Origin of the sequence: Microvirga terrae, assembly GCF_013307435.2 — a bacterium.
GTDB classification, from domain to species: domain Bacteria; phylum Pseudomonadota; class Alphaproteobacteria; order Rhizobiales; family Beijerinckiaceae; genus Microvirga; species Microvirga terrae.
This window is the reverse complement of sequence record NZ_CP102845.1, coordinates 4,622,844-4,734,306: the sequence shown is the minus strand read 5'-3', so window position 1 is coordinate 4,734,306 and position 111,463 is coordinate 4,622,844. Positions and strand designations below refer to the sequence as shown.

The 111,463-nt window shown below is 66.3% G+C and carries 106 protein-coding genes, 1 tRNA gene and 1 other RNA gene (1 of these 108 running past the window's edge); 63 read left to right on the top strand and 45 right to left on the bottom strand.

From position 1 onward, the window contains the following. Window positions 1–129 precede the first annotated feature (129 nt). Both HPT29_RS22235 and HPT29_RS22230 read left to right on the top strand, forming a co-directional pair. Window positions 130–1,557, top strand: a complete 1,428-nt coding sequence (locus HPT29_RS22235; protein ID WP_173946047.1) for a homospermidine synthase — start codon at window positions 130–132, stop codon at window positions 1,555–1,557. Window positions 1,558–1,763: 206 nt separating this feature from the next. Continuing rightward, the gene (locus tag HPT29_RS22230; RefSeq protein ID WP_173946048.1) at window positions 1,764–2,102 is read left to right on the top strand and encodes a hypothetical protein; all 339 of its coding nucleotides are present in this window, start codon (window positions 1,764–1,766) and stop codon (window positions 2,100–2,102) included. Here HPT29_RS22230 and HPT29_RS22225 read toward each other — a convergent pair. The 3 genes from HPT29_RS22225 to HPT29_RS22215 all read right to left on the bottom strand — a co-directional run bounded on the left by HPT29_RS22225 (window position 2,099) and on the right by HPT29_RS22215 (window position 4,057). Further along, the gene (locus HPT29_RS22225; protein WP_259060273.1) at window positions 2,099–2,623 is read right to left on the bottom strand and encodes a DUF2937 family protein; all 525 of its coding nucleotides are present in this window, start codon (window positions 2,621–2,623) and stop codon (window positions 2,099–2,101) included. The two genes, HPT29_RS22230 and HPT29_RS22225, sit on opposite strands and share 4 nt — an antisense overlap. 139 nt (window positions 2,624–2,762) lie before the next feature. Continuing rightward, on the bottom strand, window positions 2,763–3,041 hold the full coding sequence (locus HPT29_RS22220) for a hypothetical protein (protein WP_173946050.1): 279 nt from the start codon (window positions 3,039–3,041) through the stop codon (window positions 2,763–2,765). Window positions 3,042–3,049: 8 nt separating this feature from the next. After that, on the bottom strand, window positions 3,050–4,057 hold the full coding sequence (locus HPT29_RS22215) for a WD40 repeat domain-containing protein (RefSeq protein WP_173946051.1): 1,008 nt from the start codon (window positions 4,055–4,057) through the stop codon (window positions 3,050–3,052). A gap of 176 nt (window positions 4,058–4,233) precedes the next feature. On the opposite strand from HPT29_RS22215, the gene HPT29_RS22210 reads away from it, so the two are divergent. Continuing rightward, a complete protein-coding gene (locus HPT29_RS22210) occupies window positions 4,234–4,479 on the top strand; it encodes a hypothetical protein (protein ID WP_173946052.1) in 246 nt (81 codons plus the stop codon). Between the two features lie 25 nt (window positions 4,480–4,504). Here the strand turns inward: HPT29_RS22210 and HPT29_RS22205 are convergent, their stop codons facing one another. The 6 genes from HPT29_RS22205 to HPT29_RS22180 all read right to left on the bottom strand — a co-directional run bounded on the left by HPT29_RS22205 (window position 4,505) and on the right by HPT29_RS22180 (window position 10,193). Further along, a complete protein-coding gene (locus tag HPT29_RS22205; RefSeq protein WP_173946053.1) occupies window positions 4,505–5,467 on the bottom strand; it encodes a CobW family GTP-binding protein in 963 nt (320 codons plus the stop codon). A gap of 140 nt (window positions 5,468–5,607) precedes the next feature. Then, entirely contained in the window at window positions 5,608–6,534 is a 927-nt protein-coding gene (locus HPT29_RS22200; protein WP_173946054.1) for a metal ABC transporter substrate-binding protein, read from the bottom strand. Between the two features lie 25 nt (window positions 6,535–6,559). Then, window positions 6,560–7,426, bottom strand: coding sequence for a zinc ABC transporter permease AztB (gene aztB / locus HPT29_RS22195; protein WP_173946055.1), 867 nt, complete (start codon window positions 7,424–7,426; stop codon window positions 6,560–6,562). A gap of 12 nt (window positions 7,427–7,438) precedes the next feature. Further along, entirely contained in the window at window positions 7,439–8,188 is a 750-nt protein-coding gene (gene aztA, locus HPT29_RS22190; RefSeq protein ID WP_173946056.1) for a zinc ABC transporter ATP-binding protein AztA, read from the bottom strand. 3 nt (window positions 8,189–8,191) lie between these two features. Continuing rightward, entirely contained in the window at window positions 8,192–8,353 is a 162-nt protein-coding gene (locus HPT29_RS22185) for a hypothetical protein (protein WP_173946057.1), read from the bottom strand. Window positions 8,354–8,615: 262 nt separating this feature from the next. Next, window positions 8,616–10,193, bottom strand: a complete 1,578-nt coding sequence (locus HPT29_RS22180; protein ID WP_173946071.1) for an OpgD/OpgG family glucan biosynthesis protein — start codon at window positions 10,191–10,193, stop codon at window positions 8,616–8,618. 170 nt (window positions 10,194–10,363) lie between these two features. Here HPT29_RS22180 and HPT29_RS22175 point away from each other — a divergent pair, with 170 nt between their 5' ends. The 3 genes from HPT29_RS22175 (at window position 10,364) to HPT29_RS22165 (ending at window position 14,064) form a co-directional block, all read left to right on the top strand. Then, entirely contained in the window at window positions 10,364–11,317 is a 954-nt protein-coding gene (locus HPT29_RS22175; RefSeq protein ID WP_173946072.1) for a TAXI family TRAP transporter solute-binding subunit, read from the top strand. An 87-nt stretch (window positions 11,318–11,404) separates the two neighbouring features. After that, window positions 11,405–13,696: a TRAP transporter permease gene (locus HPT29_RS22170; RefSeq protein WP_173946058.1), complete on the top strand. Its 2,292-nt coding sequence runs from the start codon at window positions 11,405–11,407 to the stop codon at window positions 13,694–13,696. Beyond that, a complete protein-coding gene (locus HPT29_RS22165; protein ID WP_173946059.1) occupies window positions 13,696–14,064 on the top strand; it encodes a DUF1850 domain-containing protein in 369 nt (122 codons plus the stop codon). The genes HPT29_RS22170 and HPT29_RS22165 overlap by 1 nt, the downstream gene beginning before the upstream one ends. Here the strand turns inward: HPT29_RS22165 and HPT29_RS22160 are convergent. Then, entirely contained in the window at window positions 14,061–14,258 is a 198-nt protein-coding gene (locus HPT29_RS22160; protein WP_173946073.1) for a hypothetical protein, read from the bottom strand. The genes HPT29_RS22165 and HPT29_RS22160 overlap by 4 nt on opposite strands. 148 nt (window positions 14,259–14,406) lie before the next feature. On the opposite strand from HPT29_RS22160, the gene HPT29_RS22155 reads away from it, so the two are divergent. After that, on the top strand, window positions 14,407–16,005 hold the full coding sequence (locus tag HPT29_RS22155) for a gamma-glutamyltransferase family protein (RefSeq protein ID WP_173946060.1): 1,599 nt from the start codon (window positions 14,407–14,409) through the stop codon (window positions 16,003–16,005). On the opposite strand, the gene HPT29_RS22150 is transcribed toward HPT29_RS22155, so the two are convergent. Together HPT29_RS22150 and HPT29_RS22145 are read right to left on the bottom strand one after the other, a co-directional pair. Beyond that, the gene (locus HPT29_RS22150) at window positions 16,002–17,018 is read right to left on the bottom strand and encodes a nickel/cobalt transporter (protein WP_173946061.1); all 1,017 of its coding nucleotides are present in this window, start codon (window positions 17,016–17,018) and stop codon (window positions 16,002–16,004) included. The two genes, HPT29_RS22155 and HPT29_RS22150, sit on opposite strands and share 4 nt — an antisense overlap. Continuing rightward, window positions 17,009–17,650 (bottom strand): DUF1007 family protein, encoded by a 642-nt coding sequence (locus tag HPT29_RS22145; RefSeq protein ID WP_173946062.1) that lies wholly within the window; start codon window positions 17,648–17,650, stop codon window positions 17,009–17,011. Before HPT29_RS22145 ends, HPT29_RS22150 begins: the two co-directional genes overlap by 10 nt. A 209-nt stretch (window positions 17,651–17,859) precedes the next feature. Here HPT29_RS22145 and HPT29_RS22140 point away from each other — a divergent pair, with 209 nt between their 5' ends. Together HPT29_RS22140 and HPT29_RS22135 are read left to right on the top strand one after the other, a co-directional pair. Continuing rightward, window positions 17,860–21,360 (top strand): indolepyruvate ferredoxin oxidoreductase family protein, encoded by a 3,501-nt coding sequence (locus tag HPT29_RS22140; protein ID WP_173946063.1) that lies wholly within the window; start codon window positions 17,860–17,862, stop codon window positions 21,358–21,360. A gap of 134 nt (window positions 21,361–21,494) precedes the next feature. Further along, window positions 21,495–22,256: a DUF2243 domain-containing protein gene (locus HPT29_RS22135; RefSeq protein WP_173946064.1), complete on the top strand. Its 762-nt coding sequence runs from the start codon at window positions 21,495–21,497 to the stop codon at window positions 22,254–22,256. Window positions 22,257–22,328: 72 nt separating this feature from the next. On the opposite strand, the gene HPT29_RS22130 is transcribed toward HPT29_RS22135, so the two are convergent. Next, window positions 22,329–23,537 (bottom strand): amino acid aminotransferase, encoded by a 1,209-nt coding sequence (locus HPT29_RS22130; RefSeq protein WP_259060269.1) that lies wholly within the window; start codon window positions 23,535–23,537, stop codon window positions 22,329–22,331. Between the two features lie 106 nt (window positions 23,538–23,643). Continuing rightward, complete coding sequence (ung, locus tag HPT29_RS22125; protein ID WP_173946065.1) at window positions 23,644–24,351, bottom strand: uracil-DNA glycosylase; 708 nt, start codon at window positions 24,349–24,351, stop codon at window positions 23,644–23,646. Between the two features lie 197 nt (window positions 24,352–24,548). Between ung and HPT29_RS22120 the strand changes: the two genes are divergently transcribed. The 5 genes from HPT29_RS22120 (at window position 24,549) to HPT29_RS22100 (ending at window position 31,192) form a co-directional block, all read left to right on the top strand. Then, window positions 24,549–26,060: a bifunctional metallophosphatase/5'-nucleotidase gene (locus HPT29_RS22120; protein ID WP_259060268.1), complete on the top strand. Its 1,512-nt coding sequence runs from the start codon at window positions 24,549–24,551 to the stop codon at window positions 26,058–26,060. A 234-nt stretch (window positions 26,061–26,294) separates the two neighbouring features. After that, a complete protein-coding gene (locus tag HPT29_RS22115) occupies window positions 26,295–28,502 on the top strand; it encodes a sensor histidine kinase (protein WP_210271972.1) in 2,208 nt (735 codons plus the stop codon). 142 nt (window positions 28,503–28,644) lie between these two features. Further along, complete coding sequence (hemH, locus tag HPT29_RS22110) at window positions 28,645–29,706, top strand: ferrochelatase (protein ID WP_173946067.1); 1,062 nt, start codon at window positions 28,645–28,647, stop codon at window positions 29,704–29,706. Window positions 29,707–29,765: 59 nt separating this feature from the next. After that, complete coding sequence (locus tag HPT29_RS22105; protein WP_173946068.1) at window positions 29,766–30,746, top strand: SPFH domain-containing protein; 981 nt, start codon at window positions 29,766–29,768, stop codon at window positions 30,744–30,746. Continuing rightward, window positions 30,743–31,192, top strand: coding sequence for an NfeD family protein (locus HPT29_RS22100; RefSeq protein ID WP_173946069.1), 450 nt, complete (start codon window positions 30,743–30,745; stop codon window positions 31,190–31,192). The genes HPT29_RS22105 and HPT29_RS22100 overlap by 4 nt, the downstream gene beginning before the upstream one ends. Here HPT29_RS22100 and HPT29_RS22095 read toward each other — a convergent pair whose 3' ends face one another. Beyond that, window positions 31,193–32,188: a KpsF/GutQ family sugar-phosphate isomerase gene (locus tag HPT29_RS22095; RefSeq protein ID WP_173946070.1), complete on the bottom strand. Its 996-nt coding sequence runs from the start codon at window positions 32,186–32,188 to the stop codon at window positions 31,193–31,195. A 54-nt stretch (window positions 32,189–32,242) separates the two neighbouring features. Then, window positions 32,243–33,109: a UTP--glucose-1-phosphate uridylyltransferase gene (locus HPT29_RS22090; protein WP_259060768.1), complete on the bottom strand. Its 867-nt coding sequence runs from the start codon at window positions 33,107–33,109 to the stop codon at window positions 32,243–32,245. A 347-nt stretch (window positions 33,110–33,456) separates the two neighbouring features. Here HPT29_RS22090 and HPT29_RS22085 point away from each other — a divergent pair, with 347 nt between their 5' ends. Together HPT29_RS22085 and HPT29_RS22080 are read left to right on the top strand one after the other, a co-directional pair. Next, the gene (locus HPT29_RS22085; protein ID WP_173948079.1) at window positions 33,457–34,683 is read left to right on the top strand and encodes a lytic murein transglycosylase; all 1,227 of its coding nucleotides are present in this window, start codon (window positions 33,457–33,459) and stop codon (window positions 34,681–34,683) included. Between the two features lie 57 nt (window positions 34,684–34,740). Next, entirely contained in the window at window positions 34,741–35,985 is a 1,245-nt protein-coding gene (locus HPT29_RS22080) for an SGNH/GDSL hydrolase family protein (RefSeq protein ID WP_173948078.1), read from the top strand. Window positions 35,986–36,056: 71 nt separating this feature from the next. Here HPT29_RS22080 and HPT29_RS22075 read toward each other — a convergent pair whose 3' ends face one another. Further along, window positions 36,057–37,478 carry a glutamate synthase subunit beta gene (locus tag HPT29_RS22075; RefSeq protein WP_173948077.1) on the bottom strand — a complete coding sequence of 474 codons (1,422 nt, stop codon included), beginning with the start codon at window positions 37,476–37,478 and terminating at the stop codon, window positions 36,057–36,059. Window positions 37,479–37,496: 18 nt separating this feature from the next. Beyond that, window positions 37,497–42,158, bottom strand: a complete 4,662-nt coding sequence (gltB, locus tag HPT29_RS22070) for a glutamate synthase large subunit (RefSeq protein ID WP_173948085.1) — start codon at window positions 42,156–42,158, stop codon at window positions 37,497–37,499. Window positions 42,159–42,888: 730 nt separating this feature from the next. On the opposite strand from gltB, the gene HPT29_RS22065 reads away from it, so the two are divergent. Further along, entirely contained in the window at window positions 42,889–43,965 is a 1,077-nt protein-coding gene (locus tag HPT29_RS22065; RefSeq protein ID WP_173948076.1) for a threonine aldolase family protein, read from the top strand. A gap of 163 nt (window positions 43,966–44,128) precedes the next feature. Here HPT29_RS22065 and HPT29_RS22060 read toward each other — a convergent pair whose 3' ends face one another. Then, on the bottom strand, window positions 44,129–44,587 hold the full coding sequence (locus HPT29_RS22060; RefSeq protein ID WP_173948075.1) for an Hsp20 family protein: 459 nt from the start codon (window positions 44,585–44,587) through the stop codon (window positions 44,129–44,131). 188 nt (window positions 44,588–44,775) lie between these two features. Here HPT29_RS22060 and HPT29_RS22055 point away from each other — a divergent pair, with 188 nt between their 5' ends. Continuing rightward, window positions 44,776–45,837 (top strand): alpha/beta fold hydrolase, encoded by a 1,062-nt coding sequence (locus HPT29_RS22055; protein WP_173948074.1) that lies wholly within the window; start codon window positions 44,776–44,778, stop codon window positions 45,835–45,837. On the opposite strand, the gene hisN is transcribed toward HPT29_RS22055, so the two are convergent. Continuing rightward, complete coding sequence (gene hisN, locus HPT29_RS22050; RefSeq protein WP_173948073.1) at window positions 45,757–46,539, bottom strand: histidinol-phosphatase; 783 nt, start codon at window positions 46,537–46,539, stop codon at window positions 45,757–45,759. The two genes, HPT29_RS22055 and hisN, sit on opposite strands and share 81 nt — an antisense overlap. A 117-nt stretch (window positions 46,540–46,656) precedes the next feature. Between hisN and HPT29_RS22045 the strand changes: the two genes are divergently transcribed. Further along, a complete protein-coding gene (locus tag HPT29_RS22045) occupies window positions 46,657–47,916 on the top strand; it encodes an MFS transporter (protein ID WP_173948072.1) in 1,260 nt (419 codons plus the stop codon). A 218-nt stretch (window positions 47,917–48,134) separates the two neighbouring features. On the opposite strand, the gene HPT29_RS22040 is transcribed toward HPT29_RS22045, so the two are convergent. Further along, window positions 48,135–49,025, bottom strand: coding sequence for an N-formylglutamate amidohydrolase (locus tag HPT29_RS22040; protein ID WP_173948071.1), 891 nt, complete (start codon window positions 49,023–49,025; stop codon window positions 48,135–48,137). A 174-nt stretch (window positions 49,026–49,199) separates the two neighbouring features. On the opposite strand from HPT29_RS22040, the gene cpdR reads away from it, so the two are divergent. The 5 genes from cpdR (at window position 49,200) to HPT29_RS22015 (ending at window position 51,561) form a co-directional block, all read left to right on the top strand. Continuing rightward, a complete protein-coding gene (cpdR, locus tag HPT29_RS22035; RefSeq protein WP_036361886.1) occupies window positions 49,200–49,556 on the top strand; it encodes a cell cycle two-component system response regulator CpdR in 357 nt (118 codons plus the stop codon). A gap of 89 nt (window positions 49,557–49,645) precedes the next feature. Continuing rightward, window positions 49,646–49,720 (top strand) — tRNA-Val (locus tag HPT29_RS22030). Window positions 49,721–49,764: 44 nt separating this feature from the next. Continuing rightward, on the top strand, window positions 49,765–49,890 hold the full coding sequence (ykgO, locus tag HPT29_RS22025; protein ID WP_009763379.1) for a type B 50S ribosomal protein L36: 126 nt from the start codon (window positions 49,765–49,767) through the stop codon (window positions 49,888–49,890). Window positions 49,891–49,959: 69 nt separating this feature from the next. Next, on the top strand, window positions 49,960–50,565 hold the full coding sequence (locus HPT29_RS22020) for a tetratricopeptide repeat protein (RefSeq protein ID WP_173948070.1): 606 nt from the start codon (window positions 49,960–49,962) through the stop codon (window positions 50,563–50,565). 15 nt (window positions 50,566–50,580) lie between these two features. Then, window positions 50,581–51,561, top strand: coding sequence for an alpha/beta fold hydrolase (locus HPT29_RS22015; protein ID WP_173948069.1), 981 nt, complete (start codon window positions 50,581–50,583; stop codon window positions 51,559–51,561). On the opposite strand, the gene pyk is transcribed toward HPT29_RS22015, so the two are convergent. From pyk to HPT29_RS22000, 3 genes are all read right to left on the bottom strand, one after another. After that, window positions 51,552–52,988: a pyruvate kinase gene (gene pyk, locus HPT29_RS22010; protein ID WP_173948084.1), complete on the bottom strand. Its 1,437-nt coding sequence runs from the start codon at window positions 52,986–52,988 to the stop codon at window positions 51,552–51,554. The two genes, HPT29_RS22015 and pyk, sit on opposite strands and share 10 nt — an antisense overlap. A 2-nt stretch (window positions 52,989–52,990) precedes the next feature. Next, window positions 52,991–53,452 carry a DUF1036 domain-containing protein gene (locus tag HPT29_RS22005; RefSeq protein WP_173948068.1) on the bottom strand — a complete coding sequence of 154 codons (462 nt, stop codon included), beginning with the start codon at window positions 53,450–53,452 and terminating at the stop codon, window positions 52,991–52,993. A 201-nt stretch (window positions 53,453–53,653) separates the two neighbouring features. After that, window positions 53,654–54,592: a DMT family transporter gene (locus tag HPT29_RS22000; protein ID WP_173948067.1), complete on the bottom strand. Its 939-nt coding sequence runs from the start codon at window positions 54,590–54,592 to the stop codon at window positions 53,654–53,656. Window positions 54,593–54,703: 111 nt separating this feature from the next. Here HPT29_RS22000 and HPT29_RS21995 point away from each other — a divergent pair, with 111 nt between their 5' ends. The 5 genes from HPT29_RS21995 (at window position 54,704) to HPT29_RS21975 (ending at window position 59,267) form a co-directional block, all read left to right on the top strand. Further along, entirely contained in the window at window positions 54,704–55,543 is an 840-nt protein-coding gene (locus HPT29_RS21995; RefSeq protein ID WP_173948066.1) for an N-formylglutamate amidohydrolase, read from the top strand. Window positions 55,544–55,547: 4 nt separating this feature from the next. Further along, on the top strand, window positions 55,548–55,853 hold the full coding sequence (locus HPT29_RS21990) for a DUF1244 domain-containing protein (RefSeq protein WP_173948065.1): 306 nt from the start codon (window positions 55,548–55,550) through the stop codon (window positions 55,851–55,853). Between the two features lie 61 nt (window positions 55,854–55,914). Beyond that, window positions 55,915–56,172, top strand: a complete 258-nt coding sequence (locus HPT29_RS21985; RefSeq protein WP_173948064.1) for a DUF2312 domain-containing protein — start codon at window positions 55,915–55,917, stop codon at window positions 56,170–56,172. A gap of 986 nt (window positions 56,173–57,158) precedes the next feature. Next, window positions 57,159–58,307: a plasmid replication protein RepC gene (repC, locus tag HPT29_RS21980; protein ID WP_173948063.1), complete on the top strand. Its 1,149-nt coding sequence runs from the start codon at window positions 57,159–57,161 to the stop codon at window positions 58,305–58,307. A gap of 99 nt (window positions 58,308–58,406) precedes the next feature. Beyond that, on the top strand, window positions 58,407–59,267 hold the full coding sequence (locus HPT29_RS21975; protein ID WP_173948062.1) for an urea carboxylase-associated family protein: 861 nt from the start codon (window positions 58,407–58,409) through the stop codon (window positions 59,265–59,267). A 63-nt stretch (window positions 59,268–59,330) separates the two neighbouring features. Here the strand turns inward: HPT29_RS21975 and HPT29_RS21970 are convergent, their stop codons facing one another. Beyond that, window positions 59,331–60,974, bottom strand: a complete 1,644-nt coding sequence (locus HPT29_RS21970) for a peptidoglycan L,D-endopeptidase MepK (protein ID WP_259060261.1) — start codon at window positions 60,972–60,974, stop codon at window positions 59,331–59,333. Between the two features lie 143 nt (window positions 60,975–61,117). Then, window positions 61,118–62,881 (bottom strand): L,D-transpeptidase family protein, encoded by a 1,764-nt coding sequence (locus HPT29_RS21965; RefSeq protein ID WP_173948061.1) that lies wholly within the window; start codon window positions 62,879–62,881, stop codon window positions 61,118–61,120. Window positions 62,882–63,309: 428 nt separating this feature from the next. On the opposite strand from HPT29_RS21965, the gene HPT29_RS21960 reads away from it, so the two are divergent. The 9 genes from HPT29_RS21960 (at window position 63,310) to HPT29_RS21920 (ending at window position 74,079) form a co-directional block, all read left to right on the top strand. Further along, on the top strand, window positions 63,310–65,136 hold the full coding sequence (locus HPT29_RS21960) for a M3 family oligoendopeptidase (RefSeq protein WP_173948082.1): 1,827 nt from the start codon (window positions 63,310–63,312) through the stop codon (window positions 65,134–65,136). Window positions 65,137–65,228: 92 nt separating this feature from the next. Beyond that, window positions 65,229–67,175, top strand: coding sequence for a PQQ-dependent sugar dehydrogenase (locus tag HPT29_RS21955; protein ID WP_173948060.1), 1,947 nt, complete (start codon window positions 65,229–65,231; stop codon window positions 67,173–67,175). Window positions 67,176–67,282: 107 nt separating this feature from the next. Beyond that, window positions 67,283–68,650 (top strand): ABC1 kinase family protein, encoded by a 1,368-nt coding sequence (locus HPT29_RS21950; protein WP_173948059.1) that lies wholly within the window; start codon window positions 67,283–67,285, stop codon window positions 68,648–68,650. Between the two features lie 58 nt (window positions 68,651–68,708). Continuing rightward, window positions 68,709–69,926, top strand: a complete 1,218-nt coding sequence (locus HPT29_RS21945; protein ID WP_173948058.1) for a glycosyltransferase — start codon at window positions 68,709–68,711, stop codon at window positions 69,924–69,926. 113 nt (window positions 69,927–70,039) lie between these two features. After that, window positions 70,040–70,333, top strand: a complete 294-nt coding sequence (locus tag HPT29_RS21940) for an aa3-type cytochrome c oxidase subunit IV (RefSeq protein ID WP_173948057.1) — start codon at window positions 70,040–70,042, stop codon at window positions 70,331–70,333. A gap of 76 nt (window positions 70,334–70,409) precedes the next feature. After that, a complete protein-coding gene (locus tag HPT29_RS21935) occupies window positions 70,410–71,546 on the top strand; it encodes a Re/Si-specific NAD(P)(+) transhydrogenase subunit alpha (RefSeq protein ID WP_173948056.1) in 1,137 nt (378 codons plus the stop codon). Between the two features lie 20 nt (window positions 71,547–71,566). Next, window positions 71,567–72,016, top strand: a complete 450-nt coding sequence (locus HPT29_RS21930; RefSeq protein ID WP_173948055.1) for a proton-translocating transhydrogenase family protein — start codon at window positions 71,567–71,569, stop codon at window positions 72,014–72,016. 4 nt (window positions 72,017–72,020) lie between these two features. Continuing rightward, window positions 72,021–73,418, top strand: coding sequence for an NAD(P)(+) transhydrogenase (Re/Si-specific) subunit beta (locus HPT29_RS21925; RefSeq protein ID WP_173948054.1), 1,398 nt, complete (start codon window positions 72,021–72,023; stop codon window positions 73,416–73,418). Window positions 73,419–73,599: 181 nt separating this feature from the next. Continuing rightward, window positions 73,600–74,079 (top strand): GNAT family N-acetyltransferase, encoded by a 480-nt coding sequence (locus tag HPT29_RS21920; RefSeq protein ID WP_173948053.1) that lies wholly within the window; start codon window positions 73,600–73,602, stop codon window positions 74,077–74,079. Here HPT29_RS21920 and HPT29_RS21915 read toward each other — a convergent pair. The 6 genes from HPT29_RS21915 to HPT29_RS21890 form a co-directional block, all read right to left on the bottom strand. After that, window positions 74,049–74,672, bottom strand: coding sequence for a nucleotidyltransferase family protein (locus HPT29_RS21915; RefSeq protein WP_173948052.1), 624 nt, complete (start codon window positions 74,670–74,672; stop codon window positions 74,049–74,051). The two genes, HPT29_RS21920 and HPT29_RS21915, sit on opposite strands and share 31 nt — an antisense overlap. Window positions 74,673–74,692: 20 nt before the next feature. Beyond that, on the bottom strand, window positions 74,693–75,556 hold the full coding sequence (locus HPT29_RS21910; RefSeq protein ID WP_173948051.1) for a tetratricopeptide repeat protein: 864 nt from the start codon (window positions 75,554–75,556) through the stop codon (window positions 74,693–74,695). A 228-nt stretch (window positions 75,557–75,784) separates the two neighbouring features. Beyond that, window positions 75,785–76,015 carry a 30S ribosomal protein S21 gene (rpsU, locus tag HPT29_RS21905; RefSeq protein WP_009763401.1) on the bottom strand — a complete coding sequence of 77 codons (231 nt, stop codon included), beginning with the start codon at window positions 76,013–76,015 and terminating at the stop codon, window positions 75,785–75,787. A 166-nt stretch (window positions 76,016–76,181) separates the two neighbouring features. Beyond that, entirely contained in the window at window positions 76,182–77,264 is a 1,083-nt protein-coding gene (locus HPT29_RS21900) for a 5-(carboxyamino)imidazole ribonucleotide synthase (RefSeq protein ID WP_173948050.1), read from the bottom strand. A gap of 7 nt (window positions 77,265–77,271) precedes the next feature. After that, complete coding sequence (purE, locus tag HPT29_RS21895; protein ID WP_173948049.1) at window positions 77,272–77,763, bottom strand: 5-(carboxyamino)imidazole ribonucleotide mutase; 492 nt, start codon at window positions 77,761–77,763, stop codon at window positions 77,272–77,274. Window positions 77,764–77,857: 94 nt separating this feature from the next. Then, a complete protein-coding gene (locus HPT29_RS21890; protein ID WP_036355000.1) occupies window positions 77,858–78,058 on the bottom strand; it encodes a YdcH family protein in 201 nt (66 codons plus the stop codon). A gap of 300 nt (window positions 78,059–78,358) precedes the next feature. Here HPT29_RS21890 and HPT29_RS21885 point away from each other — a divergent pair, with 300 nt between their 5' ends. Beyond that, on the top strand, window positions 78,359–78,541 hold the full coding sequence (locus HPT29_RS21885; protein WP_173948048.1) for a YdcH family protein: 183 nt from the start codon (window positions 78,359–78,361) through the stop codon (window positions 78,539–78,541). 77 nt (window positions 78,542–78,618) lie between these two features. Here HPT29_RS21885 and HPT29_RS21880 read toward each other — a convergent pair whose 3' ends face one another. Further along, window positions 78,619–79,377 (bottom strand): sulfite exporter TauE/SafE family protein, encoded by a 759-nt coding sequence (locus HPT29_RS21880; RefSeq protein WP_173948047.1) that lies wholly within the window; start codon window positions 79,375–79,377, stop codon window positions 78,619–78,621. A 113-nt stretch (window positions 79,378–79,490) separates the two neighbouring features. On the opposite strand from HPT29_RS21880, the gene HPT29_RS21875 reads away from it, so the two are divergent. Together HPT29_RS21875 and HPT29_RS21870 are read left to right on the top strand one after the other, a co-directional pair. Further along, window positions 79,491–81,404, top strand: a complete 1,914-nt coding sequence (locus HPT29_RS21875) for a propionyl-CoA synthetase (RefSeq protein ID WP_173948046.1) — start codon at window positions 79,491–79,493, stop codon at window positions 81,402–81,404. Between the two features lie 13 nt (window positions 81,405–81,417). Beyond that, window positions 81,418–81,627, top strand: coding sequence for a hypothetical protein (locus tag HPT29_RS21870; protein WP_173948045.1), 210 nt, complete (start codon window positions 81,418–81,420; stop codon window positions 81,625–81,627). A 57-nt stretch (window positions 81,628–81,684) separates the two neighbouring features. Here HPT29_RS21870 and HPT29_RS21865 read toward each other — a convergent pair whose 3' ends face one another. Together HPT29_RS21865 and HPT29_RS21860 are read right to left on the bottom strand one after the other, a co-directional pair. Continuing rightward, window positions 81,685–82,401 (bottom strand): DUF1013 domain-containing protein, encoded by a 717-nt coding sequence (locus tag HPT29_RS21865; RefSeq protein ID WP_173948044.1) that lies wholly within the window; start codon window positions 82,399–82,401, stop codon window positions 81,685–81,687. Window positions 82,402–82,552: 151 nt separating this feature from the next. Beyond that, on the bottom strand, window positions 82,553–83,551 hold the full coding sequence (locus HPT29_RS21860) for an NAD(P)H-quinone oxidoreductase (RefSeq protein ID WP_173948043.1): 999 nt from the start codon (window positions 83,549–83,551) through the stop codon (window positions 82,553–82,555). Between the two features lie 97 nt (window positions 83,552–83,648). On the opposite strand from HPT29_RS21860, the gene HPT29_RS21855 reads away from it, so the two are divergent. Both HPT29_RS21855 and rcdA read left to right on the top strand, forming a co-directional pair. Next, window positions 83,649–83,855, top strand: a complete 207-nt coding sequence (locus HPT29_RS21855; RefSeq protein WP_173948042.1) for a DUF1192 domain-containing protein — start codon at window positions 83,649–83,651, stop codon at window positions 83,853–83,855. Between the two features lie 299 nt (window positions 83,856–84,154). Further along, window positions 84,155–84,685, top strand: coding sequence for a protease adaptor protein RcdA (rcdA, locus tag HPT29_RS21850; RefSeq protein ID WP_173948041.1), 531 nt, complete (start codon window positions 84,155–84,157; stop codon window positions 84,683–84,685). Between the two features lie 162 nt (window positions 84,686–84,847). Here the strand turns inward: rcdA and rpmE are convergent, their stop codons facing one another. Next, window positions 84,848–85,087, bottom strand: coding sequence for a 50S ribosomal protein L31 (gene rpmE, locus HPT29_RS21845; RefSeq protein ID WP_173948040.1), 240 nt, complete (start codon window positions 85,085–85,087; stop codon window positions 84,848–84,850). Between the two features lie 164 nt (window positions 85,088–85,251). On the opposite strand from rpmE, the gene HPT29_RS21840 reads away from it, so the two are divergent. From HPT29_RS21840 to pip, 3 genes are all read left to right on the top strand, one after another. Then, window positions 85,252–87,051 (top strand): ABC transporter transmembrane domain-containing protein, encoded by a 1,800-nt coding sequence (locus HPT29_RS21840; protein ID WP_173948039.1) that lies wholly within the window; start codon window positions 85,252–85,254, stop codon window positions 87,049–87,051. An 81-nt stretch (window positions 87,052–87,132) separates the two neighbouring features. Then, complete coding sequence (locus HPT29_RS21835) at window positions 87,133–87,306, top strand: DUF3606 domain-containing protein (RefSeq protein WP_173948038.1); 174 nt, start codon at window positions 87,133–87,135, stop codon at window positions 87,304–87,306. 54 nt (window positions 87,307–87,360) lie between these two features. Further along, on the top strand, window positions 87,361–88,329 hold the full coding sequence (gene pip / locus HPT29_RS21830) for a prolyl aminopeptidase (RefSeq protein WP_173948037.1): 969 nt from the start codon (window positions 87,361–87,363) through the stop codon (window positions 88,327–88,329). On the opposite strand, the gene HPT29_RS21825 is transcribed toward pip, so the two are convergent. From HPT29_RS21825 to tkt, 9 genes are all read right to left on the bottom strand, one after another. Further along, complete coding sequence (locus HPT29_RS21825) at window positions 88,316–89,344, bottom strand: peptidoglycan -binding protein (RefSeq protein WP_173948036.1); 1,029 nt, start codon at window positions 89,342–89,344, stop codon at window positions 88,316–88,318. The genes pip and HPT29_RS21825 overlap by 14 nt on opposite strands. Further along, window positions 89,344–90,309, bottom strand: a complete 966-nt coding sequence (locus HPT29_RS21820) for a flagellar motor protein MotA (RefSeq protein WP_173948035.1) — start codon at window positions 90,307–90,309, stop codon at window positions 89,344–89,346. The genes HPT29_RS21825 and HPT29_RS21820 overlap by 1 nt, the downstream gene beginning before the upstream one ends. A gap of 234 nt (window positions 90,310–90,543) precedes the next feature. After that, window positions 90,544–91,338, bottom strand: coding sequence for an inositol monophosphatase family protein (locus HPT29_RS21815; protein WP_173948034.1), 795 nt, complete (start codon window positions 91,336–91,338; stop codon window positions 90,544–90,546). Between the two features lie 129 nt (window positions 91,339–91,467). Beyond that, window positions 91,468–92,367: a tetratricopeptide repeat protein gene (locus HPT29_RS21810; RefSeq protein ID WP_173948033.1), complete on the bottom strand. Its 900-nt coding sequence runs from the start codon at window positions 92,365–92,367 to the stop codon at window positions 91,468–91,470. Then, entirely contained in the window at window positions 92,367–93,017 is a 651-nt protein-coding gene (locus HPT29_RS21805) for a thiamine phosphate synthase (protein WP_173948032.1), read from the bottom strand. The genes HPT29_RS21810 and HPT29_RS21805 overlap by 1 nt, the downstream gene beginning before the upstream one ends. Before the next feature lie 107 nt (window positions 93,018–93,124). Beyond that, a complete protein-coding gene (gene fba, locus HPT29_RS21800) occupies window positions 93,125–94,213 on the bottom strand; it encodes a class II fructose-bisphosphate aldolase (RefSeq protein ID WP_173948031.1) in 1,089 nt (362 codons plus the stop codon). Between the two features lie 222 nt (window positions 94,214–94,435). After that, complete coding sequence (locus tag HPT29_RS21795) at window positions 94,436–95,626, bottom strand: phosphoglycerate kinase (protein ID WP_173948030.1); 1,191 nt, start codon at window positions 95,624–95,626, stop codon at window positions 94,436–94,438. A gap of 13 nt (window positions 95,627–95,639) precedes the next feature. Continuing rightward, on the bottom strand, window positions 95,640–96,647 hold the full coding sequence (gap, locus tag HPT29_RS21790; RefSeq protein WP_173948029.1) for a type I glyceraldehyde-3-phosphate dehydrogenase: 1,008 nt from the start codon (window positions 96,645–96,647) through the stop codon (window positions 95,640–95,642). Window positions 96,648–96,692: 45 nt separating this feature from the next. Then, entirely contained in the window at window positions 96,693–98,627 is a 1,935-nt protein-coding gene (gene tkt / locus HPT29_RS21785; RefSeq protein ID WP_259060765.1) for a transketolase, read from the bottom strand. Window positions 98,628–99,048: 421 nt separating this feature from the next. On the opposite strand from tkt, the gene HPT29_RS21780 reads away from it, so the two are divergent. From HPT29_RS21780 to tolB, 17 genes are all read left to right on the top strand, one after another. Beyond that, window positions 99,049–99,342 (top strand): DUF4164 domain-containing protein, encoded by a 294-nt coding sequence (locus tag HPT29_RS21780; RefSeq protein WP_173948027.1) that lies wholly within the window; start codon window positions 99,049–99,051, stop codon window positions 99,340–99,342. A gap of 3 nt (window positions 99,343–99,345) precedes the next feature. Next, window positions 99,346–99,714 (top strand): cell division protein ZapA, encoded by a 369-nt coding sequence (locus HPT29_RS21775; RefSeq protein WP_173948026.1) that lies wholly within the window; start codon window positions 99,346–99,348, stop codon window positions 99,712–99,714. Between the two features lie 14 nt (window positions 99,715–99,728). Then, a complete protein-coding gene (locus tag HPT29_RS21770; protein WP_173948025.1) occupies window positions 99,729–100,502 on the top strand; it encodes a GNAT family N-acetyltransferase in 774 nt (257 codons plus the stop codon). Between the two features lie 94 nt (window positions 100,503–100,596). Further along, window positions 100,597–100,754: non-coding RNA, 6S RNA (gene ssrS / locus HPT29_RS21765), on the top strand. 4 nt (window positions 100,755–100,758) lie between these two features. Continuing rightward, window positions 100,759–101,340: a 5-formyltetrahydrofolate cyclo-ligase gene (locus tag HPT29_RS21760; RefSeq protein ID WP_173948024.1), complete on the top strand. Its 582-nt coding sequence runs from the start codon at window positions 100,759–100,761 to the stop codon at window positions 101,338–101,340. 13 nt (window positions 101,341–101,353) lie between these two features. Then, window positions 101,354–102,175: a TIGR00282 family metallophosphoesterase gene (locus HPT29_RS21755; RefSeq protein WP_173948023.1), complete on the top strand. Its 822-nt coding sequence runs from the start codon at window positions 101,354–101,356 to the stop codon at window positions 102,173–102,175. Window positions 102,176–102,370: 195 nt separating this feature from the next. Then, the gene (locus HPT29_RS21750; protein WP_173948022.1) at window positions 102,371–103,063 is read left to right on the top strand and encodes an exopolysaccharide biosynthesis protein; all 693 of its coding nucleotides are present in this window, start codon (window positions 102,371–102,373) and stop codon (window positions 103,061–103,063) included. Between the two features lie 181 nt (window positions 103,064–103,244). Further along, window positions 103,245–104,534, top strand: a complete 1,290-nt coding sequence (locus HPT29_RS21745) for an HD-GYP domain-containing protein (RefSeq protein ID WP_173948081.1) — start codon at window positions 103,245–103,247, stop codon at window positions 104,532–104,534. Between the two features lie 147 nt (window positions 104,535–104,681). Further along, a complete protein-coding gene (locus HPT29_RS21740) occupies window positions 104,682–105,428 on the top strand; it encodes a YebC/PmpR family DNA-binding transcriptional regulator (protein WP_173948021.1) in 747 nt (248 codons plus the stop codon). A 108-nt stretch (window positions 105,429–105,536) separates the two neighbouring features. Beyond that, on the top strand, window positions 105,537–106,040 hold the full coding sequence (gene ruvC, locus HPT29_RS21735; RefSeq protein ID WP_173948020.1) for a crossover junction endodeoxyribonuclease RuvC: 504 nt from the start codon (window positions 105,537–105,539) through the stop codon (window positions 106,038–106,040). Between the two features lie 171 nt (window positions 106,041–106,211). Continuing rightward, the gene (gene ruvA / locus HPT29_RS21730; protein WP_173948019.1) at window positions 106,212–106,829 is read left to right on the top strand and encodes a Holliday junction branch migration protein RuvA; all 618 of its coding nucleotides are present in this window, start codon (window positions 106,212–106,214) and stop codon (window positions 106,827–106,829) included. 97 nt (window positions 106,830–106,926) lie between these two features. Continuing rightward, window positions 106,927–107,973, top strand: coding sequence for a Holliday junction branch migration DNA helicase RuvB (ruvB, locus tag HPT29_RS21725; RefSeq protein WP_173948018.1), 1,047 nt, complete (start codon window positions 106,927–106,929; stop codon window positions 107,971–107,973). Continuing rightward, window positions 107,966–108,412 carry a tol-pal system-associated acyl-CoA thioesterase gene (ybgC, locus tag HPT29_RS21720; protein WP_173948017.1) on the top strand — a complete coding sequence of 149 codons (447 nt, stop codon included), beginning with the start codon at window positions 107,966–107,968 and terminating at the stop codon, window positions 108,410–108,412. The genes ruvB and ybgC overlap by 8 nt, the downstream gene beginning before the upstream one ends. A gap of 299 nt (window positions 108,413–108,711) precedes the next feature. Continuing rightward, window positions 108,712–109,452 (top strand): protein TolQ, encoded by a 741-nt coding sequence (gene tolQ, locus HPT29_RS21715; protein WP_173948016.1) that lies wholly within the window; start codon window positions 108,712–108,714, stop codon window positions 109,450–109,452. A gap of 12 nt (window positions 109,453–109,464) precedes the next feature. Beyond that, window positions 109,465–109,911 carry an ExbD/TolR family protein gene (locus HPT29_RS21710; RefSeq protein WP_173948015.1) on the top strand — a complete coding sequence of 149 codons (447 nt, stop codon included), beginning with the start codon at window positions 109,465–109,467 and terminating at the stop codon, window positions 109,909–109,911. A 28-nt stretch (window positions 109,912–109,939) separates the two neighbouring features. Then, window positions 109,940–111,067, top strand: a complete 1,128-nt coding sequence (gene tolA / locus HPT29_RS21705; protein WP_432807269.1) for a cell envelope integrity protein TolA — start codon at window positions 109,940–109,942, stop codon at window positions 111,065–111,067. Window positions 111,068–111,094: 27 nt separating this feature from the next. After that, window positions 111,095–111,463, top strand: the 5' end (the start) of a protein-coding gene (tolB, locus tag HPT29_RS21700) for a Tol-Pal system beta propeller repeat protein TolB (RefSeq protein WP_173948014.1). The gene runs 966 nt beyond the window's last position; 369 of the gene's 1,335 nt are visible here — the first part of the coding sequence; the start codon lies at window positions 111,095–111,097; its stop codon lies beyond the right edge, outside the window.

The following is a 111,463-nucleotide window of genomic DNA, read 5'->3' as shown; positions in this document are numbered from 1 at the left end:
ATTGCCCCGCCGGGCCGGGGGAGGGCCCCGGGCATTGACCCCGGGGGCTTAGCACTCCTACATGCGCCCAAACCCGCCGTTCGGCGTTTACCGTTTTCCATCTCTGCTATCGCGAAGGAGACAGCTCTGATGACCACTTGGCCCGTTCACGGTCGCATCACCGGCCCCATCGTCATGATCGGCTTCGGCTCGATCGGCCAGGGCACTCTGCCGCTCATCGAACGCCATTTCGAGTACGACAAGAGCCGCTTCGTGGTCATCGATCCGCAGGAGAAGCACAAGGAGCTTCTCGACGAGCGCGGCATCCGCTTCATCCAGCAGGCCGTGACCAAGGACAATTTCCGCGAGTTGCTCACGCCGCTGCTCACCGCCGGCGGCGGACAGGGCTTCTGCGTCAACCTCTCGGTGGACACCGGCTCCGTCGACATCATGGAGCTGTGCCGCTCGCTCAACTGCTTCTATATCGACACCGTCAACGAGCCCTGGCCCGGCTTCTATTTCGACAAGAGCAAGGGGCCCGAGTCGCGCACGAACTTCGCCCTGCGTGAGATCACCATGGAGGCGCGCAGGCGCAATCCGGGCGGCACCACGGCGGTGTCCTGCTGCGGGGCCAATCCCGGCATGGTGTCCTGGTTCGTCAAGCAGGCACTGGTCAACGTGGCGGGCGATCTCGGGATCGCCCATGACGAGCCGAAGAGCCGCGAGGACTGGGCCCGCTTGGCCCGCCAGGTCGGCGTGAAGGGCATCCACATCGCCGAGCGCGACACCCAGCGCGCCAGGTCCGAGAAGCCCATGGGCACCTTCGTGAACACCTGGTCGGTGGACGGCTTCGTGTCGGAGGGTCTGCAGCCGGCCGAGCTCGGCTGGGGCACGCACGAGACATGGATGCCGGAGAACGCCGGCACGCTCGGCCCCGACGCGCAGGCGATCTACCTGCTTCAGCCCGGCGCCAACACCCGCGTGCGCACCTGGTGCCCGACCCCGGGCCCGCAATACGGTTTCCTGGTCACCCACAACGAGTCGATCTCGATTGCGGATTATTACACCGTGCGCGAGGAGGGGAAGGCCGTGTACCGCCCGACCTGCCACTACGCCTACCATCCGTGCAACGAGGCGGTGCTCTCGCTGCACGAGATGTTCGGCAGCGCCGGCAAGTTCCAGGAGGAGCAGCACATCCTCGACGAGAACGAGATCGTGGACGGCATCGACGAGCTCGGCGTGCTGCTCTACGGCCACGGCAAGAACGCCTATTGGTACGGCTCTCAGCTCTCCATCGAGGAGACGCGCCGCGTGGCGCCCTACCAGAACGCCACCGGCCTGCAGGTGACCTCCGCGGTGCTCGCCGGCATGGTCTGGGCGCTGGAGAACCCGAACGCCGGCATCGTCGAGGCCGACGAGATGGATTTCCGCCGCTGCCTCGAAGTGCAGCTGCCCTATCTCGGCCCGGTGAACGGCCACTATACCGACTGGACCCCGCTCACCGACCGCCCCGGTTTCTTCCCGGAGGACATCGATTCGTCCGATCCGTGGCAGTTCCGGAACGTGCTGGTGCGGTAACCCGCTCATCGTCCTTCCCGACCGTCCTATGGCGGCCGTGAAGGGACACTCTCCACGTCGTCGCCGGCCTTGAGCCGGTGATCGCGATGCGAAGAGCGCAGCGTTACGAACAATCAGGATGGCCGGGACAGGCCCGTCCCGGCCATGACGTGGCGGATGTCATGTCTGGCGGCGAGGGCCGGGCACGACCCATGGAGTGAGCTGAGATGCCCCATTTCGAGGAATTCTACGCCAACAAGCTCCGCGGCGGCCTGGGCGTCACCGATGCCGAGAGCGTGCTCGATCTGCGGGCCGCGTCACGGGAAAAGGCCGCGGCCTCGATCCAGGACATGCTGGAGCGCAGCCGCTTCTCCCCGTCGAAAGCGGTGGCCATCCGCCTCGATCCGCCGCCGGAAGGCGGCGGCGAGACCCTGTTCCAGCCGGTCGGCAAGGCCCTGTTGGAGGCCAAGAAGCGCGGCTGGATCGACCGGCTGCAGACCCTGCCTGTCCAGGACGGCTTAGGCTTTTACGTGGTGCTGGCCGGAAAGCCGGAACGCGAAGCTTAAGCTCGCACCGCACCCCGGTGCGAGCGCGGCCGGCGCCACAGGCTGCGCACGAAGCCCGTCAGCAGGAGCAGACCGCCCCACATGGCAATGAAGCCCACAGCCGTCGAGAGCATGCCCTCCTCGGTCACCGGCAGGGCCGGCTCGAAGTCGCGGTAGACCGCCTCCATGACGTCGCGGTCGCCGTCGCGCACCATGAGCGCAACCCGCGCGAAGGGGCCGGCCTGCATCATGGAGGTCCGGTGGGCCTCGAGATTCCCCAGACGCTCCACATTGGCCTGCATGGCGGCGCCCTGGCGGCCGACGAAATCGTCCGCATTGGAGCGCAGGCGCGCGATGGCGCTCGCCTGGGTCTCGCCACTGGCCTGGGCATCCGAGTCGAAGCGCGCGATCACCTGCCGCAATTCATCGATCGCGCCGCCCAGCCGCTGGCGGTACTGCTGGGCGAATTCGGGACCCTGCGAGGCGACGATGCCGCCGCACAGGCCCAGTCCGAAGGCGATGATGCGCGTGATCCTGGGCAAGCTTGACCTCCGCGCATCGTGCGGGCCTGAGGGCCGCGTCAGCGAACAGTGGATCCGGTCTCCGCCCCACACGATGCGCTCTCGAGAAAATAGCATCGAATGGATCCAGAAAGTGGTGCCCACTTTCCGGTTCGATGCCTCACGGGTCAAGAGCCTGAAGGATATCTTGTTCCATCACCTCGTCGAGGGGCTTCTGCACCTTCAGGGCCCGGGTTTTCCGACCCGGCTCCATCACCAGGATCACGGTCTCGATGCCCGGGCAGCCGGGATCGTTGCAGGCGATCTCGTTGACCGCGAAGGCGGTGTCGGGCAAGACCTGCAGGGCCGTGCGGGCCAGGTCCTTGACCCGGTCGACAGCCTGCTTGTCGGGCTTCGGCAGGCCGAAGGACCCTCTCAGAAACGCGCCGAACAGGGCCACGGGCGATCTCACGCGGGCAGGGTCAGGATGCCGGCCTGACCGTCCTCGCAGCCGAAGGCAAGGCGTTTGCCCCCCTTATCCCAGGCCATGGCCGTGATGCCGCTGTCCTTGACGGCCGGGCGCACCAGAAGCTCGGAGGCGTCGTTGAGGCGGATGAGCAGGATGCAGCCGTCCTCGTAGCCGACAGCCAGCACCAGAGTATTGGGGTGGAAGGCAACCCGGCTGACCTTGGCCGGGCGCACGCCGCATTCCCGCGGCGCCTTGCCCATGGGGCCTTCCTTCGATTCGAACGGCCAGATGATGGCCGCCTCGGCGCCCGAGGTGGCGAGCCACTTGCCGTCGCCCGACCAGGACAGGGAGCGCGTCTTCGACGGGTAGCCGCTCATGCGCATGTGGCCCTTGTCGGGGATGAGCCGCCAGCCGTGGAGGGCGTTCTCCTGCATGGAGGTCACCACGAAGCGGGCGTCGGGCGACCAGGTGACGTCGAGATGCGAGCCCTTCCATTCCAGGGGTTCGGGCTTGGCTTCCACATTCGGGAACCAGAGAGTCGCCCCGTTGTAGTGGGAGATCGCCAGCCGGTAGCCCTTGGGCGCGAAGGCAAGGCCGCGGGCCGCCGAGGGAACCTCGAGGGTCTTCTCCCGGCCCTTGTCGTCGCGGGCGACGACCCTCTTGCCCGCCCCGTAGGCGACGGCCCCGCCGGCGCTGACGGCGAGCGAATCGATCCAGGCGCCCTTTGTTTCGGCCAGCGTCTTCGTGGAGCCGTCGAGGTCGGTGACGGCGACGCGGCCGTCGTCGCCGCCCGTCACGAAGCGCTCTCCGTCGCTCGCCGCCACCAGCACGCCTGCGTCGGGGTGAGCCTCGACCCGGTGGGTCTCGCCGTCCCGGGCCAGCAGAACGCCGCCGTCGCCGAGGCCGAAGGCGGCCGTACCTTTCAGCCAGCCGATGGCCGTGACATGAGCGCCCGCCGCCACGGGCGTCACGTTCTGGGTCAAGGACGGTGCGGTTCCAGTGCTCATCGATGGGATCCCTTCATGCGGGCTGCCCATAGCACGGATCATCCGATCGGGGGCAGGGGCATATCCAATTTCTCAACGGCGGGTGATCCACCAATGGCCCTGGGATTAGGCCTTTTGGTCTTTGGCCAGATCCGGGCGCTTCCTTCACACTGCGCGACTCAAGAAGGAGTGAGTGAATGCGAGTCCTGCCACTGTCCGCCCTGGTCCTTGCCGTCATGATTTCTGCGCCGGTTGTCGCGCAGGAACAGGGCGCGGCGCCATCGGCCAGGGAGGCGCGGAGGGCGGCCTGTCAGCAGGAGGCCAACCTGATCTACCGCACCAGCAGCCGGGGCATCGGCATGGCCGAGGATACGCGCAACCAGATCATCGCCGCGCGCAGGGCTCATGTGCGCGAGTGCATGGCCAAGGCGGCCCCGGGCTGAAAGCCCGAGGCCGGTTCGGCGGGATTTAGGCCGCGCAGGCCAGAAAGCCTTCCTTGATCGCCTTCTCGTTCAGGTCGCGGCCGATGAAGACCACCTTCGAGGTGTGCTTCTCGCCGGGCTTCCACTCGCCCTGGACGTCGCCGTCCAGGATCATGTGGACGCCCTGGAAGACGAAGCGCTTCGGCTCGTTCGGGAACGCCACGATGCCCTTGCAGCGCAGGATGTTCGGCCCCTCGACCTGGGTCAGGTTCGAGATCCACGGCATGAACTTCTCCGGATCCACCTCGCCGTCGAGATGCACGGCGACGGATTGCATCTCCTCGTCGTGATGATGGTGGTGGCCTTCCTCCAGGAAGTCGGGCTCCAGCTCGATGATCCGGTCGAGATCGAAGGCCTTGCGGTCGAGCACCTCGGCGATCGGGATCGAGCAGTTCTGCGTCCGATGGAGCTTCGCATAGGGGTTGATGGCGCGGATGCGCGCCTCGACCTCTTCCAGCTCCGCGGCAGACACGAGATCGATCTTGTTGAGGATGATCACGTCCGCGAAGGCGATCTGGTTCTTCGCCTCGGGCGCGTCCTTCAGGCGGGCGGAGAGCCATTTGGCGTCGGCGACCGTCACCACCGCGTCGAGGCGGGCGGCGTCGGACACGTCCTGATCCATGAAGAAGGTCTGAGCCACGGGGGCGGGATCGGCGAGGCCGGTGGTCTCGACGATGATGGCGTCGAACTTGCCCTTGCGCTTCATCAGCCCGTCGAGGATGCGGATCAGATCGCCGCGCACGGTGCAGCAGATGCACCCGTTGTTCATCTCGAACACTTCCTCGTCGGCGCCGACGACGAGTTCGTTATCGATACCGATCTCGCCGAACTCGTTGACGATCACGGCATATTTCTTGCCGTGCTGCTCGGTCAGGATGCGGTTGAGGAGGGTGGTCTTGCCAGCGCCGAGATAGCCTGTGAGGACGGTGACGGGAATCTTGTCGGTCATCGGAGCTTCCAGAATGGGTGGTGTCATCCCCGGCGGCCCGGGAGGGCCGGGAAGGGGATCCAGGCTTCGGGAGCCGACCTGGTTTCCCTTCCCTCGCTGCGCGCCGGGAATGACACCGGACGCCGCAGCGATCAGGGCTTTCAGCTCGACAAGGCCGCGCTGAAAGCCCTTATATTGTGTCTCATCATGTCAATGTAAGTCCCGGCGGGCCCGCCGGGCTCGGAGAGCGCGTCCGAATAGACTCGCGAACCGATCCTGGCGCCGGTTTCCTTGGCGATGCGCTCCATCAGTCGGGCGTCGGAGACGTTCTCCACGAAGACGGCGGCGATCCTCTCGCGCCTGATCTGCTGGATGATGCGGGCCACGTCCTTGGCCGAGGCCTCCGCCTCGGTCGAGACGCCCTGGGGCGCCACGAAATCGATGCCGTAGGCCTCCTCGAAGTAGCGGAAGGCGTCATGGGAGGTGATGATCCTGCGACGCTCGGGCGGGATTCCGGCGACGAGCCCCTTCACCTCCGCGTCCAGGTCGTCGAGCTGCTTGAGGTAGGCGGCGGCATTGGCCTCGTACGTGGCCCTGCCGGCTCCGTCCGCGGCGATCAGGGCGTCGCGGATATTGGCCACGTAGATCTTCGCGTTGCCGATGCTCTGCCAGGCATGAGGGTCGGCGCCGCCATGGCCGTGATCGTGGCCATGCCCGTGTCCCTCGTCCTCGCCCCTGAGAGCCTTCACGCCCCTGCCGGCCTCGATCGTCGCGGCCCTGGTGCCGGAGGACTTCACGAGACGGTCGATCCATCCCTCGAACTTCAGGCCGTTGGTGAAGACGATCCCGGCCTCGGCCAGACGCCGTCCGTCGGCCGGGGTCGGAGAATAGACATGGGCATCGCCGTTCGGGCCGACGAGGGTCGCGACCTCGACGCGTTCGCCGCCGACGTTGCGCACCATGTCGCCGAGAATCGAGAACGTCGCGACGACCTTCAGCCTGTCGGCGCCCTGCGCCATCGACGGTGTCGATGCGGCAAGGGCGAGGCATCCTGCCAGAAGGGATACGGCAGCTCTTCGCGTCAGCATGGGTGTTGGTCCTTCATGAAGGAGGTCAGGCTTCCAGATGCCTGCCGGGCCAGGCGAGCCACAGCAGGCCGCCCTCGCGCCCGAGCACGAGGGACACGACATAGACCGCGCCGGCCGAGAGAATGATCGCCGGTCCCGCGGGCAGCTCCGCATGGAACGAGAGCAGAAGGCCGCTTACGCCCGACGCGATGCCGATGACGATGGAGACCAGCATCATCATGGTGATGTCGCTGGTCCAGAACCGGGAGGCGGCCGCGGGCAGCATCATCATGCCCACCGCCAGCAGGGTCCCGAGCGCATGGAAGCCGCCGACGAGGTTCATGACCACGAGCCCGAGGAAGATCAGATGCGTGGGCGTGCCGGCGCGGCTCACCGAGCGCAGGAAGACCGGATCCACGCATTCGAGCACCAGCGGCCGGTAGAGCACGGCGAGCGCCAGCACCGTCAGAGTGGAGATGGAGGCGAGCAGCAGCAGGGTATCGTCGTCGAGTGCCAGCACCGTGCCGAACAGGACGTGCAGCAGGTCCACGTTGGAGCCGCGCAGCGACACGATGGTGACGCCGAGCGCCAAGGACAGCAGGTAGAAGGCGGCGAGGGAGGCGTCCTCCTTCAGGGAGGTGAAGCGGGACACGAGGCCGGCCGCCACCGCCACGACGATTCCGGCAAACAGACCTCCGATCGTCATGGCCGGGAGGGAGAGGCCGGCCAGAAGATACCCGACCGCCGCTCCGGGCAGGATCGCGTGCGCCATGGCGTCGCCGGTCAGGCTCATCCGGCGCAGCATGAGGAACACCCCGACAGGGCCGCCGCCAAGCGCGATGGCGATCACCCCCACCAGGGCGCGCTGCATGAACTCGAATTCGGCGAAAGGCGCATAGACCAAGTCGAGCATGAGAGGACGTCCTTACGCGACGTTGCGGTGGCAGACATCCGCATGCGGATCGTAGGCTTCGACCATGCGCCGCGCCTTGAGGAGGTTCTCAGGCTGCAACACGTCGGGCGTCTCGCCCCAGGCCACCGGTTCGCGGGCGATCAGCAGGCTCTGCGGGAAGGTCCGTCTGACCATGTCGAGATCGTGGAGCACGGCGACCACCGTGCGGGATTCCGCGTGCCAGCGGTGCACCAGATCGAGCAGATCCGCGGTGGTCTTGGCGTCGATGGCGGTGAACGGCTCGTCGAGCAGGATCACGGGAGCATCCTGCAGCAGGAGGCGCGCGAACAGCGCGCGCTGCATCTGCCCGCCGGACAGGGTCGAGATCGGGCGCCGTTCGAATCCGATGAGCCCCACGGCCGCCAGCGCCTCCTCGATCTTCGTCCGGTCGCGCCGCGCGATGCCGCCGAACAGGCCGGAGCGGGACCAGAGGCCCATGGCCACGAGATCGTAGACCGAGAGCGGGAAGGACCGGTCGATCTCCGCCGCCTGCGGCAGGTAGGCGATGCCAGGAGAGGAGCCCTTCAGGCGGATGTGGCCCTCGAGGGGCTTGAGCGTGCCGACAATGCCCTTGAGCAGGGTGGACTTGCCGGCCCCGTTGGGCCCGACCACGGCGATCAGGCTGCCGGCCGGGATCTCGCCGTCGAGGTGATGGACAGCGGGCCTGCGGCCGTAACCGAGGGTGACTTCGTCGAAACGAATGGCGGCCGATGCTGCGGACATGCGTTACCCCGTCACGCTGAAGACGAGCAGCCACAACCCGGCCAGCACGACGGCCGTTGCCGTCAGGCGCTGCCCGACCGATAGGCGCAGGAGCGAAAAGGTCGGGGCGGCGGCAACCGCCCGATGCTCGTGCCCGTGATGATGATGGTGGTGGCCATGCGACATGGTCCCTTACATAGACCGGTTCGAGGGTGATTTCCAGGGGCGTATAGTATTTTATACGCAACCCTCAAGGCTATGGTTTACAAGACCAATCCCGACATTCTGCGTGTTGGCGATTCCACCCTCCTCTTGTCATGACCGGCTTCGTGCCGGCCATCCCGATACGAAAGAGCGCGGCGCCTCACGATATCGGGATCACCGGGACAGGTCCGGTGATGACCGAGGGGCGGACGTGATGGCTCCGAGCCGCCGGGGAGACGGAGACTCAGAATGTCGGATGGTACTGATAGAGCCAAGTCTCGCTCAAAACCTCGTTCTCGTTGCGCAGGTAGCAGCGCATCTCCACCGGCTCAGTCCCGGTGACCGTCAGGTCGAACTGGGTGCGCCAGTGGCCGGGCACGTTGTTGGGCACGGCCTCGGTCAGGATGTTCGAAAACTCGCCCCGGGAGGCGCTCAGCACGGGCTTGGGGATCACGCCGCTCGGCAGCTTGGTCAGGGGCTGGCCGATGAACTCGACCATGAACTTGCGCACGCCCTTCGGGCGCGCGGTGCCGGCCTGCCCGCCGTTGCCGAGACGGGTGGCGACCACCCGGGCGAGCGGCGTCGGATAGGGCTCCTCCGCCGCCCAGTGCATCCGGTAGCGCTGTTCGATCGCCTGACCGGCCCGCACCGGCTCGGACGGCACCCACATGACCACGATGTTGTCGTGGATCTCGTCGTCGGTCGGGATCTCGACGAGCTGGATGGAGCCCCGGCCCCAGGTGCCCTGCGGTTCGATCCAGAGGGAAGGGCGGCGGTCGTAATAGACGCCGTCGAGGTAATGGTCGAAGTTCCGGTCGCGCTGGAGTAGGCCGAAGCCCTTGGGGTTCTCGTCCGTGAAGGCCGACGTGATGATGCGCGGCGGGTTGTTGAGGGGACGCCAGATCCGCTCCCCGGTTCCGGTCCACATGGCCAAGCCATCCGAGTCGTGGATCTCCGGGCGCCAGTCGATGGCGGTGGTCTTCGCCTTCTCCGAATACCAGTACATGGAGGTGAGGGGCGCGAGGCCGAGGCGGCTCACGTCCTGACGCATGTAGACGGCGCTCTCGATGTCCATGATGACGGAAGCGGCCCGCTGCATGACGAAGCGATAGGCGCCGGACACACTGGGGCCGTCGAGGAGGGCGTAGACGGTGACCGTGTTCGAGCCCGGCTGCGGCGTCTCGAAATAGACGTGGGTGAAGTCGGGGAACTCCTCGTTCTTCCCGAAGACCGCTACGTCAACGGCGAGGCCGCGGGCGGAGAGGCCGTACTGAAACAGCTCGCCGATGGCGCGGAAATAGGAGGCGCCCAGGAAGGCCACCCAGTCGTTCTTCCTCCAGTCGAGCTTGCCGCCCCGCGCCTCCTGGAACCGGAACCCGGCGAAGCCCGAATTGTCCGGCAGCTTCCGGGCGGGGGAATCCGGCGGCATGTCGAAATAGTCGCTGTCGTAGATGATCTCGCGCGCCTGCCCGCCTTCGACCACGTGCATGCGCACGGGCTTCTGGAAGAAGCGGCCCAGGTGGAAGAACGTGACGGGGAACTCGCTGGGGCCGTCGGCCCAAAGGGCCAGATCCGTCTTGAAGCGGATCTTGCCGTGGGCGTCGTAGTCGATCTGGTACAGGATCTCGGGGGAGGGGCTCTGCGGCGCCACATAGGCGGAGCGCGCCATCTCCTGTGCGCGCTTCTTCAGATCCTCAAACGAGAACGGCGCGGGAGCTCCCGTCTTCAGAGCCTGCTGGGCCAGGGCTGCACCGGAAAAACCTTGTGCGGCAAGAGCGGCCGTGGCGGTGGCGGTTTGGAGAAAGCGGCGGCGGTTGATCATGGATGAGCGCATGTGATCTCTGGGAGGACGCACCCCTACCGACCAAGGTGGCAGGATTAAGTCTCTCATAGCCTCTTGAGAAATCTTCGTCAGCGGGCAAAGTTACCCCACACACAGGCGTAGGAATAACTGCGCCATCAGATAGGGAGTACGCCATGTTTCGGAAAGTCATGCGCCGCGCCGTCGGCGCTGCGGCCGCCCTTGCGCTTGCGGGAACCAGCCTGCCGGCCCAGGCCCAGGACTTCATCAACGTCCTCACCGGCGGCACCTCGGGCGTCTATTACCCGCTCGGCGTCGCCCTCTCCAAGGTCTTCACGGACAAGGTCCAGGGCTCCCGCCCCTCGGTCCAGGCCACGAAGGCCTCGGTGGAAAACCTCACCCTCCTGCAGCAGGGCAAGGGCGAGATCGGCTTCACCCTCGGGGACAGCCTCGCCATGGGCTGGGCCGGCGATGAGGAGGCCGGCTTCAAGAGCAAGCTCGACAAGCTGCGCGGCATCACGGCGATCTATCCCAACTACATCCAGATCGTGGCGACGCAGGAATCCGGCATCAAGTCGCTCGCCGACCTGAAGGGCAAGCGCCTCTCCGTCGGCGCGCCCAAATCCGGCACCGAGCTCAACGCCCGGGCGATCCTCCAGGGGGCCGGCCTGACCTACAAGGATCTCGGCAAGGTCGAGTACCTGCCCTTCGGTGAATCCGTCGAACTGATGAAGAACCGCCAGCTCGACGCCACCCTGCAATCGGCCGGCCTCGGCGTCTCGTCCATCCGCGACCTGGCCACCTCGGTGCCGATCGTCGTGGTGGAAATCCCGGCCAGCGTCGTGGACAAGGTGGGCACGCCCTACGTGAAGGCCACGATCCCGGCCAACACGTACGGAGGCCAGACCGCTCCCGTGCAGACGGCCGCGGTGGTGAACTACCTCGTCACCCATTCGGGCGTGAAGGACGAGACCGTCTACCAGATGACCAAGGCGATCTACGAGAGCCTGCCGGATCTCGCCGCCGCCCATGCGGCCGCCAAGGACATCAAGCTCGAAAGCGCGCTCTCCGGCATGCCCGTCCCGATGCATCCAGGCGCGCAGCGCTATTTCGACGAGAAGGGCATCAAGAAGCAGGGCTCCTAAACCCTTCGGCCGATTTACATTCCAGCCGGAGCAGGTGAACTGCTCCGGCTTTTTTGTGACAAGAAGAACAACCGTTGAGGAAGCGTCATGAGCCAGGGAGCGAACAGTTCCGAACTCGCCCAGATGGAAGCGCCGGCTGACACCGTGAACCCGGAACACGGCCTGCCGGAGAGCTTCGGCGAGGGTCTGACGGGCAGGGTTCTTTTCTGGATCGCCGTCGCGTTCTCCACGTTCCAGATCATCACGTCCTTCGGCATCCCGCTCGATCAGCCCTTCATCGCGTCCTTGAACCTCACGCATCTCTGGGCCGTGGCCATGGCGGCCTGGGCCGCGTGGCTGATCGGGCTCGCCGTGCGCCGCCGCCGCATCCTCGACGGCGTGCTCGCCTGGATCGCCATCGCGGGCGCCTTCGGGCTCGTCCTCTGGTTCGGCGGCAGCATGCCGAGCCAGGTCGTGCGCACGATTCACGTGGGCTTCCTGTGCCTCGTGGCCGGAGCGATGATCGCCAACCACCGGTCCGGGTCCTCGTCCTTGCGCGCCGTTGGGTGGATCGTCGGCGTCACGAGCTTCCTGGTGGGCCTGTACCACTGGGCGCTTTACGAGGAGCTGGTCATCCGCGCGGGTGAGCTCACCACCCTCGATCTCGTCGTCGGCATCGCCGGGCTCGCAATCCTCATCTATCTCATCTGGCGCGTCATGGGACCGGCGCTTCCCATCGTGGCCGGCCTGTTCCTGTCCTATTGCCTGTTCGGGCATCTCCTGCCGGCTCCCCTCGATCATCGCGGCTATTCGCTGGAGCAGGTGATCGAGCACATGTCCTTCGGCACGGAAGGCATTTACGGGACGCCGACGCTGGTCTCGGCAACCTACATATTCCTGTTCATTCTGTTCGGCGCCTTCATGGAGAAGGCCGGTGTCATCGACTTCTTCAACGACATCTCGATGGCGGTGTTCGGCGACAAGCAGGGCGGGCCCGGCAAGGTCTGCGTCGCGTCCTCGGCCCTGATGGGCACCGTCTCGGGCTCGGGCGTCGCCAACGTGGTGGCGTCGGGCCAGTTCACGATCCCGCTCATGAAGCGCTTCGGCTTCACCTCGGCCTTCGCGGGCGGCGTCGAGGCGACCTCGTCCATGGGCGGCCAGATCATGCCGCCCGTCATGGGCGCCGTGGCGTTCATCATGGCCGAGACCATCGACGTGCCGTATTCGAAGATCGTCGAAGCGGCGATCATCCCGGCCGTCCTCTATTTCGCCGCCTGCTACCTCGCGGTGCATCTCGAGGCCGGCAAGCGCAACCTGCGCGGCCTCCCGAAGTCGGAACTGCCGAACGCCTGGACCGAGCTCAGGACGAAGTGGTTCCTCATCGCCCCGCTCGGCGTTCTCGTCTACCTGCTCTTTACCGGCTACACGCCGCTCTTCGCCGGGGCCGTCGGCCTGTCGCTCACCGTTGCGCTGATCCTCGGCACGGCCATCGTGGCCGGCTTCGCGACGCCGGCGCTGCGGATCGCCTTCTGGATCGGGCTCGCCCTGCTCTCGGCATACTCGCTCGCCTCGACCGTGACGCTCGTCGTTCTCGTGGTGGCCGGCCTGTGCCTGTGGAACGCCTTCTCGGGACGGGGCCGCACGACCCTACAGGCCTGCGTGGACGCGTTGGCGGACGGGGCCCGTCAGGCGCTTCCCGTGGGCCTCGCCTGCGCGGTGGTCGGCATCGTGATCGGCACCATGACGCTCACCGGCCTCGGCACCATCGTGGGCACCTGGATGATCTCGATCGGCAAGGAGAACATCTTCGCGGCCCTCGTGCTCACCATGATCTTCAGCCTGATCCTCGGCATGGGCATCCCGACGATCCCGAACTACATCATCACCTCGTCGCTGGCCGCTCCCATCCTGCTGCAGCTCGACGTTCCGCTCATCGTCTCGCACATGTTCGTCTTCTATTTCGGCATCATGGCGGACCTGACGCCGCCGGTGGCGCTTGCGGCCTTCGCGGCGGCCCCCATGGCGAAGGAATCGGGCCTCAAGATCGGCATCCAGGCCGTCAGGATCGCGCTGCCCGGCTTCGTCATTCCCTATATGGCCGTCTATGACCCCACCCTGATGCTGCAGCCGGTGCCTGGGCTCGAGGGGGCGGGCTACTGGCTCGCGGTGGTCTACATCGTGCTCAAGGCGACTCTTGCCATGACACTCTGGGGCGTGGCCTCCGTGGGCTATTTCCTTAAGTCCGTAAGTTGGTGGGAGCGCCTCTGGGCAGCGGTGGCGGCGGCCTTCCTCGTGGCGGCGATCCCGCTCACCGACGAGGTTGGCTTCGTGCTCGCGGGTCTTTTCGTCGGCTTCCACGTCTGGCGGTCCCGCCAGGTCGCCACACCCGCCATCGGCTGATGATCTGCCTGATCGCCGGCGCAACGGTCGCGCCCCTCATGGCGGGCGCGATCACGCTCGCCTGGACCCATTCGGTCGAAAGGATCGTCTGGGAGGAGCATTGGCGCTCGACCCCAGCCGGGCTCGAACTCGTCGAGGCGCGGGTGCGCGGCTCCGGGGCCGGCATGGAGCCTCCGCCAGAGGCCAAGTTCATCAACGGGGTCTGGTCGTGGAAGCCCAGCCTGCCGCCCCTAGCCGAGGTGGTCATGCGCCGCTCGGGCGCGACGGCGGATTGGCGGATCTGCATCGCGGGCGAATGCCGCCCAATGGAGGCCTATGTGCCGCCCGGGGCCGATCCGATCGTCATGAAGGCGTGCGAGGGCCCTTAAGCCCGTCCGGTCAGGGGCTCGACGGCGACGCAGCGGCGCCAGAGATGGACCAGGATGTAGATGGCGAACAGGCTGAACAGAACCATCAGCGCGTAGCCCACGTAGTCGCCGAGCTCGAACAGGCCGGCGATGGCCCACCCGGCGGCGATCGCGACGCCGAAGACCTCCGCGCCCACCAGGATCATGATGCTCATGATGGTGATCACGTTGCGCCAGTTGGTGCTTTTCGCCTGAGCCACTTTTGCCTAACTCCGTTTGCTGCAAAGGGGACTACCCTAAACGCCCCCTCGGGTGCAAGTTCTCCCCGAATCTCATTCTGTCGCGCCTCACATTCAAGAGCCCATGCCCGAAACCCCCGTCTTCTCGACGGCCGCCGTTGCGGCCCCTCACATTCTTGCGGCCGAGACCGGCCAGACCATTCTCGCCGCCGGCGGCAACGCGGTCGAAGCCATGGTGGCCATGGCGGCGACGATCGCCGTGGTCTACCCGCACATGAACGGCCTGGGAGGCGACGGCTTCTGGCTGGTCCGGGAGCCGAAGGGCCGCGTCCACGCCCTCGATGCCTCAGGGCCGGCCGGTTCCCTCGCCACGATCAAGCGGTACCGGGACAAGGGCTACGACGCCGTCCCGCCGCGAGGGGCCGATGCGGCGCTCACGGTGGCCGGGGCGGTGGCCGGATGGGGGCTGGCGCTGGAGCTCGCCAGGGCGCTGGGCGGGACTCTCCCTGTCGACCTCCTGCTGGGCGACGCCATCCGCTTCGCCCGCGACGGCTACCCGGTCTCCCGCTCCGAGGAGTGGTTCAAGACTGGCGAGGAGGCGGCCCTCTACGGGGTTCCCGGTTTCGCCGAAGCCTTCCTGGTCGAAGGCAAGAGAGCGCCGGAGGGCACCCAGAGGCGGACGCCGCGCCTCGCCGACACCCTGGAGCAGCTCGCCCATGCGGGTCTCGGCGATTTCTACCGGGGCGATGTGGGGCGGGAGATCGCCCTGGATCTCGAGCGGATCGGCAGCCCGATCACCCGTAAGGATCTCGAGACCTATCGTGCCCGCGTGGTGGAGCCTCTGTCGGTTCGATTGAATCGCTCCACGATCTACAACCTGCCGCCGCCGAGCCAGGGACTGGCCACCCTGCTGATCCTGGGCATGGTCGAGCGGCTCAAGGGGCTCGGAGGCGAGACGCCTGAACGCCATCACGGGCTCATCGAGGCCTCGAAGCGCGCCTTCTCCCTCCGCGACCGGGTGGTGGCTGACCCGCGGAACCTCGTTCGTGACCCGGCCTCCTTCCTGACGCCCCAGGCGCTGGAACGGGAGGCTGCCCTCATCGACATGACGCGGGCTGCGCCCTTTCCCCTGCCGCGCCCCATCGACGGCGACACGATCTGGATGGGCGCCATCGACCGTGACGGTCTTGCCGTGTCCTATATCCAGTCCGTGTTCTGGGCCTATGGCTCCGGCTGCCTGCTACCGGCGACGGGTGTCCTCTGGCACAACCGCGGCACGGCCTTCTCGCTCGATCCGGCAAGCCGCAACCGTCTGGAGCCCGGCCACCGGCCGCTCCATTCCCTCAATCCGGCCATGGCCGTGTTCGACGACGGGCGAGTGCTGTCCTTCGGCGCGATGGGCGGCGAAACCCAGCCCCAGTTTCTCAGCCAGATCTTCACCCGCTATGCGGATGTCGGCATGAACCTCGCCGACGCGGTGGAAGCGCCCCGCTGGCTGCTGGATGCGAGATTGCGCGAGCGCGAGGTCGTGCTGAAGGTGGAAAGCGGTTTCGATCCCGGCCTGATCCGCGGCCTCTCACGGCTCGGCCATGCCGTCGAAGAGACGGAGGAGGCCTATTCCGGACGCTTCGGTCATGCGGGCATGCTGGTGAAGCACCCGCGCAACGGTCGCGTCGAGGCGGTGCACGATCCGCGCTCCGACGGCGGATCATTGGGACTCTAGCCGCCTGCCCGGAGACCGTAGAGGAGGCTTCCTCCCAGCACCAGCACGAACGCGGCGGCCAGAAGCTCGAGGCCCGCGATGGCGACGGCGCCCGAGGCTCCGCGTCCGCCGGCGATCCTCAGGGCCATGGCCTTGAAGAAGACCGCGAGCGCCGCGATGGCCCCCGTGGTGAGCGCCGTGCCGAGTGCCATGGCGAAGGTCGCCGCGATGCCGGCCACGAAGAGGCCCTGGGACAGGGAAAAGACCAGCACGATGAGGGCGCCCGCGCACGGGCGGATGCCGGCGGCGAGCGCCACGCCGGCCATGTCCCTCCAGCCTGTCAGGCGGCCGAGCTCCTGTGGCGGCGGCATGTGGACATGGTCGCAATCCTCCTGGACGGGCGCATAAGGGTTCCGGGCGAGCGCCATCACGCCGAGAACCTTGCCGGCCTTGCGCCAGGTCATGACGGCGCCGAGCAGGGCGACGGCCAGGAAGCTCGCCACTTCCACGTTCATGGCGAGCCTGTTCATGGTGGACGCCGTGGCGCGCAGCGCGAGGCTTACGACGGCCACGATCGCGATGGCGACCAGCGCCTGCACGAGGGCGGCCGCCAGGCTCAAGAGGAAGCCCTTGCGCAGGGCCTTCTCGTCGGCCACGAGATAGGCCGAGATCACGCCCTTGCCGTGCCCGGGCCCGGCCGCATGGAAGACCCCGTAGGCGAAGCCGACGAGCAGCAGGGAGAACAGGGCGGAGCCGTTCTCCTTCATCGCCCGCACGCCGGCCTGCAGGCTGCCGTAGAAGCCCGACTGCACGGACAGGATCCAGGCCCCGAGACTGCCCGAGGGCGTCGCCTCGCGCAGGCCCATGCCGAAGGGGTTGCGCGGCGGCGCCTTGCCGATCGGACCCAGCCACAGGCCGATCAGCCCCATGGCCAGGGCGACGATCGCCACGGCAGCCAGCGCGAGGCCGAGCCGGCGCCACAACGGCGTCCGGCCCGCGCCAGGAAGGGCAGGGGCGTCCGACGTCAGGGACATGCGATGATGGCCCGGTTGGAATATTCGACCCCGATATCCTGAGGCTGGATCGCGCCTTCGTTCTGCAGGATCTGCTGCATGGAGGCCTCGAGCGGCTTGGCCTTGGCGATGCTCGTCACGCAGCCCTGCGGGGCATTGGCGAGCGACACGGCCGTCTGGCCGTCCGACAGGCTGAAATAGACGAAGAACGTCGGATCCTCGATCTCGATGGACACGGCGCCCGAGGGGAGCGCCGGCGCCTTGAGCGGCAGGAAGAACGACATGGCGACCTGGGTCTTCTCCATGGTCATCCGAGCGTCCCGGGGCGAGTCGAAGCTCTGCGGCTTGCCGCGGGCCTTCAGCACCGTGAAGTAATCGAACTCGTTCAGAGAGGCGGCATTCTCGTTCGCCAGGTCCTGGAGCTCCTCCGGGGAGAGCTTGCCGTCGCCGTTGGTGTCGAGGCCCTGGGTCACGTAGGCCGTGTAGGCCTCGTCGAAGGTCCAGTGATGGCGCACGCCCGTCACCTTCCCATCCGGCGCGAATACGATCTCAGCCTTGGCGGTGACCCAGACATGGGGGTGCGCAAGGGCCGGCGAGGCCGCGCCCAGGACAAGAGCCGCCACGGCGGTTTTCAGACCAAGATGTCGTATCATGCATGGACCCTGGAACAGCGACGCTTCCGGCAGAATCCGGATATCGGGAGCGGTATGCGGGTTTCGTGGTTAACAGAGGCGAAACGAAGGCGCGCCCAGCTGCGCATCGATTGACGGGCTCCGGAAGATATGTCAGCATTACTGACATATCTCACCAGAATAGACCGGAACACCGGCAGCGGAGCCATGGCTCCAGGAGGAAACGGATAATGACCGAAGGTCATGGCGCGCTCCGTCACGTCACGCTCGACGACAAATACGATCTGTCCAAGGATCACGTGTTCATCACCGGCACCCAGGCGGTCATCCGCATGCTGCTCATGCAGCGCGAGCGGGACCGGCTGGCGGGCCTCAGCACGGCCGGCTTCGTGTCCGGCTACCGCGGCTCGCCCATCGGCGGCCTCGACCAGAACCTCTGGCGTGCCCGGAAATGGCTCGAGGCTTCCAACATCGTGTTCCAGCCCGGCCTCAACGAGGAGCTCGCCGCGACGGCGGTCTGGGGCTCGCAGCAGGCGGAAATCCGCGGCGACGGCAAATATGATGGCGTCTTCGGCCTCTGGTACGGCAAGGGGCCGGGCGTCGACCGCTCCGGCGACGTCTTCCGCCACGCCAACATGGCCGGCTCTTCGGGGAACGGCGGCGTGCTCGCTCTGATGGGCGACGATCATACGGCGGAATCCTCCACCGTCGCCCACCAGTCCGAATTCCACTTCGTCGACGTGATGATCCCGATCCTGAACCCGGCGGGCGTTCAGGAGATCCTCGATTACGGCCTCTACGGCTATGCCATGAGCCGCTTCTGCGGCACCTGGGTGGCGTTCAAATGCGTGAAGGACAACATTGAATCGACCGCCTCAGTCGATGCGTCGCTGGACCGGGTGAAGATCGTCATTCCGGATGATTTCACCATGCCGCCGGGCGGCCTCAACATCCGCAACCGGGACGGCGTCCTCGATCAGGAGGCGCGGCTCCAGGACTTCAAGCGCGACGCCATGCTGGCCTTCGTGCGCGCCAACAATCTCAACCGCATCGTCCTGTCCGGCGGCCGCAATCCGAAGATCGGCATCATCACGGTCGGCAAGTCCTATCTCGACGTGCGCCAAGCCCTCGACGAGCTCGGCCTCGATGAGGTCAAGGCGAACGACATGGGGCTTCGCCTCTACAAGGTCGCGTGCCCCTGGCCTCTCTCGCAGCGCGAGCTCGTGGATTTCGCGCGCGGCCTCGACAAGGTGATCGTCGTCGAGGAGAAGCGCTCCCTCATCGAGGTGCAGCTGCGCGAGGAGCTCTACGGTACGGCCAATCAGCCGCTCTGCATCGGCAAGAAGGACGAGGAGGGCCGCTGGCTCTTCCCGGTGAAGGGCGCGCTCGATCCCAACGACATCGCCGTCGTCATCGGCGAGCGGCTGCTCGCCTATCACAACAACGACGACCTGCGCGGCCGCGTAGCCCGCCTTCGCCATGCGCAGGACGTGCTGGCGACGACCGGCGACGTGGCGACCCGCGTGCCGCATTTCTGCTCCGGCTGCCCGCACAACTCGTCCACCAAAGTGCCGGAGGGCATGCGCGCCTATGCGGGCATCGGCTGCCACTACATGGTGCAATGGATGGACCGATCCACCGAGGGGTTCACCCAGATGGGCGGCGAGGGTGCGAACTGGATCGGCGAGGCGCCGTTCTCCAAGCGCGGCCACGTGTTCCAGAACCTCGGCGACGGCACCTACAACCATTCGGGCATCCTGGCCCTGCGCTGGGCGATCCACACCAGGACCCACGTCACCTACAAGATCCTCTTCAACGATGCGGTCGCCATGACCGGCGGTCAGCAGCACGAGGGCGGGCTCACCGTCGACATGATCGCCCGTCAGGTGCGCGAGGAGGGCGTGGAGCGCATCGCCCTCGTGACCGACGAGCCGCACAAGTATCCGAAGGAGATCCGCTGGCCGGCGGGCATGACGATCCATCACCGCACCGAACTCGACGCGGTGCAGCGCCAGCTCGCCGAAGTGCCCGGCGTGACGGTGATGATCTACGATCAGACCTGCGCGTCCGAGAAGCGCCGCCGCCGGAAGCGCGGCGAGTTCCCGGATCCGGACAAGCGCGTGATCATCAACGATCTCGTCTGCGAGGCCTGCGGCGACTGCTCGGTGCAGTCGAACTGCGTCGCCGTGCAGCCGGTGGAGACCGAATTCGGCCGCAAGCGCCAGATCGACCAGTCGAACTGCAACAAGGACTTCTCCTGCGTGCAGGGCTTCTGTCCGTCCTTCGTGACCGTGCATGGCGCCAAGATCCGGAAGGCCGTACCCGAGGCCGCCGCGGCGGACGGCATGACGTTCAAGCCGCTGCCGGATCCAGCCATCCCGGCCATCGACCGCACCTTCAACGTGATCGTGACGGGCGTCGGCGGCACGGGTGTCGTAACCATCGGGGCGATTCTCGGCATGGCCGCCCATCTCGAGGGCAAGGGGCTGGGCATGATCGACATGGCGGGTCTCGCCCAGAAGGGCGGCGCGGTCTACAGCCATGTGCGGCTCGCCAACCGCCAGGACGACATCCATGCCATCCGGGTCAGCGCGGAATCGGCCCATCTCGTGCTCGGCTGCGACCTCGTGGTGACAGGGACCAAGAAGGTGCTGGCCTCCGTGAAGGAGGGACAGACCGCGCTTGTCGTGAACACGGCAGAGGTCATGCCGGGCGAGTTCACCCGCAATGCGGATTTCTCCCTGCCGACCGAACGCCTGAAGCGGGCGATCAAGTCGGCGGCCGGCCAGGAGGGCGTGTCCTTCGTCGATGCGACGGCGATCGCCACCGCGCTCCTCGGCAATGCCATCGCGGCCAACATGTTCATGCTGGGCTATGCCTATCAGACCGGCCGCATTCCGCTCTCGGGGGCCGCCATCGAGAAGGCGATCGAGCTCAACGGCGAGGCGGTGAAGATGAATCTTTCCGCCTTCACCTGGGGGCGCCGCGCAGCCGCCGAGCCGGAGCTGATCGCCGCCATGATGAGCGAGCTCAAGGCCCCGACGGAATCGCTCAAGCTGTCCGAGACGCTGGATGAGGTGATCGAGCGGCGGGTGGCGTTCCTCACCGCGTACCAGAGCGGGCGATACGCCGGCCGCTACCGCGTTCTCGTGGAGCGCGCGCGCGCGGCCGAGGAGCGGGCGGTGCCGGGCTCGACCGCGCTGACCGACGCGGTGGCGCGCTCGCTGTTCAAGCTCATGGCCTACAAGGACGAGTACGAGGTCGCGCGTCTCTACACGAACGGCCATTTCGAGAAGCAGGTCGCGTCCACGTTCGAGGGCGAGAACCTGGCTTATGAGTTCCACATGGCCCCGCCGATCCTCGCCAAGAAGGATCCGGTCACGGGCCTGCCCCGCAAGATGAGCTTCGGGCCTTGGATGCTCAAGGCCATGGGCGCTCTGGCCAGGTTCAGGGCGCTGCGCGGCACGCCGCTCGACGTCTTCGGCTACACCCACGAGCGCCGCACCGAGCGCCAGCTCATCCGCGAGTTCGAGGGCCGGATCGAAGAGATCACCGCGAAGCTCGATGCCGGCAATCATGCCGTGGCGATCGCGCTCGCCGGCATCCCGCAGAAGATCCGCGGCTTCGGCCACGTCAAGGAGCGGAACCTGACAGCCGCCAGGGCCGAGGAGGCCGATCTTCTCGCCAAGTTCCGCGCAGGTCCGCAAACCCTGCCGATCGCCGCGGAATAGATGTCCTTCGGCTCCGGCGGATCCGCCGGAGCCGACCCCTCATGGAACATCGGGCAGGTGCCCGGCTTGACGTCTCGGGCCGGGCGCCTTGCGCTCGCACGGGCGACGCAGCCGGCGCATGATGGAGGTCAGCCATGGGAGCAACCGGAGCCGACCGGCGCCTGCGATGGTCAGGCTGTCTGCTCGGGTTTGCCCTCGGCGGGTTCTTCGACGGCATCCTGCTGCACCAGATCCTGCAGTGGCATCATCTTCTCAGCGCCATCGACCCGGACAACGCGCGGTTCCAGGTTGCCGCGGACGGGTACTTCCATGCGCTCATGTACGTCATCGCGGCGGCGGGCCTCTGGATGCTGGCGACATCGAAACGGGTATCCGTCCGCCTCCTGCTGGCCGGCATGCTGATCGGATTCGGCCTGTGGCACGGGGTCGATGCGGTCCTGTCCCATTGGACGCTCGGCATCCATCGCATCCGCATGGACAGCGCCCATCCGCTGGCCTGGGATCTCGGATGGTTCGGGGCCTTCGGTCTCGTGCCCATGATGGCCGGATGGGTGATGTGGCGCAGGTCCGGCCAGGACGGAGACGGCGGACTGCGCTCCGCCACGACGGCGCGCCTCATGGTCGCTCTTCTCGTTGCCGCGGCAGGCTACCAGGCCCTCCGACCGCAGGGCGGCGCGTTCACGACGGCGCTGTTCGCGCCCGGAACCGACCAGGCGCATGTGATGAGAGCCGTCGCTTCCGTCGGCGGGGAGCTCGTCTGGACGGACCGGACCGGCGAGCTCGTGATGATCCGCCTCGCCGGCGCGGCCTCCGGGTGGAGGCTGTTTCGCGAAGGCGCCATCCTGGTCAGCGGGGCGGGTCTGCCCCCTGGATGCTTCGGCAATCTGCGCACCTGAGCGGCGCATTCCGGAAAAGACCACGAAGGGACAGCGAGGGCCGCCCCTTCCTGCTGTCGTCGGCCCCGGGGCTCAGCCGCGTGTCGCCTGTGCGGCCTCGACGAAGCTCTTCGCGACCTTCGGCACATTCGCCTCGTTGAGACCCGCCACGCACATGCGGCCCGATCCCACGAGGTAGACGCCGTCCCGCTCGCGCATGGCGCGAACCTGCGCCTCGCTCAGGCCCGTGTAGCTGAACATGCCGCGCTGGTTGAGCAGGAAGCCCACGTCGACTTCGTTCGACAGGGCGCGGATCTCGTCGGCGAGGCGCTTGCGCATGGCGTCCATGCGGGTGCGCATCGTCCCGACCTCGCCGGCCCACTGGGCCCGAAGGTCGTCGTTGCCGAGCACGGTCGCCACGAGAAGCCCACCCGTCATCGGCGGGCTCGAATAGCTGCGGCGCACGGCGAGCTTCAGCTGCCCGAGCACGCGCTCGGCCTCGTCGGCATCGCGGCAGACGACGCTCAGGCCGCCGCAGCGCTCGCCGTAGAGCGAGAAGTTCTTCGAGAAGGAATTGGCCACGAGGCAGCTCGCGCGCTCCGCGTAGCGCCGCACGAAGGCCGCGTCCTCGTCGAGGCCGTTGCCGAAGCCCTGGTAGGCCATGTCGAACACCACGATGTGGCGCTTGGCGATCAGCACGTCGGTAACGGCGTCCTGCTGGCGCTCGTCGAGGTCGACACCGGTGGGGTTGTGGCAGACGGGCTGCAGCACGACGATGGAGCCATTCTCCGCCGCCTCGAGCGCCTTGATCATGCCGTCGAAATCCACGGACCGGCTGGCGCTGTCCCAATAGGGATAGGTGGCCGTCTCGAAGCCCGCGCGCTGGAACAGGCCGTGATGGTTCTCCCAGGTCGGATCGCTGACGAGCACGGTGCGGCCCGGGGTGTGCTTGGCCAGGAAGTCGGCCGCGATGCCCACCGCGCCAGTGCCGCCGAGGGTCTGGATGGTGGCGACGCGCCGGTCAGCCACCGCCGGATGACCGGCGCCAAAGACGAGCTTCTGAACGCCCTCGCGATAGATCGCGTGCCCTTCCATGGGCAGGTATGGGCGCCCGGCGAACCCGACGCGCTCGTGGCCGGCCTTGACCGCGCCCAGCACCGGAATGCGGCCATTTTCGTCCGTGTAGACGCCGATGCTGAGATTGACCTTCTCGGACCTGGGATCCGCCTTGAAACTGTCGTTGAGCGAAAGGATCGGGTCGCCGGCGAAGGGCTCGACCTGTCCAAACAGGGGTTCCGTCATGATCATCTCCAAGCCTGTCGCGGCGGGCAGCCGGCGACTGCGTCGTTGCGCGTGAGGCGAGACCTATCCCTTGCAATGGTCTCTCGGCAAGCGCCTTCGTCGAGCCTCATGTGTCCAGCCGCCAATCCACCGGCTCCAGTCCCTTCTCGGCGAGCCAGGCATTGGCGCGGCTGAAGGGCCTCGTGCCTCTGAAGTCGTTGAGCCGGTTGAGCGGGGAGGGGTGCCCCGCCTCGATCACGAGGTGCTTCGTCCGGTCGACCAGCGCGGCCCGCTTGCGGGCCGGGCCGCCCCAGAGCAGGAAGACGACGGCGGGCTGCTGCGCCGAGATGGCCGAAATGGCCTGATCCACCAGGGCGGACCAGCCGAATTTCATATGCGCGCCCGATTGCCCGGCCTCGACCGTCAGCGCCGTGTTGATGAGCAGCACGCCCTGCTGCGCCCATTTCGACAGGTCGCCCGATTTCGGCATCGGTACGCCCAGGTCCTCCGCCATCTCGGCCAGGATGGTGCGCAGGGAGGCCGGCAGCCTCCGGGAGCCGCGATAGGAGAAGGCGAGGCCGTGGGAATCGCCCGGTGTCGGGTAAGGATCCTGGCCGAGCACGACCACCTTGACCCGGTCGAGAGGCGTCAGGGAGATGCTGGTGAACACGGCCTCGGGCGGAGGCAGCACCTGCGCGCCGGACGCGATGACGGCATCGACCTTGGCGGCGACGGCCTCGGCGCTTCCATCCTGGAAAAAAGGCAGTCGAAGCCATCCGGCGGCCCGGGGCTTGGCGCGGAATTCGGCAAGGGCTTGGCTGATGGGTCCGGTCATGGGAGGGCGCATCTTTCTGAAGGGCGAGCATGGTTGCTGGGCCGGCCAGCCGAGGCGGCGGCGATCGATGAAAAAGGCATCAGCCGTGCCGCGGAACCGGGCGCCGAGGCCGTCGACAGGATGTTACTTCTGTGACACGTTGCCGGTCTAGGTTCCAGGGCCGTGAGCCATGGTTCCAACCTTCTACGAGGACCTTCATGATGTTTCAGAGCCGCCCTTCCGCTGCGTTTCGCGCCGGGTTTCTCGGATTGTCCATGCTTCTGTCGGGCACGGCCCTGGCGCAGGAGGCCGTGACCATCCGCTTCGTTCAGACCAACGATATCGACCGCATGAGCCCGGAGAAGGGTCGTGGCGGCTTCGCCAAGCTCGCCACCGTGATCAAGGAGGAGAAGGCCAAGGGGAATGCCTTCTTCATCCATGCGGGCGACACCATCTCCCCGTCGCTCCTGTCGGGCTTCGACAAGGGTGCCCACGTCATCGACATCCTGAACCGGATGGGCGTCGACGCCATGACGCCGGGCAACCACGAATTCGACCTCGGCGACGCTGCCTTCCGGGCCCGCATGGCGGAGGCCAAGTTCGACGTGCTCGCCACCAACATCGTCGACGGCAACGGCCTTCCGGCCAACACCAAGCCCGACAAGATGATCGACGTGCAGGGCGTGAAGGTCGGCTTCTTCGGCCTCACCACGGAAGATACCCCGATCGCCTCGAGCCCCGGCACCATCAAGTTCTCCTCCACCATCGACACGGCCCGTGCCAAGGCCAAGGAGCTGCGCGAGAAGGGGGCCGACATCGTCGTGGCAGTTGCCCACACCCCTCTCGAGGTGGATATGATCATCGCCCGTTCGGCCGGGGTCGACGTGATCATCGGCGGCCATGACGAGCACCTCCTGGCCTTCTACGACGGCAAGGTCGCGCTGACCGAGTCGGAATCGCAGGGCAACTACGTCGTCGTGACGGAGCTCGCCGTGACGAAGGCCACCAAGGACGGCAAGACCACCGTCACCTGGACGCCCAATTTCCGCATCGTCGACAGCGCCACGGTGAAGCCCGATCCGGAGATCGAGGCCGTGGTGAAGGGCTACGAGGACAAGCTTTCCAAGGAACTCGACGTCGAGATCGGCATGACGGAAACGCCCCTCGACAGCCGCCGCGCCACGGTCCGCGGGGGCGAGGCCGCCATGGGCAATCTCGTGGCCGACGCACTCAAGGCCTCGGTCGGCGCCGACGTGGCCATCACCAACGGCGGCGGCCTGCGCGCCGACAAGCAGTACGAGGCCGGCCAGAAGCTGACCCGCCGCCATATCCTGGCCGAGATGCCCTTCGGCAACACCACGGTGCTGCTCGAGGTCACCGGAGCCCAGATCAAGACGGCGCTCGAGAACGGCGTCAGCCAAGTGCGCGAGCTCGGCGGCCGCTTCCCGCAGGTTTCCGGCATCGTGGCGGAAGTCGACGTGAAGGAGCCGGTCGGCAGCCGGGTGAAGTCGGTCAAGATCAACGGCGAGCCGCTCGATCCCGCCAAGACCTACAAGCTGGCCACCAACGACTTCATGGCCCGCGGCGGCGACGGCTACCGCGTGTTCACGGAAGCCAAGTCGCTGGTCGATGTCTCGGCGAGCCAGCTGATGGCCACGCAGGTGATCGACTACGTGGCCAAGACCGGAAAAGTGTCGCCGAAGGTCGAGGGCCGCGTCGTCCTGCGCTGACCGCATCGGTCGGCGATCATTGCTGCGCCGGGGTTCCTGCGAACTCCGGCGTTTTTCGTGGAACAGTGTAGCGGACGTGACGTTCGGGCGCATTTGTCGCCGATCTGCGGCGCGATAGTTCGCCTGCCTCTGGTCAACCGGAAAGCGAGACGTAAATTCCCTCTCCATCAAAGGCGTTTGCTGTGCCATTCTGGCCGCGCAACGGCGAATCTCCCACACTAAAGTGATCTCCCCTTGCAGTATTACACGCGCCCTGAATCGATGAGCCTGTCCCAGAAGCGGCGTCGCCGTTCCCTTGCGCGCGGGCGTCTCACTCTGTTCATGGGCCTGTTCGGTGTCGCGTTCATTCTCCTGACCTTCGGCTACATCGCCTGGGAACAGCGCAACCGCCTGATCCAGCGCAACGAGGACGACCTTCGAAACGCGGCCTTCTTTCTGGCCGATCATACGGCCCGACTCCTGGAGGTGACGGATCTGACGCTGAAGCAGACCACCGCCCTCATGCAGGGACAGAGCTGGGATCAGGTGGAAGGCTCGACGGTCTTGTGGCAGCAGATCCACGCGGTTCAGGAGGCGTTACCCTATATCGAGGACGTGTGGCTCAACGACTCGAGCGGACGACTGCGCCTGACGTCGGCGCAATTCCCGGCCCCGAAAACGAATCTGTCCGGAAGGGACGTCTTCAATGCGCAGATTGCCGCCGATCAGGGCTTGTTCATTGGGGAGCCGATCCTGGGTCGGGTCACGAAGACACCGACATTCATGATCAGCCGCCGTCTCCAAGCCGGCAGCGCGGAATTCGGCGGCACCGCGGCGGTCACCGTCTCCCTGTCCTATTTCTACGATTACTGGTCGAAGATCCGACTGCCGAAGGGCAGCCGGGTCGCCCTGTTGCGCGCCTCCGATGCCACGGTCATCGCGCAGCATCCTCCGCCGCCCGATGGCCTCTCCTTCGCGCCCATCGACAAGGCGGCGTTCGACACGGCGCTCGCTTCGGCGAACCGGGCCGGGCTCTATTCCTTCATCAGCATGAACCAGGAGCGTGTCGGAGCCTATCGCCAGGTCGGCGCAATGCCGCTCTACATCAATGTCAGCATGCCGGAGGATGCGTACTGGACGCCCTGGTTCGTCCAGACCCGACTCTATGGGGCCTTCGCACTGATCGCCCTTCTGGCGCTGCTCGCGCTCACGGTGCTGGCGTCCGAGCAGTTCCAGGAGCAGGCCGCCAACGCGGCGCTGCTCGAGCGGCAGGTGGCGCTGCGGACAAGCGAATTGCGGACGGAAACCGCGGCCCTGGAAGTCCTCAACCGTACGGGCAGCGTGCTTGCGGCCGAACTCGATCTCGACCGCATCATCGAGAGCGTCGTCGATGCCGGGATCGAGCTGACCGACGCACAGTTCGGTGCCTTTTTTTGCGGCGCATCCCAGGAGGGAAGCGAGCATTACGGCAAGTTCGAGCCCGCCGGGCTCCGCGACGCCTTTGCCCTCGTGAACATCTGGGAGATCTGCGCTCCGGCGTTCCGGGAGGGCAGGACGGTTCGTCTTGACAATATCGCCGTGGAGCAGGGGCACGACGGCACGCCCTTCACGATGGATGCGACGGCGGACGCGCCCGTGATCCGCAGCATCCTGGCCGTGCCGGTGGTTCTGCGGACAGGGGACGTCCACGGCATTCTCGTCTTCGGGCACGAGAGGGCGGGCATGTTCAATCGCCGCTCCGAGCGCCTTCTGGCCGGTCTGACCGCCCAGGCGGCCATCGCGCTCGAGAACAGCCGCCTCTACCGCAATGCTCAGGGCGAGATCGAGGAGCGTAAGCAGGCGCAGACGCAGCAATCCCTGCTGATCCGCGAACTCCATCACCGGGTGAAGAACACCCTGGCCACGGTCCAGGCGGTGGTGGGCGCGACCGCGCGCTCCGCCCTGAGCATCGACGATTTCTATCAGGCCTTCGTCGGGCGCATCATCTCGCTCGCCAACACGCATTCCCTGCTGACCGAAGCCGTGTGGCAGACCGCGTCCCTGCGCGAGATCCTGGAGAAGGAGCTTCGGCCCTACAACGACACCCGGGGCGAGAGAATCGTTCTCGACGGTCCTGCCGTTGATCTGCCCTCCGAGGCGGCCGTACCCATCGGCATGGCGATCCACGAACTGACGACCAACGCGGCGAAATACGGAGCGCTGTCGGTCCCCGGCGGTCACGTGGCCATCTCGTGGGAAGCGGAGCCGGCGGAGGACGGGACCCGGCTCAGGCTCACCTGGGAAGAGCGGGGAGGCCCGGCCGTGTCGGCCCCCACCCGACAGGGATTCGGCTCGCGCCTGCTGCACCGGGTGCTGGCCACGCAGCTCAACGCCAAGGTGGAAACCGATTTCAATCCGACGGGATTGCGCGTTGCCATCGACGCCGTGCTCAAGCAGGCGCGGTTTCCGGAAATGGGCGTCTGACCCAGCTGGCGTGCAAAGCCTGTTTGCAGCCGATCCCGACGATGCGATCAGGCGTCCTGTTGGCGGAACAGCCTGAAACTTCTATCTAAGCGGCAGCGAAAGCGGGATTCGTGTCTCGGATCCCGCGGCCAAGGGGCTATTCATGAACGAGAGTGTGAGTCTGACCGATCTTCGCCAGGGCGTGCGCCCGGTGGACCACCCGGCCGTACGAACCGGGCGGATCGGCGTGCTTCTGATGAACCTTGGCACGCCCGAGGGCACCAGCTACTGGCCCATGCGCGCCTATCTGAAGGAGTTCCTGTCGGACCGGCGCGTGATCGAGACGCCCCGTCTCCTGTGGTGGCCGATCCTCAACCTGATCATCCTCACCAAGCGCCCCGGCCCCAAGGGCCGCGACTACGCCACGATCTGGAACAACGAGCGCGACGAGGGCCCGCTCAAGACCATCACGCGCAACCAGGCGGAGAAGGTCACCGATCACCTGAAAAGCGTTGCGGGCGACAGGATCACGGTCGATTGGGCCATGCGCTACGGCAAGCCGGAGGTTCGCGAGCGCATTCAAGCCCTGCTCGACCAGGGCTGCGACCGCATCCTCCTGGTGCCGCTCTACCCGCAATATGCGGCCGCCACTTCGGCGACGGCCTGCGACCAAGCCTTCCGGGCGCTGATGGACATGCGCTGGCAGCCGAGCGTGCGGGTCTCGCCGCCCTACCACGACGATCCCGTCTATATCGATTCGGTCGTGGCCTCGATGAAGAAGGAGCTGGCGAAGCTCACCTTCGAGCCGGAAGTGATTCTCGTGTCGTTCCATGGCGTGCCCAAGGAATACCTGCTGAAAGGCGACCCCTATCACTGCCAGTGCGTGAAGACCTGGCGCCTGATGCGGGAGGCCTTCGGATGGTCGCCGGACCGGTTCCGCATGAGCTTCCAATCCCGCTTCGGCACGGCGGAATGGCTCCAGCCCTATACGGACAAGACCGTGGAGGCGCTCGCCAAAAGCGGCGTGAAGCGCATGGCCATCGTGGCTCCCGGTTTCTCGGCCGATTGCCTGGAGACCCTGGAAGAGCTCAATGGCGAGAACCGCGAGATCTTCATGCACAACGGCGGCGAGGAATTCGCCTATCTGCCCTGCCTGAACGACAGCGACGACGGCATGCGGGTCATCAACCACATCGTCGAGCGCGAGCTGCAAGGCTGGATCTAGGACTCCAAGCCTCTTTGCGCTAGCGTGAGCCCTCTGCAACGAGGTTGCCCGGGGGGCTCATGCTGCTGAGTGGTTTCGACATCTTCGTCATCGTTCTGGTGCTCGTCGTCGTGGTGACGATCGCCATGGGCATCAGGACGGTTCCTCAGGGCTATGCCTATACGGTCGAGCGGTTCGGGCGCTATTCGCGCACGCTCACCCCGGGCCTCGGCCTGATCGTGCCCTATATCGATCAGATCGGGAAAAAGGTGAACGTCATGGAGCAGGTGCTCGACGTTCCGAGCCAGGAGGCCTTCACCCGGGACAATGCCGGCGTGACCATCGATGCCGCGGCCTTCTATCAGGTGCTCGACGCCGCGAAGGCTTCCTATGAGGTGGCCGATCTGAACCAGGCGCTCCTGGTCCTGACCATGACCAACATCCGCACGGTCGTGGGGTCCATGGATCTCGATCAGCTTCTCTCCCATCGCGACGAGATCAACGAGCGGCTCCTGCGGGTCGTCGATGCCGCAGCCTCCCCCTGGGGGGCCAAGGTCACCCGGGTCGAGATCAAGGACATCCTCCCGCCTCAGGATCTCGCCGGCGCCATGGCGCGGCAGATGAAGGCGGAGCGCGAGAAGCGCGCCGCCGTGCTCGAGGCGGAGGGTCTGCGGCAGGCGGAAATCCTGCGGGCCGAAGGTCAGAAGCAATCGCAGATCCTCGCGGCCGAAGGCCGGAAGGAAGCGGCGTTCCGCGACGCGGAGGCCCGCGAGCGGCAGGCGGAGGCCGAGGCCAAGGCCACCGGAATGGTCAGCGAGGCCATCACCCGGGGCGATCTCGCCGCCGCCAACTTCATCGTGGCGGAGAAATACATCGACGCGATCCGCGCGCTGGCCTCGGCGCCGAACCAGAAGGTGGTGATCGTGCCCATCGAGGCGGCGGGTCTTGCCGGAACCCTCGGAGGTATCGCGGAATTCACCAGATCGGTCTTCGGCGAGGGCGGGGCCGGCGTTAAGCCTGTCCGCAGCGTCCCGGTCGCGGGTGGAGCAGAGCGCTCATGATCGCCGATGCGTTCATCGGCCTCGGGGCCTGGGCGTGGATCATCCTCGGTGTCGTCCTGATCGGAATCGAGCTTCTCGCTCCGGGCTCGTTCTTCCTGTGGCTCGGTCTAGCGGCCGTCGCCACGGGACTGCTGGATGCGGTGCTCGGCCTGTCCTGGCAGGCCGCGGCGCTCCTCTTCGCGCTCCTGTCCGTCGGAGCGGTGATCCTGGGGCGGTACGTCACCCGCTCGAAGACGCAGCCGGACGCCGCGGCCGCGCCGCTGAATCAGCGCGGCCAATCCCTCGTCGGGCGGGTCTTCACCCTCGAGACGCCGATTAAGGACGGCGAGGGTCGGATCCGGGTGGACGACAGCTCCTGGCGGGTGACCGGCGCCGACCGATTCGCCGGCGCCAAGGTCCGCGTCGTGCGGGTCGAGGGAGCGACGCTCGTGGTCGACGATCCCTGATCAGGCCGCGCCTGCGCGCAGCAGGTCGAGGTAGTGCACGAGGCCCACGGGGCGGTTGTTCTCGACCACGATCAACGCGGTGATCCGGGACGCCTCCTCCATCTCGAGAGCCGTCGCCACGAGGGCGTCCGGAGCGATCGTGCGGGGCGTCTTGGTCATGATCGCCGTCACCGGCAGGGTCATCAGGTCCGGTTTCAGGTTGCGGCGCAGGTCGCCATCGGTGACGATGCCCGCGAGGGTGCCGTCGCCGTTGACCACGATCACGGCCCCGAAGCCTTTGCGGCCGATCTCGCCGATCGCCTCGTCCATGCGTGCCCCGACGCCGACGACCGGCAGGCGCTCGTCCTTGTGCATGATGTCGCGCACCAGCTTGAGCCGGGCGCCGAGCTTGCCGCCGGGGTGGAATACCTTGAAGTGCTCCGCCGTGAAGCCGCGTTTCTCCAGAAGGGCGACCGCGAGGGCATCTCCGAGGGCGAGCTGGATGGTGGTCGAGGTGGTGGGCGCCAGCCCGTTGGGGCAGGCTTCCTTGGCCTTGGGCAGGGTGAGGCAGATGTCGGCGGCACGCCCAAGCGTCGATTCAGCGCTCGACGTGAGAGCGATCAGCGGCACCCGGAAGCGCCGAGAATAGCCGATGATGTCGGCGAGTTCCGCAGTCTCTCCCGACCAGGACAGGGCGATGATCACGTCGTCCGTCTGGATCATGCCCAGGTCGCCGTGGCTCGCCTCCGCGGGATGGACGTAATGGGCCGGGGTCCCGGTCGACGCGAACGTGGCGGTGATCTTGCGGCCCACATGGCCGGACTTGCCCATGCCGGTCACGATGACACGGCCTTTGGCGTCGGCCAACGTTTCGACCGCGGCCGTGAAGAGCGGGCCGAGGCCGTTGCCGATGGCCTCCATCAGGATCGTCAGGCCGTCCCGCTCGGTTTCGAGCGTGCGCAGGGCCGAGGCGACGGCCGGATCGGGAGAATGGGGGGCTGGTCTTGCAAGTGCCATGCCCGCCCTCTAACACAGAGGGGCGGGCATGAGGAACCCTCGGCGGGTCTTCGCTTACTTCTGACGCAGCAGCGCCTCGAGCTCCCGCCGGAACTCGGCGGACAACTCCTCGCGCTCCATCGCATAGGCCACGTTGGCCATGAGGAAGCCGATCTTGGAGCCGGTGTCGTAGGTCTTGCCCTGGTACTTCATGCCGAAGAACGGCTGATCCTTCATCAGGCGGATCATGGAATCCGTGAGCTGGATTTCGTTGCCGGCGCCGCGCTCCTGGGTGGAGAGCAGGTCGAAGATCCCGGGCTGCAGGATGTAACGGCCGGAGATGATGTAGTTGGACGGGGCGGTGCCCTTCGGGGGCTTCTCCACCATGCCGGTGATCTCGAAAGTCTGGCCGAATTCCTGGCCGACCGACACGATGCCGTACTGGTGAGTCTGGTCCTCCTGCACCTCCTCCACGGCGATGATGTTGCCGCCATGCCGGTCGTAGGCGGCGATCATCTGTTCCATGGAGCCGCGGCTGAGCATGTCGGGCAGGATCACCGCAAAGGGCTCGTCGCCCACGAGCTCGCGGGCGCACCAGACCGCGTGGCCGAGGCCGAGGGGCTCCTGCTGGCGGGTGAAGCTCGTCTGGCCGGCCCGGGGCTGGTCCTTGGCCAGGATCTCGAGCTCCTTCGTCTTGTTGCGGCTCTCCAGGGTCCGGTTCAGCTCGTACGCGATGTCGAAATGGTCCTCGATCACCGCCTTGTTGCGGCCGGTGACGAAGATGAAGTGCTCGATTCCGGCGGCGCGCGCCTCATCCACCACATGCTGCACCACGGGGCGGTCGACGACGCAGAGCATCTCCTTGGGAACGGCCTTGGTGGCAGGCAGGAACCGGGTGCCGAGGCCGGCGACGGGAAGGACTGCTTTGCGGATACGCTTCATTGATCGGGCCATGATTGAGCATCAAGAGGGAGGAGTAATTTAAGTCAGGGCGAGCAAAAAGAAACCGGTAACTGTCAAGCTTCGGCCCCTTCCAACGCGGGAGCGCTGCCGAGGTTTCATTGTCGCGTGCGCCTCATTGCAGCTCAGGACCTGACTGAACGATGAGTTCCTGTGGTTAAGCTGCAAACATGGGCGGTTTTGAGGAGGACGCCCAGCCGGATTGTCCGGACCCCGGCACCTCGGCACATATGGACGCACTCTCAAATGGGGGAGCTATCAACCGGCTGTTAACCTGCTTAGTGTCGCATTGGCAGGGCAGATCTGTCCTGTTTCCAAGAGCGACGTCCATGCGCCAGCCGCTGTCCCTGGTGCGCCGAATGTCTGGCGCACTCCTTCTCGGTCTGACCCTCACCGCAGGTGCGGTGTGCATTCCTCTTCCCGTGCAGGCGCAGGAGGCCTCCCGGGCCGGGTTCCAGGGCTTCGTGCAGGGACTCTGGCCGGCGGCCAAGGCGCGGGGCGTGTCGCGAGGGACATTCGAGGAGGCGTTCCGGGGCGTCGAGCCTGACGCCAAGATCGTCGCGCTCACGAAAAAGCAGTCGGAATTCGTCCGGCCGATCTGGGATTACATCAACGGCGCCATCTCGGCCCAGCGCCTGAAGCGCGGTCAGGACATGGCGGCCGAGTGGTCCAAGACCCTGGCTGCGGTCGAGCGTACCTATGGCGTCCCGCGTTCCGTCGTGCTCGGCGTCTGGGGCATGGAGACCAATTTCGGCAGCTTCACCGGTTCGATCTATGCGGTCCGTGCGCTGGCGACACTGGCTTATACCGGCTACCGGGGCGACTTCTTCCGGGAGGAGCTTCTCACCGCCCTGCAGATCCTCGAGGGCGAGCACATCGACCGCTCCAAGATGCTGGGATCCTGGGCCGGCGCCATGGGCCAGACCCAGTTCATGCCCTCGAGCTTCATGAAGTTCGCCGTCGATGGCAACCAGGACGGGATCCGGGACATCTGGTCCTCAGTGCCCGACGCCATGGCGTCGACCGCCAATTACCTGCGCCAGCACGGCTGGGAGCCGGGCCTGCCCTGGGGCTTCGAGGTGGCGCTGCCGCGCGGCTTCGACTACCGGCACCTGAGGCAGGACTTCGCCCGCTGGCAGGCCGTGGGCGTCCGGCGCGCCGATGGAAAGGCGATGCCCCGCTCGGGCGAGGCGACGCTGTTCCTGCCGGGCGGTGCCGGCGGTCCCGCCTTCCTGGTCACCCGCAACTACGACGTGATCAAGGCGTACAACTCCTCCGACGCCTATGCCATGGGCGTCGCCCATCTCGGCGACCGGATCCAGGGCGGGCTGCCGATCCAGGGGGCTTGGCCCAAGGACCAGCCCATGCTCGACAAGGATCAGCGCCAGGAACTGCAGGAGCGGCTGGCGGGCCTCGGGTTCTATGAAGGCACCACCGACGGCAAGCTCGGCTCCAGGACCCGGGAAGCCGTCCGGAACTTCCAGCTGCGCCGTGGCTTGATCCCGGATGGCTATGCCGATTATGCGGTCCTGCGCGAATTGCGCGCGACCCGCTGACGGAGTTCCTAACAGGCTCTATACTCGAGGCTGGTCCGGAATGAAGTGGAACCGCCTATGACCCTGGTGCCGATCCTTCGCTGCGCGACCCTCGCCCTGCTTCTTGCCGGGACCGGGGGTGCCCTGGCCCAGTCCGGGTCTTACCAGCAGCCCGGCCAGCGCGATCTGCGGGCCTATCCTCCGGGCTATTATCCGGGAAAGCTCGTGCAGCCCGCGCAGCCTCAGCCGCAGCAGGGCTTCAGCCTCCGGCGCTTCTTCGGAGTTCCCGACGAGCCTCCGCCGGCCGCCCGTGCACCCATCGCCCGCCCCCGCAAGTCCGCCCCGCCAGCCGCTGCGGTGGCCAAGCAGGAAAAGCCGAAGGTCGATCCGAGCACCCATGTGGTTGTGTTCGGGGATGCCTTGGCCGGATATGCCCGCCAGGGACTGGACGCGCATTTCGCCGAGAACCAGGATGTGGCGGTCGTGCCGAAGACCAGGGACGTCAGCCTCATCCGGACGGATGCGGCCGATTGGCCCAACTTCATCAAGGCCACCCTCGATGGCGGGCAGAAGGCCACCGTGGCGGTCGTCATGCTCGGCACCAGCGACCGGCAGGCGATCCGGGAGGGCGAGGAAACCGTCGAGCCCCTGACCGACCGGTGGAAGGAGCTTTACCGCCAGCGTGTCGATGCCATCGTGAACACCTTCAGGGAGCGCAAGATCCCCTTCGTCTGGATCGGCCTGCCGCCGATGAAGAACAGCAAGGCGACGGAGGATCTGGTTGCCATCAACGAGATCTACAAGGAGAGCGTCCAGCGGGGCGGCGGCGCCTATGTGGACATCTGGCCGGGCTTCGTGGACGACGAGAACCGCTACACGGCCGAGGGGCCCGATGTGGACGGCGAGCCCGCCAAGCTGCGCACCAACGAGGGCATGTTCTTCACCCGCGCCGGCGCGCGCAAGGTCGCGTTCTTCGCCGACACCGAGATCAAGCGGATCCTGGGCCAAGGCGGAACGGCGACGGCAGCCGTTCCCAGACCCGCCGACATCACCCCGGCGGATGGGTCTTCAGCGCCCTCCATCGAAGCGGCGATCCCGGCGCCACCGGATGCCGCCGCACCGGTCACGCTGCCCTCGAAGCCGCTGATCGGGCCCGTCCTGCCGCTCACCCGCCAGGACGTGGCTCCCGGTGGAACGCTGGTTTCGGCCCCGCCGAAGCTCACCGGGGACAGTGCCTACACGGTGCAGCGCGCGCTGAGGGTAGGAATCGCCCCCGGCTCACGCCCCGGTCGGGCGGACGATTTCCGCTGGCCTCATCCGTAGCGATACCCAGACAACAAGAAAGGCGGTTCATTTCGCATGAACCGCCTTTTGCTTGCACGCACGCCGTCGGCTCACACCGGCAGGCTGCTCTGACCCATCAGGAAGCTGTCGATCGAGCGGGCGGCCTGGCGGCCCTCCCGGATGGCCCAGACCACGAGCGACTGGCCGCGACGCATGTCGCCGGCCACGAACACCTTCTCGCTCGACGTCCGGTAGCTCCTGTCGTCCGCCACCACGTTGCTGCGACGGTCCAGGGCGACGCCGGATTCGTCCAGCAGGCCCGCCTTCACCGAACCGGCGAAGCCGATGGCGATGAAGACGAGATCCGCCCTGAGCAGGAACTCGCTGCCGGGAATCGGCTGGCGCTTTTCGTCCACGCGGGCGCATTGCACGCCGATGACGCGGCCCTTCTTGCCCTCGATGCCGAGCGTTGCCGCCTGGAACTCGCGCTCCGCACCTTCCGCCTGGGACGAGGAGGTGCGCATCTTGGTCGGCCAGTAGGGCCAAACGGTCAGCTTGTCCTCGCGCTCGGGCGGCTTGGGACGGATGTCGAGCTGCGTGACGGAGAGCGCGCCCTGGCGGAAGGCGGTGCCGACGCAGTCGGAGGCCGTGTCGCCGCCGCCGATCACCACCACATGCTTGCCGGCCGCGAGGATCGGATCGGCGGTGACGTCCTCGTTGCCGACGCGCTGGTTGGCCTGGACAAGATAGGGCATCGCGTAGTGTACCCCGGCGAGATCCTGCCCCGGCAGGTTCGGGTTGCGCGGGTCCTCCGCGCCGCCGGCGAAGAGCACCGCGTCGAATTCATTGTGCAGCGACGCGAAGCTCTTGTCGACGCCGACATTGACGCCGCAATGGAAGATCACGCCTTCCGCCTCCATCTGCTTCACGCGGCGGTCGATGTGGTACTTCTCCATCTTGAAGTCGGGGATGCCGTAGCGCAGCAGCCCGCCGGGCTTCGCCTGGCGCTCGAACACATGCACCTCATGACCCGCGCGGGCGAGCTGCTGGGCGCCCGCCATGCCGGCTGGGCCCGAGCCGATGACGGCCACGCGCTTGCCGGTCGAGATGTCCGCCGGCTCTGGCTTCACGAAGCCCATCTCCCAGGCCTTGTCGGCGATCGCCTGCTCGATGGTCTTGATGGTGACCGGCTGGTTCTCGAGGTTGAGCGTGCAGGCTTCCTCGCACGGAGCCGGGCAGATGCGGCCGGTGAATTCCGGGAAGTTGTTGGTGGTGTGGAGGTTGCGCGCAGCCTCCTCCCAGTCGTCGGACCAGACCAGATCGTTCCAGTCCGGGATCTGGTTGTGCACCGGACAGCCCGTCGGACCGTGGCAGAAGGGGATGCCGCAATCCATGCAGCGCCCCGCCTGCTTCTTCAGGTCGTTGTCGTCAAGCGGCAGCGTGAACTCGCGGAAGTGGCGCACGCGTTCCCCGGCGAGCTGATACTTCTGCTCCTGCCGGTCGTATTCGAGAAAGCCTGTGACCTTGCCCATCGGTTTGCCCCTTAATCCTTATTCCGCCGCCTGCAGGTTCCGGAGACGGTCCATCTCCTGGAGCGCGCGGCGATACTCGACCGGCATGACCTTCACGAACTTGGTGCGGTAGGTCGTCCAGTTGTCGAGGATCTCCTTGGCGCGCGTCGAGCCCGTATAGGTGTGGTGGTTGGTGATGAGCTGCATCAGGCGCTCTTCATCGGGGCCGGACATGTTGGCCATGATGTCGATGCGGCCCTTGGTCTCCAGATCGCCGCCATGATGGTGGAGACGGCGCATCAGGTCCTCCTCCTCCTCGACGGGCTCGAGATCGACCATGGACAGGTTGCAGCGCTTCCCGAACGTGCCGTCCTCGTCGAGCACATAGGCGATGCCGCCCGACATGCCGGCTGCGAAGTTGCGGCCGGTCTGTCCCAGCACGACCACGAGGCCGCCGGTCATGTATTCGCAGCCGTGATCGCCCGTTCCCTCGACCACCGCGATAGCGCCCGAGTTGCGCACGGCGAAGCGCTCGCCCGCGACACCGCGGAAATAGGCTTCACCGGCAATCGCCCCGTACATCACCGTGTTGCCGACGACGATGGAGTTCTCAGGGAGAGCCTTCGAGGCCGAGGACGGGCTGATGATGATCTTGCCGCCCGACAGCCCCTTGCCGACATAGTCGTTCGCCTCACCCTCCAGGTTGAGCGTCACGCCGGCCGCGAGCCATGCGCCGAAGCTCTGGCCCGCGACGCCTTTCAGCTTCACGGTGATCGTGTCGTCGGGCAGGCCCTCGTGGCCGTAGCGCGTCGCCACCTCGCCGGACAGCATGGCGCCCACCGTGCGGTCGGAGCTTTTCACCTGCGACTCGATGGTGACGGCCTCGCCGTTCTCCAGCGCGGGACCAGCCTGCGCGATGAACGTGCGGTCGAGCACGCTGGCGATGGGGTGGATCTGCCGTTCCTGATGACGGATCGCCACGCTCGTGGGCACGTCCGGCTTATGGAACAGCTTCGTGAAGTCGAGGCCCTTCGCCTTCCAGTGATCGATCGCGGCGTTCTTGTCGAGGAGATCGGACTGACCGATCATCTCGTCGATGGACGTGAAGCCCATCTCGGCCATCAGCTCGCGCACTTCCTCGGCGACGAAGAAGAAGTAGTTGATGACGTGTTCCGGCAGGCCCTTGAAGCGCTTGCGCAGCACCGGATCCTGCGTGGCGACGCCGACCGGGCAGGTGTTGAGGTGGCACTTGCGCATCATGATGCAGCCGGCGGCAATCAGGGGGGCGGTCGAGAAGCCGTATTCGTCGGCCCCGAGAAGCGCCGCAATCACCACGTCGCGTCCGGTGCGCAGACCGCCATCGGCCTGCAGGGCGACACGCCCGCGCAGGCGGTTGAGCACGAGGGTCTGCTGGGTCTCGGCGAGGCCGATCTCCCAGGGGGAGCCGGCATGCTTGAGCGAGGTGAGGGGCGAGGCGCCGGTGCCGCCCTCGAAGCCGGAGATCGTGATGTGATCGGCGCGCGCCTTGGCGACGCCCGCCGCAACCGTGCCGACGCCCACTTCCGCCACGAGCTTCACCGACACGTCGGCCGCCGGGTTCACGTTCTTCAGGTCGAAGATCAGCTGCGCCAGGTCCTCGATGGAGTAGATGTCGTGGTGTGGCGGCGGCGAGATCAGGCCTACGCCGGGAGTCGAGTGGCGCACGCGGGCGATCTTCACGTCGACCTTGTGACCGGGCAGCTGGCCGCCTTCGCCGGGCTTGGCGCCCTGCGCGACCTTGATCTGCATCATGTCGGCATTGACGAGATATTCCGTCGTCACGCCGAAGCGGCCGGAGGCCACCTGCTTGATGGCGGAACGCTTGGAGCGTCCGTCGGAGAGAGGCCGGAAGCGCTCCGGCTCCTCGCCGCCTTCGCCGGTATTGGACTTGCCGCCGATTGAGTTCATGGCGAGGGCCAGCGTCTCGTGCGCCTCCTTCGAGATCGACCCGAACGACATGGCCCCGGTGGAGAACCGCTTCACGATCTCCTGCGCCGGCTCGACCGCGCTCAGGGCGACGGGCGCACGGCCCGCCTCGTCTGCCGTCTTGATGCGGAAGAGGCCGCGGATGGTCTTGAGCTCGTTGTCCTGCTCGTTCACGAGGCGGGCGTATTCGCGGTACCGGTCCTGCGCGTTCAGGCGAACGGCGTGCTGCAGCGTCGCGACCGTATCGGGATTCCAGGCATGGACCTCCCCGCGCTGGCGATAGGCGTATTCGCCGCCGACATCGAGCGCGTTGCGGTAGATCGGTGCGTCGCCGAAGGCGTCGCGATGGCGGCAGACGTTCTCCTCCGCAACCTCGTCCATGCCGATGCCTTCGATGGTCGTCGCGGTGCCGAAGAAATCGCGCGCGACGAATTCGGACTTCAGGCCGACCGCGTCGAAGATCTGCGCGCCGCAATAGGACTGGTAGGTGGAGATGCCCATCTTGGACATCACCTTGAGCAGGCCCTTGCCGATGGACTTGATGTAGCGCTTGATCGCCTCGTCGGCATCCACCTCTTCCGGCAGCTCGCCGGCCTCGAGCATGGCCGCGATGGTCTCGAAGGCGAGATACGGGTTGATCGCTTCCGCGCCGTATCCGGCAAGGCACGCGAAGTGATGGATCTCGCGCGGCTCGCCGGACTCGACCACCAGGCCCACCGAGGTGCGCAGGCCCTTGCGGATCAGGTAGTTGTGCACGGCCGCGGTCGCCAGCAGCGCCGGGATCGGGATGCGGTCCGGGCCGACCATGCGGTCGGACAGGATGATGATGTTGTAGCCGCCGTGCACGGCCGCTTCCGCCCGGTCGCAGAGGCGGTCGAGCGCCCCGTCGAGAGCGGCGGCTCCGAGTTCCGCGTCATAGGTGATGTCGAGGGTCTTCGTGTCGAAGCGGTCCTCGAAATGCCCGATGCAGCGGATCTTCTCCAGATCCTCGTTGGTGAGGATCGGCTGGCGCACTTCGAGCCGCTTGCGGCGCGAGGTGCCTTCCAGATCGAGGATGTTCGGACGCGGGCCGATGAACGAAACCAGGCTCATGACGAGCTCCTCGCGGATCGGATCGATCGGCGGGTTCGTCACCTGGGCGAAGTTCTGCTTGAAATAGGTGTAGAGCAGCTTCGGCTTGTCGGAGAGCGCGGAGATCGGCGTGTCCGATCCCATGGAGCCGACCGCCTCCTGACCGGTGACGGCCATGGGCTGCATGAGAAGCTTGAGGTCCTCCGCCGTGTAGCCGAAGGCCTGCTGGCGGTCGAGGAGCGACACGTCCGTGCGGGACTCTCTGGCCTGGACGGGCTTCAGGTCCTCGAGCACGATCTGCGTGCGCTTCAGCCACTCCTTGTAGGGGTGCGCCTGCGAGAGCTGCTGCTTGATCTCGTCGTCGGAGACGATGCGGCCTTCCTCGAGGTCGATGAGCAGCATCTTGCCCGGCTGCAGGCGCCACTTCTCGACGATCCTTTCCTCCGGGATCGGCAGCACGCCCATTTCGGAGGCGAGCACCACGAGCCCGTCATCCGTCACGAGATAGCGTGCCGGACGCAGGCCGTTGCGGTCCAGCGTCGCGCCGATCTGCTTGCCGTCGGTGAAGCACACGGCCGCCGGGCCATCCCACGGCTCCATGAGGGCTGCGTGATACTCGTAGAACGCGCGCCGATCGTCGTTCATGAGCGGGTTGCCGGCCCAGGCCTCCGGGATCAGCATCATCATGGCGTGCGAGAGCGAGTAGCCGCCTCGCACCAGGAACTCGAGCGCGTTGTCGAAGCAGGCGGTGTCGGACTGACCCTCGTAGGAGATCGGCCAGAGCTTCGAGATGTCGTTGCCGAACAGCTCGGAATCGACGGAGGCCTGGCGGGCCGCCATCCAGTTCACGTTGCCCCGCAGGGTGTTGATCTCGCCGTTATGGGCGACCATGCGGTAGGGATGCGCGAGCTGCCAGGTCGGGAAGGTGTTGGTGGCGAAGCGCTGGTGCACGAGCGCGATGGCGCTCTCGAAGCGCTCATCCTGCAGATCGAGATAGTAGTCGCGCAGCTGCGTGACGAGCACCATGCCCTTGTAGACGATAGTGCGCGAGGACAGGCTGACCGGGTAATAGCCTGCGGTGCGCCCATCCTTCATGTCGTAAACGGCGTTGGAGATCACCTTGCGGGCGATGAACAGGCGACGCTCGAAGGTCTCGGCATCGTCCATTCCCTTGCCCTTGCCGATGAAGATCTGGCGGTGCTGCGGCTCGGTGGCCTTCACGCTCTCGCCGAGATCGCTCGAATCGACCGGCACGTCGCGCCAGCCGAGAACCTGCAGGCCCTCATCGGTGATCGCCTTGGTGACGATCTCCTCGACGAGTTGGAAGCCTTCCGGGTCGCGGGGCATGAACAGATGACCGACACCGTACTGTCCCTCCTCGGGAAGCCAGATGCCGACCTTGGCGCATTCGGCGGCAAAGAACTTGTGCGGGATCTGAACCAGGATGCCGCAGCCGTCGCCCATCTTGGGATCGGCGCCGACCGCGCCGCGGTGATCGAGGTTGTGCAGGATGGACAGGCCTTGCTCGACGATCGCATGCGACCTGCGGTTCTTCATGTCGGCGATAAACCCGACACCGCAGGAATCCTGCTCGTTAGACGGGTCGTAAAGCCCTTGAGCAGCCGGCAGGCCCGGATCGCGCACCACTTTGACCGTATCCGCCATCGCGGCCGTACGGCTTGGCACTTGGGTTTCCAGGCTCTTGGTCGGCTCATCGCTCATGGCAGATCCTCACATCCGAACACGTCATCTCGGCATCGGCTCCAAAAGTGGCGCCCACTTTTGGGATCAACCCGATGCACCGTTTCTAGCCTGCGCATGGTTCGTAGGAAAAAAGCGTTCACTTTTCCGCACGAACGATGCGCTGTTCTTTGAGGCGGCTTTTGGGCCCACCGGATGATCGGATCGTCCGGGCGCCCGCCGCTTCTTCGGGTTTCGAGGGGTGGGTCCGGCAGGGGAGCCCGCACCTCGCGGGCACCTTTGGGCTGTCGTCAGCCCAGAGTCGCCCGTTCCGCCCACGTTTTGCGGGCGGCTTTCTTGGTATCTCGTTTCGTTCGCGTCAGGCGAAGCATCAAGAAAACCCCAGGGCGAAAGTCAGGGTGAGCACACCCCAAAAGGGACAGCATGGCTGTCCTAATAAGGGCAAAGTGCCAGAGATCAACGCAGCGCACAAGAGGGTTTAGAAAGATTTTAGACAAAAGTTACAAGCAAACGACTCGGAATGTAACAAAAGCAGCTTTTACCCCATGGGGACGAAAGTCTCCACCGATGGGTCAATGATCTTGACATGTTGGCTGCGATGCAGCGTTTCGGCACATTCCCAGCAGGAGGAGCATCCTGGCCATGCCCAGAACAGGCATTCCCCTTTCCCAGCCGATGCTCTAGGAAGCCGTTCATGAATTTCGCCAGCGACAACATCGTGGGAGCCAGCGCTCCCGTTCTCCAAGCCATCATGCAGGCCAATGCCGGGGCCATGGCGGCCTACGGCAACGACGAGATCTCCTCCCGCGTCAGGACGCGGTTCAACGAGATCTTCGAACGCGAGATCTCGGTGTTCTTCGTCACGACCGGGACGGCCGCCAATGCGCTTGCCCTGTCGGCCGCGGTGCCTCCCTACGGCCTTTGCGTCTGCCACCGCGAGGCGCACATCATCGACGATGAATGCGGCGCACCGGAATTCTTCATGCACGGGGCAAAGCTCGCTGGGCTGCCGGGTGTCGGCGCCAAGCTGACGGCCATGGACGTTGCCGCCTATCTCAGGAGCCTGCCCAAAGCGGTCAAGCAGATGCCCCCGAAGGCGCTGTCGGTCTCGCAGGTGAGCGAGTGCGGCCTCGTTTACGGGCTCGACGAGCTCTCGTCCCTGGGAGCGGTCTGCCGCGAGCATGGACTGTCCTTCCACATGGACGGAGCGCGCTTCGTGAACGCGCTCGTCTCCCTCGGCTGCACCCCGGCCGAGATGACCTGGAAGCAGGGCGTGGACATCCTGTCCTTCGGGGCCACCAAGAACGGCGGCCTGATGGCCGAGGCCATCGTGGTGTTCCGGAAGGACCTGGCGGAGGCGCTCGACTATCGTTCCAAGCGCGCCGGCCAGATCATCTCCAAGGGCCGCCTCATCGGGGCGCAGTTCGAGGGCTATTTCGCGGACAACCATTGGATCGCCAATGCGCGCCACGCCAACCGCATGGCGGGACGTCTGTCGGACGGGCTCTCGCAGCTGCCGGGCGTGCGCCTCGCCTGGCCGACCCAGGCCAACGAGGTTTTCCCGATCATCCCGAAATCCCTTGATCAGGCGCTGAAGGCTGCCGGAATCCACTATCATTCCTGGACGGAGCTGAGCCTGCCGGAGGCCGAGGGGGTCGCCGATCACGAGGTGTTGATCCGTCTCGTGACCTCCTGGGCCACAAGGGAAGAGGACGTGAACCAGCTCCTGGAGGTCGCTTCTTCCGGGGTAGCGCGCCAAGCCGCCGAGTGATTGCCCTATCCCTGCCGCAATCACCCGCGATTCCTTGTCGCCAGAGACCCTTGACCGACGGGGCCCCTCCAGCCCCAGCGGGATACCAAGGACCAGGATCCGACAATAAAAAAAGCGCCCCGGACGAACCGGGGCGCTCTTCGTTTGGGGCTCTGGAATCCGGTTACGCAGCCTGCTTGGCTTCGATGGTCCGGGCGCCGTTCGAGGAAATCGGGATGAGCTTCGGCTTCTTGGCCTCCGGAATCTCGCGCACGAGGTCGAGGTGGAGGAGGCCGTTCTCGAGGGCCGCCCCCGTCACCTGCACGCCATCGGCCAGCTGGAAGCGCCGGTCGAAGCTGCGCGCCGCGATGCCCTGATGGAGCACGTCGGCCTTGCGCTCTTCGGAGGGCTTGCGGTCGCCCCGGACGGAGAGGGTGTTTTCCTTGACCTCGATGGTCAGGTCACGGTCGGTGAAGCCGGCAACCGCGATCGAGATGCGATAGGCATTGTCGCCGGTGCGCTCGATGTTGTAGGGCGGGTAGCTCGGAGCCGCATCGACGCTGACGAGCTGATCGAGCATCGAGAACAGACGGTCGAAACCGACCGTATTGCGGTAGAGGGGAGCAAGATCGTACTGTCGCATGGCATATCCTCCGCTTGAAGCGACATGCAGAACAAGAATCCACCTGAAGAGGCTGGATCCGGGTTAGGGTGCCGCCGTCATGGCCGGCACGACTTCGATGTGGGAGCGGATACGATTGCTTTCAAGAGGCTCGTTTCCTAAGCTCGGACCGCCCTATAAAGGCTAGTGTTTTCGAGTTGGAACCCGCCGTGGAATTCATCACCACCCCCGATAATCCCGTCCCTGGCGACCCCAAGCTGGTCACCGTCACGGCCCGCGACGGCATCAAGATCCGGGCCGCCACCTGGATGCCGGAAACGGAGGAGCCGCAGGGAACGGTCTGCATCCTCCAGGGAAGGGCGGAGTTCATCGAAAAGTACTTCGAGGTCGTGGGCGAACTGCTCGACCGGGGCTTTGCCGTCGTCGCCTTCGACTGGCGGGGGCAGGGGCTGTCCGGACGGCAGGTGGGCAATCCGCGTAAGGGCCATGTCCGGCGCTTTTCGGATTTTCGGCACGACCTGGAGGCGATCCGCGACCAGATCCTTGTGCCGCACATGCCCCAGCCGCATTTCGGCCTGGCCCATTCCATGGGCGGTGCCATTGCGCTGAATGCCGCCTATGAGACTTGGCTGCCCTTCCGCCGCCTCGTCACCACGACACCCATGATCGCGCTGTGCATCATCAGGCGCACCCGCACCTCGGCGATTTTTGCCCGAATCCTGAAATTTCTCGGAATGGGCGGCATGTTCGTGCCCGGCGGGGGCGAAACGTCGATCTCCACCATGCCGTTCAAGGGCAACCGCCTGACCGGCGATCCCGTCCGCTATGCCCGCAATGCCGAGGCGGCGCATGCCATCGGGGCCGGAGCCGTGGGCGCGCCCACCGTCGCCTGGCTCGACGGCGCCTTCCGCCTGATGAAGCGCTTCGCCGATCCGCGCTATGCGGTGAAGATCCGCCTGCCCACGCTCATCGTGGCGGCCGGCGCAGATCCGGTCTGCGCCACGCCGGCGACCGAGCGCTTCGCCTCCCGGCTCAAGGCCGGCTCCGTCATCGTGATCCCGGGCGCCCGGCACGAGATCCTGATGGAACGTGATCCGATCCGGGAGCAGTTCTGGGCCGCCTTCGATGCCTTCATCCCGGGGTCCCCGGATCCGGACGGGGGGACGAAGCGCGATCTTGCCGCGGTTGGCTTAACGGCTGAGCAGCTCGACGGCGGCGGCATGGACCCGGCGGTCGCCCGCCGCGACGATGCGCCCGCCATCGGCCGCTGAGCCGCCCTCCCAGGTGGTCACGACGCCACCGGCCCCTTCGATGATCGGCACGAGAGCCGCGATGTCGTAGGACTTGAGCCCGGATTCGACCACGAGGTCGATGTGGCCCGCGGCCAGCATGCAATAGGCATAGCAATCGCAGCCGTAGCGGGCGAGGCGGGCGACGCTCTCCACCCGGTCGTAGGCGCGCAGCTCGTCGCCGGCGAAGAGGCGCGGGCTCGTGGTGGAGATGACCGCGTCCTTCAGGGAAGCGCAGCGGCGGGTCATGAGCTTGCGCTCGCCGCCGGGACCCCGGTAGGTCGCGCTGCCGCCGTCGCCGAAGAAACGCTCGCCGGTGAAGGGCTGGTGCATCATGCCGAAGACCGGGCGGCGCCTGTAGGTCAGCCCGATCAGCGTGCCCCAGGTGGGCAGACCGGCGATGAAGGCCCGCGTGCCGTCGATCGGGTCGAGAACCCAGACGTAATCCGCATCCTCGCGCTCGGCGCCGAACTCCTCGCCGACGATGCCGTGGGTGGGAAAGCTGCGCTTGATGAGGTGACGCATGGTCGCCTCGCTCGCCCGGTCGGCTTCCGTCACCGGATCGAAGGCGCCGCCGCGGGACTTGTCCTCGGTGGCGATCGCCGTGCGGAAGAAGGGAAGGATCGCCTGGCCCGACTGGGTCGCGAGCTCGTTGACGAAATGCGTGAAGTCGATGAGCCCCATGGCTGAGCGGTATCCTCTTAAAGGCTAATGCGGGCAGCCTTGGCCCGGTTGCGATCAGCTTTTATCAAGCGCTTGGCGCGCGGCAAGAGAGCGATTGCGCCAAGGGATATGGCATCGATGAATTTTGCGCCCAGGCTTGGCACCACCCGCTCGGAAACGGCGCTGCTCCTGATCGCGGTGCTCGCCGCCCTCTATGCGGTCAGCCAGTTCCTGCGCAATTCCATCGGCGTCATCGCCAACGACTTGGCCCGAGAGCTTGATCTCTCGGCCACCCAGACCGGTCTCCTGTCCAGCGCTTTCTTCTTCGCCTTCGCGGCGGTCCAGATCCCTATCGGCATCCTGATCGACCGGTACGGGCCCAAGCGGACCATGGTGGCGACCGCCGTGGTGACGGTGGCAGGAACCGTCCTGTTCGCTCTGGCTCCGTCCGCCTCCTGGCTCATCGCGGCCCGGGCCCTCATGGGACTCGGCTGCTCCACCTTTTTCATGGCACCCCTCGTGATCTATGCCCGGCGCTTCCCGCCGGAGCGGTTTGCCGGGCTCACGAGCCTGCAGATGGGCCTGGCCAATCTCGGCACCCTGGCTGCGACGGCTCCCCTGGCGGCCGCGTCCGCCGCCTTCGGCTGGCGCCCCTCGTTCCTCGCGGTCGCAGTTCTGACGGTCGTGATCGTGCTGGCGATCCTGTGGATCGTGCCTCGGGATTCCGACTCGGCCCGGCCGAAGGAATCCTGGGCGGCCGCCTTCCAGGGCGTGGCCGCCGCCCTGAAGGCACCGTCTTTCTGGCCGGTGTTCTTCATGCACCTGACCACCTATGGATGCTTCGCTTCCGTGATCGGGCTCTGGGGCGGGCCTTGGCTGTCGGATGTGCACGGGGCGGATCTTCCCACGAGAGGAAACATCCTGCTCCTGGGTGCCACGGCGCAGATCTGTGGCATGCTGCTCTGGGGGGCGATGGACCGGTTCTGGAGCAGCTACAAGAAACCCGTCCTGATCGGCAGCTCGGCGACGATCCTTCTCCTGAGCGTCCTCGTCCTCGCGCCCCTCGACCGGACCTCCGCAACAATCTGGTTTCCGCTCTTCGGCCTCTGCGTCGCCTATACGCCCATCCTCACCAGCCATGGAAAGTCGCTGTTCCCGGCGACACTGACAGGCCGGGGCATCACGCTCATGAATATCGGCACCATGGGCGGCGCCTTCCTGTCCCAGAGCGTGACGGGCATGCTGATCGACCTCATGGGGCGATCCGACCAGGGCCTCTACCGGCCCGAGGGATATAGGCTCGTTTTCGCTGCCTTGGCGGGTTGGCTGCTGCTGAGCCTTGCCTTCTATGTCAGGGCCATCGATCCGCATCCCAGCAGCCATGCAGATAAGGCATGACAAAAGCCAAGATTTTGGTTGCAATTTGTGCGATGCGGCGTAATTATTGCAGTGCGATATGGCGATGGCGTCGCCTTATCGTAGCCCTTCTTGGGCGTTTCCTCCCTAAACTTCGGGCCGCTGGCAACAGTGGCCTTTTTTCTTGCCCGGACGAGAGTGCGAGGCACGGTGCGCCGATGCGGACCTAGTTGCCTGTCAGCGGGATATGCGCGTCGGGATCACTCCGCCGCAATGGACCGAATCGTCAGCTCACCCTCGATCTCCGAGATGACCTGGGCGAAGGCCTGCGTCAGGTCATCCGCCAGGACGGCGAAGCCGGGTTTTCTCTGCATGCTGCGCTCGTCCATGTAGAGCGCCCGGTTGATTTCGATCTGGAGCGCATGGCGCCCGAGAGCGGGCTCCCCGTAATGTTCGGTGATGAAGCCGCCCGCGTAGGGCTTGTTGCGGAGGACGGTGTAGCCGCGTCCCCTGAGCGCTGCTTCCACAAGGTCGACCAGCAGGGTGGCGCAGCTCGTGCCGTAGCGATCGCCCAGGACGATATCGGCCTTGGCTCCGTCCTCGCGGCTGACGCTGGAGGAGGGCATGGAATGACAGTCGATCAGGACCGCGTGGCCGAAATGCTGGGACGTATGGCGGACGAGGTGTCGCAGGGTCCGGTGATACGGCTTGTAGAGCCATTCGATCCGCTGCAGGGCCTCCTCCACGTGAAGGCGCGTGCGGTAGATCTCCTGCCCGTCGGCCACGATGCGCGGAATGGTCCCCAGCCCTCCGGCCACCCGCATGGAGCGGGTATTGCTGAAGGGCGGCAGGCGGCCGTCGAACATGCGGGAATCGAGTTCGTAGGGTTCCCGATTCAGGTCCAGATAGGCCCGGGGGAAGCGGGCGGTCATGAGAGGAGCCCCGAGTTCGGTCATCGCGGCGAACAGCTCGTCCACGAAGGCGTCTTCGGATCGCCTCAGAGCGATGGCGTCGAGCCTGGACGCGGCTAAGAAGGCGGCCGGATAGACGGCTCCCGCATGCGGCACGTTGAACACGAAGGGGATCGTCTGGGCCGAAGGCTCGGTGACGATGAAGGGAGGGTCGAACTCATCGACGATGGCTGGCCGCATCAGAAATCTTGGCTGTGTTGGAAGGAAGCGGATCGTCGCGCTAGTGTAAGGCAGCCCCGCCGCCTGTCCATGACAATATCGTAGCAAGGCTGCGTCGTACTTTCACGGCTTGTTTACCCTCGATCCGTCATGAAGGGCGTAAGACCATCCGCCACGATTCGGGATTGGCAACCGATGAAGATCCTTCTTGCCGAAGACGACAACGACATGCGCCGCTTCCTCGTGAAGGCGCTCGAGAACGCAGGCTACGACGTCGCCTCGTTCGACAACGGCCTATCCGCCTATAACCGCCTGCGCGAGGAACCTTTCGAGCTCCTGCTGACGGACATCGTCATGCCGGAGATGGACGGGATCGAGCTGGCCCGCAAGGCCACCGAGCTCGACCCGGAGATCAAGGTGATGTTCATCACCGGCTTCGCGGCCGTTGCGCTCAACCCGGATTCCCAGGCCCCGCGGGACGCCAAGGTCCTGTCGAAGCCGTTCCATCTGCGCGACCTGGTGAGCGAAGTCGATAAAATGATGGCTGCCTAAAAAAGGGCGGCCTTCAGGCTTGCGCCAGAGCCCGCTTGTGGGTATATCGCCCCCACAGCCGAAGCGGGACGTCAAAATCACCGTTTCCCGGGCGCGTAGCTCAGCGGGAGAGCACTACGTTGACATCGTAGGGGTCGCTGGTTCGATCCCAGCCGCGCCCACCATTTTCTTTTTTCCGGCCTTCCCGAGGGGCCGCAGGAGACCGGATATGAAGATCCGTAACTCGTTGAAGTCGATCCGCGGCCGCCACCGCGACAACCAGCTGGTTCGTCGCAAGGGCCGGGTCTACATCATCAACAAGACCCAGAAGCGCTACAAGGCTCGCCAGGGCTAAGTTCGCTGCGGCAATGCCGCACACGAGAATCTGAATTGACCGCGCATGCCGGGATCCTAAAATCCCGGCATGCGCTTTTTCGCGTCCATACTGATCTTATCCCTGAGCTTCGCGTCCTACACGGCCGGTGCGCAGGAGCCCGCACGTCCCAAGGATCCGAAGGAGCAGGCCCAGCCGCCTCAGGCGCGTCCCCGGGCTTCCACCCTGGACGAACTCTTCGAACGCCTGGGCAAGGCCCAGACCGAGCGTGAGGCGGAAGGCATCTCGTCCCTGATCGAGCGGCGCTTCGCCCGTTCGGGCTCCGATACGGCGGATCTTCTCCTGAACCGCGCGGCCGAGGCCTTCGGCAAGAAGGATTATCCGCTCGCCATCGAACTGATCGACCGGGTCCTGGTGCTTCAGCCCAACTGGGCGGAGGCCTGGTACAAGCGGGCGACGGTCTTCTACCAGCTCGACGACCCGGTCGGCGCCATGGCCGATCTTCACCGGGCGCTGAAGATCGAGCCGCGCCATTTCAATGCCTGGACCGGGCTCGGCCATATCCTCATGGCGTCCGACGACAAGGCGAGGGCCCTCGATGCCTATCGGAAGGTGCTCGCGATCAATCCTCAGATGTCCGACGTGAAGACTATCGTGAACCGTCTCGGCCCGGAGGTTGACGGGCAGGATCTCTAAAGCCACGTAGCAGGGATGTCCCTGCTTCTCGTTCCTCTGGTCCCGCTCGCGCTCGTCGTCCTGGGAGCCGCCTTCACCTACGCCTATGCCTGGGCCATCGAACGGCGGTATCCGCCAACCGGCCGGTTCATCGCGGTCGACGGCCGCCGGCTCCATTACCGGGAGGAGGGGCCGAAGGGCGAGCCGCTCGGGACCGTCGTCCTGTTGCACGGCGCCTCGTCCAATCTCGTCGAATCCATGCTGGGGATCGGTGGGTCCCTCTCGGATCGCTATCGCGTCCTCGCCTTCGACCGTCCCGGCCATGGCTGGAGCGAACGCGGACAGGGCCTGAGCGAAGCGGAGCCTGCCCGGCAGGCGGCGCTCATCGCCGGAGCCTTGAGGCAGCTCGCTGTGCGCGACGCCGTCATCGTCGGGCATTCCTGGTCGGGCACGATCGCGCCGCATTTCGCCCTCGACCATGCCGACGTGACCGGAGCGATCTTGGTCCTGTCCGGCATCACGTCGCCCTGGCCCGGCGGCTATATCGGCTGGTACCGGCGCCTGATCGATTCCCGGGCGGGCTGGCTTCTGCTGCGCACCCTGGCCGTGCCGGTACTCCTCGTGCTCCGGCCCTCGATGAAGAGAAAGACGTTCTGGCCCCAATCAGCCCCGAAAGGCATCGTGAGGAAAGGCTTCATTCCGCTTGCCTTCCGGCCTCGCGCCTACGAGGCCAACATGCAGGACTTCGCCGTCATGTACCATGCGGTCCTGCGGCAGAGCGCGCGCTACCGAGACATCCGCGTGCCCGTGACCGTGGTGGCGGGCGACCGGGACGAGATCGTGTGGACGGACCTTCACAGCCTGTCCTTTGCCCGGGAGGTGCCGGGCGCGCAGCTGATCGTGATGCCGGGGATCGGCCATATGCCGCAATACGCCGATCAGAGAACGGTCCTGGAAGCCATCGAGGCCCTGGCCGACCGCGTCGCGCCGGCCAGGGTCGGGGCAGATCAGGCCTGAGCGGCGTGTTCCTGGTTGACGAAGGCGATGCGCACCATGTTGGTGGCGCCGGGTGTCCCGAAGGGCATGCCGGCCACGACGATGATGCGATCGCCAACGGTCGAATAGCCCTCGCGCAGGGCGAACTTGCAGGCGCGGAACGCCATGTCGTCGATGTCGCTGGCATCCTTCGTGCGGATCGAGTGAACGCCCCAGACCAGCGCCAGGCGCCGTGCCGTGTTCACGCTGGGTGTGAGCGCGACGACCGTGGAGTTCGGCCGCTCGCGGGCGATGCGGAAGGCGGTCGAGCCGGAGAAGGTCCAAGCGGCCACCGTCTTGATGTTGAGGGTGTCGGCGATCTGGTGCGAGGCTGCCGCGATGGCGTCCGATCCGGTGGCCTCCGGTTCCGCGTTGAGGGTGCGCATGATCGACCAGTAGTTCTGGTCCTGCTCAACCTCCTCGGCGATCCGGCTCATGGTGGCGACCGCGTCGATCGGGTACTGGCCCGAGGCGCTTTCCGCCGAGAGCATCACGGCATCGGCGCCGTCGTAGACGGCGGTGGCCACGTCGGAGACCTCGGCCCGGGTCGGCACCGGCGAGGTGATCATCGATTCCAGCATCTGGGTCGCCACCACCACGGGCTTGCCGAGGCGGCGGGCCGTGCGGACGATGCGCTTCTGGATGCCGGGCACCTTTTCCAGCGGCATCTCGACGCCGAGATCGCCGCGGGCGACCATGACCGCATCAGAGATCTCCATGATCTCGTCGAGGCGCGCGATGGCCTGCGGCTTCTCGAGCTTGGACATCACGAGGGCGCGCCCGCGCGCGACCTTCTTCACCTCGGCGACGTCCTCGGGGCGCTGCACGAAGGAGAGCGCGATCCAGTCGACGCCGGCATCGAGCGCCGCTTCGAGATCAGAGCGGTCCTTGTCGGTCATGGCCGCGACCGGGATCGTGGTGTCGGGCAGGCTCACGCCCTTGCGGTTCGAGATCTTGCCCGCGACCTCGACCGAGGTGGTGGCCGATCCCTTCTTCACGCTTTTCACCCGCAGCCGCAGCTTACCGTCGTCGATCAGCACCGTGTGGCCGGGCTCGAGGGAGGACAGGATCTCGGGATGGGGCAGGTGCACGCGGTCCTTGGTGCCCGGCGTCTTGTCGGCGTCGAGAATGAAGGTCTGGCCCGGCACCAGCATGGCGCTGTCACCCTCGAAGGCTCCCACGCGCAGCTTCGGACCCTGCAGGTCGGCGAGGATCGCGATGGGACGCTTGAACTTGGCCTCGATGGAACGGATCATCTCGACCCGCTCCTTCAGCTTCTCGCGGGGCAGATGGCTCATGTTCAAACGGAAGACGTCGGCGCCGGCCTGGAACAGCTTGGCGATCATCTCCGGGTTCTCGGACGCCGGTCCCAGGGTTGCAAGGATCTTGGTGCGCCTCTCGCGTCTCATCGTCATGGCCCCCCTGGCCGGTTCGTTTCGGTGAGCTGGATCGTCCAGCTCTTCTGTTCACCTGTATCGACTTCGAAAAAGCCGCTGCGGTCAAAGCCTCGGGCGAGGCAGTCCTCCGTGCCACGGATCGTGAACTCACGCTCCCTGGTGCACATGAAGGAGCGTCCGCTCCACTCGCCGCCCCGGTCGTAATCGATGGCATAGATATAGTAAAAGCGTCCGCCGAGCTGGCCCTTGAGCAGGGTCTCGCAGCCGCGGGCGTTGAGATTCCACCAGCCCTCCGTCACCCATCCCTGCGCATCCCGGTAACCGAGCGCGATGCCGATTCGGCTCGGCGTCATGTTGCACAGACGCAGGTCCGCTTTGGCGGGCGCTGCCGCGAGAAGGCAGCCGCCGACGAGAAATGTTGCGAGCGCAAGGCTTCGCCGCCAGCGGGGAGACGATGTGAGAGAAGCGGCCTTCATGGGTGCGGTATGGTCGAATCGAAAGGAATGAAATCGCACAATGCGGTGAGAACTATGTCGAATCGTTGTCGGCCAGAAGATCAGCGGGAGCAAGAGTTTACAGCAGGGCTGCTGCAGATTTTGCAGGCTTCATGGCCTTTACGACACGACCAGGCGGCTTGGAGAGGGCCTTTGCCCTCCATTCGAAGGGGGCTCGGGATCTCATCCACCGGGTGTATCGGCCTTGGGTCTGGCAATCCAGATCCCAAACAGGATCAGAGCGCCGCCCAAGCTCTGGACCGGGGTCAGCGCCTCGCCGAGAATCGCCCAGCCGAACACGGCTGCGGCGATCGCCTCCAGGAAGATCACCAGCGACGAGAAGACGGCCGGTAGCCGCCCGAGCGCAATGGCGAGCAGTCCCTGGCCGCCTGCATGGCTGACATAGGACATGGCGAGAAGGGCCGCGATGCCCTGCGCGGTCCGCGGCACCACCCGCGTGTCGAAGAGAAGCGCGACGACGAGAAGGATCGCCGAGGTGATCAGCCCGGCTTCGAAGGTCACCTGCGCGGCGCCCGCCGTCTTGCGCGCCCGGCTCGCGGCCAGGAAATAGAGGCCGAAGAAGAAGGCCGTGGCGAGCCCGTAGAGATCGCCTTCGATCCGCGCGGGATCCGCCTGGAGGCTCTGGCCGATCAGGGCAGCACCGCCCAGAAGGCACAGGGCGAGACCCATGAAGGTTCCCCGCGACACCTGCTGCCGGAGCACGAGCCAGACGATCAGCACGACGAAGAGCGGGGCCATGGTGGCGAAGAAGGTCGCGTTCGCCACCGTGGTCTTGAGAATCGCTAGGTGCCAGAAGAGCAGGTCCCCGGCGAATACGATGCCGCCGAAGACGCTCGCCTTCGAAAATCGGACCTTCGGGGCGCCGGCGGGCGCGCGCCTTTCCTCGATTCGCATCCAGGCATAGAGCAGGGGCAGGCAGAGCGAGACGCGCCAGAACGCGCTGGCGAACGGCCCCACATCGGCCGGCACCCCGTCCATGCCGGCGGAGGCGAACCGCACGAAAATCGGGGAAATCCCCATGGCGACGGCGCCGAGACACAGAGCGGCAAAAGCGCGGGCGACGCCCGGCTCGAGCCTGGCCGTTGTGGATGGGACAGCCATGAAGGTCGTGAAAGTGTGTTGCGCGGAAGGTCGCGTTGTCAGGGTTGGAGGGGCAGGGTAAGGCTTTTCCTCCGCCGTTCAATCCACCTTGTCTGAAATCCGTTCCTCGCTATGTCCGCCTCCGCCGCGCTCAAGCTCGACGATCCCCGTCTGGAGCCCTGTCCCGTCGAGACCATCCCAGGCTCCATCGAGACCGGAATCCTGATCCTGTGCGACCACGCGTCCAACGCGGTACCGCCGGATCTCGGCGATCTCGGCCTCCCAGCCTCCGAGTTCGAGCGCCACATTGCCTATGATATCGGGGCCGCGGCCGTCACCCGGTCGCTCGCCCGCCGCCTGGGCGCACCGGCCATCCTGACCCGGTTCTCGCGCCTCGTCATCGATCCCAACCGGGGCCGGGACGATCCGACCCTTGTCATGCGCCTGTCCGACGGCGCGGTGGTGCCGGGCAACGCCCGGGTGGACGAGGCGGAGGTGCAAAGGCGCATCGCCCGGTTCTACGATCCTTACGACGATGCCATCGCGGATGCGATCCACAAGGCCATGGCCGCGGGCCACCCGCCTGTCGTCGTGACGGTCCACAGCTTCACGCCCGTCTGGCGCGGCTGGCCGCGGCCCTGGCATGTGGGGATCCTGTGGGACGCGGACGACCGTTTCGCCAGGCCGCTGCTGGAAGGCCTTGCGGCCGAGGACGGACTCGTCGTCGGCGACAACGAGCCTTATGATGGGGCGCTCGCGGGCGATACGATCGACCGGCATGCCACCATCCGGGGGCTGGCCAACGCGCTGATCGAGATCCGTCAGGATCTGATCGCCCCGGAGGCAGGGGCCGGGGAATGGGCCGAGCGCTTCGCCCGGCTCCTCAAGCCTCTCGCCGCCCGGCCAGAGCTTCGGGAACCCAGGATCTTCGGGACACGCACCCGGGATCGCCTACGCCAGCATGGAGGATAGGCCGATGAAGGATATCGACGGGAAGACGCAGGTCGAGCTGGAGGCCGCCGCCTTCCGCAGGCTCGTCGAGCACTTGCGGGAGCGAACCGACGTTCAGAACATCGACCTCATGAACCTGGCGGGCTTCTGCCGGAATTGCCTGTCCAACTGGCTGAAGGAGGCGGCGGACGAGCGCGGCATCGCGCTCTCCAAGGAAGAATGCCGCACCCATGTCTACGGCATGCCCTACGAGGAATGGAAGGATCGCCACCAGGGCGAGGCCTCGGCCTCCCAGCGGGCTGATTTCGAGAAGTCGAAGTCCGGGCATTAAAACGGCTTCAACCAAATGACCATAACACTGGCGCCAATGCCATCAATCAGGGGCTTCATTCATGGATGACGCAGCTTTCAACACCGAATCCGTCGCGGCCGACCAGCTAAAGGCCTTCATCGAGCGCATCGAGCGCCTCGAGGAGGAAAAGGCCGGCATCGCGGGCGACATCAAGGACGTCTACGCCGAGGCAAAGGGCAACGGCTTCGACACCAAGGTCCTGCGCAAGATCGTCTCCCTGCGCAAGCGCGATTACGCCGAGCGCCAGGAGGAGGACGCGATCCTCGAACTCTACATGCAGGCGCTCGGGATGCAGTAAGAGGCTGGAGCCGTTGTGCAGGATCGCGTATCGCGCACGACACCGCTCCATTTAACGTTCAATATCGGTCGCCGCGACCCGAAGCCGGAGCCTGGTCTCCGGCTTTCGACGTTCATGGGTGAGGAACCTGGGAGCTGATCTCTCCCCCGCCACGCCGGGGAGCAAGCGCGGAAGAATGACCCCGCTGGCAACTTCATCATGCCGGTCGGCAGATCGCAGGTCCGCTCCGCAGGCATAGGAACGCATCGCTCAAGATCCGCAATTCTGAATCGATGCTGGATCCGCATGCGATTCGAGGGTGAATCCTTCGAGGCGGATTATGTCTTGCTGCGCCAGTCCGGTTTGAATCTGCAATAGACGGTGTGCTCTCGCCAGTATTACTCGACAAATGCTGGTTTCGCTGCAGTAGAGGCGGCATCTCACATGAATCGAGCCGATATGACTTCGTCAATGTCAGCTTTGTCTTGACTCGCCGGTTCTCCCCTGACGAATCGCACAACTGCCGTTTCTTCAACAATTGTGTGGTCAGCCTTAACCAATTCTTACGGATCGACTCCACCCGCACGGCCGAATCGGACATCTCTGACGGCGTTACGAGACATTGGAGTTTGCACCGACGGCGCCCTGAGCGCCGCGGTCGTCAGCGCTTCCGAGAAGCCCCTCACGCGGTGGCCTCCGGGAGGCTGATGTGCTTGGCATCCGGACTTCTCCGCGTGGGTTCGACATCCACGCGAGAGGGCATCAGATCAGCCGGCGCGCATGCCTCCCTGGTCCCGCAACGCTCTTCGAGCAGGAGACGACAGACGTGAACTGAGGCTAGGCAAAGCAAAAGGCCCACGAAGCGGGAACTTCGAGGGCCTTTGGAGTCACCGAGGGACGGCGACGGATTCGTTTGGCGACAATCCTTATGCCTCCCGACAAGCTGAGTGTCAACGACATCGGTTCCGGTGAACGCTCCCGCTTTGCCCTCACATGGGAGGGATACGATGCAGCTTGCATCGTCTGGAGGCCGGCGGCTGAGACATGCTGCTTTGGCCGCGAGGAAGTTCGCGCTCGAAACCGGGCGCACGGTCACACGTAAAGAACTCTCGGCGTCCGCTCGCGAAGCCGAGAAGGCGCTCGGCCTCAGCGCGCCGCAGCGTCTGGTGTTGAGCCAGCTGGTGGCGTGCTGGGGCGAGCTTGCGATGGATCGGCTGCTTGTTTGGCCGTCCAATCAGCGCCTGATCTCGACGACGGGCCTGTCGGAGCGCGCCGTGCGCAATGCCGTTCGGGCCCTCATCGAATGCCAGCTCGTCATTCCGAAGGATTCGCCTAACGGCAAGCGCTACGCCGTGCGCGATGCCGCCGGCACCGTTGTGGACGCCTTCGGGTTCGACCTCACGCCGCTCTATGCCCGCCGCGGCGAATGGACGGCGGTCCTGGCCGAGCAGAAGCGCCAGACGGAGAGCTTGAAGCGCTCCTTCGACGAGATCACCATCTGCCGCCGCGCTGCCGAGGAGGCCTTGAGCGCGCTGGCCCAGTACCATCCGGCGGTCGATCGCGGGCCCATCGAGAGCCGCCTGTCCACGCTCAGAGCCCGGACCCCGAAGCGCTCCGGAACAGCCCTTCCGGAGGGCCTGCTCGATGCGTGGAAAGAGATCCGGCAACGCGCCGAAGATGCCTTCTACCAGGCGGGCTGTGGCGGCACGCAATGCCGACAAATAGAACCAGAGAAAGGATCTCCGAGTGAGACTTGTGACAAGGGCATTCGGGTTGAAGCGCCGTCCGAGGACCCGGCTCCGTCCCGGCTGCCGCCGCTGCTGCCCGCCCTGGTCGCCGAAGCATGTCCGGTGGTGTCCGCCTGCGCTCATCCGATCAGCGATGCGGTCGATGTGGTCGCGGCAGGCCGCTTCCTGCGCGCATCCCTCGGAGCCCATCCGAGCGCCTGGAACGAGGCCGTCGCGGCGATCGGCGCCCTCCGGGCGGCGACAGCCGTGATCTATGTCCTGCAGCTCTACGACGACGACGTGTCGAGCGGCCGAAACCGGATCCGGAATCCGGGCGGCTATTTCCGATCCGTCGTGCGCATGATCGAGGCTGGTCGAATTGATATGGAACAGGAGTTGCTGAGTTTGAGGCGCCGCAGGATGGTCTGAGGATTGGGGAGGTGGGCTTTGCCAACGCCGGCGCTTCGCGCTCGCCTGTGCCGATCCGGTTCCCTATAAGGAAGCGACCACAACAAGCTGGAGACAACCATGAAGCTCGCCCGGGACCAAGTGTCCGATCCTGCCGACGCGGAGGCGCGCCGGAGCGTTGCTCCCGTCATCTGCTATCCGGTCGAAACCCTGCCGCGGCCCGATCTCGCAGCTTACCGGGCGGCGCGTGAGGGCTGGGAGAAAGTGGACGAGGTTGTCGTCCCGGCTAGGGACGCGCGCTGCTTCAGCGTGCCCGCCGGCTGCTTCTTCCGGATCGTCAGCATCGAGGGCCCGCAGGTGGGCGACCTCAATCTCTGGGCGGCGGACGATCTCGACGAGCGCTTCTTCTCCGGCAAGACGCGGGCGCTCAACGGCACGCATGTGTCCACCGGAGACCAGCTCTGGTCGTCCCTGCCGTACTTAAGGCCGATGGCGACGATCACGCACGACACTCTCGACTGGTACGGCTTCGACCAGTTCGGCGGCTCCGTGCACGACGTGATCGGCACGCGGTGCGATCCCTACACGCATCGTCTGCTCTCGGGCCAGGACTACCATTACTGCTGCCACTCGAACCTGACCCGTGCGCTCGCCCATCGGCTGGGTCGTCCCAAGGCTGAGGTCGAGCCGGCGGTGCACGACGTGCTCAACGTGTTCATGTGCACCGGCTTCACCCGCGATACGGGGCAGTACTTCATGAAGGCGAGCCCCGTCAGGCCGGGCGACTACCTGGAGTTCTTCGCCGAGATCAATCTGCTCGGCGCGCTTTCCGCCTGCCCGGGCGGCGATTGCAGCGCGGAGCATTCGAGCGATGCGGCGGTCTGCCATCCGCTCCTGGTGGAGGTGTACCGGCCCAAGGCGCCGCCGCGGGACTGGACCCCGCCGGCGCGCAATGCCTATGGCCGGCAGCACGGCGAATGAAGAGGCCCTCATCGGCGTGCCGATCCGGTGAAACGAAAAGGGGCTCCGCAGGGAGCCCCTCTCTTATCGCACCGCGTTCAGCGGTTTGACCGCCGGTCCGGTGAAGCGGTTCGTCGCCAGATCGCCCGCGGGCTTGCTCGAGAAGCCCATGTGCAGGCTGGGCTCCGCCGACATGAGGGCGCTCAGCGCCGTCGGCGGCTTCTTCGGAGCCGGGGGAGACTTCGCCTCAGGTGCGGCGGCGGTCTTCGCCTTCGTGACCTCTTTCGGGGTCGACCCCGTGACCGGAATATCGACAGGGCCCGCGGCGGCGACCACGATGGGGCGCAGGTCGGGCCGCGGCGGCGGGAGCGGAACAACCGCCATCTCCACGGGGCCGCGCAGCTCCGGGACGCCGGGAATCGGGTTCGTGGCGGCGAGAGAGCCCGGACGGGCCGGCGGGAGCGGGGCATAGGCTATGGCGAGGGTTCCGGCGACGGGCTCGACGTCCGTGTCCTCCGCATCCGGCCGCCGCGGCGGCATCGGCGCGAAGGCCATGCCCTTGGCGATGGACATCTCGGATTGCGCGTCCGGTCCCTGCTGCCAGGCCAGGGCCGGACCGGACGCCGTCTGGACGGTGCTGGGCGCACCGTTGATCCGGGTCGGCGGCAGAGGCGCGGAGGCCGGCGGGGTCAGATCCTCACGCAGGGCCGGTGCGATGGCGGCCATGACGGCTGGAGCGGGCGGTTCGGGACGCGGCTGGATCGCCACCGGAGCGCGGCGGGCCGGCTCAGGTGCCGGAGCCGGCTGCAGCGCCGCATAGACCGACGCGTTGGAATCGCTGGCATAATAGTTCTGCGCCGGCTGGGACTGTGGTTGCGGCTGACGGGACGCCATGATGGTCCGGCTGGGCCGCGAGGCGACACGGATCTCCTCCGCGTCCTCGTTCTCGTCGTCGTCGAGGCCGAACAGGGTGGCCCAGAAGCTCTTGCGGCGCGGCTGGGTGGCGACGGCCTCCTCGGCATCTGCATAGGCCGTGTAGCCGGCCACCGAGCCGCCCTTGGCGAGCACCTCGGCGCGGGCCTCGTCGTAGCCGGGCAGGGGGCGGCCGTCCGACGGGATGTGAACGGTCTTCCCGTCCGGGAAGATGCTCGCGAGCTGGGAGCGGGTCATGCGCGGCCAGGCGCGCACGCTGCCCACGTCGAGATGGACGAACGGCGTGTAGGCATTGGGATAGTAGCCGACGCCGCCGTTCTGCAGCCGCATGCCGATGGCGCGCAGGCGCGCGGTCGACACGTCCGGCAGGTAGAAGTCCATGGCCTTGCCCTGCATGTGCTGGCTGTTCTTGGCCACCACGCTCGATCGCCGGCGGAGCATGGAATTGGTCTGCGGCGAGCGATAGCCCGAGTTCACATGCACCGGCTCGTTCGAGCCGGACTCGCGGTAGACCTCCCACACCGTATCGAACAGGCGCGGGTCCATGCGGGTCGGCTCGTCGCGCCGCCAGTCGCGCAGGAACCAGTTGAGCTGCTGCAGGGCGCCGGAATCGTATTGGCCGTTGCGCCGGAAGGTGACGGTGAGGCTTTCCTTGGTGTTGTTGTTGTAGAGGCTCAGGGTCCGGGTATCGCCGTTGGCGACGGCATCCTGCGTGCCGCGCACCCCGCCCACCATGACGGCCAGAATGGCCGCAAGACCAATGCCGGCGCGATGCGCCAGGCGGTCCGTACGCAATACTCTCACTGTGATACTCGTCTTTACCGGGCCGCATCCGGGGATGCGGCAATCCTTATAGTGAAAGGATCTTTGCCGAAGACGGTTACCTTCGCGTTAAGTCAGGGTGAGAATTTCGTTGAAAACGGAACGGGATTTGGGAGCTATTCGGACAGGTTGAGGGCGGCCCGGACCTTGCGGTCGAGACCGTAGATGTCGTCGAACCGCTTCACCTCGCCCTTCTCGTCGATCGCGAGCGTGAAGTAGGTCAGGTGCACGGGCAGGGGATTGCTCAGCTGCACGGTGCGCTCGCCCTTGCCGATGAGCCCCCGCAACCGCTCCTCGGTCCATTTGCCGTCCCGGCCCATGATCTCCTCGGCGAGTTCGAAGGGCTTCTCGACGCGCACGCAGCCATGGCTGAAGGCGCGCTTGCTGGCCGAGAACAGGTTGCGGTTGGGCGTATCGTGCAGATAGACCGCGTGCTGGTTGGGGAACATGAACTTCACGAAGCCCAGTGCGTTGCGCTCGCCGGGCGGCTGCTGCACGACGATCCGGTCGCCCCGGCGGATGACCTTGTAGCCCTTGCGCGCCGCGTAATAGGGATCGTTGGCAAGCGCCGGCAGGATCTCCTTCTTCATGATCGACGGCGGGATCGTCCAGGATGGATTGACCACGAGATACTTCATGGTCTCGGAGAAGATCGGCGTCTGCGACTGCTCCTTGCCGACGATCACGCGGGTCTGGTGGACGACGGTGCGGCCATCGACCACCTGCAGGCGGTATTCGGGCACGTTCACCATGATGTGCCGCTGCCCCAAATCCGCAGGCAGCCACCGCCAGCGCTCCATGTTGGCGATCAGGTCCGACTGCCGTTGTGCCACCGATGGGCCGGACAGAGCGGCGATCGTCTGAGAATTGAGAACGCCCGTATCCGGCAGGCCCTTTTCCTTCTGGAAGGCAGCCACGGCGGAGGCCACGCGCTCGTCATAGACCGTCTGATTGTCCGGATCCTTCGTGAGATTGAACCGGGCGCGGATCAGAGGCACACGCGGATCCTTCATGCCCACGCGCAGGATCGGCCCTCGTGGAAGCCGGACGCTCGGCTGCGACGGGTGACTTTCGCGCAGCTTCGCCAGCCGCTCCTTCAGGGCCTTGTAGCCGGGATGCGGCGGGTTGTAGGCCTCGAGCGCTCCGCCCGCGTCTCCCGCGGAGGAGACGCGGCTCAGCACGTCACCGGGGGACGGGAGATCGAGCTTCGGGGTCACGAGCGGCGACAGCCGGGCGAGATCGATGCGCCCCCCGCGGGCGTCCCGGGCATAACGGATCACGGACAGGGAGAGCTTCACGTCGGCCCGAGCCCATTGCGCCGGCGGCGCATCCTTGCGCAGGCCCCGGTCGGGCAGAGCGTAATCGGCTGGATCGAGACCGTCCTCGTCGGCGGCTTTCAGGCGTTCCATCACGCCGCGGGCGGCAGGCGACCAGACCCCGTCCCGGGCCCAGACGAGGGGACGCTCGGCCTGAGCGTAATAGGCCGACAGGGCGTCCCGGTCCTTGCCGCTCACCCGCAGGTCGCGCATGGCGGCCTCGTCGGCGAGCAGGCCTTCCACGGCCATGCGGAAGAGATCCGTCTGCATCAGGGCGGTGACGGGCGCCGCATCGGGCAACGGGATGTCGATGACCGGGGAAGCCCTCAGATCGGCTGCCTCGACGGTGACGGGCGCAGGCTCGAGGAGCGGAATGGCTTGGGAAGCCGTGTCCGGCCTTGGCGGGGTGTCCGGAACGGCGGCATCGTGGAAGGAGGGTTCCGCGGGAGCGGTCTGGACGAGATCCGGCTGGATGCCGGCGTCTTCTGCAAGAGCGGCAAGGGGGAGGAGTGAAACAGACCCAATGAGGCCGAGCCAAAGTGCCGTCTTGCGCAAGCCACGCATGATCCTGCTCCTCGTCGCAATGAAGGTGGAGGCTCGAAAGTCCCCCATCGAAAGGATTTCGTCAGTGTTCCCGCACACGTTCTGTTACGCTTAACGCACAAAACGCCATGCGGCTTCACCCTCTAGGTCAAGTTCCTTCAATTTTCTGTAAAAAAGCCCGAGCACGGCGGGCCTCCCGCCTCCATACGAACGATGCGACCATCGCCTGCGAGTAGGCCGGACGAGGTATGAAGGGTCGAACCCGCGAGTGGGAATCGCCGAGGCGATGCCAGGAGAAGGGTAAACCGGCCGTTGACAGGAGGCAGGCGGCGCGCCCGGGCCGAGACGGGTTGATCCGCAGAGCGCGGCGGCCAATATGTGTGCAGGACCATTCCGTTAGACCGATCCCAAGCAGGCCATCGCCCGTGACCTCCCTGACAGCCTCTCCCATGCATCATCCGTCCACCGCCGGCGCCGCGCAGGCCGAACTCGGGCTGCTGCCCGAATGGAACCTCTCCCACCTCTATCCTGGCATGGACAGCGAGGCCTTCAGGCAGGATCTCGCGAAGGCCGAATCGGAGTGCCGGGCCTTCGCCGCCGCCTATCGCGGCAAGCTCGACGGGATGGCCAGAGGCGAGAACGCGTCGGAGCGGCTGGACGACGTGGTGAAGCGCTACGAGGCGCTCGAAGATCTGCTCGGCCGCCTCATGTCCTACGCGGGCCTTGTCTATTCCGGCGACACCACCGACCCGGTCCGGGCGAAGTTCTACGGCGACACGCAGGAGCGCCTGACCGCCGCCTCGACGGAGCTTCTCTTCTTCGGGCTCGAACTCAATCGCATCGAAGACGCGGTGCTCGACAAGGCGGTGAGCGAGGAACCGCTCAGGCATTACAAGCCCTGGATCGAGGATCTGCGCAAGGACAAGCCCTTCCAGCTCGAGGACAAGATCGAGCAGCTCTTCCATGAGAAGTCGGTGACGGGCCGCTCGGCCTGGAACCGTCTGTTCGACGAGACCATCGCGTCGCTGCGCTTCACGGTGCGCGGCGAGGATTTGCCCATCGAGCCGACCCTGAACAAGCTGCAGGATCCGGACGAGAGCGTGCGTAAGGACGCCTCCGACGCCCTGGCCAAGACCTTCAAGGCGAATCTTCGCACCTTCACGCTCATCACCAACACGCTTGCCAAGGACAAGGAGATCTCGGACCGCTGGCGCGGCTTCGAGGACGTGGCCGATTCCCGCCATCTGGCGAACCGGGTCGAGCGCGAGGTCGTGGAGGCCATGGTGTCGGCCGTCCAGGAAGCCTATCCGCGCCTGTCGCACCGCTATTACGCCCTGAAGGCCCGGTGGTTCAAAAAGGACAAGCTCGACCATTGGGACCGCAACGCGCCCCTGCCGAAGGTCGAGCAGCGCACCATTTCCTGGAACGAGGCGAAGGATACGGTTCTGTCGGCCTATTCCGCCTTCTCGCCGCGCATGGCCGACATCGCGCAGCGCTTCTTCGACGAGGGCTGGATCGATGCGCCGACCCGTCCCGGCAAGGCGCCCGGCGCCTTCGCCCACCCGACCGTGCCCTCGGCCCACCCCTATGTGCTCCTGAACTACCAGGGCAAGCCGCGGGACGTGATGACCCTGGCGCATGAGCTCGGGCACGGGGTGCACCAGGTCATGGCCGGCCCTAACGGCGCGCTCATGGCGCCTACGCCCCTGACCCTCGCCGAGACGGCGTCCGTCTTCGGCGAGATGCTCACCTTCCGCCGTCTCCTCGACCAGACCGTCGATCCGGTCCAGCGCAAGGCGATGCTGGCCGCGAAGGTCGAGGACATGATCAACACGGTGGTGCGCCAGATCGCGTTCTATTCCTTCGAGCGCAAGGTGCATCTGGAGCGTCGCAACGGGGAGCTCACGGCCGACAAGTTGTGCGAGCTCTGGATGTCCGTCCAGGACGAGAGCCTCGGGCCGGCGATCCGGCTCGGCCCGGGCTACGAGAGCTTCTGGACCTACATCCCCCACTTCATCCACTCGCCGTTTTACGTCTACGCCTATGCCTTCGGCGATTGCCTCGTGAACTCGCTCTACGGCGTCTACGAGCGGTCCAACGAAGGCTTCGTGGACCGCTATTTCGCGCTCCTCTCGGCGGGCGGCACCAAGCACTACTCGGAGCTGCTCGCGCCCTTCGGCCTCGATGCGGGAGATCCGGCCTTCTGGCAGATCGGCCTGTCCATGATCGAACGGCTGATCGGCGAGCTGGAGGCGATGGAGACCCCAGCCTCCTAGCATTTTGCCGGGCGACCCGGAGACCGGCCGCCCGGGCCTGCACACGATAAGAACAGAACGAACACGGATGGGGCTGGACCGGGAGGTCGACCATGGCGGTTCGTATCGGGAGCCAGGCTGAGGACCGGCTGAGCGGAACCAAAGCGGCGGACACGATCTACGGGTACGATCCCAATGCCCGGACGCCGCCCACGGTGGCGGCCACCATGATCGTGTCCGGCCTGGACAACCCGCTCTATCTGACAGCGGCGCCAGGTGATTCCCGGCATCTTTTCATTCTCGAGAAGCGCGGGCTCGTGAAGGTCCACGACACCGGAACGGGCCAGACCCTCGGCGGACCCTTTCTCGACGTCTCGACACAGGTTGCGACCGCCGGGGAGCAGGGCCTCCTCGGGCTCGCCTTCGCGCCCGATTTTGCGACGAGCCGGCGATTCTACGTCTATCTCAGCACGACGGCCGGCGATGTCGAGATCCGGGAATACAGGACGCAGGCGTCGAACCCGCTCGTTGCGGATGCCGGCAGCATGCGGCTCATCGACCGGATCGACTACCCGTCGTCCACCAACCACCGCGGCGGGTGGATCGGCTTCGGACCCGACGGCTATCTCTACGTGGCGACCGGCGACGGCGCGAACGGCGCCAATGCGCAAAGCATCGGCAACCAGCTCGGCAAGATCCTCAGGCTCGACGTGAAAGCCGACGCCTTTCCGTCCGACCCGGCGCGGAACTACGCCCTGCCGCCGGACAATCCAGCCTCGATCGAGGGCATTGCTGGCAGTGCGGCGGGCACCGGCATCTATGCGGCCGGCCTGCGCAATCCCTGGCGCGTGAGCTTCGACCGCCTGACCGGCGAGATGATGATCGGCGATGTCGGCCAGAGCACCACCGAAGAGATCGATCTGGGGCGGGCGGGCGCCAATTACGGCTGGAGCGCCACCGAAGGCCCGTTCGATCCCCGGGCTTTCCCCAATTTCACGAACCCGATCCACGCCTATGGCCGCGATCTCGGCGTCGCGGTCACGGGCGGCTACGTCTATCGCGGGCCCGAACCGGATTTCCAGGGGATCTACTTCTTCTCGGATTTCGGCACCAGCGGCATCTGGACCCTGCAGCGCGCCTCCGGGTCATGGTCGTTCAAGGATCTCACCGGGCAGGTGGCCGTCGGGGGCGGTCCGATCGGATCCGTCTCGTCGCTCGGGGAGGATGGAGCCGGCAACCTCTACCTCGTCGATTACGGGGGCAAGATCTTCCGTCTGGACCTCAGGTCCGGCACTGGCCCGGACATCCGGGCCGATGCGGCGGACGTCCTCAGCGGCGGTGGCGGCAACGACCGGATCTTCGGCGGCGGCGGCAACGACTCGCTGTACGGAGGCGCCGGCAACGACACCCTTCGGGGCGGACCGGGCGCCGACCTCCTGTCGGGTGGAAGTGGCGTCGACTATGTGGATTATCGTGATTCCTCCGGACCTGTGCGCATCGACCTCGCACGGAAGACCCAGGCGGGCGGCGATGCCGCAGGCGACCGCCTGGTCGGCATCCAGGGCGCGCTCGGCAGCGCGTTTAACGACGCGCTCAGGGGCTCCGGGAGCCACGACACGTTGCGTGGCGGCGCCGGCGACGACAGCATCTCGGGCAATGCCGGCAATGACAGGCTTTATGGCGATGCCGGTCAGGACACCCTCGTCGGAGGCCCAGGGAAAGACTGGATGTCCGGAGGACCCGGGGCCGACGTGTTTCGCTGGAGGTCGGCCGGGTCCGCCGGGCCGGATCTGAACAGCGCCGATGTGGTGCGCGACTTCAGCCACGGGGCTCACGATCGCCTGGATCTGGCGGCGATCGACGCCAACAGCCTGCGCGGCGGCAACCAAGCCTTCGCGTTCATCGGAAGGGCCGATTTCACGGCGGCCGGGCAGGTCCGGTACGAGGTCTCGGGATCCGAGACACGCGTTCTCCTGAACACGGATGCGGATCATGATGCCGAGGGCATCATCCGCCTCATGGCGATCCGCAGCCTGAAGGCGGGAGACTTTCTCCTGTAGCCAAGCCGAGCGCCCACCCCGGTAAAAGGCCGCGGAAGGACGCCCTGGCGCTCGGCAGACCACGCCATATCTAAAGCTCTCCAGTTCAGAGCAAGAGATTCCACGTCATGGCCGATACCGACCGCGAAGCGAACCGCTTCTCCGCGCGCGCCGCCCGCTATGCCCGCGTGGGCGCCAACATGGGCGGAGTCGCGGCCCGCATGGCCGGCTCCCGGCTGTTCGGCGGCGATGCCCGCGACGCGTCCAACGCGGCCGTGCTGGCGCAGGCGCTCGGCGGCCTGAAGGGGCCGATCATGAAGGTGGCGCAGCTTCTGGCCACCATTCCGGATCTGATCCCGCCGGAATACGCCGCGGAGCTTCAGAAGCTGCAGAGCGAGGCGCCGCCCATGGGAGCGGCCTTCGTGAAGCGGCGCATGCAGGCGGAGCTCGGGGCGCAATGGCAGAGCCGCTTCGGCTCCTTCGATCTCACCCCGGCCGCCGCCGCATCCCTCGGCCAGGTCCACCGCGCATCCACGAAGGACGGGGAGAAGCTCGCCTGCAAGCTGCAATATCCCGACATGCAGTCGGCCGTGGAGGCGGACCTCAAGCAGCTCGAGCTCGTCTTCGCCCTTCACCGGCGCATGGATCCCGCCATCGATACCCGCGAGATCGCCAAGGAGATCGGAGAGCGGGTGCGCGAGGAGCTCGATTACGAGCGCGAGGCGAAGCACGCAGCCCTTTATGCCCAGGCCCTGACCGATGTGGCGGAGGTCCGGGTGCCCCGGGTCCATCCGGACCTGTCCACCCGGCGGCTTCTGTCGCTCGAATGGCTCGAGGGCGAGAAGATCCTCGGCTTCACCGAGGCTCCGGTCGAGATCCGCAACCGGCTGGCGGTCGCCATGTTCAAGGCCTGGTGGCACCCCTTCAGCCATGCGGCCGTCATCCATGGAGATCCGCATCTCGGCAACTACACGGTGTTCTCCGAGGACGGGGAGGCGCAGGGCATCAACCTGCTCGATTACGGCTGCATCCGCATCTTCCATCCCCGCTTCGTGGGCGGCGTGGTCGATCTCTACCGCGGCCTTCAGACGGACGACCGGGCCCGGGTCGTCCACGCCTACGAGACCTGGGGCTTCAAGAGCCTCTCGAACGAGCTGATCGACATCCTCAACATCTGGGCCCGCTTCATCTATGCCCCGCTCCTCGACGACCGCGTCCGCACGGTGGCCGATGGGGTCAAGCCCGGCGAGTACGGCCGCCGCCAGGCCTTCGAGGTCCACAAGGCCCTGAAGGAGAAGGGGCCGGTCACGGTGCCGCGCGAGTTCGTCTTCATGGATCGTGCGGCGGTGGGTCTGGGCGCGGTCTTCCTGCATCTGAAGGCCGAGCTGAACTACCACCGGCTCTTCGAGAACGAGATCGACCGCTTCTCCCTGGACAACCTGGAGCATAAGCAGAAAGAGGCTCTGGCCGCCGCCGGTTTACCAAATCCGGTGTAATGAGGTTGCATCTTTCGCCGGTTGGCCGTAGAGGCTAACGGTAGGGTAGGGGCAACCGATGAAGATCGCTTTCGTTCACCAGAACTTTCCGGGCCAGTTCCTGCGTCTGGCCCGGACCTTCGTGGCCGAGGGGCATGAGGTCGTGGGCCTCGGGATGGTCAAGCAATGCGCCATCCCGGGCGTGAAGTACTTCTCCTACGACGCGGTGCCTGGGCCGGACGACGCGCCTTACCAGAACCGCTACTCGCCGGTCATTCCACGCCTGCGTCGGGCCTATGGAGTCGCCTACCGGGCAAAGGCGCTGGCCAGCCAGGGCTTCGAACCGGATGTCGTCGTGGTCAATACCGGCTGGGGCGAAAACCTGTTCCTGAAGGACATCTGGCCCAAGGCCCGCCATGTGGCCTATTTCGAATATTATTACCACGCCAAGGGGCAGGATCTGGACTTCGATCCCGAATTCCCGGTCACCAACGAGGAGGTGATCTGGCGCCTGCGCCTGAAGAATTCCATGCAGCTCGGGGCGCTCGACGCCGCCGACCTCGCCGTGGCGCCGACCCGCTACCAGCGGGACACGTTCCCCACCTACCTGCGCGACCGGCTCGCCATCCTCCATGACGGCATCGACACCCACAAGCTCCTGCCGGACCCTCAGGTCAGGCTCCAACTCGGCGAGAGCGGGCCGCAGCTGACCCGCGAGAAGCCCGTCGTCACCTATGTGACACGCAACATCGAGCCGATGCGTGGCGCGCACGTGGTCTTCAAGAGTCTGCCCTATCTTCTCGACATCGATCCTGACCTCAGGGTCGTCATCGTCGGCGGCCGCGGCACGAGCTATTCCGGCTCCGCGCCCAACGGGCAGTCGTGGTTTGATGTGTTCAAGGCCCGGATCGAGCGTCCGATCGACTGGTCCCGGGTCCATTTCGTCGGAAACCTGCCCTATGACCAGTTCGTGAAGGTCCTGCAGGTCTCCTCGGCCCATGTCTACATGACCTATCCCTTCGTGCTGTCCTGGTCGTCCATCGAGGCCATGGCGCTCGAATGCCGGATCGTGGCCTCGGACACCGAGCCGGTGCGGGAGGTCATCCAGGATGGGGTGAACGGGCGCCTCTTCCCCTTCTTCGACGAGAAGGCCCTGGCTGATCGGGTGCGCGAGACGCTCGCGGAGAAGGAGAAATCCGCCGCCATGGCCGCCGAGGCCCGCCGGATCGCCGTGGCACGATATGATTACGAGACAGTCTGCCTGCCCCAGTGGCGAGAATTCCTCGGGATCAAATGAGCGCAAAATGCATTCATAAAGTTTTCGTTTGGAGCCATTCGAAAGATTGCGGCTCCTCATCGCATGCGCTAAACGCAGCAGTTAACAAGTGACGCTGAACAGGGCTTTGAAACATGGCCGATACAAAACATGCGCCGCACGGGGGCTACAGTCCGGATATGGACAGCCGCGCTCATGAGGCGACCTATCAGGGATTTGTCCAGTTCGCCGAAATCGCCACGGCGGTCATCATCTGCCACGTGCTGGCCCTCGCGGTCGGCGGGATCAAGCATGCCTGGCTGACGGCGATCTTCGGCGTGATCCTCTCGCTCGTGGCGGGCGGCATCGGCGCGATGGCTCCATCCGTCGGCGTTCGGGCTCCGGCAGCCGTCGGCGTCCTCCTCCTGCTGGCGCTCATCTTCTACTGAGCGGCGGACGATCGCCTGACAGAAACGAGACAAGAGCTTGTATCCAAGCCGTTGACCACATCTTAGGGGGGCCTACATGCGGATCGCCGTTCTCTCCGAAACCGATGGAGCGGAGACTCGCGTTTCCGCCACCCCCGAGACGGTCAAGAAATACAAGACGCTCGGCGCCGACGTGGTCGTGCAGGCCGGGGCAGGGTCCAAGGCCGGCATCCCCGATGCGGAGTTCGAGGCGGCCGGCGCTTCGCTCGCCGGGACCGCCGAGGAGGCCCTGAGGGATGCCGATGTCATCCTGAAGGTCCGCCGCCCCGCAGAGGGCGAGCTGAAAGGCGCCAGGCCCGGCGCGCTCGTCATCGCGATCATGGATCCCTACGGCCAGGACGCAGCCCTCAAGGCGCTGGCCGACGCACAGGTCTCCGCGTTCTCCATGGAGCTGATGCCCCGCATCACCCGCGCCCAGGTGATGGACGTGCTGTCCTCCCAGGCCAATCTCGCCGGCTACCGGGCCGTGATCGATGCCTCCGCCGAGTATGGTAAGGCGTTCCCGATGATGATGACCGCGGCCGGCACCGTGCCGGCAGCCCGCATCTTCGTCATGGGCGCCGGCGTCGCCGGCCTCCAGGCCATCGCAACCGCCCGCCGCCTCGGCGCCGTGGTGACCGCCACCGACGTCCGGCCCGCCGCCAAGGAGCAGGTGGAGAGCCTGGGCGCCAAGTTCGTCGCCGTGGAGGACGAGGAGTTCAAGCAGGCCGAGACCGCCGGCGGCTACGCCAAGGAAATGTCGGCCGAGTATCGGGCCAAGCAGGCCGAGCTGGTCGCGTCCCACATCGCCAAGCAGGACATCGTCATCACGACGGCCCTGATCCCCGGACGGCCGGCGCCGAAGCTCGTATCCCGCGCCATGATCGAATCCATGAAGCCGGGCTCCGTGATCGTCGATCTGGCGGTGGAGCGCGGGGGCAATTGCGAGCTGGCCCAGCCGGGCCGGGTGGTGGAGCATAACGGCGTGAAGATCGTGGGCCACCTCAACATGCCCGGGCGCCTCGCCGCAACGGCCTCCAGCCTCTACGCGAAGAACCTCTACGCCTTCGTCGAGACGCTGGTGGACAAGGAAACCAAGGCTCTGGCCGTGAAGTGGGACGACGAACTGGTCAAGGCCACCTGCCTGACCCGTGACGGCGCCATCGTCCACACCGCCTTCCAGCCGACCGCTTAAACCGTCCAGGGGAGGACACCATGGCAACGCTTACGCCCGAACAGGCCGTCGAACAGGCCCGAGCGGCGGCAGAGGCTGCCCGCCGCTCGGCCGAAGCCGCCCAGACCATCGCCGATCAGGTGGCGGATGCGGCCGGAGCCGCGGCCGCCGCCGTCACCCACGGGGCCGTCGACCCGACGGTGTTCCGTCTGGCCATCTTCGTCCTGGCGATCTTCGTCGGCTACTACGTGGTCTGGTCGGTGACCCCGGCGCTGCACACGCCCCTCATGTCGGTCACCAACGCCATCTCGTCCGTGATCGTGGTCGGCGCCGTGCTGGCGGTGGGCGTCGACGTGGCCCCGGCCCTCGGGGAAGGCCCGATCTGGGCCCGGGTGCTCGGCTTCATCGGCCTCGTCCTGGCGTCCATCAACATCTTCGGCGGCTTCCTGGTGACCCAGCGCATGCTCGCCATGTACCGCAAGAAGGGGTGAGGCGATGTCGGCCAATCTAGCCTCGATCCTCTACCTCGTCTCCGGCGTCCTGTTCATCCTGGCGCTGCGAGGCCTGTCGCACCCCACCACGTCCCGGCAGGGCAACCTCTACGGCATGGTGGGCATGGGGATCGCCATCCTCACCACCCTGTTCGTGTCCCCGCCGAGCGGCTTCGGCGGCTGGATCCTGGTGATCTTAGGGTTGGCCATCGGCGGCGGCGTCGGAGCGGTGGTCGCCCGGCGCGTGCCCATGACGGCGATGCCCCAGCTGGTTGCCGCGTTCCACTCCCTGGTCGGTCTCGCGGCGGTCCTTGTCGCGGCCGGCGCGCTCTATGCGCCCCAGGCCTTCGGGATCGGCTCGGTCGGCACCATCCACGGCGGATCGCTGTTCGAGATGGCTCTCGGCGTCGCCATCGGGGCGATCACCTTCACCGGTTCCGTGATCGCGTTCCTGAAGCTCGACGGACGCATGTCCGGCAAGCCGATCCTGCTGCCGAGCCGGCACCTGATCAATATCGGCCTCGGCCTCCTGCTGCTGGTCCTGCTCGTCGCCTTCATCCGCACGGAGAGCCACGCGGCATTCTGGCTGATCGTGCTCGTCTCCTTCGTGCTCGGCGTCACGCTCATCATCCCCATCGGGGGCGCCGACATGCCGGTGGTGGTGTCGATGCTCAACTCCTATTCCGGCTGGGCGGCGGCCGGCATCGGCTTCACGCTCGGCAACCTCGCGCTCATCATCACGGGCGCGCTGGTCGGCTCCTCGGGCGCGATCCTGTCCTACATCATGTGCAAGGGCATGAACCGCTCCTTCATCTCGGTGATCCTCGGCGGCTTCGGCGGCGAGACGGCAGCCGCCGCCACCGGCGCGGTCGAGAGCCGGCCTGTGAAGCAGGGCTCGGCGGACGATGCCGCCTTCATCATGAAGAACGCCGCCAAGGTCATCATCGTGCCGGGCTACGGCATGGCGGTCGCCCAGGCGCAGCACGCGCTGCGCGAGATGGCCGACGAGCTGAAGGCCGAAGGCGTCGAGGTGAAATACGCCATCCATCCGGTGGCGGGCCGCATGCCCGGCCACATGAACGTGCTGCTGGCGGAAGCCAACGTGCCCTATGACGAGGTGTTCGAACTCGAGGATATCAACGGCGAGTTCCCGCAGGCCGACGTGGCCTTCGTCATCGGGGCCAACGACGTCACCAACCCGGCCGCCAAGACCGATCCGTCCTCCCCGATCTTCGGCATGCCGATCCTCGACGTGGAGCGGGCCAAGACCGTGCTGTTCATCAAGCGCGGCATGGGCTCGGGCTATGCGGGCGTCGAGAACGAGCTGTTCTTCCGCGACAACACCATGATGCTCTTCGGCGACGCCAAGAAGGTCGTGGACGAGATCTTAAAGAATCTCTGATCCGCTCTGCCCTTGAATGTTTCATGCCCGGCGTCGTGCCGGGCATTTTCGTTCATGTCATCACCGGCCTCGTACCGGTGATCTCGGTTGGAAAAGAACGGAGCTTTCCATCGCGAGAGATGGAATGACGGCTCACGCAAAAGCTGGTTTAAGGGGCTGTCGTCTGTCCCGGAAATCCCTCATGTCCCCGATCACCCTCCGTACCGCCCTCCCGGCCGACCGGGATGCCGTCATCGAGCTCATCCACCAGCTTAACGTCTTCGAGGCCGACCTCGTCGGCGACCGGCGGCGCGACTACAAGGCAGCGGCGGAATATTACGACGAGCTGATGCAGCGCCTGTCCCGGCGCAACGGCCGCATCGTGCTGGCGCAGGCGGAAGGGGCGACGGTCGGCGCCATGGGCTTCTCGCTCGATCAGGACGCCGCCTATGTGGCCGACGGCTTCCGCAATCACGGCACGGTCACGGACCTGATCGTGCACGACGACTGGCGCGGACGCGGCATCGGGCAGATGCTGCTCAAGGAAGCCGAGCGCCTAACGAAGGAAGCGGGGCTCAAGCGGCTCTTCATCGGCGTCCTGGTGGCCAATGAGAGGGCGGACCGCACCTACCGGGCCTTCGGCTTCGAGCCTTATGTCTCGATCCTGTCCAAAGAGTTGTGAGGACCGGGCCAGGCCTCATCCCACGTTGTGAGCATCGTCAGCTTCGGCCAGCGGACCGGCCAGTCTTTTGCCAGAATCCTTTCGCGGTAAACGTTCATCTTGTGACCGAACGCCCGTGTCGGTCGCACGATCAGATCCAGAAGATCCCGAGTCCCATACGGGGCTATCACCTCGATCCTGCCGCCGATCGAGCGCGCCGCAACAGCGGTTGCTGTCTCAGGCCAGTGGGCAACGGCATCGAAGGCGTCACGATACGGCGCATCCCCGTTGCGAAGATGCATGCGGGCCTGGTTCTTGACCGACCAGTTCTGGCCCGGATCACGCTCGCGGAGCCGATGCTCGACGGCGCCGTCACGTTCCCCTCGGGTGTCAACCGGATCGAAGAAGATCACATCCACGTCGGTCAGGCATGAGACGTCGATCGTTCGCCCGTGCAGCACGTCCCAGGCGGGATTGCGGATGAAGCCGGCGCCGATCCAGGCATCAGGAAGCCCGAGACCCTCCACATGCGAAAGAAGCGCATGCAGGTCCGCATGCGCTTCGAAAAGACTTTGGATGTCGGCGATGGTGTGGAGGGGAGGGGCTGGGTTCATGCCGCCCCCCGCGACGGCACTTACGAGCGGAACAGGCCTGCCACGCCGCCCTGCAGCCGGGAGCTGCCCTGGCGGGCGACGCTGTTGCTGTTGTCGAGAGCGAGCGCGCGCTGATAGCTCTCGAGAGCCTGGCTCCGGTCGCCCTTGCGCTCGAGCGCCACGCCGCGCCAAGCCCAGGAATCGGCATCCTTGTTGTTGACGTTGAGGGCCGCGTTGAAGTCCTCGATGGCCTTGTCGTACTGGTTCGTCGCCACGAAGCTCTGGCCTCGTGCGGCATAGGGAGCGCCGACGAAGGGATTGCGGTCGATCGTGGCGTCGAAGTCGAGGATCGCCTGGGGGTGCATGCCCTGGCGCTGGTAGAGTAGGCCGCGGGAGTGGAGCGCCTCGGCCGATTCGGGCAGCAGGCGGGTCGCCATGTTCAGGTCGCTGAGGGCTTCCTGGTACTGGTTCTGGGCGCGGTACAGATTGGCGCGCCCGATATAGGCCGGGCCGTAGTTCGGATCGGCCTGAATGGCCCGGGTGAAGTCGGCGAGCGCCTGGTCGTTGCGGTTCGTCTGCCGCAGGGCGAGCGCGCGGTTGGTGTAGGCCGGCGCGTAGTTCGGGTCGAGCTGCACCGCCTTGGAGAAGTCGGACATGGCGCTGCTGTAGTTCCCGACGCGCGCATAGGCGGCGCCGCGGGTGTTATAGGCGCTCGGATCATTCGGGTTGCGCTGGATCACGTCCGACAGGGACGAGATGTTGACCGTGCTCGTCCCCTGCGTGTCCTCTTCCACGACGGCAATGCGCTGGGTGGGGCCGCCACCGGTGGTGCTGCAGGCGGCGAGACCGAGGGCAACGAGCGTCAGGCTCAAGGGGGCCAATTGGCGAATCGATGGGGCGAACACCTTCGTCTCCAGCTTATTTACTCAAGGTACCGGGAGCGGCACTCTGGCGGGAAATCCTTAACAGCCGTGAAACAAGGCATCAAAAAGGCGCCGGCGCAAGAGGCGTTGTAACTAAGTTCGCCAGAGTACGAAACAGACCCCCAGATATGCAAACAGCGCCCCGCTTGACGCGACGGGCGCTGGTTCACAACCGATCGGCGAGGCCTTTTACAGGCCCGCTCGAAGAGCTTAGCGGGTCGGACGGGGCTTGGAAGGCAGCAGGCCTTCGCGCTGCATGCGCTTACGGATCAGCTTGCGGGCGCGGCGAACGGCCTCAGCCTTCTCGCGGGCCTTCTTCTCGGACGGCTTCTCGTAATGACCGCGAAGCTTCATTTCGCGGAAGATGCCCTCACGCTGCATCTTCTTCTTGAGAGCGCGGAGCGCCTGATCGACGTTGTTATCCCGGACAAGAACCTGCACGCGAATTCCTCGTGTTTGAACCGTTTCGATTGTGACAAAAAACAATGAGGCGCGTCATGCGCACCTCTATCTGGTCGGCGTCGATACCAGAAGAAGCCTTGCCTGTCCAGGGTTGCCTCTCAAGAAAAGCGCCGTTCCAGGGGCAACGGCCCCGGTCTTGAATGGTTCAGCCCTGGTCGGGGAAAACCCGGGTGACATGTCCCATCTTGCGGCCCGCGCGGGCCTCCGTCTTGCCGTAGAGGTGCAGATGAGCCCCCGGCTCGGCCAGGATCTCCTCCCAGGCATCGACATCGTGCCCGATCAGGTTCTTCATCTCGACCCGACGCCCGAGCCGGGCGGTCTCGCCCAGAGGCCAGCCGCAGACCGCCCGCACATGCTGTTCGAACTGCGAGGTGGCGGCGCCGCCCAGCGTCCAATGGCCGGAATTGTGCACCCGGGGGGCGATCTCGTTCACCACTAGGCGCTCGGACCCGTCGTCGGTGACGAGGAACAGCTCGACGGCGAGAACGCCCACGTAATCCAGGGACTCGGCAATCGACCGAGCGATCCGGACCGCCTGCTCCTCCGTGTCGGGCGAAACGCCGGCCGGAACCGCAGTGGTGTCGAGGATATGGTTGCGGTGCTCGTTGGCGCACAGGTCATAGGCGGCGAACGCGCCGGACGCGGTTCGCGCGGCGACCACCGAGACCTCCCGCTCGAAGGGCACGAAGCCCTCCAGGATGGAAGCCGCGCGCCCGATCTCGTCCCAGCCCGCGATCGGGTCGGCCTCGGGGCCGATCTTCACTTGGCCTTTCCCGTCGTAGCCGAAGCGGCGGGTCTTGAGCACGGCGGGCCGGCCGATCCGCTCGACAGCCTCGGCGAGTTCGGCCTCGCTGGACACGGGCGCGAAGGGCGCGACCGCAATGCCGAGGCCGGCGATGAAGCTCTTTTCGAGGAAGCGGTCCTGCGACACGGCCAGGGCCTGGGCGTTGGGGGCCAGCAGGGCGTGGGCGCTCAAGGTGGCGGCCGTTTCGCTCGGCACGTTCTCGAATTCGTAGGTCACCACGTCGACCGCCTTGGCGAAGCGCACCAGATTCGCCTCGTCCTCGTAGGCCGCGATGGTGTATTCGGTCGCGACCTCGAAGGCCGGGCTGTTTTCCTCCGGCGCATAGACATGCGTCCGCAGGCCCAGCTGCGCCGCCGCCATGGCGATCATGCGGCCAAGCTGGCCGCCGCCGAGGATTCCGAGGGTGCAGCCGGGACGGATCATCGGTTCCTCAGCCTTCGTTGGAGGGGCGCTCGGCCACGCTTTCGCTCTGGCGCTGCCGCCAAGCGTCGAGGCGCTCGGCGAGAGCGGGATCGTGCAGGGCCAGCACGGCCGCCGCCAGCAACGCCGCGTTCACCGCGCCGGCACGGCCGATGGCGAGGGTGCCCACGGGGATACCGGCCGGCATCTGGACAATGGAGAGCAGGCTGTCCTGGCCGGACAGAGCCTTGGATTCGACCGGGACGCCGAAGACGGGCAGGGGGGTCATGGCGGCCGCCATGCCGGGCAGGTGGGCGGCCCCTCCGGCGCCTGCGATGATGACCTGGAAGCCCTCGGCCCTGGCGCCCTTGGCGAAGGCATAGAGCCGGTCCGGCGTGCGGTGAGCGGACACGATGCGGGCCTCGTGGGCGATCCCGAGCGCATCGAGCGTCTCGGCCGCGTGGCGCATGGTGGCCCAGTCGGACTGGCTGCCCATGATGATGGCAATGGGAGGATGCGCCATGGCGTGGCTCCGGCTTCAAGGCCTTCAGATCTTCAGCCGGAATAGCGAAGCCGCCTCGGGCAGGCAAGGCCGTTCCCGCGAAGGCGCTGAATTCTCACGCGATAATGTCTGGGGTGAGCTGATCCTCGAGCCGGATGATCTGGTCCTTGAGGGAAAGCTTGCGCTTCTTCAGGCGCTGGACCTGCAGCTGATCGCCGGCCACCATGCTCTCCAGGGCGTCGATGGCCATGTCGAGATCACGGTGTTCCTGCTTCAGACGGGCCAATTCCGCTTCCAGTTCAGCCAATTCGGTCATTGAAAATACCTAGAGCCTCGGACCCAAAGTGGATTCCACCGTCGGGATCGATCCGATGCTCGATCCCTCCGGCGGCGCATCGTTGGGCGCGGAAAACCGGGTCCCCATTTCCGCACGATGCGCTAGATGCCCGGCCGACTTGCCTCTGGGCCAAGAGGGGCGGAAGTATGCTCTCGGGCCCTGTGGAGAGCAAGATCGCCCGATCATCTTCTACTCTCGATTCTTCGAATTTCGCCTTCGACTCGCCACACTCTGTCTGCCACAATCGGCCTGTCAGTAGATCGAATAGGAGGAACTGACATGCCGCTGCAGAATCACCTGACGGAACTGGAACGGAAGCATCGCGCCCTCGAGCGCGAGATCCAGGATACCCTCAACAGACCGTCGGCAGATGACATGAGGCTGGCAGAACTCAAGCGCAGGAAGCTTCAGCTCAAGGATGAGATTACCCGACTGAGAAGCTCCGAATCGGCGTTGCACTAGCCGTAGAATTCCCTGCAATTTCCCACCTGAAGAAGCCGTCGCTTCACCCAACGAGCGGCGGCTTTTTCATGGGCGCCTCACAGATACGCGGCGACGCCGTCATAGATCAGCTTGGCGCCCACGAGGATCAGCAGGACATAGACGGCCGTGTAGAACGCCTGTCCGGATACGCGGCGCACGAGGAGGACGCCGGCCCAGGTCGAGGCGATGGCCACGGGAAACAGGGCACCCGCCGTCGCCATGTTCTCGAGCGTAAACTGCCCGAGGGCCAGATAGGGCGGAACCTTGATCCAGTTGACGAGCGCGAAGAGCACGGCCCCCGTGCCGACGAAGATGTCGCGCGGCAGCCGCTGGGGCATGACATAGATCTGGAAGGGAGGGCCGCCCGCATGGGCCACCATGCTGGTGAAGCCTGTCACCCAGCCCCAGAAAATGCCGCGTGGAACGTCGGCCGGCGCGGGCTTCGGCGGGGTGGCCCGGCGTTCCACCACCATGCGGCGGATGGCGAAGGCCACCGAGATCACGCCCACGGCCAGCTTGACCGCCGCATCGGAGACCTGGGCGGCCAGGAGATAGCCCGTGACGATGCCCGAAACGGCGCCCAGGAGCAGGATCACCACGTTGCGCCGGTCCCAGGCATGCCGGTAGGCCCAGACGGATACCACGTCCTGGACGATCAGGATCGGCAGGGTGATGGCGGCGGCCTGAACGGGCGAGACCACGAGCGCCATCAGGGGGAGCGAGAGGGCGCCGAGCCCTGAGAAGCCGCCCTTGGCAAAGCCGAGTAGGATCACCGCGGGAATGGTGGCGGCATAGAAGAGAGGATCGGTAATCACGACAGCACTCGCCGAAAGTCGACTCACCGAAAGTCGCCCCTGACCACGGCTTGGGGGCCTGCTACCACAGCAGGCGCTTGAAGTCTCATGCACAGAACGCAACGGGGAACGCCATGCCATCCGCCCAGAGCCGGTATCACGAGGTCTATGCCGGCTGGAAAGCTGATCCCGTAGGCTTCTGGGAACAGGCGTCCCGGGAAATCGACTGGATCAAGCCCGCGGAGGCGGTGTTCGACCCGCAGGCGGGCGTCTACGGCCGCTGGTTCGTCGGTGCCGAGTGCAACACCTGCTACAACGCCGTCGACCGGCACGTGGCCACGCGTGGCGACCAGCCGGCGATCATCTACGACAGCCCCGTCACCGGCACCAAGCGCAGCATTACCTATGCGGAACTGCAGGACGAGGTCGCAACCCTCGCGGCCGTGCTGCAGGACATGGGCGTCGCGAAGGGCGACCGGGTCGTCATCTACATGCCGATGATCCCGGAGACGAGCTTCGCGATGCTGGCCTGCGCGCGCATCGGGGCCATTCACTCCGTCGTCTTCGGCGGCTTCGCCGCCAAGGAACTCGCGACCCGCATCGACGACGCACGGCCGAAGATCATCCTGTCCGCGTCCTGCGGCATCGAAGGCGGGCGCGTCATCCCCTACAAGCCGCTCCTGGACGAGGCGATCGCCTTGTCCTCGTCAAAGCCGGAGGCCTGCCTCGTCTTCCAGCGGCCGCAACTCGCCTGCGCCCTCGCCGAGGAGCGCGACCGGGACTGGGCCGGCGCCGTTGCGGCGGCCAGGTCCGAAGGCCGGACGGCGGACTGCGTCCCGTTGGCGGCGACCGACCCGCTTTACGTGCTCTATACGTCGGGCACGACCGGCATCCCGAAAGGCGTGGTGCGCGACAACGGCGGCCATATGGTCGCGCTCAAATGGTCCATGGGCCACTTCTTCGGCGTGAAGCCGGGCGAGGTGTTCTGGGCGGCCTCCGACGTGGGCTGGGTGGTCGGCCATTCCTACATCGTGTACGGGCCGCTCCTGCACGGCTGCACGGCCATCCTCTACGAGGGCAAGCCGGTGGGCACGCCCGACGCAGGGGCCTATTGGCGGGTGATCTCGGATCATGGGGTCGTGACCCTCTTCACCGCGCCGACCGCCTTCCGGGCGATCAAAAAGGAGGATCCGAAGGCGGAACTCCTGAAGACATATGATCTATCGTCGTTCCGAGCCCTGTTCCTGGCCGGCGAGCGGGCGGATCCGGACACGGTCAAATGGGCCGAGGACATCCTGCAGGTGCCCGTCATCGACCATTGGTGGCAGACGGAGACCGGCTGGCCCGTGGCCGGCAATCCCCTCGGGCTCGGCGCGCTTCCCGTCAAGCATGGATCGCCCACGGTGCCGATGCCGGGCTACACCCTCGAGGTGCTGGACGAGGGCGGCAAGCCCGTCGGGCCCAACACTATGGGGGCCATCGTCATCAAGCTGCCGCTGCCGCCCGGCGCCCTGCCGACCCTGTGGCACGCGGACGGCCGCTTCCGGGATTCGTACCTGTCGGTCTATCCCGGCTACTACAACACCTCGGACGCGGGCTATCTCGACGAGGACGGCTACATCTGGGTCATGGGCCGCACCGACGACATCATCAACGTTGCGGGTCACCGCCTCTCGACGGGTGGCATGGAGGAGGTGTTGGCCTCGCATCCGGCGGTGGCGGAATGCGCCGTGATCGGCATGAAGGACGCGCTCAAGGGCGAGGTGCCGTGCGGCTTCGTTGTTCTGAAGTCCGGCATCGACCGGCCACCGGAGGAGATCGAGACGGAGCTGGTGGCGCTGGTGCGTGACAAGATCGGGCCCGTGGCCGCCTTCAAGCTCGCGATCACCGTGGCACGCCTGCCCAAGACCCGTTCGGGCAAGATCCTGCGCGGCACCATGAAGAAGATCGCCGACGGCGATTCGTGGTCGACGCCGGCCACCATCGATGACCCAATGATCCTGGCCGAGATCGGGGACGCGCTGCGGGCGAGGGGGCTGTCCGTCTGAAGGGGACATGAGGATGCCGGATTCCGCCGAGGACGAGCAGGCGCGTTTCGAGGCTCTGTTGGCGCAGGCTCTCGGAGACGACGACAAGACCCTGGCCCACCGCGCGACCAAGAATGTGCGCAGCGAGGCGCGACACGATGCCGTCAGGGCGAAGGCGAGCTTCGAGCGTCAGCGCGACAGGCCCGCGAAGCCGCGCCGACGGCGGCCGCGCCGCCAGGAGTGAGTGGACGCCCCCTCAAGGAAAAGGCCCGGATCGCTCCGGGCCTTCTGGGTAGAAATCCTACTCCTCGTCCTCGTCGTCGCGCCTGAGCTGCTTGAGCTTGGCGAAGACCGAGTTGACGTCGATGTTCTCTTCCTGCGCCGGCTTCGGGCGGCTCATGTCGGCGAAGGGATCGACCCGCTCGGGAGCCGTGGAGACTTCCGCCGGCATCAGGGTGCCGCCATGCTCCTGGGTCTCGACCTGCGGACGGTCCTTGGCGGCGCGCTGCACCTCGAAGTCGAGATCGATCTGTGAGCAAAGGCCGAGCGTCACCGGGTCCATGGGCGACAGGCTCGCCGAGTTCCAGTGCGTGCGGTCGCGGACCTGCTGGATCGTGGTCTTGGTGGTGCCCACCAGGCGCATGATCTGCGCGTCCTTCAACTCGGGATGGTTGCGCACGAGCCAGAGGATCGCATTCGGGCGGTCGTGGCGGCGGGACACCGGGGTGTAGCGCGGCCCCTTCTTGACCCGCTTCTGCTCCGGCAGCTTCACGCGCATCTCGGCGAGCCGAAGGCGGTGGTTCGGGTTGGCCTGCGCTTTCTCGATCTCCTCACGGGTAAGCTGGCCCGTGGATACGGGGTCGAGGCCCTTGATGCCTGCCGCGACTTCGCCGTCGGCGATGCCCTTCACCTCGAGCGGGTGGAGCTTGCAGAAATCGGCGATCTGATCGAACGACAGCGATGTATTCTCGACGAGCCAAACGGCTGTCGCCTTCGGCATCAACGGTCCCTGGGACATGGATGTGAACCTCCTTCAGGCCGGGCGCCGGATGTCGGCGCCGCACGGCAAAACTCTCTCGCGCTCCGAACCGGCCCGGACCGGAGCATCTCGTCTCACGATGTGAGGGAAACGAGATGATTATAGGGATCGTGCCGGGATGTTGCAAATTTTAAAGGCTCAGCACGATCTTGCCGATGTGCTCACCCCCGTCCATCCGCGCATGAGCCTCGGCCACGTCCTCGAAGGCGAAGCGCGAGTCCAGGACCGGCCGGCACCGGCCCTGCGCCAGGAGCGGCCAGACCTTGTCCTCGAGCGCCTCGGCGATCTCGGCCTTTTCCGCCGGCGACCGCGGGCGCAGGGTCGAACCCGTATGGGTGAGCCGCTTGACCATCAGGCGGCGGAAGTCGACTTCGGCCTTGGGGCTCTGGAGAAAGGCGATCTGAACGATCCGGCCGTCCTGGGCGGCAGCCTCGTAGTTGCGGGTGATATAGTCGCCGCCGACCATGTCGAGGATCACGTCGACGCCTCGGCCCCCTGTGGCCTCCTTGGCGGCCACCACGAAATCCTGGTTCCGGTAGTTGATCGCCACATCGGCCCCAAGTCGCAGGCAGGCGTCGCATTTGTCCGCCGATCCGGCGGTCGCGATCACCGTGGCGCCGAAAGCCTTGGCGAGCTGGATCGCCGTGGTGCCGATTCCGGAGGTTCCGCCATGGACGAGGAGCGTCTCGCCCGATCGCAGACGCCCCCGGTCGAACACGTTGGTCCAGACGGTGAAATAGGTTTCCGGGATGGCGCCCGCCTCCTCGAAGGAAAGGCCTGCGGGAATCGGGAGGGCGTTGCTCTCATGGACCACCGCGTAATCCGCATAGCCCCCGCCGGGGACCAGAGCCATGACCGGTGTGCCGACGGCAAACCGCGCGGCGTCGTGACCGGCGGCCGCGACCTCGCCGGCAATCTCGAGACCGAGGATGTCCGGAGCGCCGGGCGGTGGCGGGTAGCCGCCCTGCCGCTGAATCACGTCGGGGCGGTTCACGCCGGCGGCCTTCACCTTGACCAGGATTTCGCCCTCCTTCGGCACGGGTACCGGGCGCTGGACAACCTTGAGAACCTCCGGCCCACCGCTCCCCTCGGCAATGACGGCACGCATCATCTGCGGGATCTGCCCCATTTTTCCCTCCTTTGGTCAACAAGCTCCCGGGATATAGGCCCCGTTGGCAAGGAATACATGCCGGATTAACGTTGACGATGAACAGGAGGAGAATGCCATGGCCCTCGACCCCTTCGCCGATGAGCCTCGCCAGATCATGAGCGGGCACGAGATCGGCCAGGATCTCTCGATGCTGTCCATCGACGAACTCGACGAACGCGTCGAGATGCTGGAGCAGGAGATCGCACGCCTCAAGGAGGCGAGGGACCGGAAGGAGAATTCCCGTGCGGCCGCGAGCGCCTTCTTCAAGCTCGGCCAGGGGTGAGGCCGGGAACCGAGGTCCATGTAACGAAGGAACGTCCTTAACGGCCCGTTAACCATTGCCGGGTTAGATGTCAGGCATCCGGGCCTCGTCCTGGATGCCGAGTGGCTTCGAAGCCTACTCTGTTTGACGCTTCCCTGTGAGACTTGAAGAGCCGCCGCGAGCGGCTCGATTTTTGTGGTTGGCGCCTTAACCTTAAGAAGAGGTTACCGAGGCAAGACCAGCGGGACCGTCCTATAGTCATCTCAACAGGTCGCAACCTCCGTCGTTCGGTGCGGAGGGCAGGTTTTTGGGAGATGTGCGTGAACGAACCCGACGTGATCCAGCTCGATGTCGATCCTGTCCGGTTCGGACAGAGTTTCGTGGGGTCCGAAGCCTTCAAGGCCCTCTTCCAGGAGGGCATGGAGCTCATCGAGGAAACCGCCGCTTATCTCGACGGCCCCGGCCGTGAGGAATCCCGCAATCTGCCGCGCCAGGAAAGCCTCGTCTATGCCAGCGAGAGCATGCGCCTCACCACCCGCCTGATGCAGATCGCCTCATGGCTGCTGCTGCAGCGCGCAGTGGCCGAAGGGGAGATCTCCCCTGATCAGGCGCAGCTGGAGAAGAACCGGGTCCGCCTGAACTCCCATGACACCGCCACCACGGTTTCCGAATACGAGACGCTTCCCGAGCGCCTGCGCGAGCTGATGGGCTTGGCGACACGGCTTCACACCCGGATCCTCCATCTCGAGCGCCTCATCGCCGAAGCCGGAGCGCCTTCTCAAGCCCCGGTTCCTAACCCGGTCGCCACGCAGCTCGGCATGCTCCAGCGGGCTTTCGGGCTGACGGAGTAGCGGCTTTGGCCCGGCCCGGGTCGCCATCGCCCGGACAAGCTCGGCGATGGCGGCGTTACACTGCGGCGTTCCTGGCCAGGGCAAGAGAATGAGCCAAGAAAAAGCCCCGCCGAAGCGGGGCTTTTGCATTCCGGTCTGAAGAAACCGACGCGAGGCGCCAGCTTACTTCTTGCCGCCGAGGCCCAGGCCGCCGAACTTCGAGTTGAAGCGCGACACGCGACCGCCACGGTCGAGCAGCTGCTGCTGGCCGCCGGTCCAGGCCGGGTGGGTGTTCGGGTCGATGTCGAGGTTGAGGGTGTCGCCCTCTTTGCCGTAGGTCGAGCGGGTCGTGTACTCGGTGCCGTTGGTCATGACCACTTTGATGAAGTGGTAGTCGGGATGATCGGTTTCTTTGCGCGCCATTGCCATAGTCCTTCTTGCGGCCAGCCAGATCTGGTCAGCCCGCAATGTTGAGATCGAGCCTGAATTGATGAATGCGCGCCTATACCTCACTTAAGACCTTGAAACAAGCCGGGCTAAAGGTGCTAAACCGCCCGATGTCGCAATTCCCGAAGACGTAAGGTGTCATGGCCGACCATTCCCAAGGGCAGAACCGCCCCAAGGCTGCGCTGAGCGCCCTGAAGCCGCTCGTTCCCTACGGCCTGGCTTACAAGGGGCGGATCGCGGCGGCGCTGGTTGCCCTCGCCATGGCGTCGGCTGCCACTCTGGTCGTGCCGATCGCGGTCAGGCGGGTCATCGATTTCGGCTTCTCGGAACAGGGCCGGGCCTACATCAACGCCTATTTCGCCCTGCTGGTCGTGGTCGTGGGCGTGCTCGCCCTGGCGAGCGCCCTTCGCTACTACTGCGTCATCACCCTCGGCGAACGGGTCGTGGCCGACCTGCGCTCCGCCGTGTTCCGGCACCTGACTTCCCTCGATCCCGCCTTCTTCGACCAGACCAAGAGCGGTGAGATCGTCTCCCGGCTCACCGCGGACACCACCCAGGTCAAGGCGGCTTTCGGGGTCAGCATTTCGATCGCCCTGCGCAATCTCTTCCTCTTTCTTGGCGCGACCGTCCTCATGATCATCACGAGCCCGAAGCTCTCGGCGCTCGTGCTTCTCGCCATCCCGGTCATCGTCCTGCCCCTGGTCTTCTCCGGCCGGGCCGTGCGGCGGCGCTCGCGCGCCGCCCAGGACCGCCTCGCGGATGCTTCCGCTTATGCCGCGGAGGCGATCGGGGCTGTCAGGACCATGCAGGCGTTCGGCATGGAGAGCCTCACCGCCGCCCGCTTCGCTGCAGCCGCCGAGGACGCTTTCGACGCGGCCAGGCTGTCGACCACCATGCGGGCCTTCCTGACCGGGGCCGGCATCTTCCTGATCTCGGCGAGCGTGGTCGGCGTGCTCTGGTACGGCGCCCAGGACGTCCTGGCCGGGCAGATGACCGGCGGGCGCCTGTCGCAGTTCGTGCTCTATGCGGTCTTTGCCGCAAGTTCTCTCGGCCAGCTCTCGGAGGTCTACGGCGAACTCGCCCAGGCGGCCGGCGCTGCGGAGCGCCTGGGCGAGATCCTTGCCGCGAAGCCGGCCGTGGAGCGGCCGCGCCAACCCGAAGCGCTGCCGGAGCCGCCGCTCGGCACGGTGGCTTTCACGGATGTGCACTTCGCCTATCCGACCCGGGCCGACCAGCGCGCGGTCCACGGCCTGAGCTTTGCCGTGCAATCCGGAGAGCGGGTCGCCATCGTCGGGCCCTCGGGAGCCGGCAAGAGCACGATCCTTCAACTGCTGCTGCGCTTCTACGATCCTCAAGCTGGAACGATCCGGGTCGACGGGGTGGCGATCCAGGAGGCGGACCCCTTTGCCCTGCGAGCCCGTATGGCCCTCGTGCCTCAGGAGCCGACGATCTTCGCCGCCTCCGTCCTCGACAACATCCGCTACGGCCGCCCCGACGCCAGCGAGGAGGAGGTGCGCCGCGCTGCCGAACTCGCCTCCGCGGACGGCTTCATCCAGGCCCTGCCGGAGGGCTACCGGTCCATGATCGGCGAGCGCGGCGTGACCCTGTCGGGCGGCCAGCGCCAGCGTCTCGCCATCGCCCGGGCGATTCTCAAGGACGCCCCGATCCTGCTCCTCGACGAGGCGACCTCGGCGCTCGACGCGGAGAGCGAGCGCAAGGTCCAGACCGCCCTCGACCGGCTGATGGAAGGCCGCACCACTCTGGTCATCGCCCATCGCCTGGCTACCGTGCGCTCCGCCGACCGCATCCTGGTCATGGACAAGGGCGTGATCGTCGAGGAGGGCACCCATGAGACGCTCCTTGCCCAGGGCGGTCTCTATGCCCGTTTGGCCAGGCTCCAGTTCACGAGCGCCGAGGAGCATCACGAGGCGGCCGAATAAAGTCTCCGCCCGACCCATGTTTGCCATGCTTTCATGGGAGACAGGACCTGCACAGGCGATTCGTCCGGCCGGGAGGACGGCATGGTGGTCAGCAGGAGGCACCCTCAGGATTCCCCCCGCATCAACGTCCTCGAGCCGTGGGATCTCCAGTACTGGTCCGACCGCTGGAACGTCCCGCGCCAGCAGGTCGTCGACACCATCCGACGCGTCGGCGATCAGGTCCATGACGTCGCGCTGGCTCTTGGGAAGAGGTAAGCGCGAAGGTCTGCCGTTCTGGTGTGCCCGTCCGGGCATGCTAGAACACGGCTCATGCCCGATCTTTACCCACCTATCGAACCCTTCGACGCCGGCATGCTCGACGTCGGGGACGGGCATTGCGTCTACTGGGAAGTCTGCGGAAATCCGGCCGGACAGCCGGCCCTCGTTCTCCACGGAGGTCCCGGCTCAGGCTGCACCGCGAATGCGCGGCGCAGCTTCGATCCGAGCGTCTACCGAATCGTGCTGTTCGATCAGCGCGGCAGCGGGCGGAGCACACCCCATGCGAGCGAACCCGGCATCGACCTGTCCACCAACACGACCGCCCATCTGATCGCCGATATCGAACGGCTGCGGCAGCATCTCGGGGTCGAGCGCTGGCTGCTGCTGGGCGGCTCTTGGGGCTCGACCCTGGCGCTCGCCTATGCCGAGCGACATTCGAAGCGTGTTTCGGCCATGGTGCTGTTCAGCATCGCCACCACCACGATGGCCGAGATCGACTGGATTACCCGGGGCGTCGGGGCCTTTTTTCCCGAGGCGTGGAGCCGGTTCAGGGCAGGCGTCCCGGAGACGGATCGGGAGGGAAGCTTCCCTGAGGCCTATCACCGCCTTCTCATGGATCCGGATCCTGTCGTCCACGAGAAGGCCGCACGGAACTGGTGCGACTGGGAAATGGCCCTCGTGGCGGTGCATCCGGGCCACAAGCCCCATCCCCGGTATGAGGATCAGGCATTCCGCTTGGGGTTCGCGCGCCTCGTCACCCATTACTGGCGCCATCGCGCCTGCCTCGAGGAGGGGGCTCTGCTGCGCGACGCCGGCCGCCTTGCCGACATTCCCGGCATCCTGATCCACGGCCGGCTCGATATCGGGGGTCCGCTCGTGACGCCCTGGAGCCTTCAACGGCACTGGCCCGGCAGCGAACTCATTGTCGTGGCCGCGGCCGGGCACGACGCGCGCGATCCGGGTATGACCGAGACCATCGTGGCCGCGACGGACCGGTTTGCGCGGCTCACCGCTCCGTGAGCTTCAGCTCGATACGGCGGTTGCGGGCATAGGCCTCCTCCGTCGTTCCGCTGTCGAGGGGCTGGAACTCGCCGAAGCCGGCGGCGACGAGATGCTGGGGCTGGACGCCGCGGGCGACGAGCGCCTGCACCACCGCGATGGCGCGGGCGGAGGACAGGGCCCAGTTCGACGGGAACTGCGAGGTGTTGATGGGCCGCTGATCGGTGTGGCCGTCGACGCGGATCACCCAGGGGATGTCCGGCGGAACCTGACGCTCCAATTCGATGAGGGCGGAGGCGATGCGGTCGATCTCGCCGGAGGCCTCCGGCCGGAGGAAGGCCTGGCCGGCCGGGAAAAGCACCTCGGACTGGAATACGAAGCGGTCGCCGACGATGCGCACGTCGGGCCGGCTGCCGAGGATCTGCCGCAGGCGGCCGAAGAAGTCGGACCGGTAGCGGGCGAGCTCCTGGACCCTCTGGGCCAGAGCCACGTTGAGGCGGCTGCCGAGGTCGGCGATGCGGGCCTGGCTTTCCTTGTCCCTGTTCTCGGACGCGGACAGGGCGTCCTCGAGGGCGGCCAGCTGACGGCGCATGGCGGCGATCTGCTGGTTGAGGATCTCGACCTGGCTCAGGGCCCGGCCGGTGGCCTGACGCTCGGTTTCGAGCTGGGTGCCCAGCTCCTGCGCCTGAACCTGCGCGGCGCCGCCGCTGTCGAGAAGGCTCTGCAGGCGCGCCCGCTCGGCCTCGTTGGCGCGCAGGGTGGTCTGCAGGGACGTGACCGTGTCCTCGATGGTGCGCCGGTTCGAGCGCTCGAGGGAGAGAAGGTCGGTCAGTTCCGAGATCTGGCGGTTGAGGCGGTCGAGCACCGTGTCGCGACCCGACAGCTCGCGGGACAGGAAGAACTGGCCCACCGTGAAGACCGAGATCAGGAAGATGATGGCGAGCAGCAGCGTCGACAGGGCATCCACGAAGCCAGGCCAGTAATTGATCTGGCCGCCGCGCCCGCGCCGCCGGCCTCCTGCGCTCGAGACCGGCATCAGGGCAGCCTTTCACGGGAGAGGCGGTCGAGCACCTGCTTGAGCTCCTTCTCGCGGGCAGCCTGAGCCTCGACCCAGTCGCGGATCATCTGTTGCTCTGCGCGCATGTGCTGCACGAGACCCTGCACGCCCTCGGCCAGATTGGCCATGGCCTGGGTCGCGGCCCGGCCGCCAGCACCGTCGTTCACGGCCGCGGTGAGGCGGTTCAGCGCCACCGTCAGGTCGTGCGAGGTGGCGCCGGAGCGCAGGGACGTATCGGCCGGCGTGTCCATGGTGGAGGTGGCGAGCCAGTCCTCCAGCTCCGTGTAAAAGCGGCTCTGAGCTTGGCCGGCCTGAAGGTCGAGGAAGCCCAGGACGAGGGAGCCCGCGAGGCCGAAGAGCGAAGCCGAGAACGACAGGCCCATGCCCTGCAGGGGGCCGGCCAGGGAGTTCTTCAGCTCGTCGAAGAGCACTGCCGTGTCCTGGCCGGTGCGCAGCGACGAGATGATGCGCCCGACCGAGCCCACCGTATCGATCAGGCCCCAGAAGGTGCCGAGCAGGCCCAGGAACACCAGAAGGCCGGCGAGATAGCGCACGATCTCCCGGCTCTCGTCGAGGCGGGCCCCGATGGAATCGAGTACCGAGCGGGTCGCGGCGACGGAAAAGCCCGCCTGGCCGGGACGGTTGCCGAGGAGAGCCGCGAGGGGCGCCAGCAGGACCGGCGGGGAGGGGGCGACGAGCCCGTCTTCGGATTGCCGCAGGGTGTTGACCCACCGCACTTCGGGAAAGAGCCGCCAGACCTGCCGGATGGCCAGCACGATGCCGATGAACATGACGCCCAGGATCAGCGCGTTGAGGCCGGGATTGGCCTGGAACGCCTCCCAGATCTGCCGGTAGAGGATGAAGGCGACAAACCCTGCCAGAACCAGGAAGACCGCCATGCGGATCAGGTAGATCCGCGGTGGGGTAAGGGGTTGGTCCGCCATCGCTATCCTGTGCGTTCGTGCTTCGGGCCTGCTCTAGAGCCTCGGACCCAAAAGTGGAATCCACTTTCGGGATCGATCCGATGCTCCTCGCCCTGAAGCGGCGCATCGTTCCCTGCGGAAAACCGGGGCCACTCTTCCGCACGATGCGCTAATGTGACCGCGCCCGTCCGAAGGATCAAGCGCGACCATGGTCCCCGTTGGCCGGCACGAACAGAAATATCGTCGGCGGAAAGACTACCCTTTGGCTTTTTTCAGCAGCTTGAGCAGGTCGCGATGCATGACCTCGTTGCCGCAGGCGATCGAGCCCTTGGCCATCGGGTCGCTGCCGCCGTCCGCGTCGGACACGAAGCCGCCCGCCTCGCGGACCATCAGGATGCCGGCCGCCATGTCCCAGGAATTCAGACCCCGTTCCCAATAGGCGTCGAAGCGCCCGCACGCCACGTAGGCGAGGTCGAGGGAGGCGGCGCCCCAGCGGCGCATGCCGCCCACATAGCCCATCACGGCGGCGGTCTCGCGCAGGAAGAGGCCGTGATCGCCCCGGCCGATATGGGGCAGGCCGCAGGCCACGACGGCATCGGCGAGGTCGCCGCGGGCCGCCACGCGGATGCGGCGGTTGTTGAGATAGGCGCCCTTGCCGCGCTCGGCGATGAAGAATTCGTCCTTGGCCGGATCGTAGATCACGCCGGCGACGATCTGTCCGTCGCGCTCAAGCCCGACCGAGATCGCGAATTGCGGCAGGCCGTGCAGGAAGTTCGTGGTGCCGTCGAGCGGGTCGATATGCCAGCGATGGCTCGTGTCGGTGCCCTCGACCACGCCTTCCTCCTCCATGATGAAGCCGTAGCCGGGGCGCGCCTTCTCGAGCGCCTCGCGGAGGATCTTTTCCGCCTTGCGGTCGGCCGCCGAGACGAAATCGCCCGGGCCCTTGCGGGAGACCTGCAGGTTCTCGACCTCGCCGAAATCGCGCTTGAGCGAGCGCGAAGCCTTCATCACGGCATCGGTCATGACGGTCATGAGGGGCGAACGGATCATCGGGCAGGTCCTGGCAAAGAGCGAATATCAATAGAAGGTGTGGTCGATGGACCACGGGGCGAGTTGCGTCAAGCGGTGGTCAACCGGGCCGAGACGCAAATGATCCCGGGCCCAGGGCATTTCATGCACTCAGCGCATGCCGAGGCGCTCCGCAGCCAGCTTCTCGGCGCGTTTGCGGTCCTCGGCGCTCATGTCCTTGAGCGCGTCGTCGAGCCAGGGGTCGGCGAGTCCCTGGGCGGCTGCCAGAATATGCCAGGCCGCCGCATCGACCTTGTTGGCGGGCACGCCGCGACCGGCGACGAGGAGACGGGCCAGACGGTTCTGCGCGATGGCATTGCCCTTGGCGGCGGCGCGGCGGAAATAGCGCGCGGCCTGGGATTCGCTGGCCGGAACACCGTCCCCGTTGAAGAGCAGGATCGCGTATTCCACTTCGCCGACCGAGCTGCCGTTGCGGGCGGCACGCTCGAACAGCCGGGCCGCATCCGCGGGACTGCGAGCGACGCCCCGGCCCTTGAGGTAGAGCACGCCGAGCGCATGCTGCGCATCCGGGATCTCCGCGGCGGCTGCCCTCTTCAGGAGTTCGACGGCCTTCTGCAGGTCCGCGTCGTTGCCGCTGGTGAGCAGGAGCAGGGCGAGATTGTGGGAGGCCAGCGGGTTGCCCTTGGCGGCGGCCTCTTCGAGCCAGGCGCGGCCCTGCCCGGCGTTTTTGGCCATTCCGCGGCCGTCGAGGGCCATCAGCCCCAGGGACGCGAGCGCATTAGCGTCGCCGCGCTGCGCCGCCAGGCGGTACCATTCGGACGCCTTCTTGGGATCCATGGCGATCCCGAGGCCCTGATTGTAGAGCTCGCCCAAGAGGGTCATGGCAGCCGCATCGTTGTTGTTCTTCTCCAGCCGCAGGGTCGCTTCGCGGAAGGCCGTTTCGTAGAGGCCGCGCTGATAGGCCCCGTAGGCGAGATCAAGCTCCTTGGCAGGGCTCGCGGTCGCGGAAGCCGCCAGCAGAACGCCGCCGATGATCCAGGACAGCCGCATCAGCGCGAGGCCTCCTGCCGGTTCAGGATCTCCAGGGCCGCCTTCACGGCCGCCGCTGGCCCGTCAGGATGGGACCAGACGGCCTCGCCCAAGGCGACGAATTCCGCCTGCGTGGCCGCCAGGGGCTCGACCGCGTCGAGGCTTGGCGCATAGGCCACGCACGGCGTCTCGAAGATCTCGGCCCACCAGGAGGCCCGCTCCACCACGCTCTCCAGAGAGGGCACGGATCCGTCCGGACGCGGCTCGCCGAAGAGCAGGTAGTCGGCCCCGGCTTCGCCGAGGGTCATTGCGTCATCCTTGGTTCGGATCGATCCGGCTCCGATGACGCGCTCGGATTTCAGGCGGTCTCGCAATTCGCGCAGGCGGGCCGGATCGCCCGGAACATGCACGCCGTCGGCGCCGCCCCGGGCCGCAACGGTCGCAAGGTCCGCCTCGCCTTCGGCTGAGACGATCGCGGCCGCGCCATGCTCCTGCGCTGCCGGGGCGAGCGCCTTGACCTGATTGATCAAGCTCCGCTCGTCGGCGGAGCCGAGCCGTAGCAGGACGGCCGCCACGGCTCCGGTGGCGCAGGCCTCGGCCAGGCGCGGCGCGAAGGAGGCGTCCTCCAGGACGGGGGTGATGAGGTAGAGGCGGGCGGCGGTATCGGCCATGGATCTTCGAGGTCACGAAAGAGGATAGACAGCATTCCCATAACGAAAACGGGGCCGTCTTGCGAGGCCCCGCTTGTCGGTGAGGATTGAGGCGAAAAGCGGAACGCTTATTCGGCAGCCTGGCGGCTCGTGCCGAAGGTCGGGTCGAGTTCGCCGGAGGCGTAGCGCTTGGCCATCTCGGCCAGGGTGAACACGCGCTTGATCTTGGAGGCCTGGCCGGCGGTGTTGAACTCCTGCAGACGCTGCTTGCAGAGCTTCGTCATCGCCTCCATGGCGGGCTTCAGATACTTGCGCGGGTCGAACTCGCCCGGGTTCTCGGTCAGGACCTTGCGGATCTGGCCGGTCATCGCCATGCGGTTGTCCGTGTCGATGTTGATCTTGCGCACGCCGTGCTTGATGCCGCGCTGGATCTCCTCCACGGGAACGCCCCAGGTCGGCTTCATCTGGCCGCCGTACTGGTTGATGATGTCCTGGAGGTCCTGCGGGACCGAGGACGAACCGTGCATCACCAGGTGGGTGTTCGGGAGCTTCTTGTGGATCTCCTCGATCACGTGCATGGCGAGGATCGCGCCGTCCGGCTTGCGGGTGAACTTGTAGGCGCCGTGCGAGGTGCCCATGGCGATGGCGAGCGCGTCGACCTTGGTCTCGGCCACGAACTTCACGGCTTCGTCGGGATTGGTCAGCAGCTGGTCGTGCGAGAGCTTGCCCTCGGCGCCGTGACCGTCCTCGGCCTCGCCTTCGCCGCTCTCGAGCGAGCCGAGCACGCCGAGCTCGCCTTCCACCGAAATACCGCCGAGATGGGCCATCTCGACCACCTTCCGGGTGACGCCGACATTGTAGTCCCAATCGGCCGGAGTCTTGCCGTCGGCCTTGAGGGAGCCGTCCATCATCACCGAGGTGAAGCCGGCTTGGATGGCGGTCATGCAGGTGGCGGGCTCGTTGCCGTGGTCGAGATGCACGCAGACCGGAATGTGCGGATAGATCTCGGTGACCGCATCCATCATGTGCTTGAGCATGACGTCGTTGGCGTAGGAACGCGCACCGCGGCTCGCCTGGATGATCACCGGCGCATCGACTTCGCCGGCCGCCGCCATGATCGCGAGCGCCTGCTCCATGTTGTTGATGTTGAAGGCAGGCACGCCGTAGCCTTGCTCGGCTGCGTGATCCAGAAGCTGCCTCATGGTAATGCGGGCCATTTAGTCCTCCGTCTTGGTTTTGGTTTTAAACAGCGCAGAAGCTGAACCTCAGCTTAAGCCATCTAGAGCATCGGCCCTAAAAGTGGATCCCGCTTTTGAGGCCCAGCCGATACTTGTTCTAACCTGGTGCATCGGTGAGGGCGGAAGGCTAGATCCCCTATCCCGCGCGATGCAGCGCGCTTTCGCTTGGCAGAGTGGGGAGCCACTCTGCCAAGCCTGGTCTCAGGCTCTCAGCGCTTCCACGCCGGGCAGCGATTTGCCCTCGAGCCATTCGAGGAAGGCGCCGCCTGCCGTCGATACATAGGTGAAGTCGTCCGCAACGCCGGCATGGTTGAGGGCCGCCACCGTGTCGCCGCCGCCCGCCACGGAGACGAGCTTGCCGTCCTTCGTGCGCTGGGCCGCATGGCGGGCCGCCGCCACCGTGCCCTGGTCGAAGGGCGCGATCTCGAAGGCGCCGAGCGGGCCGTTCCACACCAGCGTGGCCGCGTCGTTGATCGCCGCCGAGACGCGCTCGACCGACTGCGAGCCCACGTCGAGGATCATCTGGTCCTCGGGGATCGCGTCGATGCCGTAGGTGTGATTCATCGCGCCCGCCTTGAATTCATAGGCGCAGACGCCGTCGACGGGCAGGATGATGGCGCAATTGGCCTCACGGGCCTTGTCGATGATCCGCAGGGCGGTCGCGGCCAGATCCTTCTCGGCGAGCGACTTGCCGATGCCGAGGCCCATGGCGTGCACGAAGGTGTTGGCCATGCCGCCGCCGATCACCAGAGCATCCACCTTGGCGACGAGGTTCTCGAGCAGATCGATCTTGGTCGATACCTTGGCGCCGCCCACGATGGCGACGACCGGGCGTTTGGGAGCTTCCAGGCCCTTGGTCAGGGCATCGAGTTCCGCCTGCATGGTGCGGCCCGCATAGGCCGGCAGCACGCGGGCGAGACCCTCGGTGGAAGCGTGGGCGCGATGGGCCGCCGAGAACGCGTCGTTCACGTAGAGGTCGCCGAGTTTCGCCAGATCCTGCACGAAGGCCGGATCGTTCTTCTCCTCGCCCGCATGGAAGCGGGTGTTTTCCAGGAGCAGCACGTCGCCGTCCCTCAGGGCGGCGACGGCCTTGCCCGCGGCCGCGCCGATGCAGTCGTCGGCGAAGGCCACGGGCTTTCCGAGATGCGTCGAGACCGCTTCCGCGACCGGCTTCAGGGATTCCTTGGGATCGCGTCCCTTCGGGCGTCCGAAATGGGCGAGAAGGATCACCTTTCCCCCCTTGTCGGCGATCTCCCGGATGGTGGGCAGGACGCGCTCGATGCGCGTCGCGTCCGTCACCCGGCCGTTCTCCATCGGGACGTTGAGATCGACCCGGACGAGAACGCGTTTTCCCTTGACGTCGGCCTGGTCGAGCGTGCGGAAGGCGGTCATGAAGCGGCCTCCCTTAGATGAGCTTCGCCATGGCGACGGCGGTGTCCGCCATGCGGTTCGAGAAGCCCCACTCGTTGTCGTACCAGGACAGCACGCGCACGAAGTTGCCCTCCATCACCTTGGTCTGGTCGAGGTGGAACACGGAGGAATGCGGATCGTGGTTGAAGTCGGACGAGACGTTCGGCTGATCCGTGTAGCCGAGGATGCCCTTCAGCGGGCCGTCGGCGGCAGCCTTGATCGCCGCGTTGATCTCCTCCTTCGTGGTGTTCTTCTTGGCCACGAACTTGAAGTCGACCACGGAGACGTTCGGGGTCGGGACGCGGATCGACGAACCGTCGAGCTTGCCGTTCAGGTCGGGCAGCACGAGGCCCACCGCCTTGGCGGCGCCGGTCGAGGTCGGGATCATGTTCAGGGCCGCCGCGCGGGCGCGGTAGAGGTCCTTGTGCATCTGATCGAGGGTCGGCTGATCGTTGGTGTAGGAGTGGATCGTCGTCATGAAGCCCTTCTCGATGCCCACCGCCTCATGAAGCACCTTCGCCACGGGGGCGAGGCAGTTCGTGGTGCAGGAGGCGTTCGAGATGACCACGTGGTCCTTCGTCAGCTTGTCGTCGTTGACCCCGTAGACGACCGTGAGGTCGGCACCGTCGGCCGGGGCCGAGACGATGACGCGCTTGGCGCCGGCGGTCAGGTGCGCCGAGGCCTTCTCCTTCGAGGTGAAGATGCCGGTGCACTCCATGGCGATGTCGACGCCGAGCTCCCGGTGCGGCAGAGTCGCCGGATCCTTGATCGCCGTCACGCGGATCTTCTGACCGTTGATGACGAGGAACTCGCCGTCGACCTGCACGTCGGCCGGGAAGCGGCCATGGACGGAATCGAAGCGGAGCAGGTGAGCGTTCGTCTCGACCGGCCCGAGATCGTTGATGGCAACCACCTCGATGTCCTTGCGGCCGCTCTCCACGATGCCGCGGAGGATGTTGCGTCCGATGCGACCGAATCCGTTGATCGCGACCTTCACCGTCATAGTCTTAGCTCCCTTGTGTAGCGAGGCCTCAGGTCTTCTCGAGCCTCAGAGATTGTGTGTCCGGAGGACCTTCTCGGCCACGGCTTCGGCCGTGATGCCGAAGTGCTTGTAAAGGTCCTTGTAGGGCGCGCTGGCGCCAAACCCATGCATGCCGACGAAAATTCCGTCCGGGCCGATGACCGAATCCCAGCCGAAGCGCACCGCCGCCTCGACCGCGACCTTGATCGGCGCGTCGCCGATGACGCGGGCGCGGACCTTCTCGGGCTGGGCCAGGAAGAGGTCGAGCGAGGGCACCGACACGACACGGACGGCGAAGCTTTGCTCGTCGAGAAGCTTTTGGGCCGCGAGCGCAATCTCGACCTCGGAACCCGACGCGAAGATGGTCGCGCGAGCCTTGCCGTTCGCCGGCGAGAGCTCGTAGGCGCCCGTGGCCGAGAGATTGGTCGCGCCGCCGTCCCGCCGGACCTGCGGCAGGTTCTGGCGGGTGAGCGCCAGGGTGCTCGGCCCGTCGGTGCGCTCGAGGGCGAGCTGCCAGGCTTCCGCCGTCTCGATGGCATCCGCCGGGCGGAACACGCGCATCTTCGGCATGGAGCGAAGGGCGGCCAGATGCTCCACGGGCTGGTGGGTCGGGCCGTCCTCGCCGAGCCCGATCGAGTCGTGGGTCATCACGTAGACCACCGGAATGCCGGCGAGCGCCGCGATGCGCATGGCGGGACGGGCATAATCGGTGAAGACCAGGAAGGTCGCGCCGGCCGGCACGTAGCCGCCATGGAGCGCGATGCCGTTCATGGCCGCCGCCATGCCGTGCTCGCGGATGCCGTAATGGATGTAGCGGCCAGCGTAGTTGCCCGGCGAGATGGCGGTCAGGTTCTTGGTCTTGGTGTTGTTGGACGGCGTCAGGTCGGCCGAGCCCAGGATCAGCTCCGGCACCGCCTCCGTAATGACCTCGAGGGCGATCTCGCTCGCCTTGCGGGTGGCGACGGCCTGCGGCTCGGCGACGAGCCGGTCCTTCAGCCGGGCGACGGCGTCGGCCAGGCCTTCGGGACGCACGCCCTTCACCCGGCGCTCGAACTCGGCGCGCTTCTCGGCGGGCAGGGCCTTCAGGCGATCGGTCCAGGCCTTGCGCTGCCGGCGGCCCTTCTTGCCGGCCTTCGCCCAGGCGTCGCGGATGTTGTCCGGAATCTCGAAGGGCGCGTGGCTCCAGCCGTAGGCGGCCTTGGCGCCGGCCAGTTCCTCGGCGCCGAGCGGCTCGCCATGGGCCTTGGAGGTGCCGGCCTTCTTCGGGGCTCCGTAGCCGATGGTGGTCCGGCAGGCGATCAGGGTCGGCTTGTCGGACTTCTGGGCCCGGGCGATGGCGCGCTGGAGAGCCTTGGGGTCGTGGCCGTCGACGCGCACCGCGTTCCAGTTGCAGGCTTGGAAACGCTTCACTTGGTCAACGGAATCGGAGAGCGACAGCGGTCCGTCGATCGAGATCTGGTTGTCGTCCCACAGGACGATCATGCGGTTGAGCTTCAGGTGGCCGGCGAGCGCGATGGCCTCCTGGCTGATCCCCTCCATCAGGTCACCGTCGGAGGCGAGCACATAGGTGTAGTGGTCGACCAGGTCGCTGCCGTATTCGGCGTTCAGCATGCGCTCGGCGAGCGCGAAGCCCACCGCCGTGGCAAGGCCCTGGCCAAGGGGGCCGGTGGTGGTCTCGACGCCCGGGGTCATGAAATTCTCAGGATGCCCGGGGGTCTTCGAGTCGAGCTTGCGGAAGTTCCTCAGCTCCTCGATGGTCATGCCCTTGACGCCCGTCAGGTGCAGGAGCGAGTAGAGCAGCATCGAGCCGTGGCCCGCGGAGAGAATGAACCGGTCGCGGTCGGGCCAGGTCGGATCGGCGGCGTCGTATTTCAGGAATTTGGTGAACAGCACCGTCGCCATGTCGGCCGCCCCCATGGGCAGGCCCGGATGGCCGGATTTGGCTTGTTCGACGGCGTCCATGGCGAGGACGCGCACGGCGTTCGCCAGATCGGAATGGGTGACGCGATCGACGGGGACGGTATCTTGCACGGCGAGATCCACAAATCTTGAGGGCCCCGCAACGGGGCGGTCTGTCCGGAAAAGGCCCGGGCTCCTTAACACGCGGCCAAGGCGAGTCAAAGGCTGGAACGGCGTAATCCCCTTGAGGACCTCCGGTCCCGGTGCCGGCGAAATCGGGTGCCCCGCCTCCTCACGAGGAGCATTGTGCCGAAAACCGGGTCCACTTTTGCCCGCGATGCGCTCGAGCATCGGACCAAAAAGTGGGTCCACTTTTGGGATCGATCCGATGCTCAATTCCTTAAGCGGCGCATCGTTCGGTGCGGAAAACCGAGTCCACTTTTCCGCACGATGCGCTAGTGTCGTGCGCGATTCAGGAGGCATGATGGCGCCCACACTCGAGGAAGCGATGAAGCGGCTGGACATGGCCTTGGGGCTTCTGGAGGCATCCGTCTCCCGTCGTCTGGAGGCCGACCGGCGGCGCGGCGGCCTGGAAACCGAGCTCCAGCTCATGCAGGACGACCGGGCCCGTCTGGCCGTCGAGCTCGACGGTGCGCTCACCCGGCTCCATCGTTTCGAGGCGGCGACGGACGATGTCGGCCGGCGGGTCCGCCAGGCCATCGGAGCCGTCCAGACGGTCCTGGCCCAGGCGGGTCAGCTCGAGCCCGAGGAGGGCTAGGCCATGCCTCAGGTGACGGTGACGATTGCCGGGCAGACCTACCGCATGGCCTGCGGCGAGGGCGAGGAGGGGCATCTCGAGGGCCTGGCGGCCTCCTACGATGCCCGGATCGAGGACATGCGGGTTGCCTTCGGCGAGATCGGCGACCTGCGCCTTCACGTGATGGCGGCCATCGCCCAGGCGGACGAGCTGCACGAGACCAAGCGGCGGGTCGCCGCCCTGGAGGCGGAGGTGGCGACGCTCAACAGCATCAATGCCTCGCGGGACGAGCGCCTCGAACGGATCGAGGCGAGGCTCGCCGAGGGCGTCCAGATGGCGGCCGAGCGGATCGAGGGGCTCGCGCGCAGCCTGAACGGGGCGGGGCAGGGCTGAGAGGCGGCCAGGACATGTCGTCCCCAACCGCCGATCCTCTCGCCAGACGCGTCGAGGAGGCCTGCCTGAACGGCTGGCCCGCCCTTCGGGAGGTGGTCTTCGACGGCTGGCTGATCCGGTTGGCCGAGGGACATACAAGGCGCACGAACTCGGTCAACCTGCTCGGCCCGGGGATTCTGCCGCTGGACCGGAAGGTCCGCTACTGCGAGGAAATCTACGCGGCCCAAGGGCTGCCGACGATCTTCTGCATACCGTCCACGGTTGACCCCACCCTCGGCCGTCTCCTCGACGGGCGGGGCTACGACCCGCCCGAGGACGAGAGCTGCGTGCTGTTCATGGATTTCAAGGAGACGCCGCCCCGGCCTGCGACGGATGCGCTCCTGGAACAGGGGCTTCCGGGCGAGGCCTGGATGGCCGCTCTCGCGGAGCTTCACGGCCAGAGCGGTCCCGCACGCCGGACCCATCGGAGGATCCTCGAAAGCTTGTCGGTTCCGGCCGTCTTTGCGGCCGTGCCCCGGGATGACGGCCGCCCGGGGGCCCTTGCCTATGGCGCCGTCCATGACGGGATCGTCTGCGTGAACTCCGTCGTCACCCATCCCGCCCTCCGGCGCAGGGGTTTGGCGCGCCAAGCCCTCTCGGCGGTTCTCTCATGGGCGCAGGCGCGGCACGGGGCGACGGGCGCATGCCTGTCGGTCGTCGCCGCAAATGGTCCCGCACGGGCGCTCTATGAGGGCATGGGCTTCACGCGCGAAATGTACCGATACCATTATCGCCGGCGACAGGCCTGAGCGGAATTCCTCGGTCGGGTCGCCGACGAGAAAGATTGGGCGGCGCCCCACTTTTCCCCTTCCCCCGGACCATCCCGATCCCTACATAGGGAAGGCGGGGCTGCGGGGCGCGTTAGGAGTTCATATTCCCCGGGGCCTTATCGATCCTGAAGGGAGCTGTCCCTGACCCGGTCCGTGGACCGGGACATACGGCGCCCACCTACTTTGTAGGTTCCCGGGATCGCTTCTCCGACGGCTTTTCGTGGCTCCGCACCTTATGCAATCTCCTCCCCCCTCCGAACTGAAAGAACGCGTCCGCGGCGAGGTTTTCGCGCGGCGCGATGGCCTCGACAAACACGTCCGCCACGAGGCAGCGCGGGGCATCGCCGACCGCGCTCTCGCATTGCCGGAGTTGAAGGACGTGACTCCGGTCGGAGGCTATTGGCCGATCCGCAGCGAGGTCGATCCGCGCCCGCTCATGGAAGCGTTGCTCGCGCGCGGCCAGGACGTCGCCCTGTCCCAGATCCTCCACCCCCATCTGAGCTGGCGCCTGTGGCAGCCCGGCGACGTGCTGGTCAAAGGCGGCTTCGGCGTGCGCGAGCCCGGCCCGGATGCCCCGGAGGTGTTTCCCAAGGCTCTCCTCGTGCCCCTCGTCGCCTTCGACCGCCGGGGAGGGCGCATCGGCTACGGCAAGGGGCATTTCGACCGGGCCATCGCGGCGCTGGAGGGGCAGCATCCGGTCTTGACGATCGGGCTGGCCTATGCGGTTCAGGAGATCGACGAGGTGCCGGTCGAGCCCCATGACCGGCTCCTCGACGTTGTCATCACCGAAGCCGAACTCATTCGGACGGCCTCCTAGTCAAGGACCCATCATGCGTCTTCTCTTCCTCGGCGACATCGTCGGGCGGCCCGGCCGCAACGCGGTGATCGAGCGCCTGCCCGGCTTACGCGACCGGTGGCAGCTCGACTGCGTGGTGATCAACGGCGAGAACTCCGCCGGCGGATTCGGCATCACGGAGGCCATCTGCGACGAGATCTTAGGCGCAGGCGCCGATGCCATCACGCTCGGCAACCATTCCTGGGATCAGCGCGAGACGCTGGTGTTCATCGAGCGTCAGCCCCGGCTGCTTCGGCCGGCGAACTACCCGCCGGGCACGCCCGGGCGCGGCGCCAATCTCATCGACACCCGCTCGGGCGCCCGGGTCCTCGTCGTCAACGTGATGGGCCGCCTGTACATGGACGCGCTCGACGACCCCTTCGCGGCGGTGGACCGGGAGCTCGAAACCTGTCCGCTGGGGCAGGTGGCCGATGCGGTCATCGTCGACGTGCACGCGGAAGCGACGAGCGAGAAGGAGGCCATGGGGTATCATCTCGACGGCCGGGCGAGCCTCGTCGTCGGCACCCACACCCATGTGCCCACCGCCGATCACCGGGTCCTGCCGGGCGGCACCGCCTATATGTCGGATGCGGGCATGTGCGGCGATTACGATTCCGTCCTCGGCATGCAGAAGGAAGAGGCGATCCGCCGGTTCCTCCAGAAGACGCCCGGCACGCGCCTCGAGCCGGGCCTGGGGGAGGGCACGCTTTCGGGCATCGCAGTCGAGACCGACGACCGCACGGGCCTCGCACGGCGGGTGGCGGCGGTTCGCCTCGGGCCGAACCTGGAGGAGACTTGGCCCCGGTTCTGGGATTGAGCAGCGCCCTCCGACGTCATGGCCGGGCCTGTCCTGGCCATTCCGATCCTGTGAGGCGCATCATTTTTTCAATCGGGATCACCGGCATACGGCCGGTGACGATGCGAGGATGCACGGAAGAGAAGCGCGCGACAGCGCACATTCCCTTGGCATGGAGCGTCGCCGTTCCCATCTCTCCCGTCACGGAGGGGACCTTTGGACGCGGATACGGAGACGACACGGCCGAAAAAGGGCCTCTACCACGAGGAGAGCGAGTTCCATCGCGCCCACGAGCACCAGAGCGCCTCTGCAGTCCTGCGGGCCGTCATCGACGAGGCCAAGGGCGAGACGATCTCGATCGGCGAGATCATCGAGGCCTTCGGGGAGCGCGCCTTCGGGTTCGTGTTGATCCTGTTCTCCCTGCCGAACTGCGTGCCGGCCCCGCCGGGCATCGCCGGCATCGTCGGCACGCCGGTCCTGATCTTCGGCATCCAGATGATGCTGGGCCATACCCGGCCCTGGCTGCCCGGCTTCATCCTGCGGCGCAGCGTGTCCACGGCGAAGTTCAAGCGCCTCATCGACATCGCCGAGCCCAGGCTCCGGAAGCTCGAGAGCTACTGCCGGCCGCGGCTCCTTCCGCTCTTCGGGCCCCTCGGGGACCGGGTCGTCGGGTTCTTCGCCTTCCTGGTTGCCGTCTCGGTGCTCATCCCGTTCCCGGGCACCAATTTCCCGCCCTCCATCGCGCTCGTGATCGCGTCCATCGCCATCATGGAGGAGGACGGCTATCTGCTGATCGTCGGGTACCTCATCGGCCTGGCGGGGCTCGCCTATACGGTCACGGTGCTGGGCGCCTCCTACCACCTCATTCTCGCGACCATGCACAACCTGCCGTCCTGGCTCGGATTTTAAGGGCGGGCGAAGAGGGGTCCGGGCACGATCTCTTAAGTGGCGGCCCGTAAACCTATCCCGATTGGATCTCCGGGGGCAGCAGGTGGGCGTACAATCAAGCGAATGGCGGAGCGATCTGACTGACGCTCCGCAGGCGGTCCGGCTATCGGAGGTCCTGGGAGCGCTCAGCCATGCTCTCGACATGACCGAAGGCCAGCCGGTGGGCCATTGCGTAAGGGTCTGCTGGATTGGCGTGCATGTGGGGCGCGAACTCGGACTGGACGATGCGGCTCTCTGGGAACTCTATTACACGCTTCTCCTGAAGGATCTGGGCTGCAGCAGCAACGCGGCCCGGATCTGCCAGCTCTACCTAACGGATGACCTCACCTTCAAACGAGACTTCAAGTCCGTGGGCGACCGGCTCCCGCAGGTTCTGGGCTTCGTCCTGTCCCATGCCGGCCTGAAGGCCGGGCTGGCGCAGCGGTTCCGCACGGTGATCAACATCGTCCAGAACGGGGGCGAGATCGCTCGCGAACTGATCGAAACCCGCTGCCAGCGCGGCGCCGAGATCGCCCGGCAGCTGCGCTTCCCCGAAGGCGTTGCGCTGGGCATCCAGGCGCTCGACGAACATTGGAACGGGGGCGGCAAGCCGATGGGCACGGCGGGAGCCGACATCCCGGTCTATTCACGCATCGCCCTTCTGGCCCAAGTGGTGGACGTGTTTCATACCGGCGCCGGGGAGGCGGCGGCCCGGCGGGAGGCGCGGGAGCGGTCCGGCACGTGGTTCGACCCCTGGATCGTCGAGGCATTCGAGCGCGTGGCCGAACGCCGGACATTCTGGGAGACCCTGGGGTCAGACGCGGTCGAAAGCGCGGTCTTCGCCCTCGAACCCGCTCAGCGGATCGAACTCGCGGACGAGGATTATCTCGACGACATCGCGGCCGCCTTCGCGCGAGTCGTCGACTCGAAGAGCCCCTATACGAGCGGACACAGCGATCGGGTGGCCTTCTTCGCCGACATGATCGCGGAGGAGATGGGCCTCGACGAGGCGGGCAGACGTCGCCTCCGCAGAGCGGCCCTGCTCCACGATATCGGGAAACTCGGGGTCAGCAACGAGATCCTCGACAAGCCGGGCAAGCTGGACGACGCGGAGTTCGCCGCGGTGCGCCACCATGCCCTCTACAGCGAGACCATCCTGTCCCGGATCGGCGCTTTCCAGGACTTGGCCCGCATCGGCGGGGCCCACCACGAGCGGCTCGACGGCAAGGGCTACCCCAGGGGTCTGATGGGTGATGCGATCGGCCGCGAGACCCGGATCATCTCCGTGGCGGACGTGTTCGACGCCCTGACGGCCGACCGGCCGTACCGGCCTGCCATGCCGGTCTCGAAGGCCATGGGCATCATGACGGCGGATGTCGGAACGGCCTTCGATCCGGACTGCCTGGAGGCTCTCCGCCGAGGCCTCGAGCGGCTCGGGACCGGCCAGCCCTGACCGGCCGGGCCTGTTTCGACGCAAGTCGCAGAAGGGGGCTTTGCCTGAAGCCCTTCGCCGCCTTATAAGCCTGCCATCGTCAACTTTCACGGCCTGACGGGCGCTTGCGGGACAAGCCGCCCTCGGCCGGACTTTCCGGAGGCCCCCATGGCCGGGCATTCACAGTTCAAGAATATCATGCACCGCAAGGGCAAGGTGGACGCGGTGCGGTCCAAGGTGTTTTCCAAGCTCGCCCGCGAAATCACCGTGGCGGCCAAGATGGGCATGCCCGATCCGAACATGAACCCGCGCCTGCGAGCCGCGATCCTGGCCGCCCGCGCCGAGAACATGCCCAAGGACAACATCCAGCGGGCCATCAACAAGGCCTCCGGGGGCGATGCGGAGAACTACGACGAGATCCGCTACGAGGGCTATGGCCCCGGCGGCGCCGCCATCATCGTCGAGGCGATGACCGACAACCGCAACCGCACGGCCTCCGACATTCGCTCCTACTTCACCAAGAGCGGCGGCAACCTGGCCGAGACCGGCGCGGTTTCCTTCATGTTCGACCGGGTCGGCTACATCGAGTTCGGTCCCGACGTGGCCGATGCGGACGCCATGCTGGAGGCGGCGATCGATGCCGGCGCCGATGACGTGGTCTCGTCCGAGAACGGCCACGAGATCTATTGCGACCAGGGCACCCTCAACGAGGTGACGAAGGCCCTCGAGGACAAGTTCGGCGAGCCGAAGGCGTCCAAGCTCGTCTGGAAGCCCCAGACCCCGGTGGCCGTCGACGACGAGACCGGCGAGAAGCTCATGAAGCTCATGGAATCCCTCGAGGAGCACGACGACGTCCAGAGCGTCTACGGCAACTTCGAACTCTCCGACGCCCTGATGCAGAAGATGGCCGGGTGATTTTGGCTGTGCGTGGCGCCCGGGTTCACCCTGGGTATCCACGTCTTCTTAACCGTTGATGGCGTGGATGGCCTGAGCAAGTCCGACCCCGACGGTGGAGAACGAAAAGTGAGCGAACGCGTCCGCATCCTCGGCCTGGATCCCGGCCTGCGCAATACGGGCTGGGGCGTCATCACCGTCGAGGGGACGAAGCTCGCCTTCGTGGCCTGCGGGGTCGTGACGTCGGACGGCGATCTCGACCTCGCCCTGCGCCTCAAGCAGCTCCACGACCGTCTGACGGAGGTGATCCGGACCTGGACGCCCGACGAGGTCTCCGTCGAGGAGACCTTCGTCAACAAGGACGCCCAGGCGACCCTCAAGCTCGGCCAGGCCCGCGCCATGTCCCTGCTGGTCCCGGCCCTCCACGGCCTGCCGGTGGCGGAATACGGCGCCAACCAGGTCAAGAAGACCGTGGTCGGTGTGGGACACGCCGACAAGGATCAGGTCCAGGCCATGGTGAGGATCCTGCTGCCCAAGGCGGACTTCAAGAAGGCCGATGCGGCGGACGCGCTCGCGATCGCGATCGCCCACGCTCATCACCGGAAGGCCCGGGCCCTGGCGGCGAGCTACTGAGGTAGCCCGAACACATAATCCCGTCTCGGACGAAGCTTGAGTTGGCGACCGGGATCGCGGTAAGAACAAAGCGCGACCAAACCCTCCTCGAGAGAGGAAGGGGTTTTACCTGATATCCGTCACCGGCTCCGCTCCGCGGTCTTGAGGTGACGCTGTGGAGCAGAGACGAACGTGATCGGCAAACTCAAGGGCGTGGTGGATTCCTACGGCGAGGATTTCGTGATCCTCGACGTGCACGGGGTCGGCTACGTGGTCCATTGCTCCTCCCGGACCCTCCAGAACCTGCCCACCACCGGCGAGGCGGCTGTTCTGTCCATCGAGACCCATGTTCGCGAGGACATGATCCGGCTGTTCGGATTCCGGTCGGATTCGGAGCGGGAATGGTTCCGGCTGCTCCAATCGGTCCAGGGCGTGGGCTCCAAGGTGGCGCTCGGCATCCTGTCAGTGCTCGACCCCGGGGCTCTCGCGACCGCCATCGCGACCGGCGACAAGGCGTCCGTGGCCCGCGGTCCCGGCGTGGGACCCAAGCTCGCCCAGCGCATCGTGTCCGAGCTCAAGGACAAGGCACCGGCTTTCGCGGCCGTCGATCCGGCCCTCATCCGCCTGACCGGGGCGGTCGAGGACAAGAGCGCCCCAGCGCCTGTCTCTGATGCCATCTCGGCCCTGGTCAATCTCGGCTACCCTCAGGTTCAGGCTTCGGCCGCGGTCGCCGCCGCCATGAAGCAGGCGGGCGAGGAGGCCGAGGCGAAGACCCTGATCCGGCTGGGCCTGCGCGAGCTGGCGCGGTAGCCGGTTCATCATAAGGGAATGTTCCTGTTTTGATCCCACCTGGAATGGCGTATGAGAAGGTCATCGCCTATATGAAGTCTCTGGAAGGTAAGCCTCTTTGACCGATTCCCGCCGCCTGATCAGCCCCGAAAAGCGCGAGGACGACGTTGATGCGTCGATCCGGCCGCTCTCGCTCGACGATTTCACGGGCCAGAAGGCCGCGCGCGCCAATCTCCAGGTCTTCATCGATGCCGCCAAGGCCCGCGGCGACGCCCTCGACCACGTGCTCTTCGTCGGCCCTCCGGGCTTGGGAAAGACCACCCTGGCGCAGATCGTCGCCCGCGAGCTCGGGGTCAATTTCCGCTCGACCTCGGGTCCGGTGATCGCGAAAGCGGGCGATCTGGCGGCTCAGCTCACCAACCTGGAAGAGCGCGACGTGCTCTTCATCGACGAGATCCACCGCCTGAATCCGGCCGTTGAGGAAATTCTCTACCCGGCCATGGAGGATTACCAGCTCGACCTCATCATCGGCGAGGGGCCGGCCGCCCGCTCGGTGAAGATCGAGCTGCCGAAATTCACGCTGGTCGGCGCCACCACCCGGGCGGGTCTGCTCACCACCCCCCTGCGCGACCGCTTCGGCATCCCGATCCGGCTCGAGTTCTACACCGTCGACGAGCTGGAGCTGATCGTGCGCCGCGGCGCCCGGGTGCTCGGCCTCGGCATGAGCGAGGAGGGCGCGAACGAGATCGCCCGCCGCTCCCGCGGGACGCCCCGCATCGCCGGTCGTCTCCTGCGCCGGGTGCGCGACTTCGCCATCGTGGAGGGCGTCCAGACCGTGTCCCGCGATCTCGCCGACCGGTCCCTGCGCCTCCTCGACGTGGACCCGATCGGGCTCGACCTGATGGACCGCAAGTACCTGACGATGATCGCCAATTCCTTCGGCGGCGGCCCCGTCGGCATCGAGACCATCGCGGCGGCCCTGTCCGAGCCGCGCGACGCCATCGAGGACATCATCGAGCCGTACCTGATCCAAAAGGGCTTCGTGCAGCGCACGCCGCGCGGGCGCATCCTCACGCCCCACGCCTTCAAGCATCTCGACATCCCGGAGCCGACCCGCGAGACCGCGGCGCAGTTCGGGCTGTTCAACGGGGACGGAGATGAGTGAGGCAAGCCTCGGCGCCAGCCTTTCCGGCTTCATGCAGGACGGCGCTCACATCCTCCCTCTGCGCGTCTATTATGAGGACACGGATTTCTCGGCTCGCGTCTACCACGCGAGCTATCTACGCTTCATGGAGCGCGGCCGCACGGAGCTCCTGCGGGCCGTCGAGGTAGCGCAATCGGACCTGCATGCGGAGATGGGCGGGCTCGCCTTCGTGGTCCGCAAGATGACCATCGATTTCCTCGGCGGCGCCGTGATGGACGACGTGCTCACCGTCGTGACCCGCCCGAAGGACATGCGCGGCGCCTCGATGACGCTCGCCCAGGAGGTCCGGCGCGGCGACGAGGTGCTGGTCAGGGCCGACGTCATGGTGGCGGCCGTGAGGGGAGGGCGGGCCGTGCGGATCCCGGACGAATTGCGGGCTGCCCTGACGGCGGGCGTCTAGGCCATGCCCCATGGTCAGGGCGCGCAGGGGGCCTGCCTCTTGCGCATGTCAGGGCGATTTTTTCATCAATTTCAGCATTTTCCGCTCCAGGGCGGTCCCTCTTAAACGAGACCTTAACCCTAACCTGTGCCTAACAGGTAACGGTCTCGGAGGATCTCGGGCCTTGTTACCCTGTGCCCTTACTTTCGACAGATTCAGGGGCGAACGAACGGTAATACAAGAACAGATTTTCCTAGAACCTGTTGCGGGAAGCCCTGGGTCGTCTTCCAGGACTGCTCCAAGAGCGAGGACGAGAGAGTATGAACCCGGCTGATGTGGCCCAGGCCGTCCCTGTGGCCCACGAACTGTCCTTCTTCGGCCTGTTCTGGCAGGCCCATTTCATCGTCAAGCTCGTGATGCTGGGCCTGCTGGCTGCCTCCGTCTGGTGCTGGGCCATCATCATCGACAAGACGCTCCTCTACGCCCGCTCCAAGCGCGCCATGGACCGATTCGAGGACGTGTTCTGGTCCGGCCAGTCGCTCGAGGAACTCTACCGCTCCCTCCAGAGCCGCCCGGCCACGGGCCTCGCGGCCGTGTTCGTCGCCGCCATGCGCGAGTGGAAGCGTTCGTTCGAGGGCTCGGGCCGCTCGTTCCAGAGCCTGCCCCAGCGTATCGACAAGGTTCTCGACGTGACCATCCAGCGTGAGGTGGAGCGGCTCAATTCCCGCCTGACGGTGCTGGCCTCCATTGGTTCGGCCGGCCCGTATATCGGCCTGTTCGGCACGGTGGTGGGCATTATGAATTCCTTCACCTCGATTGCCGCCTCCAAGAACACCAGCCTGGCGGTCGTGGCGCCGGGCATCGCGGAGGCGCTGTTCGCCACCGCCATCGGGTTGTTCGCGGCCATTCCGGCGGTGCTCGCCTACAACAAGCTCCAGTCGGAGGTCGGCAAGCTCCAGACCCGGCTTGAAGGCTTCGCCGACGAATTCTCGGCCATCCTGTCGCGCCAGATCGACGAGCGCATCGGCCATGCGGGTCACCACCCCGCCAACGCGGCGTAAGGGGGATCCGGCATGGCCATGACGGCAGGAGCGGCAGGGGGCGGCGGACGGCGGCGCAGGCGCGGCCGCACGCCCGGCGCGATCAACGAAATCAACATGACGCCGTTCATCGACGTCATGCTGGTGCTGCTCATCATCTTCATGGTGGCGGCTCCCATGATGACCGCCGGCGTGCCGCTCGACCTGCCGCAGACCAAGGCCGCGCCGCTGAATTCCGATGCGACGCCCGTGACACTCTCGATCAAGGCGACCGGCCAGGTGTTCCTGGGCGAAGCCGAACTGGTGGACGAGGCCATCGTGGGCAAGCTCGCGGAGGTGTCGAAGTCCGGCTTCGACGAGCGGATCTTCGTGCGCGGGGACAAGAAGGTGGATTACGGCCGTGTCGCCCAGGTGATGTCGATCGTCACCACGGCGGGCTACAAGCGCGTCGCCCTCGTGACCGAGGTCGACCAGCGCTGAGCGGAATGAGAGCAGGGGGCAGACACACGTGGCGTTGAAGCTGAAATTCAACACCTCCGAGCCGGGCCTGTGGGTCTCGGGCGTCGCGCACGCGTCGCTGTTGGCGGCCGCCCTGATCGGCCTGTCGGTCGGGACCGAATTTCCCCAGGCCGAGGAGGGGATCCCGGTCGAGATCATCACCGACAACCAGCTCTCCCAGATCACCAAGGGCGAGAAAACCGCCAAGGACATGCAGCCGAAGCCGCCCCGCGCCGAGCGTGTGGCCGACAAGGCCGAGCTGAAGGATCCCGGCGAGGACAAGCGCGATGCGCCCGCACCTCCGAAGCGTCCTGAAGAGATGAAGGTCGCCGACAAGGAAGAGCCGGTGGCCGCCAAGCCTCCGCCGCCCGCGCCGCCGACCCGCTCCCAGGAGGAGAAGGCCGCCGAGGCCAAGGCCGCAGAAGAGAAGAAGTTGCAGGAAAAGGCCGAAGCCGAGGCCATCGAGAAGGCCAAGGCGGCCGAGCAGGCGAAGGTCGAGGCGGAAGCCAAGGCCAAGGCGGAGGCCAAAGCGAAGGCGGAAGCCGACGCGGAGGCGAAGCGCGTCGCGGAGGCGAAGGCCAAGGCCAAGGCGGAAGCGGACGCCAAGGCGAAGGCCGAGGCCGAGAAGAAGCTCGCGGAGGCCAAGGCCAAGGAAGAGGCCGAGGCCAAGGCGCGCAAGGAGGCCCAGCTCGCCAAAAAGCTCGACATGGGCGACCTGAAGCAATTCCTCGACAGCAAGGAAAAGAACCAGTCCACCGGCGCGACCGGCGCGGAGGTCCAGAAGACCGCTTCCCTCGGCACCGCGACGGGATCGGCCGCGAAGCTGTCGCCGAGCCTGCGCGACGCGCTCATCGGGCTGCTGGTCTCGCAGATCGAGCGCTGCTACAGCGCGCCGATCTCCGCCTCGGGCGGGCAGGTCACGGCTCCCATTCTCGACATCCGTCTGAATCAGGACGGATCGCTCAGCACCGAGCCCCGCATTCTCCAGGCCGGGAGCAGCTCGACCGATCGCGCGGTCGCCGACGCGGCCGTCCGCGCCATCCGCAAGTGCCGCCAGTTCGAGATCCCGGCGAAGTTCGTTCCGTATTACGCGGACTGGAAGGTCCTGAACGTCCAGTTCGATCCTCCTCTCTCTTAAAGCCCATCACGCTTGAGACAGCATCCCATGATCACTCGCTTCCTTTCCCGTCTTCTCGTCGCGCTGGCCGTCGTCGTGCCGATGGCGGCGCTCGCGCCGGCCGCCCAGGCGCAGCTCTCCTTCCGCGTCGGACCGGGCGGGCAGTTCCAGCCCATGCCGATCGCCGTTGCCGATTTCTCCGGCGAGGGCGATCTCGGGCAGCGGGTGTCCGGCATCATCACCAGCAATCTGCAGCGCTCCGGCTATTTCGCGCCGCTCGACAAGTCGCGCTTCCCCGAGCGTCCCTCCTTCGACGCGGCGCCGCGCTTCGACGCCTGGAAGATGGCGGGCGCCCAGGCGCTCGTGACGGGCCGCGTCTCGCGCGATCCGTCGGGCCGCCTTCGCGCCGAGTTCCGC

What these genes read in the sequence shown, in the direction of transcription:
- HPT29_RS22235 (WP_173946047.1), top strand. Translation starts at nt 130, where the DNA reads ATGACCACTTGGCCCGTTCACGGTCGCATCACCGGCCCCATCGTCATG.
- HPT29_RS22230 (WP_173946048.1), top strand. Translation starts at nt 1,764, where the DNA reads ATGCCCCATTTCGAGGAATTCTACGCCAACAAGCTCCGCGGCGGCCTG.
- HPT29_RS22215 (WP_173946051.1), bottom strand. Translation starts at nt 4,057, where the DNA reads ATGAGCACTGGAACCGCACCGTCCTTGACCCAGAACGTGACGCCCGTG.
- HPT29_RS22210 (WP_173946052.1), top strand. Translation starts at nt 4,234, where the DNA reads ATGCGAGTCCTGCCACTGTCCGCCCTGGTCCTTGCCGTCATGATTTCT.
- HPT29_RS22205 (WP_173946053.1), bottom strand. Translation starts at nt 5,467, where the DNA reads ATGACCGACAAGATTCCCGTCACCGTCCTCACAGGCTATCTCGGCGCT.
- HPT29_RS22200 (WP_173946054.1), bottom strand. Translation starts at nt 6,534, where the DNA reads ATGCTGACGCGAAGAGCTGCCGTATCCCTTCTGGCAGGATGCCTCGCC.
- aztB (WP_173946055.1), bottom strand. Translation starts at nt 7,426, where the DNA reads ATGCTCGACTTGGTCTATGCGCCTTTCGCCGAATTCGAGTTCATGCAG.
- aztA (WP_173946056.1), bottom strand. Translation starts at nt 8,188, where the DNA reads ATGTCCGCAGCATCGGCCGCCATTCGTTTCGACGAAGTCACCCTCGGT.
- HPT29_RS22185 (WP_173946057.1), bottom strand. Translation starts at nt 8,353, where the DNA reads ATGTCGCATGGCCACCACCATCATCATCACGGGCACGAGCATCGGGCG.
- HPT29_RS22180 (WP_173946071.1), bottom strand. Translation starts at nt 10,193, where the DNA reads ATGATCAACCGCCGCCGCTTTCTCCAAACCGCCACCGCCACGGCCGCT.
- HPT29_RS22175 (WP_173946072.1), top strand. Translation starts at nt 10,364, where the DNA reads ATGCGCCGCGCCGTCGGCGCTGCGGCCGCCCTTGCGCTTGCGGGAACC.
- HPT29_RS22170 (WP_173946058.1), top strand. Translation starts at nt 11,405, where the DNA reads ATGAGCCAGGGAGCGAACAGTTCCGAACTCGCCCAGATGGAAGCGCCG.
- HPT29_RS22165 (WP_173946059.1), top strand. Translation starts at nt 13,696, where the DNA reads ATGATCTGCCTGATCGCCGGCGCAACGGTCGCGCCCCTCATGGCGGGC.
- HPT29_RS22160 (WP_173946073.1), bottom strand. Translation starts at nt 14,258, where the DNA reads ATGAGCATCATGATCCTGGTGGGCGCGGAGGTCTTCGGCGTCGCGATC.
- HPT29_RS22155 (WP_173946060.1), top strand. Translation starts at nt 14,407, where the DNA reads ATGCCCGAAACCCCCGTCTTCTCGACGGCCGCCGTTGCGGCCCCTCAC.
- HPT29_RS22150 (WP_173946061.1), bottom strand. Translation starts at nt 17,018, where the DNA reads ATGTCCCTGACGTCGGACGCCCCTGCCCTTCCTGGCGCGGGCCGGACG.
- HPT29_RS22145 (WP_173946062.1), bottom strand. Translation starts at nt 17,650, where the DNA reads ATGATACGACATCTTGGTCTGAAAACCGCCGTGGCGGCTCTTGTCCTG.
- HPT29_RS22140 (WP_173946063.1), top strand. Translation starts at nt 17,860, where the DNA reads ATGACCGAAGGTCATGGCGCGCTCCGTCACGTCACGCTCGACGACAAA.
- HPT29_RS22135 (WP_173946064.1), top strand. Translation starts at nt 21,495, where the DNA reads ATGGGAGCAACCGGAGCCGACCGGCGCCTGCGATGGTCAGGCTGTCTG.
- HPT29_RS22130 (WP_259060269.1), bottom strand. Translation starts at nt 23,537, where the DNA reads ATGACGGAACCCCTGTTTGGACAGGTCGAGCCCTTCGCCGGCGACCCG.
- ung (WP_173946065.1), bottom strand. Translation starts at nt 24,351, where the DNA reads ATGACCGGACCCATCAGCCAAGCCCTTGCCGAATTCCGCGCCAAGCCC.
- HPT29_RS22120 (WP_259060268.1), top strand. Translation starts at nt 24,549, where the DNA reads ATGATGTTTCAGAGCCGCCCTTCCGCTGCGTTTCGCGCCGGGTTTCTC.
- hemH (WP_173946067.1), top strand. Translation starts at nt 28,645, where the DNA reads ATGAACGAGAGTGTGAGTCTGACCGATCTTCGCCAGGGCGTGCGCCCG.
- HPT29_RS22105 (WP_173946068.1), top strand. Translation starts at nt 29,766, where the DNA reads ATGCTGCTGAGTGGTTTCGACATCTTCGTCATCGTTCTGGTGCTCGTC.
- HPT29_RS22100 (WP_173946069.1), top strand. Translation starts at nt 30,743, where the DNA reads ATGATCGCCGATGCGTTCATCGGCCTCGGGGCCTGGGCGTGGATCATC.
- HPT29_RS22095 (WP_173946070.1), bottom strand. Translation starts at nt 32,188, where the DNA reads ATGGCACTTGCAAGACCAGCCCCCCATTCTCCCGATCCGGCCGTCGCC.
- HPT29_RS22090 (WP_259060768.1), bottom strand. Translation starts at nt 33,109, where the DNA reads ATGAAGCGTATCCGCAAAGCAGTCCTTCCCGTCGCCGGCCTCGGCACC.
- HPT29_RS22085 (WP_173948079.1), top strand. Translation starts at nt 33,457, where the DNA reads ATGCGCCAGCCGCTGTCCCTGGTGCGCCGAATGTCTGGCGCACTCCTT.
- HPT29_RS22080 (WP_173948078.1), top strand. Translation starts at nt 34,741, where the DNA reads ATGACCCTGGTGCCGATCCTTCGCTGCGCGACCCTCGCCCTGCTTCTT.
- HPT29_RS22075 (WP_173948077.1), bottom strand. Translation starts at nt 37,478, where the DNA reads ATGGGCAAGGTCACAGGCTTTCTCGAATACGACCGGCAGGAGCAGAAG.
- gltB (WP_173948085.1), bottom strand. Translation starts at nt 42,158, where the DNA reads ATGGCGGATACGGTCAAAGTGGTGCGCGATCCGGGCCTGCCGGCTGCT.
- HPT29_RS22065 (WP_173948076.1), top strand. Translation starts at nt 42,889, where the DNA reads ATGAATTTCGCCAGCGACAACATCGTGGGAGCCAGCGCTCCCGTTCTC.
- HPT29_RS22060 (WP_173948075.1), bottom strand. Translation starts at nt 44,587, where the DNA reads ATGCGACAGTACGATCTTGCTCCCCTCTACCGCAATACGGTCGGTTTC.
- hisN (WP_173948073.1), bottom strand. Translation starts at nt 46,539, where the DNA reads ATGGGGCTCATCGACTTCACGCATTTCGTCAACGAGCTCGCGACCCAG.
- HPT29_RS22045 (WP_173948072.1), top strand. Translation starts at nt 46,657, where the DNA reads ATGAATTTTGCGCCCAGGCTTGGCACCACCCGCTCGGAAACGGCGCTG.
- HPT29_RS22040 (WP_173948071.1), bottom strand. Translation starts at nt 49,025, where the DNA reads ATGCGGCCAGCCATCGTCGATGAGTTCGACCCTCCCTTCATCGTCACC.
- cpdR (WP_036361886.1), top strand. Translation starts at nt 49,200, where the DNA reads ATGAAGATCCTTCTTGCCGAAGACGACAACGACATGCGCCGCTTCCTC.
- ykgO (WP_009763379.1), top strand. Translation starts at nt 49,765, where the DNA reads ATGAAGATCCGTAACTCGTTGAAGTCGATCCGCGGCCGCCACCGCGAC.
- HPT29_RS22020 (WP_173948070.1), top strand. Translation starts at nt 49,960, where the DNA reads ATGCGCTTTTTCGCGTCCATACTGATCTTATCCCTGAGCTTCGCGTCC.
- HPT29_RS22015 (WP_173948069.1), top strand. Translation starts at nt 50,581, where the DNA reads ATGTCCCTGCTTCTCGTTCCTCTGGTCCCGCTCGCGCTCGTCGTCCTG.
- pyk (WP_173948084.1), bottom strand. Translation starts at nt 52,988, where the DNA reads ATGAGACGCGAGAGGCGCACCAAGATCCTTGCAACCCTGGGACCGGCG.
- HPT29_RS22005 (WP_173948068.1), bottom strand. Translation starts at nt 53,452, where the DNA reads ATGAAGGCCGCTTCTCTCACATCGTCTCCCCGCTGGCGGCGAAGCCTT.
- HPT29_RS22000 (WP_173948067.1), bottom strand. Translation starts at nt 54,592, where the DNA reads ATGGCTGTCCCATCCACAACGGCCAGGCTCGAGCCGGGCGTCGCCCGC.
- HPT29_RS21995 (WP_173948066.1), top strand. Translation starts at nt 54,704, where the DNA reads ATGTCCGCCTCCGCCGCGCTCAAGCTCGACGATCCCCGTCTGGAGCCC.
- HPT29_RS21990 (WP_173948065.1), top strand. Translation starts at nt 55,548, where the DNA reads ATGAAGGATATCGACGGGAAGACGCAGGTCGAGCTGGAGGCCGCCGCC.
- HPT29_RS21985 (WP_173948064.1), top strand. Translation starts at nt 55,915, where the DNA reads ATGGATGACGCAGCTTTCAACACCGAATCCGTCGCGGCCGACCAGCTA.
- repC (WP_173948063.1), top strand. Translation starts at nt 57,159, where the DNA reads ATGCAGCTTGCATCGTCTGGAGGCCGGCGGCTGAGACATGCTGCTTTG.
- HPT29_RS21975 (WP_173948062.1), top strand. Translation starts at nt 58,407, where the DNA reads ATGAAGCTCGCCCGGGACCAAGTGTCCGATCCTGCCGACGCGGAGGCG.
- HPT29_RS21965 (WP_173948061.1), bottom strand. Translation starts at nt 62,881, where the DNA reads ATGCGTGGCTTGCGCAAGACGGCACTTTGGCTCGGCCTCATTGGGTCT.
- HPT29_RS21960 (WP_173948082.1), top strand. Translation starts at nt 63,310, where the DNA reads ATGCATCATCCGTCCACCGCCGGCGCCGCGCAGGCCGAACTCGGGCTG.
- HPT29_RS21955 (WP_173948060.1), top strand. Translation starts at nt 65,229, where the DNA reads ATGGCGGTTCGTATCGGGAGCCAGGCTGAGGACCGGCTGAGCGGAACC.
- HPT29_RS21950 (WP_173948059.1), top strand. Translation starts at nt 67,283, where the DNA reads ATGGCCGATACCGACCGCGAAGCGAACCGCTTCTCCGCGCGCGCCGCC.
- HPT29_RS21945 (WP_173948058.1), top strand. Translation starts at nt 68,709, where the DNA reads ATGAAGATCGCTTTCGTTCACCAGAACTTTCCGGGCCAGTTCCTGCGT.
- HPT29_RS21940 (WP_173948057.1), top strand. Translation starts at nt 70,040, where the DNA reads ATGGCCGATACAAAACATGCGCCGCACGGGGGCTACAGTCCGGATATG.
- HPT29_RS21935 (WP_173948056.1), top strand. Translation starts at nt 70,410, where the DNA reads ATGCGGATCGCCGTTCTCTCCGAAACCGATGGAGCGGAGACTCGCGTT.
- HPT29_RS21930 (WP_173948055.1), top strand. Translation starts at nt 71,567, where the DNA reads ATGGCAACGCTTACGCCCGAACAGGCCGTCGAACAGGCCCGAGCGGCG.
- HPT29_RS21925 (WP_173948054.1), top strand. Translation starts at nt 72,021, where the DNA reads ATGTCGGCCAATCTAGCCTCGATCCTCTACCTCGTCTCCGGCGTCCTG.
- HPT29_RS21920 (WP_173948053.1), top strand. Translation starts at nt 73,600, where the DNA reads ATGTCCCCGATCACCCTCCGTACCGCCCTCCCGGCCGACCGGGATGCC.
- HPT29_RS21915 (WP_173948052.1), bottom strand. Translation starts at nt 74,672, where the DNA reads ATGAACCCAGCCCCTCCCCTCCACACCATCGCCGACATCCAAAGTCTT.
- HPT29_RS21900 (WP_173948050.1), bottom strand. Translation starts at nt 77,264, where the DNA reads ATGATCCGTCCCGGCTGCACCCTCGGAATCCTCGGCGGCGGCCAGCTT.
- purE (WP_173948049.1), bottom strand. Translation starts at nt 77,763, where the DNA reads ATGGCGCATCCTCCCATTGCCATCATCATGGGCAGCCAGTCCGACTGG.
- HPT29_RS21890 (WP_036355000.1), bottom strand. Translation starts at nt 78,058, where the DNA reads ATGACCGAATTGGCTGAACTGGAAGCGGAATTGGCCCGTCTGAAGCAG.
- HPT29_RS21885 (WP_173948048.1), top strand. Translation starts at nt 78,359, where the DNA reads ATGCCGCTGCAGAATCACCTGACGGAACTGGAACGGAAGCATCGCGCC.
- HPT29_RS21875 (WP_173948046.1), top strand. Translation starts at nt 79,491, where the DNA reads ATGCCATCCGCCCAGAGCCGGTATCACGAGGTCTATGCCGGCTGGAAA.
- HPT29_RS21870 (WP_173948045.1), top strand. Translation starts at nt 81,418, where the DNA reads ATGCCGGATTCCGCCGAGGACGAGCAGGCGCGTTTCGAGGCTCTGTTG.
- HPT29_RS21865 (WP_173948044.1), bottom strand. Translation starts at nt 82,401, where the DNA reads ATGTCCCAGGGACCGTTGATGCCGAAGGCGACAGCCGTTTGGCTCGTC.
- HPT29_RS21860 (WP_173948043.1), bottom strand. Translation starts at nt 83,551, where the DNA reads ATGGGGCAGATCCCGCAGATGATGCGTGCCGTCATTGCCGAGGGGAGC.
- HPT29_RS21855 (WP_173948042.1), top strand. Translation starts at nt 83,649, where the DNA reads ATGGCCCTCGACCCCTTCGCCGATGAGCCTCGCCAGATCATGAGCGGG.
- rpmE (WP_173948040.1), bottom strand. Translation starts at nt 85,087, where the DNA reads ATGGCGCGCAAAGAAACCGATCATCCCGACTACCACTTCATCAAAGTG.
- HPT29_RS21840 (WP_173948039.1), top strand. Translation starts at nt 85,252, where the DNA reads ATGGCCGACCATTCCCAAGGGCAGAACCGCCCCAAGGCTGCGCTGAGC.
- HPT29_RS21835 (WP_173948038.1), top strand. Translation starts at nt 87,133, where the DNA reads ATGGTGGTCAGCAGGAGGCACCCTCAGGATTCCCCCCGCATCAACGTC.
- pip (WP_173948037.1), top strand. Translation starts at nt 87,361, where the DNA reads ATGCCCGATCTTTACCCACCTATCGAACCCTTCGACGCCGGCATGCTC.
- HPT29_RS21825 (WP_173948036.1), bottom strand. Translation starts at nt 89,344, where the DNA reads ATGCCGGTCTCGAGCGCAGGAGGCCGGCGGCGCGGGCGCGGCGGCCAG.
- HPT29_RS21820 (WP_173948035.1), bottom strand. Translation starts at nt 90,309, where the DNA reads ATGGCGGACCAACCCCTTACCCCACCGCGGATCTACCTGATCCGCATG.
- HPT29_RS21815 (WP_173948034.1), bottom strand. Translation starts at nt 91,338, where the DNA reads ATGATCCGTTCGCCCCTCATGACCGTCATGACCGATGCCGTGATGAAG.
- HPT29_RS21810 (WP_173948033.1), bottom strand. Translation starts at nt 92,367, where the DNA reads ATGCGGCTGTCCTGGATCATCGGCGGCGTTCTGCTGGCGGCTTCCGCG.
- HPT29_RS21805 (WP_173948032.1), bottom strand. Translation starts at nt 93,017, where the DNA reads ATGGCCGATACCGCCGCCCGCCTCTACCTCATCACCCCCGTCCTGGAG.
- fba (WP_173948031.1), bottom strand. Translation starts at nt 94,213, where the DNA reads ATGGCCCGCATTACCATGAGGCAGCTTCTGGATCACGCAGCCGAGCAA.
- HPT29_RS21795 (WP_173948030.1), bottom strand. Translation starts at nt 95,626, where the DNA reads ATGACCGCCTTCCGCACGCTCGACCAGGCCGACGTCAAGGGAAAACGC.
- gap (WP_173948029.1), bottom strand. Translation starts at nt 96,647, where the DNA reads ATGACGGTGAAGGTCGCGATCAACGGATTCGGTCGCATCGGACGCAAC.
- tkt (WP_259060765.1), bottom strand. Translation starts at nt 98,627, where the DNA reads ATGGACGCCGTCGAACAAGCCAAATCCGGCCATCCGGGCCTGCCCATG.
- HPT29_RS21780 (WP_173948027.1), top strand. Translation starts at nt 99,049, where the DNA reads ATGGCGCCCACACTCGAGGAAGCGATGAAGCGGCTGGACATGGCCTTG.
- HPT29_RS21775 (WP_173948026.1), top strand. Translation starts at nt 99,346, where the DNA reads ATGCCTCAGGTGACGGTGACGATTGCCGGGCAGACCTACCGCATGGCC.
- HPT29_RS21770 (WP_173948025.1), top strand. Translation starts at nt 99,729, where the DNA reads ATGTCGTCCCCAACCGCCGATCCTCTCGCCAGACGCGTCGAGGAGGCC.
- HPT29_RS21760 (WP_173948024.1), top strand. Translation starts at nt 100,759, where the DNA reads ATGCAATCTCCTCCCCCCTCCGAACTGAAAGAACGCGTCCGCGGCGAG.
- HPT29_RS21755 (WP_173948023.1), top strand. Translation starts at nt 101,354, where the DNA reads ATGCGTCTTCTCTTCCTCGGCGACATCGTCGGGCGGCCCGGCCGCAAC.
- HPT29_RS21745 (WP_173948081.1), top strand. Translation starts at nt 103,245, where the DNA reads ATGACCGAAGGCCAGCCGGTGGGCCATTGCGTAAGGGTCTGCTGGATT.
- HPT29_RS21740 (WP_173948021.1), top strand. Translation starts at nt 104,682, where the DNA reads ATGGCCGGGCATTCACAGTTCAAGAATATCATGCACCGCAAGGGCAAG.
- ybgC (WP_173948017.1), top strand. Translation starts at nt 107,966, where the DNA reads ATGAGTGAGGCAAGCCTCGGCGCCAGCCTTTCCGGCTTCATGCAGGAC.
- tolQ (WP_173948016.1), top strand. Translation starts at nt 108,712, where the DNA reads ATGAACCCGGCTGATGTGGCCCAGGCCGTCCCTGTGGCCCACGAACTG.
- HPT29_RS21710 (WP_173948015.1), top strand. Translation starts at nt 109,465, where the DNA reads ATGGCCATGACGGCAGGAGCGGCAGGGGGCGGCGGACGGCGGCGCAGG.